Genomic DNA, 112,851 nt, shown 5'->3' with positions numbered 1-112,851 from the left:
GCGGCAACGGGTCCGCATACTGCGCGCCGGGCGCGATGATCGGCGGCTTGCCGGTGGTCAGCCGGCCCATGCCCAGCAGGAACAGCGTGACCGCATAGGTCAGCAGCGCCAGTCCGAGCACCACCGAGAAGGTACGGGCGCGCAGCACCAGATAGATTCCGCAGGCGGCGAGCACGCCGATGGCGGCGGCGAACAGGGCTTCCATCAGGCAGTCTCCGCGATCTCGCGCGCGGCGGCCACCCGCTTGTCGCGCACGCCCAGGTGGGACACGATCAGCAGCACGGTGCCGACCACGGTCAGATAGACGCCCAGGTCGAACAGCAAGGCGGTCGCCAGTTCGATCTCGCCGATCCCGGGCAGATGGAAGTGGCCGAAGGCGGTGGTCAGGTACGGATTGCCGAACGCCCAGCTGCCCAGGCCCACCAGCCCGGCGATCAGGATGCCGGCGCCGGCGATGGCGCGATGGTGCAGCGTGATGCGCGACTCGGTCCACAGCACGCCGCTGGCGATGTATTGCAGCAGCAGCGCCACCGCGGTGATCAGCGCGGCGACGAAGCCGCCGCCGGGCAGCTGGTGCCCGCGCAGCAGCATGAAGATCGCCACCAGCATCGTCAGCGGCAGCATCAGCCGTGCCAGGATCGCGAGCAGCAGCGGATGGCTCTGGCGCGACCACGGCATGTCGTTCGGGCCGGCCGTCGGCGCCGGCAGGCGCAGGCCCTTGAGCAGCGCATGCACGCCGAGGCCGGCGATCAGCAGCACGCAGATCTCGCCCAGCGTATCGAAGCCGCGGAAATCGACCAGGATCACGTTGACGACGTTATGCCCGCCGCCGCCCGGCACGCTCTGCGCGATGAAGAAATCGGCGATGGTCTGGTGCGGGCGCGTCATCACTGCGAACGCGGCCACGCCCACGGTGCCGCCGCCGGCCAGCGCCAGCGCGGCATCGCGCAGATGCCGCGCGGTCCCCGCCCGCTCCGGCAGGTCGACCGGCAGGAAGTACAGCGCCAGCACCAGCAGGATGATGGTGACCACTTCGACCGAGATCTGCGTCAGCGCCAGGTCCGGCGCCGAGAAACGCGTAAAGGCCAGCGCCACCATCAGCCCGCACAGGCTCGCCATCAGCAGCGCCACCACGCGCTGCCGGCGCGCCGCGACCACGGCGATGGCGCCGATCGCCAGCAGTATCAGGCCGGTCGCCGTGACCGGGTCCGCAGGGGACAGCGGCGCGGGGCCCTGGGCCTGCTCGAGCTCGAACAGATAGCGGGCCGGCAGCAGCACCATCGCCGCAATCGCGAAGGCCAGATAGCGCTGCAGCGAACCGTTCTCGAACAGCAGCGCCACGCGGCCGGCGGCGCGCTCGACGCGCTCGATCGCATCCTCGAAGCGGTCGCGCGCGTTCAGCTGGGGCAGCTTCGCGTGATAGTGGCGGAAGGAATCGCGGCGCAGGAAGAACAGCGCGCCGCCCGCCGCCATCGACAGGGCGCTCATCGCCAGCGGCAGATTGAAGCCATGCCAGGGGCTCAGGCTATAGATCGGCAGCGGCGCGCCCATGGTGCCACGCGCGGCCGCATCGAGCAGGCCGCCGACGGTGTGGTTGGGAAAGAGCCCCACCACCAGGCAAGTGACCACCAGGATCTCGACCGGGATCTTCATCCAGCGCGGCGGCTCGTGCGGCGGATGATGGGGCAGGTCGTCGGGCTCGCCGTCGAAGAACACGCCATGGATGAAGCGCAGCGAGTACGCCACCGTCAGCGCGCCGGCGGCGGTCGCCAGCGCCGGAATGGTCCAGTTGAACGGACCGAGCAGGCCCTGTGCCAGCGTCTCGCCGAAGAACATCTCCTTGGAGAGGAAGCCGTTGAGCAGCGGCACGCCGGCCATCGCCAGCGAGGCGACGATGGCCAGCAGCGCGGTGTGCGGCATGTAGCGGCGCAGCCCGCGCAGGCGGCCCAGGTCACGCGTGCCGGTCTCGTGGTCGATGATGCCGGCGGCCATGAACAGCGAGGCCTTGAACACCGCGTGGTTCATGATGTGGAACAGCGCGGCCACCGTGCTCAGGCCGGTGTCGAGCCCGAACAGCAGCGTGATCAGGCCCAGATGGCTGATGGTCGAATATGCCAGCAGCCCCTTCAGGTCCCGCTGCACCAGCGCCATGCCGGCGCCCACCACCAGCGTGGCGAGGCCGGTCAGGCTCAGCATGTAGAACCACCAATCGGTGCCCTCGAGCACCGGATACAGCCGCGCCAGCAGGAACACGCCGGCCTTGACCATGGTGGCCGAGTGCAGATACGCCGAGACCGGCGTCGGTGCCGCCATCGCGTGCGGCAGCCAGAAGTGGAACGGAAACTGCGCCGACTTGGTGAAGACCGCGAGCAGCACCAGCACGATCATCGGCGGATACAGCGGGTGCTTCTGCACGGTGCCCGCGCTGGCGATCACGTCGGACAGCTCCAGGCTGCCGCAGATATGGCCGAGCAGCAGCACCCCGGCGAGCAGCGCGAGCCCGCCGCCGCCGGTGATCGTCAGCGCCATGCGCGCGCCCTTGCGCGCATCGGAGCGATACGACCAGAAGCCGATCAGCAGGAAGGAAACGATGCTGGTCAATTCCCAGAACACGACCAGCAGCAGCAGATTGCTCGACAGCACCACGCCGAGCATCGCGGCCATGAACAGCAGCAGCAGCGCGAAGAAGCGCGCGGTCGACTGGCTGCGCGACAGGTAATAGCGCGCGTACAGCAGCACCAGCAGGCCAATGCCGAGCACCAGCAGCGAGAAGGCGAAGGACAGGCCGTCCAGCCGAAAGCTCAGCGCAAAGCCAAGGCTGTCGAGCCACGGCATGCGCCAGGCCAGCACCTCGCCGCTGAAGATCTCGTGCCGCACGCTGGCCAGCAGGGCCAGCCCGAGCATCGGCGTGCCCAGCACCAGCGGCGCGGTCAGCGCTCGCAGATGGCGGCCGACCAGCGGCGTCAGCATGGCCGCGACCAGCGGCAGAGCGATCAGCCACAGCATCACCATCTGTCGTCTCCGGCAGAGGGTGCGGGAAGGCGAAGGGAAGGCGGCGGGCCCAGCCGCGCCGAGCATCGTGTGCGCAACATGCGGCTATTGTGCCCCATGACACTGCCGCCGCGGCAATCGTTATGTCTGCCCTAAAAATAATTCACATCGAATCCGGGCCATTCGGCGCGGGCCTGCATGCCGCACCGTTTGTATCACCGCATTCCAAAGATCGCGGCCATTCGGGATAGCACGAGGTTGGATCGCCCCCCGGCGCCTACATATACTGGCATGCGGCCTGCATCGACGGCCGCACGACGCATCGTCCACGAGCAAGCACACGCACCGCGCCACTACCCCTGTCGCGCGGGACGACCGCACAACACCGAACCGGGAGCGGAGAATGGGGATGCTGACTGAAGAACAATACCAAGCCACGCAGGAATCGCGCCGCGCCGGATTGCGCGCGCTGCGCGCCGCGCTGCTGAAATCCCACAAGGAGATCATCCAGCACGACCGTAACGAATATGAACGCCTCTATGGCCCGATCCCCGCGGGCCAGTTCGTGCAGATCGTCACCGAGGACAACTACTTCCGCTGGCTAGACCCGCTGTCGCGCCTGATCGTCGAGATCGACGAGGAGCTCGACGGGCCGAAGCACCATGATGGCACCTGCCGCGCGGTGGCCGAGGCGGCGGCGCGGCTGTTCAGCACGCAGGGCGATCCGGCGTTCCGCGAGCGCTATCACGAGGCGCTGCAGGACGAGCCCGCGGTCACCGTGGCGCACGGGCAACTGATGTCGGTAATCGCACAACTTCGCAAGCTTCCCTAGGGGACGCGCAAGACAAGACGCGGGAGCCTTGCGGCTCCCGCGTCTTTGCTTTTGCGTACGGCCAGAACCTGGCAGGGCCAGTTGCGCGACCGATCCTCGCGGTCAATCCTGCCGGGCAACCCCTGCGGCCAATCGCCGCATCCGGCCCGGGCGATCAGCCGGGGCCACCAGCCTGGCCGCCCTTGCGCGGCCTGCCGCCCTGCCCTTCACTGTCGTCCTTGTCGGGCTCGACCGCGATCGGGTCGCTGGCCGGGAACGTTTCCTCCAGCGCCTCGTCGAGGTTGCGCTCGGTATGGTCCTCGGCCGCCCCGCCCTTGCCTTGCTGGCCGGAGCGGGGAACCGCGGTGTCGGGCTTGCCGGGCTGGCTCATCGTCTGTCTCCTTCGCGTGGCGGTGGCGGCGGCCTCGGCCGCTCAGGTCGCGCGATAGCGGTTGCGCAGGTCGCGCACCAGGTCATGGTTGCGCAGCACGCCGTGATACTGGCGTTCGATCAGCGCGCGCACTTCGAAGCTCAGATCGTCGTGCTGGAGGGCGTCCGCGTATTTCTTCTTGGCCACGTCCTCGCCGCGCTCGCATTCCTCAAGGATAGACAGATCGGTGCGATTCGCGACCGCGCTGCGCAGGCTGACCCAGCCGCGATGCAACGCGCCGGCCACGCTGCCGCCCTCTTCCGGCCGGCCACCCAGCGCGATCACCTGCGACTGCAGCTCGCGGATGGCGGCGCCGATCTCGGTCGCGCGGCTGGTGAACAGTTCCTTCAGCTCAGGATTGGTGGCATCCTCGGCGGCCTTCAGAAAACCTTGCTCGCCGTCGCGCGACACCTCGATCAGATCGTTGAGCACATCGACGTTCTTGTCTGCCATGGCGACTCCTCGTTATCGTGATGCCGCCGCATGCCGCGGCGGCGGTTGCAGGACGGTTGCAGCGAGGCTGCAAAACGGCGCGCACCGCGTGCGGTGCGACCATGCCTTCACGATAAGAGAAGCGGCGGGCGGGGACTGTAAGCAGGCCGCCCGAGAAGCTGTCGGTCGATGCCTACAGGGTTGCCCAAGGACCGGGAGCGGTGTCGCGCGCGTTCCCGGACGCGTTGTCCGGCGAATTGTCCCCCGTTGTCCGGCGCGCCGTCAGTCGAGCAGATGCCCGAGCCGCACGCGCTTGGTGGCCAGGTATTTTTCGTTCTCGGCGTTGGCCGGCACGCTGTGGCGCACCTGCTCGAGCACGGTGATGCCGGCCTCTTCGAGCTGCTGCCGCTTGCGCGGATTGTTGCTCATCAGCCGGATCGATTTGACGCCCCATTGGCGCAGCAGATCGGCGGCGAAGGCATAGGTGCGGGAGTCGACCGCCTGCCCAAGCGCCAGATTGGCATCGACCGTGTCGAGCCCGCCATCCTGCAGGCTGTATGCGCGGATCTTGTGGCCCAGGCCGATGCCGCGGCCTTCGTGGCCGCGCAGGTACAGCAGGATGCCGCGGCCCTCTTCGGCGATGCGCTCCATCGCCAGCGCCAGTTGCTCGCCGCAATCGCAGCGGCACGAACCGAATACGTCGCCGGTCAGGCATTCCGAATGCAGCCGCGTCAACACGCCCTCGCCGGCGATGTCGCCGACGCTGAGCGCCAGGTGTTCCGTCCCGCTGGTCGCGCCCTTGAAGGCGTGAGCGGTGAACTCGCCGAAGCGGGTCGGCAGCCGTGCCGAACCGATCAGCGTGATTTCCGTGTCGTTCATATCATCTTGCCAATGCGTGTGCGCCGGATGCCGTGGCAGCGGCCGGGATGGGGTCCCGGGAGAGTCCGCTGCCGGCTGGGTGATGCCTGCCGATGGCCCCTTCCAGGGCGGCGCCTGACGGCAAGGATACCGCGAATCGGCAAAGGGCCGCTCGGGGCCCCGTGTCGGGCCCTTCACCCGGGCCGCGCTTGCCAGCCCGGCGCGCAGCCCCTACAGGATCGGCGCGAACAGCTTGGCCACATGCATCGCCACGCGGCGGGGCCCCGGCGCGGCCAGGTATTCGTCGCGGCCGATCTCGCGTGCCTGGGCAAAATCGGCCAGCAGCATCCCCTCGACCTGGCTCGCGAAGGCGCGATCGGCCGTCATCACCGTCAGCTCGAAATTGAGCCGGAACGAGCGGTTGTCGAGGTTCGCGGTGCCGACCGCGGCCAGCTCGTCGTCGATCAGCATCACCTTCTGGTGCAGGAAGCCCGGGATATAGCGATAGATGCGGATGCCCGCGCAGATCGCCTGGTAGGCGTACAGCGTCGAGGCGGCGAACACCACCTTGTGGTCGGCGCGTCCCGGCATCAGGATGCGCACGTCGACGCCGCGCAGCACCGCCAGCCGCAGCACCGCGAACACCGCCTCGTCGGGCACGAAGTACGGCGTCGTGATCCACAGCCGGTTGCGCGCGGCCTGGATCGCCTCGACGAAGAACAGCGAGCAGGTCTCCTGCGAATCGGCCGGCCCGCTCGGCACCACCTGGCACACCATCGCGCCGGCCGGTTCGGGCGGCGGCAGCAGCAGCGTCGGCACTTCGCGCGCGGCCCAGTACCAGTCCTCCGCGAAGGTCATCTGCAGGTCCAGCACCGCCGGTCCGCGCACCTCGATATGGGTATCGCGCCAGGGCGCCAGCGGCGGCCTGCGGCCCATGTATTCGTTGCCGACATTGTGGCCGCCGATGAAGGCCCGCTCGCCATCGACCACCACCAGCTTGCGGTGGTTGCGGAAGTTCAGCTGGAAGCGATTGACGAAGCCGCGGTGCGGCGCGAACGCGCTGACCTTGACGCCGCACTCGGCCATGCGGCGAACGTAGTGGCCCGGCAAGGCATGGCAGCCGATGCTGTCGTACAGGAAATAGATCTCGACGCCCGCGGCCGCGCGCTCGCACAGCAGCGCCTGCAGCTCGCGCCCGAGCTCGTCGTCATGGACGATGAAGAACTGCACCAGCGCGACGCGGCGCGCGGACTTCAACGCGGCGAAGATCGCCGCAAAGGTGGCCTGCCCATCGACCAGCAGTTGCACATGATTGCCGGACAGGCAATGCAGCCCGGTCAGCCTTGGCAGTGCGCGCAGTCCCGGATGATGCGGCTGCCGGACGATGCAGGCCTCGCGCTCGCGCGGCTCCATGCCGTGGCGCAGTTCGCGCATCTGGGCGCGATAGAAGCGCCGCGCATTGACATAGCCGACGAAATTGCTGCTGCCGAACACCAGGTACGGCACCAGTGCCAGATACGGTATCAACAGCAGCGAACCGGCCCAGGCGATCGCGCCGGGCGCGGTGCGGACCGTCATCACGGCATGCATGGCGGCGAACACGCCGATCACGTGGAAACACAGGACAATCGTCGCGACAACGCTGGTGCTCAATAACATCGGCTGCCATCCGCTGCGGAATGCGGTTGAACGATGAACGGTGAACGATGATGAGTGAACAGTGAACACTGAACTGCCGCGCATTGTGGCATAGGCGGCCTGCATCGCGCCCGTCCATGTATGCAACATGGACGCGCTGATGACCTCGGCGCCTGCGTTTGCATTTTTTTTAGGCAGTCCGATGGGGCGACGCGCCGGCGCGCGCCTGGCGCCGGGCCCGGTCGGGTTATCCACACAATCTGTGGATAACCCGAACGCCCGTTCGCGAGCCGGGCGCTCGCCGGTCGCTCAATGTGGACGGCCCTCGCTGCGCTCTTCCGATGGACCGCCCGGCCCCAGAGTCGGCGTCAGGTCGACCACCGCGAAACCGCTCGGGTCCTTCTTGGCATCGCGCTTGGCCGCGGCCGCGGCGGCGGCAATATGGCTGCTGCCCAGGCGCCAGCCGTCGGTCTCGGTGCGGGCCACCCCGTGGGCCACGCGGACCGCGCCGATCGCCATGCTGACCATCGGGAAGAATGCGGTGCGGCCATGGCGGTCCTCGCCATGGATGCCCCCTGCCGCGCGGTCGTCCGCGTCGTACAGTTCGCGCGCGGCGCGATTGAAGCGCGCGATCGCGCCGCGCGCGCGCTGGTTCCAGTCCGGGCTCTGGTACAGCACCAGGAAGTCGTCGCCGCCGACATGCCCGAGGAAGTCGCGCACCGGATCGCAGGCATCGGCCAGGATCGCGGCCGCGCCCTTGATCATCTCGTCGCCCTTCCAGTAGCCGTACTGATCGTTGAAGGGCTTGAAGTGGTTCAGGTCGACATAACAGGCGCAGAACGCCGCGCCCGCATCGAGCAGCCGGTCGACATGCTGGTTCAGCGGGATGTTGCCCGGCAGGAAAGTCAGCGGATTGGCATAGCGCGCCGCCTCCATGCGGATCTCGGTGACGGCGCGGATCAGGTCCGCGCCGGTGCCCAGGCCCGCATAGCGGCCGCCATCGGTGATGATGAAACCGTCGGCCAGATAGCGCTGGTTGCCGCTGGCCAGGCTCTTGGCCATGGTCTCGATGGTGGCCTCGCGATCGAAGCAGACCGGCTCGCGATGGGCCATCAGGATGCAGGCCTTCTTGCCATAGAGCTCGCGATGGAACGGCGCGGCATAGCGGTCGATGAAGCTCTGCCGGTTGATGATGCCGATCGGCCTGCCCTCCGGATCGAGCACGGCCAGCGCATGCAGCCCGGGATGGGCGTGGAACAGCGCCAGCACCTCGTTGTTGGTCTGCTCCGGCCGCACCGTCGGCGCGCGCCGCAGCAGCTTGCCGGCATTCGGCCCGGTCCAGCCCGAACGCACCACCTGCGGAAACACCGCGATCTGGCGCGAGCCCAGCGCCTGCACCACGTCATGCGGCGGCGCCTGCGACGGCTCCGGCAATGGCCGCCCCAGCAGATAGCCTTGGCCGAACGGCACGCCGAGATCGCGCAGCACCGCCAGCTCCTCGTTGTCCTCGATGCCTTCGGCAATCACGCTGATGCCCAGCGCATCGGCCAGGCTCAACACCGTGCGCATCAGTTCGAGCCGCCGCGAGCATGAGGCCACGCCGTGCACCAGCGACTTGTCGAGCTTGATGAATTGCGGCGTCAGCTGGACCAGCAGATCGAGGTTGGCGTGGCCGGTGCCGAAGTCGTCCAGCGCATAGCGCAGGCCGAGATCGCGCAGTACCGCCATCGCGTCGGCAAATGCCGCCATGTCGCCGATGCGGGTCTGCTCGGTCAGCTCGATCACCACGCGCCCCGGGGCCACGGTGTTCGCCAGCAGCGCCGCCATGCCGCGGCCATGATCGGCCAGCAGATGGCGCAGCGTCATCGGACTGAAATTGACGAACAGCGCGCCGGGCAACTGCAGCTCGGCGAAGCGCGCCAGCGCGGCCCGGGCCGCCTGCACTTCCAGCGCCATCGTTTCGGCCGGGCTGACGGCCAGCCGGAACAGCGCTTCGGGCGAGGCCAGCGGCGAGCCCTCGGGTCCGCGCAGCAGCGCCTCGTAGCCGAGCAGATCGGCCGACTCGAAGCGCACGATCGGCTGGAAGACGGCGCGCAGCGGCGGCAGACGCATCGGCGCAGCCGCTGCGGCGGATTCGATCACGGCAACGGACATGGGGATCTCGACAACGGTGGCAAGGACGCCGGGATGGACGCGGCGACGGCGTGTGTGGCCTGCGCCGGCATCGACGAGGCGCGCGGCAAGGCAGCCTATTTCATGACAGTCACATGACCGCCATATGACAACCCCGCCGCATGGCAGGACGTCACGGCGACGTCACATCCCCTCGCCAGCATCAGCCCAAAACAACAATTCACGGGCGCCGCATGCGGCGGGGGAAAGCCATGTTGCAAATATTCAGAACGGGGTGGCCGCGCTGGCGGTCAAGGTTTGGTTTGCGGTCGAGCACGGGCGCGGGGATCGCACCGATGCTCGGCACCGCTGCCACGGCGGACACGGCGCCAGCGGGCACGTCGCCATGGGGGCCATCGGGGCCACCGGGGCCGGCGTGGCAATCCGGGCCATCGGAGTCCTCGGAGTCCTCGCCTTCCTCGGCGGCCCGGCGCCGGCCACGCCTGCCGCTTGCCGCGCGCCTGGGCACGGCGTTCGTGCTGGTCTACCTGTTCGGCGCGGCGGCCGCGGTCAGCGGCATCGTCAATCTGGTCGCGCTGAAGGACAGGACCGACACGCTGTATCAGCGCGACATGCGCGGCTCGGTCGCGGCCGAGCGCGCCCAGTCGGCGCTGGCCGGCCTGGGACACGCCCAGCTCGCGTTGACGATGGCCACCAGCACGGCCGAGCGCGATACCGCCGCCCAACAGATCGCCCAGGCCCTGCAGACACTCGACACCACGCTGTCCGGCGTCGGCCGTGCCGCGCCGGATCAGGCCGAGGCGCTGGCGCGCGAGCGTGCCAACGCGGCGCAACTGATGCACGGCTATGTCGAGCTGTTGCGCAAGCAGCCGCTCGACGCGCTGCAATTCGACAGCGCCGTCTCCGTCGAGGGTCACTTCGTCGCCGAACAGCTGGCGAAACTCGGCACGCAGATCGAGCAGGCCCGTGCCCGCCTGGAGAAGCAGGCCGCCGATACGGTGGCCTCGGTGTCGTACAGCCAGGCCCGCGCGCAGTGGATCACGATGGCGATGCTGGCCGCGAGCCTCGCGGCGGCCGCAGTGCTGGCATGGCAGGCCGCGCGCGCCCTGCTGGCCGAACTCGGCGGCGAACCGCGCGAGGCGGCCGACGCCGCGCGGCGCATCGCCGCCGGCGACCTGACCGAAGGCCAGCGTCTGCGCCGGCGCGGCGCGCGCGGTCTGCTGCAGGACCTGGCCGCGATGCGCGACGCGCTGGCCGCGATGCTCGCGCGCATTCAATCCTCGGCGCGCCAGATCCACGGCGCCAGCGAGCAGATCGCCGCGGCCAATCACGATCTTTCCGAGCGCACCGGCCGCCAGCTGGCCGCCGTCGAGGAAGCCGCCACGAGCATCGGCGAACTGCGCGGGCTGGTCGAGCAGATCCACATGCGTGCGCACGAGTCCAGCGCGATGGCCAGCCAGGCGCGCGACGCGGTCGGCACCGGCAGCGCGGTGGTGCGCAGCATGCGTGCGTCGATGGATGCGGTGCAGGCGCGTTCGCGCGACATCTCCGAAGTGGTAGGCGTGCTGCAGGGCATCGCCTTCCAGACCAATCTGCTGGCGCTCAACGCAGCGGTCGAAGCCGCGCGCGCCGGCGCGGCGGGCCGCGGCTTCGCCGTGGTGGCCAACGAAGTCCGTGCACTGGCGCAACGCAGCGCGCAATCGGCGCGCGATATCGGCGCGCTGCTCGGCGAAGCCACGCGCGACATCGAGGCCGGCGCCGGCCTCAGCGGCGAGGTCGAACAGGCGATGGCGGCGATCGAGCAGGCGGTGCTGCGCAGCCATACGCTGGCGGAGCGGCTCAATGGCCTGGCGCAGCAGCAGGCGGCGGGGATTGCGGTGGTCGACGGCGCCGTCGCGCGCCTGGACGGCACCAGCCGGCAGAACGCCGAACTGGTGACCACGGTGGCGCAGCAAGCCGAATCGCTGGACTGGCAGGCCGGCGAACTGGCCGCCGATGTGGGGCGCTTCCGCTTCTGAGCCGGGCCCGCCGGGAGGCGAGGCGCTCCGCCGTCTTGGGACGCTGCTGGACGCATCCCGCCATCGGATTTGGCTGTTCTGCAATGCAGAACATAGATTCTGCATTGCAGTTGACGGCATCATCGAACGATGCAACCATCGCGGACAGACCAAGCCGGCGGCCACGCCGGCAACGCCATTCCGGAGACTTCGATGAGCAGCACCTTCAGCGCCAATGCCGGCGCTAATGCCGGCCCCAATACCGGCCCCAATACCGGCGCCAATTCCCCCGCCGCCTCCACGCCCGCTTCCCAGCCCTCCGCCGCCACGGCGCAGTTCGTGCCGCCCTACGCGCGCCTGCACCAGGCCATCGCGCCCTGGGCCGCCGACCGCCCCGATGTGGTCGCGCTGATGGATGGCGAGCGCTCGATCCGCTATGGCGAGCTGGAGGGCGCGGTGCGCCAGAGCGAGGCGGCGCTCGCCAATGCCGGCGTGCGCGGCGGCGACCGCGTGGTGCTGGTGACCGAGAACAGCGTCGGCTGCGCGGTGCTGATCCTCGCCCTCAGTTCGCTGGACGCGTGGGCGATTCCCGTCAACGCCCGCCTGTCCGCGCGCGAGATCGACAACATCATCGAGCACGCGGGCGCCCGGCTCGCGCTGTATCTCGACAATGCCTACCCCGAGGCGCGCGAGCACGGCCTGGCGCGCGGCGCGCAATGGGCCGAATGGCCGCATGTCGGGCGCCTGTTGATCGGCAAGCTCAATGGCGAGGCGGTGCCCGAACCGGTGCAGGCCGACGCGCGCGAACAGGTGGCCGCGGTGATCTACACCACCGGCACCACCGGCGCATCGAAGGGCGTGATGCTGACGCATTCGAACCTGATGTTCATCGGCCACAGCAACCGCGTGCAGGCGCGCGTGCAGCCGGGCGACCGCGTCTATGGCGTGCTGCCGATCTCGCATGTCTACGGCCTGTCGGTGCTGCTGGTCGGCCCGCTCTCCAACGGCGCCACGGTCTACTACGAACCGCGCTTCCGGCCCGAGCGGCTGGCGCGCGCGCTGGTCGAGGAGAACCTGTCGGTGCTGCACGGCGTACCGGCGATGTACGCCAAGCTGATCGAATGGGGCCGCAGCCAGCCCACGCCGCTGCGCGCGCCGGCCTTGCGCATGGCGCAATCGGGCGGCGCGCCGCTGACCGCGACGTTGAAGGCCGCGTTCGAGCAGACCTTCGGCATCACGCTGCACAACGGCTACGGCATGACCGAAACGTCGCCGACCGTCAGCCAGACGCGCGTCGATGCGCCCCGCAGCGACTGCTCGGTGGGCCAGGCGGTGCCCGGTGTCGAGGTGTGCCTCGGCGATCCGCTGCCGGACGGCAGCGGCGAACTGCTGGTGCGTGGCCCCAACGTGATGAAGGGCTACTACAAGCGCCCCGATCTGACCGCGCAGGCGATCGACGCCGACGGCTGGCTGCATACCGGCGACCTCGCCAGGATCGACGACGACGGCGCGATCTCCATCGTCGGCCGGTCCAAGGAAATCATCATCCATTCCGGCTTCAACGTGTATCCCGAGGAAGTCGAGCAATCGATCAACGCTTACCCGGCGGTGGTGCAGTCGGCCGTGGTCGGACGCGCCGTCGAGGGCAACGAGGAGGTGATCGCCTTCGTCGAGGTCCGAGCCGGCATGACGCTCGACCCCGCGGCGCTGAAGACCTTCCTGCGCGAACGGCTGTCGCCGTACAAGATCCCCGCGGAAATCAAGGTGGTCGCACAGCTGCCGGCCGCGCCGTCGGGCAAGATCCTGAAGGCCAGGCTGCGCGAGATGCTGGCCGCCGGCGAGTTCTGAGCGCGGATCGCACGAGCACCATGGCAAGCGACGATCAGGCCCAGGCGATGGCGACCGAGGCGGCGGAGCGGGACGACGTCCGCAGCGGCATCGGCAGCGGCGCGCCCCGCCACAAGGAAGACCGCCACTTCGTCACCGCGCTGGCGCGCGGCCTCGATGTACTGGCCTGCTTCCGCGGCTTCGACGCGCAATTGGGCAACGCGGAACTGGCGCAGCGCTGCGGCCTGCCCAAGTCGACCGTATCGCGGCTGACGCATACGCTGACCGAACTCGGCTATCTGCGCCTGGAGCCGGACGCCGGCAAATATCGCCTCGGCAGCTCCGCGCTGGCGCTGGCGCCGACCGCGCGCGAAGGCGCCGATGTGCTGGCGGTCGCGCGGCCGCATATGCAGCGCCTGGCAGATCTGTCGCAGGGCGTCGCCTCGCTGATCCTGCGCGATCGCGGCCGCATGCTGATCTTCGAGAATTGCCAGGCCGAGAGCTATCTGACCTTGCGCGTGGCCGTCGGCACGCGCATCTCTGGCCTGACCACGGCCGCGGGCCGCGCCTATCTGCAGGCGCTGCCGGCCGCCGACGCGCGCCAGGCGCTGGCCGCCTTCCGCGCCAGCGACGGGCTCCCGGAGGCCGAGGCCCAGGCGGTGCTCGCGCGCAGCCGCGAGGAAGTCCGGCGCATGGGCTGCACCACCTCGTTCGGCGACTGGCTGCCGGACATCAATTCGATCGCGGCCGCCTTTCATCCGGGCCCCGCGCTGCCCCCGATGACGTTGAGCTGCAGCGGCCCCAACGCGGTCGTCCCGCCGCGGCATCTGCTCGACGTGGTGCGGCCGGTGCTGATCGAATGCGTCGCGCGGATCGAGCGCGAACTCGGCGGCGCGTAATCGGACGGCCGTAATCGGGCGGCGCGACAATCGGGCGACGCGACAATCGGGCAACGCGGAAGCGGCCGGCCTGCCGCGACGCTGACGAAACCGCGATCGCGCGACGAGCAGGCTACCGTTTGCCATACGGACCGCGCCAAATTCGCAAGAACGCGGCCAGCATGCCGCCATGATTCCGGTGTCCCGCAAACCGATTGGCCCCGCCTGGCGGGCGCGGCCAATCGGACGCGGCAATCCCACTGCCGCGCGCCAGTGCGGCGTTTTCCGGAGCGCCCCCCATGCCCACTCTGCCCTGCCTTGCGCGCCCCGTCCTCGCGGCGCACTATTCGACCGCGCACGAATTCTTCGACGCCGTCGCCAAAGGCAGCGACGAATCCATGCTGAAGCGGATCGTCCTTCAGCGCGGCTCGTTCTTCGTCGGCGGCCGCGGCTACCGGCTCGTCGTCGAGAATGCCGCAGTCGCGAACGCCCGCCAGCCTGTCGATGTCCGGCTGGAGCGCAACTGGCGCGAATTGGGCTGGTTCCGCCGCGTCGTGCTGACGCTGCTGAGCTGCGTCGTGCCGCGCGACAGGTATCGCTGCGAGCGGCCCTGTCACGGGCAGGTTCCCGCCGTATTGCACACCATCACGCGACTGCGCCAGCGGGCCGGCATGGCTGTCTCGACTGTGCCGCCCTCCGCCAACGAAGCACGCGTCCCTTCTGGCACCGGCGTTGACGTCGACGAACCGCGCCCGCGGATTTCCCCGGTGCTGTCGCCCGAAGCGCGCCGCGTGAGGCTGAATTTCCTGGCCGAGCGCATCCGCAAGGCGGACCGCTGCAAGCTGTTCGCGCACAAGGGGAAATGGTGCAAGGTGGTTCGCGCGATCGCCGGCAATGATCCACCCGAGTGCCTGGACGTCGCCGCCGCCGCGGTGCTGGCACAGATGGCGGCCGTGGTCAGGTACCTGCGCCGCAACCGGTCGGAGAGCGCATCGGCCTATGCCGAAGTGATGGGCGTTCTGCAGGCGCTTCGCCAGTCGGCCGACGCCAAGGACGAACAACTGGCGGAACTGGCCGCTCGCCTGACCGACGTGTGGAAGCAGCACTGGTGGCGCGGCGAGATTCCGAGGTATTCGGCCTTCGCGGACTTCCGGCTGCCCGTGGGCGTGGTGCAGCGCATCGGCGCCTGCTTGCGCGAGGACTGGCTGCTCGTCAACGATGAGTTATGCACGCTGGACCTGCGCGACCGCCAGATCAAGCGTCTGCTCGCCGCCGCGTCGGCGAAGTCGACCACCACCACCGCCAGCACCGCCACAACCACGGCCAGCGCCGGCAGCGCTCCGGCGGTCCCGTCGCTTGCTACTGGCTGAGCCGCATCGCCGGCGTGATCTGCCGCGGGTCGGTGCACAGCTCGAGCAGCGCCGGCCTGCCTGCGGCGCAGGCGCGCGCAAAGGCGTCGGCAAACCCGTCCGCGCTGGTCAGCCGCTCGGCCCAGGCCCCACAGGCCTGCGCCAGCGCGACGAAATCCGGATTGACGATGCCGGTGCCGCTGACGCGGCCCGGATAGCGCCGCTCCTGATGCATCCGGATCGTGCCGTACATGCCGTTGTTGACGACCAGCACCACCACATTGGCCCCCACCGCTGCCGCGGTGGTCAGCTCCTGCGGATACATCTGGAAGCAGCCGTCGCCGGCGAAGCACACCACGGTGCGCTCGGGATGGCGCAGCTTCGCCGAGATCGCAGCGGGCAGGCCATAGCCCATCGCACCGCAGGTCGGAGCCAGCTGCGTGCGCGGCCGGCGATAGGCGAAGTAGCGATGCAGCCAGACCGCATAGTTGCCGGCCCCGTTGGTGACGATCGCATCGTCGGGCAGCGTGCGGTTCAGATGGTCGACCACCGCGGTCATGTCGACGCCGGTGGCGTCCGCGTGCGGCGAGGCCGGTGAGACGAAGCCCTGATGATCGGCGCGCGCCGCGGCCGTCCATTCGCGCCAGCGTATCGTCGCCGGCGCCGGCAGGCCCGCCAGCATCGCCGCTCCCGGACCGATACCCGCGTGGATCGCCAGATCGGGCTGGTACACCCGGCCCAGTTCCGCCGCATCGGCGTGGATATGCACCAGCCGCTGGCGCGGCCGCGGGGGTTCGAGCAGCGTATAGCCGTCGGTGGCCACGTCGCCGAGCCGCGTGCCGAAGGCGACGATCAGGTCGGCGCCGCGCACGCGCTCGGCCAGGCGCGGATTGACACCCAGGCTCAGATGCCCGACGTAGTGCGGATCGCGATTGTCCAGCACGTCCTGGCGGCGGAAGGCACAGGCCACCGGCAGGTCCCAGGCATGCACGAAGCGGGCGAACGCGGCCGCATCCTCGTCGCGCCAGTTGGCGCCGCCGGCGATCACCAGCGGGCGCTGCGCTGACGACAGCAGCTCGGCCAGCGCGGCCGCATCCGCGGCCGACGGCGAGGCGACCACGGGCCGATACGCGCCGGTGTCGCGGCAGGCCGCATCGCCGTCGAGCACGTCCTCGGGCAACGCGAGCACCACCGGTCCGGGCCGGCCCGAGGTCGCGACCTGGAAGGCGCGCGCCACCAGTTCGGGGATGCGCGCGGGGTCGTCGATCTCGGCGACCCATTTCGCCATGCCGCCGAACATCGCCGCGTAGTCGACCTCCTGGAACGCTTCCCTGCCCCGGTGCTCACGGGCGATCTGCCCGACGAACAGGATCATCGGCGTCGAGTCCTGCGCGGCGATATGGACGCCGACGCTGGCATGCGTCGCCCCGGGTCCGCGCGTGACGAAGCAGATGCCGGGACGTCCGCTCAGCTTGCCGTCGGCCTCGGCCATATTGGCCGCCGCGCCTTCGTGCTTGCAGACGATCAGGTCGATGGCGGGCTGATCGTGCAGGGCGTCGAGCACGTCGAGGAAGCTCTCGCCCGGCACGCAGAACACGCGCTCGGTGCCGTGGATGCGCAGCGCATCGACGAGGATGCGGCCGCCGCTGCGTGGCGCGGGCGCCGGCGTGCCGGCGGAGGACGATGGGAGATCGGCGTTAGGCTGGGTCATCGGCTGGCTCATCGAATCGGAAACGGGACGAGAATCGGGAACGACATCGTGAACGAAATCGGGAACGACAACGGGAACGACATCTGGAACAGGCTCCTGAACGGGATCGGGACGGGATCCGAACCGGATCGGGACCTGGGCCCTGCATCGCCCCATTGTGCAGGCGAACGCGAAACGGGAGGCAAGGCAGGACCGATTATCGCGCCAAAATTCGGGGTGGCCGCCGGGGTGACCGCCGCGCGCCCTCGCCGGGCGTTGGCCTGACCGTGGCACGGCGCTTATCATGACTACCCCCGCGAACGTCATCGCCGCCGACAGCGGCAGTGCGCCGGGGAACGAACCGAACACCGATGCCTCGACGCACCCGGCGTTTTGCCCGCTGTCTCTTCCCGCCATCCGACGGAGTCCCCGATGCCCCATCTCGTCATTGAAATCACCGAAAACGCGCGCCTGAACTGCTCCCCCGAGGAACTGCTGGATCAGGCCAACGCCGCGCTGCTGGCCTCCGGGCAATTCCAGGAGCCCGATATCAAGTCGCGCTGCATCACGCTGGAGACCTACCGCCAGGGGACCGAAGCGGTCGAGCGCGCCTTCGTCCATGGCCGGCTGTCGATTCTCGACGGCCGCGACCTGGCGACGCGGCAGGCGCTGGGCCAGGCGGTCTGCGAGGTGATCGCCGAAGCCGTCCGCTCGGGCGCCAACAACACGCCGGTGCAGATCAGCGTCGAGGTGCGCGAGATGGAGCGCGCCAGCTACGCGAAGCAGGTGATCGGGGGCTGAGGGCCGGTCCGCGCAGGATGGCGGACCGGGCCCGTTACCGGGATGCCGTCGGGGATGCCGTGGGGGATGCCGTGCCCGATTCAGCAGGGGATGCGGCATAGGATGCCGCGGCCGATGCGGTGGCCGAGGTGGTGGCCGAGCTGGTTGGCAATGCGGTGGCCGAGGCCGTGGCCGGTACCGCCCCAGCGGCCCCGTCCAACCCCAGCACCGACAACATCACGCCGGTCTGCCATGCGAAATACGGGTTGTAGGTCAGCCGTGCGTGCACCTTGCCGGGCTCCCGATAGCCCCAGTCCGAATACCAGACCTCGGCGCCATCGACGCAGCGCTGGTACTCGGCCGGCTCCTGACCGTTCAGGCACAGCCGCAACGAGCCCTGCCGCCCATAGAGCGGATTGGCATCGGAAAACAGCACGCCCATGTGCGAGAACTGGCTGATGCGCTCTGCCGGCAGGCGGTCCGGGCGGACCAGCACGCGGCCGGTACCGGCACTCGCGCCGGCCTTCGCATCGCGGCTTGCACCGACGCTCGCATCGACGCTTCCAGCGAGGCGCACATCGGCCCTCGCGTCGACAAGCACATCGCCGCTCGCATCGCCCTGCTCCGCCCCATACCAGATCAGCCGGCTCGCCGGATGCGTGAAGCGCGTACCGAACACTTGCCGCACGTAATGCGAGTCGACCACCGAATCGTGCTCGGCAACGATGAGCAGCGCCGGCTTGTCGTAAGGGCGCGCGTTCAGCGCCGCGCGCGCCGCGACATTGCTGCGGTAGTACTGCGCGAAGCCATTAGTCGGCGTGTTCAGATAGCGGACCGGCGTCTGCTGCGGCCGGTCGTCGCCGGTCGACAACAGCCACGGCATCACCGGTGCGAGCCACGGCGTCAGCCATTCCCATCGGCTGCCGGAACGCAGCGCCGGCGACACCAGCAACAGCCCGGCGATCTCGGCATGGGCCTGCGCATAGTCCAGCACCAGATTGGCGCCGGTGGAGAAGCCGCCGAGATACAGCGGCCCGTCGCCAACGGTGTCCCGCAACGCCGCGACCTGCTCGCGCAGCACGCGCTGCCAGTCCTCCAGCCTGATGTCCATCAGGTCCGCTGGCGCCGTGCCATGGCCGGGCAGCAGCACCGTGCGCACCAGCAGGCCGCGCTCGGCCAGCCGCGGCGCGATATCGACGAAGGACCACGGCGAATCGCCGAGCCCGTGCACCAGCAGCGCCCCCCCGCGCGGCGTGCCGGCGGGACGCCATTCGCGCGGCAGATTCCATTCGGTCTCGGCTTGCATATCGGCCGACACGTAGCGGCGCCGGCTTTCCAGCGCGGCGAGCGCTTGCGCGCGATGCGCGGCGAAGGTCGGTGCGATGGCGGGCGCGCGCGCCGCGCTGTCGTCCAGCCCGTTGTGGTCCTGCCGGCTGTGGTCCTGCCGGCTGTAGTCCTGCCGGCTGTGGTCGTGCCGGCTGTGTTCGTGCCGGCTGGGGTCCCGCCCGCCGTGGTCCTGCGCGGTGAGGCTGCAGGCCGAAGCCAGCACCATCAGCCCGGCCGTGGTCGCGGCCAGCGCGGCGACGACGAGGCGCCGGACACGCCTTGCCATGCGCACGCGCCGCGGCGTGCGCGTCTTGCCGCCGCCGATCATGCCGTGGCCGCCTGTGTCAGCGGAGGCAGGCTGTCGGACGTCGGCGCCTGCGGCGGCAGCGCCGGCAGCGTCAGGCCGATGCAGACCACGCCGCGCGACTGGCGCGCGAACACCGCGCCGCCATGCATTGTGGCGATGGCCTTGACGATGGCCAGTCCGAGCCCGTGGTTCTGGCGGCTGTCGGCGCGCGCGCTGTCGACGCGGTAGAAGCGGTCGAACAGCCGGTCCATCTGCGCGGTGGACAACGGGTCGGCCTCGTTGCGCACCGCAATCGTCACCACGCCGGCCTCGTCGCCGATCTCGACCGCGACCGGACGGCCATGCAGGCCATGCTGCAGCGCATTGCCGAGCAGATTGGTGATCGCGCGCTGCAGCAGCGAGGCGTTGACCCGGGCCCGCGCGTCGCCAACGATCTCCAGCGTCGCGCCGGCATCCTCGAACAGCATGTCGAGAAAGTCCGCGCTGCGGCGCACCTCGTGCGCGACCGACACCTCGACCAGATCGCGCGCCAGCGCACCGCGGTCCGATTGCGCGAGAAACAGCATGTCGACGACGATGCGGCCGAGCCGTTCCAGATCCTCCAGGTTCGACTGCAGGATGTCCTCCAGCTCGCGCGCGCTGCGTGGGCGTGACAGCGCCACCTGGGTCTGGCCGATCACGTTGCCCAGCGGCGTGCGCAGTTCATGCGCGACATCGGCATTGAAGGCGGACAGCTGCACGTAGGCGCGTTCAAGCTTGTCGAGCGCGCCGTTGAACGCCAGCACCAGGCCGGACAGCTCGGCCGGCAGATCGGTATCGGGCAGCCGCTCCAGCTTGCGCGGATTGAGCTCGCCGGCATGGCGCGACAGCGCCTCGATCGGCGCCAGCCCGACCTTGGCGATGCGCCAGCCGAGCACCGCCACCGCCAGCACACCGAGCGCCGAGCAGACGATCAGCGCGACACCCAGCACGCGGCTGGTCTGGTAGAACGGCGCCTGATCGACCGCGACCACCAGCGCCAGCGCCGGGCGCTCGTCCAGCGCGGGAATGATCCGCTTGAGCATCAGGAAGCTGCGGTCGTCGAACTGCACCGTCCAGACATCCGGCGCACGCTGCACGGTGACCGCGTCGCGCGGAAACGGCTTGCCGAAGCGGAAGCGCGCATCCGGCGTGTCGACGAAATAGCGCAGGCTGTCGTCCTCTGGCGTCATGCCGGTCAGCACCGCGCCGAAGCGCTCCCATTGCGGCTGCGTGCCGTAGTGGGCGGCCTTCGGGCCGATCAGCTGGAAGCGCGCCTCGAGCTCCTCGAGCTGGCGCTTCTCGAGCTCGACGCACTGGACGTAATACATCACGAAGCCGGTGACCGAGAACACCAGCGCCGCCGCGAGGGCGAACATCGCGGCCAGCCGCGTGGCGATCGAGCGGCGGCGGCTCACGCGATTTCCTCGGCGCGGCATTCGAGCACATAGCCCATGCCGCGAATGGTATGCAGCAGCTTGGGCTCGCCCGGCCAGTCGAGCTTGGCGCGCAGGCGCTTGATCGCCACCTCCACCACATTGGTATTGCAGTCGAAGCTGATGTCCCAGACCAGCTCGGTGATCGCCGTCTTCGAGACGATCTGCGACTGGCGCCGCGCCAGCACCGACAGCAGCGTGAATTCGCGCGCGCTCAGGTCGAGCCGCCGGGTGCCGCGCATCGCGCGCCGCGACAGCAGGTCGATGCGCAGGTCGCCGACCGTCAGCTGCGAGGGCTCGCTCTGGCGGCCGCGACGGGTCAGCACATTGAGGCGGGCCAGCAGCTCGAGGAAGGAGAACGGCTTGGCCAGGTAATCGTCGGCGCCGGCGTCGAAGGCATTGAGCCGGTCGTCCAGATCGTCACGCGCGGTCAGCATGATGACCGGCGTCTGCTGCTCGCGCCGCAGCGACTTGAGCATCGACACGCCGTCGAGGTCGGGCAGCATCACGTCGAGCACGATCGCGTCGTAGGGCTCGGTGCAGGCCATGTGCAGGCCATCGACCCCGTTGGTCGCCGTGTCGACCACATAGCCGTTTTCCGACAGCCCACGGCGCAGATAGTCGACGGTCTTGATCTCGTCCTCTACCAACAACAGTTTCATGGGTCCGGCCCTCCAAGTCCGGCAAGTTCGCGGCAAAGTTGCGGCCAAACAGTTGGCGCCAAACTCGCGGCACAGCCGTCGCCCGCAATGTCCGCGCCAACGGCTTCCGCCCGCCATTTCCGGCAACTATAGGTGAAAGCCGCCGCCCGAACCTGTCAACGTTGTCAGCTTGCCGCCGGCGTGGGCATCACCGTGCAAGCCGTGCTGCCACCGGGTATTTGTCCGGCCACCCGCGGTGCGCGGCGCGCCGCCGATCCTGACGCAATTGTCAGGCTGGCGTCACCGCCGCGTCCGGCCCGGTTCGTAGACTGCTAACCGTGCTTGGCCAAGCCGTCTCCCCTCGTCAAGGTTCCCAGAACCGCCCCGGATCCCAATCTGAAGGAGTGTTGCCATGACTCGAACGACCCCGACCACCGTGCCTCACCGAGCGTCCGGCGCCCCGCCCCGTCCGCGTCCCCCGCTGGCGGCTCAGCGGCTGCGCGCGTTGCGCCAGCGCTGGCATGCGCGCCGCCGCGCGATGCTTGCCGCGCTGCTGCCCACCGTGGCGATGATGATCGGCGCCACCGTCTCGCTGTCGGCCAAGGCCGCAACGCGCACCGCCGATCCGTACACCGACGGCGCGCGCAGCGCGACCCAGAAGTTCGATGTGTTCACCGAAGGCGCCAGCCGCCTCGGCCCGCGCGACAGCTTCACGCAGGGCGGCCATGGCGCGGACCATCGCGATCGCTTCAGCGACGGCGCGCATACGCAGGACACGCCGGCGGACCATAGCGCCTAGCACGAGGCGCCCCTCGCCCTGCTGGCCATGACCGGTCAGCGTGGGCGAATGCCTGGCGGTTAATTGCAATATCCAAGGCGTCGCGCCGTAGCTGCATCGCGCCGTAGGTCGATTGGTTTCGGCCCGAGCCGCTGCAGCGCAATTCATTCGTCGCGGCCCGATTCGTTGTCCGCCGATTCGCCTCGGTGCATTCCTCGCCGACGCATCGCCAACGGAAAAGGGAGCCGCATGCGGCTCCCTTTTTTCACTGCTTGCCGCGACCGGCATCCGCCTGTCGCGGTCACGTCGGATGACGTATTACGCGGCAGCGTCCTTCAGCTTCTTCAGCGGACGGACCTTGACCTTGACGCTGGCCGGCTTGGCCGGGAACCAGCGCTCTTCGCCAGTGAACGGATCCTTGCCGAAGCGCTTCTTCTTCGCCGGCACCTGTTGCGCGGTGATCTTCAGCAGGCCGGGCAGCGTGAATTCGCCGGCGCCCTTCTTGTGCAGCGCGCTGACGATGGTGTTTTCCAGATGGGCGAGCACCGTCTTCACGGCCTTCGGCTCGACTTGCGTCTGCGCGACCAGGTGAGCGACCAGGCTGGATTTGTTGAAGGTGTCCTTCAGCGGACGCGGGGTTGCGGTTGCGGGCGCAGCGGCCTTCTTCGCGGCAGCCTTCACGGGCGCCTTGGTTGCCGGTGCCTTCTTGGTCGCGGCGGTCTTGGTTGCAGCTTTCGCGGTCGATTTCGCTTTGGTCGCCATATTGGTCAGATAGAGTTGAACGGTTGGCGCCGCAAACCCCGCGAAAACAGCGTACGGCTGCGGCGGCCACCGAATCATAGCGGAAAGTGACGCATTTCCAAGGGGGTTTGGCCCGTTACCCCCCTGAAACCCCGTAAAAACCCGGTGAAAAGTCCTGCTTTCTGTCGCGCCGATGCATCGACGCACGTGCGCGGCAACGCCCGGGCCCTCCTGTCGGCGCGCATCGCCGTGCTTTGCAGTGTCGAGCGATGACCCGCTCCTTGCGCGTGCGATAGCGATTCAGTGCGCGTGCGCCTCCATCCGTTCGCGCGTTTCGCGCGCCAGGCCCAGCGCAAAAGCCGTCTCGGCGACCAGGAACAGCGGGCCGATCAGCAGCCCGACAAGATCGTCGACGAAGGCCGGCTTGCGCCCTTCGTAATAGTGGCCGACGAACTGGATCACCCATCCAAGCACGAACAGCCCGATGCCGATCGCCAGCCAGGCCGCGGTCGACAGTCCTCCGATCAGATGGCCGACATAGACGAACAGGGCAAGGATCAGCGTCATCGCGATGCCGAACCCCGCCGACAGCCGCAGGTAGAACAGACAGGACAGCACGTAGACCACGATGGCCGGCGTCAGCATCGCGGCGCCGTCGCCGAGCGGGATCTGCGGACGCGCCAGCAGCGCCGTGACCGCCAGCACGATCATCGGGATGCCGACGAAGTGGGTCGCGACGTTGCGGCTGTCGCGGTGGTAGGCGGCGTATTGGGATAGATGGTCGACCAGCGTTTTCATGGCGTCTCCTCCTGTCAGCGGGGACTACGAACGGCATGCCGTCGGACCGATTCCGCGCAATACGGGCGCAATACGGGCGCAATACGGGCGCAATACGGGCGCAATACGGGCGCACCACGGGCGAACTTCGGCTGCATTCCTGGCGCACCTCCGACGCATGGCTGGCGCGCTCCAGCCCGGCATGATCGATTTATAGTAATGGGCGCGCCGGACGCGGTCTGTCCGAATTTTGACAGTCCGGGCTTGTCCCTGGGCTTGTCCCTGGGCTGGTCCTTGACCTCGTCCCCGGCCCTTGCCGAACTCGCACCGGCGCACGCACCGACGCTCGCACGGACTCACCTCGACCCTGCCCTGCGTCGCGATGACGATGGAGACCACCATGGGCATTCCGCCCCTTGCCTGCCCCACGCGTGGCACCGACAACCCCGCCGATCCGCTCGCCCCGCTGCGCACGGGTAGCTGGTTTCGCGGCCTGCCCGAGGACATGCGCGCGGCCCTGCTCGAGAGCGGCACGATGCGCCGGCTGGAACCTGGCGAGGTCCTGTTCCAGCGCGGCGATCCCTTCGATGGCCTGTACGCGGTGATCGCCGGCGCGGTTCTTGTGCATGCGCACGATGCCGGCGGCAAGGCCGCGCTGCTGGGCCTGCTGGAAGCGGGCGCATGGTTCGGGGAGATCTGCCTGTTCGACGGCCTGCTGCGCACGCATGACGCCCGCGCGGCGACGCGTGCGGCGGTGTGGCACGTCCCGCGCGCCCGGCTCGACGCGATGCTGGCCGCGCAGCCGGCCTGGTGGCGGGAGTTCGGCAAGCTGCTGGCCGGCAAGACACGCGAGGCGTTCCGCTATGTCGAGGAGGCGCAATTGCTGCCCCCGCTGGCGCGTACCGCCCGGCGGCTCGCGGCCATCGCGCGCTCCTATGGCGACACGCCCGCGGCGGCCGAAGACCCCGCACGGCAGCCCCATCGCTCGATCCATCTGCCGCAGGAACAACTGGCGCAGATGCTCGGCCTGTCCCGGCAGACCGTGAACCACGCGCTGCGCGAACTGGAGGCACGCGGCCTGCTGCGGCTGCGCTACGCCGATATCGAACTGCTCGATCTGTCGACCCTGGAGACCTTGACTTGACCACACCGGTGAACCCATCGGCCCAGCCGAGCCTGGATGCCGACCGGCTCGACGCCTATCTGAACCGCATCGGCCTGCGCGAGCGCCCATCGCCCAGCCGCGAGGCGCTCGACGCGATCGTTGCCGCGCATCTGCGACGCATTCCGTTCGAGAACATCGACGTGCTGCTCGGCCGCCCGATCGACATCGCGCTCGACGCGGTGTTCGACAAGCTGGTGACGCGCGAGCGCGGCGGCTACTGCTTCGAGCACAACACGCTACTGGCCGCCGCGCTGACGGCGCTCGGCTTCGAGGTGGTGCCGCTGGCCGCGCGGGTGCGCTACGGCGTCGACGAAGGCGTGCCGACGCCGCAGTCCCATCTGCTGCTGCGCGTGCGCGTCGCCCACCGCGACTACATCGCCGACGCCGGCTTCGGCGGCCCCAATCCGCCCTGCGCGCTGCCGCTGTCCGAACCGGCGCCCGAGGGGCTGCCGTACCGGCTGGTCAGCGCACCGCCCGGTGCGGCATCCGGCGGCGCGTTCCACCTGCTCGATCTCGAACTGGCCACCGCCGACGGCTGGGCCAAGCTCTATCGCTTCGACCTGTCGCCGCAGGCGTGGATCGATTACGCGGCGCGCAACTGGTATGTCTGCACCCATCCGGACAGCGTGTTCCTGCACCGGCTGATGGCGGCGCGCACCGACGGCAACGTCCGCCTGACGATGACCAACGGCGAGCTGACCGAGCGCGATGCCGATGGCGCCAGCCGCCACCTGCTGCTCGACACGCCGGCGGAGATCGTCGCCACGCTGCGCAAACGGATCGGCGTACGGTTGGACGACGAGACGGCGGCCGGCCTGCGGGAATGGCTGGCGCGGCGGGCCTGAGGCATGCGGGCGGGCGCCCCGCACACCGGCCCACCCTGCGCACCATGCACGCCGTGAATCCCCCGCAGAAAGAATGCTGATAAGGGCCGAGGAACGCGTGCCGGCCTGTGGACGCGGCCAGACCCACCGACCATAATGTGCCGGTCGCCGCCGCCCGTGCAACGCGTGCCGCGGCGCCACACCAACATCAGAGTCCACCGGAAAACGGGATCGGTAGAGGAGACACCCCATGTCATTGTTCGATCTGAGCGGCAAGGTCGCCATCGTCACCGGCTCTTCGCGCGGCATCGGCCGCGCGATCGCCGAGCAGATGGCGGTCCAGGGCGCCAAGGTGGTCATTTCGTCGCGCAAGGCCGAGGCCTGCCAGGAAGTGGTCGACGCCATCAACGCCAGGCACGGCGACGGCACCGCGATCGCCGTGCCGGCCAATATCTCGTCCAAGAGCGATCTGCAGCATCTGGTCGACGAGACCAACCGCGTGTTCGGCAAGATCGACGTGCTGGTCTGCAATGCCGCGTCCAACCCCTACTACGGTCCGATGGGCGGGGTCACCGACGAGCAGTTCCGCAAGGTGCTCGACAACAACGTGATCTCCAACCACTGGCTGATCCAGATGGTCGCGCCGCAGATGATCGACCGCAAGGACGGCTCGATCATCATCGTGTCGTCGATCGGCGGCCTGCGCGGCTCGCCGACCATCGGCGTCTACAACATCTCGAAGGCGGCGGACTTCCAGCTGGCGCGCAACCTGGCCGTCGAATTCGGCCCGCACAATGTGCGCGTCAACTGCATCGCCCCGGGCCTGATCAAGACCGACTTCGCCCGCGCGCTGTGGGAGGACCCGGTGCGCTACAAGCAATCGACCGAGAACGCGCCGCTGCGCCGCATCGGCGAGCCGGTCGAGATCGCCGGCGCGGCGGTCTACCTGGCCTCGAGCGCCAGCACCTTCATGACCGGCCAGGCGCTGGTGGTCGACGGCGGCGTGACGATCTGAGCGGCGCTCACGCTCGCCGCCCGATGGCACCGCCGACCCGCAGTTCACAGGGCAGTGCGCAGGGAGATTCGCCGGCCTGGCCGGCGATCTCGCTGGCCGAAGCCCATGCCCGCCTGACCGCTCCCGGCGCACCGTTCGAAACCGAGGTGCGCGAGATCCGCGGCATTCCAACCACGGTCTGGAAGCACGCGCCGCCGACGCTGCGCGACCTGTTCCTGCAGGCCCGCGCGCGCGGCGAGCGTACCTTCGTCGTCTACGAGGACCAGCGCGTTTCCTATGCGGGCTTCGCGCGCGCCGCGCTGGCGATCGCGCACGCGTTGATCGCGGACGGCGTGCGCCCCGGCGACCGTGTCGCGGTGGCGATGCGCAACCTGCCCGAATGGCCCGCGGCCTTCTACGGCGCGCTGCTGACCGGCGCCATCGCGACGCCGCTCAACGCATGGTGGACCGGCCCCGAGCTGCAATACGGCCTGGCCGATTCCGGCTGCAAGGTCGCCATCGTCGACGACGAACGGCTCGAGCGGCTGCGTTCGCATCTGGCCGAGTGCCCCGCCCTGCTGCGCGTCCATGTCTGCCGCTTCGGCGCCGATGCCGGCAATGCCGCGATGGCCGGAGATGTTGATCCGCGCGTGGTGCCGCTGGAGCGGACCACCGGCGACGTGATGGCCTGGGACGCGTTGCCGGATCTGCCGCTGCCCGACGTGGCGATCGATCCCGAGGACGACGCCACGCTGTTCTATACCTCCGGCACTACCGGCAAGCCCAAGGGCGCCATCGGCACGCACCGCAATGCGACCACGGTGGCCTTCTGCGGCGGCTTCGGCCCGGCGCGCAACTTCCTGCGCCGTGGCCAGCCGATTCCCGAACCCGACCCGCAGGCACCGCAGAAGGCCACGCTGCTGTCGGTGCCCTTTTTCCACGTGACCGGCTGCATGTCGGTGCTGAACGGCGCCTTGCACGCCGGCAGCAAGATCGTGCTGATGCGCCGCTGGGACGCGCTGCGCGCGCTGGCGCTGATCGAGCGCGAGCGCTGCACGGTGGCCGGCGGCGTGCCGACCATCGCCTGGCAACTGGTCGAGCATCCCGAGCGTGAGCGCTTCGACCTGTCGTCGCTGGAGAGCGTCAACTACGGCGGCGCGCCGGCCTCGCCCGAGCTGGTCCGCCGCATCGTCGAGGTGTTCCCCAAGTCGATGCCCGGCATCGGCTGGGGCATGACCGAGACCTCGGCCACCTTCACCAGCCACAACGCCGAGGAATACCTGCATCGTCCCGACAGCAGCGGCCCCGCGCTGCCGATCGGCGAGATGAAGGTGGTCGACGGCCGCGGCCGCGCCCTGCCGCCCGGCGAGGTCGGCGAGCTGATGGTGCGCGGCGCCAATGTCGTGCGCGGCTACTGGAACAAGCCCGAGGCCACCGCCAGCACCTTCGTCGACGGCTGGCTGCGCACCGGCGATATCGCGCGGCTGGACGAGGAAGGCTTCCTCTATATCGTCGATCGCGCCAAGGACATGCTGATCCGCGGCGGCGAGAACATCTATTGCATCGAGGTCGAGAGCGCGCTGTACGAGCATCCCGCGGTGATGGACGCGGCCCTGGTCGGCATCCCGCACCGCACGCTGGGCGAGGAACCGGGCGCGGTGGTAGGCGTCAAGCCCGGCGCCAGCGTTACCGAGGCCGAGCTGCAGGCCTTCGTCGCGCAGCGGCTGGCGGCGTTCAAGGTGCCGGTCCGCGTGATCGTGCGCGACGCGACGCTGCCGCGCAACGCAAACGGCAAGATCCTGAAGTCGGAATTGCGCAAGCTGTTCGACAATGGCGCGAACGCGTAGCCACGCGCCACGCGCCCTATCACGACAACCGGGAGCCCCTATCTTGGCCACTGCCGCCTCGCCCATCCGCGCCGCCTGGCGCGGCACCCTGTCCGTCTTTGCCGTCGCCGCCTTTCTGGCAGGCGCCTACGGTTGCGCCAGCCAGGGCCCCATCAGCCGGGCCGGCGACGTGCCGGAACTGCGCCCGGGCGTTCTCGCCGGTTACCTACCCGCGGACCAGCGTCCCGACAGCCTGCGCCTCGTGCCGCCACCGCCTGCGCCCGGCTCGCAGGCGCTCGCCGCCGACGAGGAAGCCGCGCGCGCGAACCTGGCCAAGACAGGTACGCCCCGCTGGCAACTGGCCGTCGAAGACGCCAACCTGAAATTCCCGCAGGCGGCCGAGACCTTCTCGTGCGCGCTGGGCGTGCCGATCAACGAACGCGATACCCCGCAGCTCTACCTGCTGCTGCGGCGCAGCCTGGTGGACGCCGGCCTGTCGACCTATCGCGCCAAGGAGCACTACCGGCGCCAGCGTCCCTTCCTCGTCAACCACCTGCCGACCTGCACCCCCGACGATGTCGCCAAGCTGGCCAAGGACGGCTCCTACCCGTCCGGCCACAACGCGGCGGGCTGGGCCTGGGCGCTGATCCTGACCGAGGTCGACCCCGAGCGCGCCGACGCGATCCTGGCGCGCGGGCTCGCCTACGGCCAGAGCCGCCTCGCCTGCAACGTGCACTGGCAGAGCGATGCCAACCAGGGCCGCATCATGGGCGCCGCCACGGTGGCGCGGCTGCATGCCGATCCGACCTTCCGCGCCGACCTCGCGGCCGCACGCACCGAGGTGGCGGCCGCGCGCGCCAAGGGGCTGAAGCCGACGCGCGACTGCGCGGCGGAGCGGGCGGCGCTGGGGCAGTAGCGCCCCCCACGAAAGAGAGCAGCGCTCAGCGCAGCGGGATCGGCGTGCCGGCCTCCACCGGTACCGCCGTCACGCTGTTCTTCGGGCTGCCGGACACGATGCGGTCCGAATAGGTCAGGTAGACCAGCGTGTTGCGCTTGCGATCGACCACGCGCACCACGTGCAGGGTCTTGAACAGGATCGACATGCGTTCGGAGAACACATTGTCCTGCTGGCGCAGCGGGCCCTTGAAGGCGATCTTGCCGACCTGCCTGCAGGCGATCGAGGCTTCGGCCGGGTCCTCGGCCATGCCGAGCGATCCCTTGATGCCGCCGGTGCGGGCGCGCGAGACGTAGCAGGTGATGCCGTCGACTTCGGGATCGTCGTAGGCCTCGATCACGACGCGGTCCGAGCCGGTCACGCGGAAATGCGTGTTGACGCTGCCGATTTCTTCGGCATGCGCGGGCGCGATCGTGGCGAACGCCAGCGCCCCAACGAACGCACCAACCAACGGACGAACCAGCGGACGAACCAACGCACCAGCCCGCACGGCAGCCAGCGATGCGGCCGAACCTGCGGCCATCGGACGACGGGATGCGCGCGCCATGGTCAGCTCACCGCGCCCTGGATCTGGTCGTGCCGGTGCTCCATCTCCTGGCGCAGCTGGCGGCGCAGTTGCGCGGCGGCGAAGCGCTGGCGCTCGACCTCGTCGCGCGGCACCAGCGGCGGCACCTCGGCCGGCTTGCCGTCGTCGTCGACCGCGACCATCGTGAAATAGCAGCTGTTGGTATGGCGCACCAGCTTGCTGCGGATGTTCTCGGTGATGACCTTGATGCCGATCTCCATCGAGCTGCGCCCGGTGTAGTTGACCGCGGCGAGGAAGGTCACCAGTTCGCCGACGTGGATCGGCTGGCGGAACACCACCTGGTCGACCGACAGCGTGACGACATAGCGGCCCGCGTAGCGGCTGGCACAGGCATAGGCGACCATGTCCAGATATTTGAGGATGGTGCCGCCGTGGACATTGCCGGAGAAATTGGCCATGTCCGGCGTCATCAGCACGGTCATCGACAGTTGATGCGAGAGGTCGTTCATCGGGAGCGGCGCGGAGGAATCGGCGCGGGTGGGTTGAGATTGGGGTGGCGAACTGCGGCGGTGGCGGAACGCGCTTGCAGGATGCGAGTGTAGCGCGGCGCGGCGACGGCGGCGCCAAATGAAAAAGCGGCCCACGTGGGCCGCTCTCTCCGGTTGGCATCCGAGGATGCCCGCTCTTACTTCTTCTTGTTCACAGCGTCCTTGAAACCCTGGCCGGCAGAGAACTTGACCGTCTTGGCGGCCGGAATTTTGATCGTTTCGCCGGTGCGCGGGTTGCGGCCGGTACGGGCGGCGCGCTTGCCGGCGCCGAAGCTGCCGAAGCCCACCAGCGTGACCGAATCTCCCTTGGCAACCGCCTTCTTGATGTTTTCCAGCGCGGCGTTCAGGGCGCGCTCTGCTGCAGCGTTGCTCAGTTCCGCGTCTGCGGCGATGGCAGACACCAGTTCACCTTTATTCATGGCTGTATCCCTTGTTGGTCGTCGTCACCGGTGACCAGCCTGAGCCGTTTCACCGACCGGCGCAGTCTAATCCGCCGCTTGCGCGTTGGGCAATCCCCAGTCGCACCGACGCAACGAAAATGCCGGAAATCCTTCCGTCAAGCGGCTTTCGGGGAGATTTACCCCCTCAATTCGGGGCTTTGACGCGGGTCCGACAGCGGGTTATCCCGAACCTGCGGCAAGGGCCGCGGCGCCCCGCGTCGCCACGCCTCCCCGGCCGGCAGCCTATTCCGCGGCAGCCACCACGGCGGAACGACGGCCGAACATGCGCATCAGCACCGCGCCGATGCCGGCGATGGCCATCACCACGCCCAGCGGCAAGGCGGTGCCGTCGTGCCACAGGCTGACCGCGGTACCGGCCAGCGTGCCCATGCCGAATTGCAGCGTGCCCATCAGCGCCGATGCGGTGCCGGCGCGATGGCCCTGATGCGCGAGCGCCAGCGCCGACGCGTTGGGCGTGATACAACCCAGGCCCGCCACGAAGATGAAGAAGCCGACCAGCAGCACCGGCAGCGCCGCCACGTTGGCGAGGTTGGCCAGCGCGAGCAGCAGTCCCGCGCCGCACGGCGCCAGCAGCGCCAACTGCAGCACGCGGTCGAGCGAGCGGCCGCGCACCAGCGCCGCATTGATCTGCGACATCGCGATCAGGCCGAACGCATTGGCGCCGAAGACGAAACCATAGTGCGAGGGATCGATGCCATGCAGTTCGATCAGCACGAAGGGTGAGCCGGCAATGTACGCAAACATGCCCGACTGCGCGAAGCCGGCGCACAGCGAGTAGCCGAGAAATTCGCGATCGCGCAGCAGCGCGCCGTAGTTGTCGAAGACATTGCCCAGGCGCAGCGGCGTCGCGCGGCGCGGGTCCAGCGACTCCTCCAGGCGGAAATGCACCAGCAGCAGGACCAGCGTGCCGACCGCGGCCATCACCCAGAAGATCGCCCGCCAGCCCAGCACGGTCAGGATCGCGCCCCCGACGATCGGCGCGAGGATCGGCGCCAGGCCCATCACCAGCATCAGCGACGAGAACGCGCGCGCGGACTCGTGCGCCTCGAGCCGGTCGCGCACCATCGCGCGCGCCATCACCATGCCGGCGCAGCCGCCGGCCGCCTGCACGAAGCGCCAGGCCATCAGTGCGGGTGCGTCGCCGGACAGCGCGCAGGCCACCGACGCCAGCACGTAGAGGCTGAGCCCGACATACAGCGGCGCCTTGCGGCCGAAGCGGTCGCTGACCGGACCGTAGAAGGACTGCCCGATCGCCAGGCCGACCAGGAAGGTACCGAGCGTCAGCTGCACGCTGCCGATGTCGACGCCGAGGTCGGCGGCCAGCGTCGGGAACGCCGGCAGGTACATGTCGATCGACAGCGGCGCCAAGGCGGTCAGCGACGCGCAGATCAGCAGCCAAAGCGGAAAACGCGGCGTCGTGGCCGTGCGGGAGGATTGGGTCATTGGCGGACGACGGAACGCCGTCAAGCGAAAGGCGCAATTGTTGCACACCGTGATGTATTGCGTGCCTGCGGGTTCCGCCTCACGGGGCCGGCGGGTACAATGCACCCGGTCGACACACTGCCGGTCCGTCTTCATCGCCGGTCTCGATCGCGGGACTTCAGCGCAGCCCCAGCCCCGTGCCGTTCCAGGCGTTCTTTCCCTGCATGCGAACCATATCGAACCACACGACTGCATCGATCGCCCGAGGAACGTCGGCCTCCATCGGGATCGCTACCGCAACCTGGTTGCTGTGGGCCTCGTCCGCCTGCGCGGCGCCGGTCACGGCGCGTACTGTCGCGGCACATCCAGCCGCGAGCGCGGCCGTGGTGGTCGATGAAGCCGATTCGCTGACCCGCATGCTGCGCGGCGCGGCCACCGGCCAGAACACCGGCGCGGCCGGCGTCCCCGAATTCCTGCGCAGCTCGCGCCGGCCCGATACCGTGCTGGCGCGCGCCTGCCGCCAGCTCAACGACGCGCTGCCGATCGAGATCGACAAGGAAACGCGTCTGCGCCGCTGCCAGGCGGTGCCCGGCAAACACATCCTGTTCCAGCTGGAATTGACCAACTACAGCGGGCCGATGCTGGACCTGGCCAGCTTCGAGGTCAGCTATGCCGCGCCGCTACAGCGCAATATCTGCGCGAATCGCGACGTCGAGATCCTGACCAAGCTGGGCGTCAGCATGATGTTCCGCTACATGACACGCAAGGCCCGCGGCGAGCGCCGCGTCGGCGACGTCTATATCAACGGCCCGATCTGCACGGCGGCGCTGCGCTGAGCGTCCCGTCTCGCTTCCATCGGCGATGGCATAGCCACCGCTCCTGCCCTCTGTCCCAACCCCTCTCCCCCAACCCTCTCCCGCATGCGGGAGCGGGGAGCGAGGCATTGAAGCGGCGTTGGCGGTGGCAGCCGGCGTTTGGGTTCTCCCTCTCCCTCACCGGGAGAGGGTCGGGGAGAGGGGGTGGTGTCCGATCAAGCCGCCGCACTCCCCCGCGGGCGCAGGGGCACGACATTGGCCGCGCGGCGCAGCAGCGCACGCGTGGCCTTCCAGCCGTCGTCGGCCAGCGGCGACGACCACACCGCCTCGTGCAGCCGCGACAGCGCCAGCGGATCGTTCAGCAGCAGCAGCTTCTGCTTCGCGCTCAGATTGCCGGGGCCATTGGTCAGCGCCTGCTGCACCAGCACCGCGTGCTGGCGCTGCGTGCTGGCCGGCTGCACCACGCGCGTGGTCGCCGTTGCGCACATCAGCGCATTGGTGACCGGATCGACCACCGCGTCGACGAAGCCCGGCGTATCGCCTGCCTCCGCCACATGGCGCTGCGTGTCGACGATCTCGCGCGGCGGCTCGATTTCTTCCGGAATCACGAACAGTCCGGCACGGCGCGTGGCGCGGCCCAGGCTGACGCGCGAGAGCCAGACCGACAGCGGGATCGACAGCGCCAGCGCGCCGACGATCGGCAGCAGCCACCAGACGAAGCCCGGATCGAGCCAGTACACCAGCGCGCCCCAGCCCAGACCCAGCACGGTGTGCCAGCCGTGGCGGCGCACCGCCTCGCCCCAGCTCGTCTCGGCGTCCTCGCGCGGCGGCGACTTCCACGAGATGCCCCAGCCGATATAGGCGGCGAGCACGAACTGCGTATGGAACAGCATCCGCACCGGCGCCAGCAGGGCCGAGATCACGACCTCGATCAGCATCGACAGCATCAGCCGCAGCGCCCCGCCGTAGCGGCGCGCCTGCTTCATCAGCAGCACCACGCCGAACAGCTTCGGCAGGAACAGCAGCGTGGCGGTGGCCGAGAACAGCGCGAGCGCCTTCTCCGGATGCCACTCGGGCCAGTTCGGATAGAACTGGTACGGCTGCGAGAAGTACTCGGGCGGCACCAGCGCATGCTTGGCCAGCATCGCGGTCGACAGCAGCAGGAACAGGAACCACAGCGGCGCCGACAGGTAGGCCATCACGCCGGTCAGGAACACCGCGCGGTGCACGGCGTGGAAGCCCTGCTTCATCCACAGCCGGAAGTTCATCAGGTTGCCCTGGCACCAGCGGCGGTCGCGCTTGACCTCGTCGAGCAGATTGGGCGGCAGCTCCTCGAACGAGCCCGGCAGATCGTAGGCGATCCACACCCCCCAGCCGGCGCGGCGCATCAGCGCGGCCTCGACGAAATCGTGCGACAGGATCTCGCCGGCCAGCGGCCCCTTGCCGGGCAGCGGCGCCAGCGCGCAATGCTCCATGAAGGGCTTGATGCGGATGATCGCGTTGTGGCCCCAGTAGTGCGATTCGCCCAGTTGCCAGTAATGCAGGCCGGCCGTGAACAGCGGTCCGTAGACGCGCGTGGCGAACTGCTGCACGCGCGCATACATCGTCTCGCGGCCGGTCGCCAGCGGCGCGGTCTGGATGATGCCGGCGCCCGGGTTAGCCTCCATCAGCCGCACCAGCGTGGCCAGGCAATCGCCGCTCATCACGCTGTCGGCGTCGAGCACCACCATGTAGCGATACTTGCTGCCCCAGCGGCGGCAGAAGTCGGCCACGTTGCCGGTCTTGCGCTTGACGCGATGACGGCGCCAGCGATAGAAGATGCGGCCGAAGCCGTTGACCGCGCGGCAGGTCTCCATCCACGCATCGGTTTCCGCGGTGCGCAGGTCGGGATTGCCGCTGTCGGACAGCACGAAGAAATCGAAGTGGGCGAGTTCGCCGGTGCGTTCCAGCGATTCGTAGGTCGCGCGCAGGCCGGCGAAGACGCGGGTCACGTCCTCGTTGCAGATCGGCATGATGACCGCGGTGCGCGCCTCCCGGGCGATCGGCGCGTTGCCGCTCGCGGAGCGCGAGATCAGATGGCGATCGCCCCCCTTGGCCAGCACCAGGAAGCCCATCATCGCGGTCCAGAAGCCGGCCGAGACCCACGAGAACAGCACCGTGAACAGGCCCAGCGTGATCATCTCGAGGGTGTCGTTGCCCTTGTACGGCAGCACCGTCGACATGAAGTACGTCGCCATCATGGTCTGCACGATCACCAGCAACAGCAGCACCCAGCGGCGGTGCGCACCGGCCGGATGCCACTTGCCCTCGGCGTCGGGGCCGTCGTGCAGCGTGTCCCAGGTCTCGGGAACGGGCGGCTTGCCGAACAGCTTGCGCACGCCGTTGCGCACGAAGGCCGCGACCAGGTGCGGCGGCCACGGCCGCGGCACCATCGACGCACGTTTGGGTTCGGGGCCGGTGGCCACATGGACCGTACCGTCGGCGCGCCGCTCGATCAGCGGTTCGCCGCCGACCTTGGGCTCGCCGTAGGCGAGTTGCAGGCGCCGCTCGATCGAGCCGTAGGCCGCGCCGGCGGGAGAAGCCGCGCCGTCGCCATTGGACAGCGCCTTTTGCAGCGAGCGCACGCCGGGATCGTCGCCGGTGGCATCGCCCTTGATGACGATGCCTTCATGCAGCGCGGTATCGGCGAGCAGGTCGCGGCGCTGTTCCGGCGATACCGGCAGGCGGTCGACATAGCGCTCGCACGCCGCCGCGGCCGAGCGCTGCTTTAGCCTGGGGGTAAGATGTAGCTCCATGTCTCTGACAGGGTTGTGTTGCCGTTGCGAAGATAGCCGCGCAACTCGACCGGCTTGTTCTCGTCCTTGCGGCGCAGGAACATCGTCATGCGCCAGCCACCGGTGGCCTCGTTGCGCTGCGTCGTGGTGCGCAGCAGTTCGGCGTTGCCATCGGCCGATACCACCGCATCGATATGCGCGGCGGGATCCAGCTTCTTGAATGCGGGCCCCTCGAAGTCCACCAGCAGCGAGAAGCTGGTGTCCTCCTTGTTGCGGGACAGCCCCTGCCCGCGGCGGGTCTGCGTGACCCACGACAGCGGCGGCATGCGCTCGCGGTCCTTCTGCCACAGCAGCCGGTATTCGAGATCGAACGGCTGCTTCGGCTTGGGCGGGTTGTCCGGGACCCAATAGGCCACGATGTTGTCGTTGGTCTCGTCCGGCGTCGGGATCATCACCAGTTCGACGCGCCCCGAACCCCAGTTACCGCGGGGTTCGACCCAGCCGCTCGGCCGGCGTTCATACCATTCGCCGATTTCCTGGTAGCTGGCGAACGAGCGGTCGCGCTGCATCAGGCCGAAGCCCTGCGGATTGGTCGCCGAGAACGAGGTCACCAGCAGGCGGCGCGGATTGACGAGCGGACGCCAGATCCATTCGCCGGTACCCAGCTGGATCGACAGGCCGTCGGAGTCGTGCACCTCGGGACGGAACTCCGGCGCCGCGGGCGGCTGGTTTTCGCCGAACAGGTACATGCTGGTCAGCGGCGCCAGGCCCAGCTTGGTCACGTTCTCGCGCAGATACAGGCGTGCCTTGACCTCGGTCTCGGTGTCGGTGCCCGGCTTGATCACGAAGCGATAGGCGCCGCTCATGCGGCGCGAATCCATCAGCGCATAGATGACCAGCTGCTTGTCGCCCGGTGCGGGACGCTCGATCCAGTACTCGACGAAGCGCGGGAATTCCTCGCCCGAAGCGAGCGCGGTGTCGACTGCAAGACCACGCGCCGACAGCCCGTACCACTGATCCTTGCCGACGCCGCGGAAATAGCTGGCGCCGACGAAGGACACCACCTCGTCCTTGTGCTTGCCGTTGACCGGATGCAGCACGCGAAAGCCCGCAAAGCCCAGGCCCTTGAGCATCTCGGGGTCGAACTTGTGCGAGCCGTAGTTGAAGTCGGCCGGATTGAAGCGCATCTCGCGCACGCGGTTGCCGGTGACCTCGTTGATCTTGACGGGCTGGTCGAACACCATGCCCTCGTGGAAGAACGACAGCTCGAACGGCAGCTTGGTATTGCGCCAGACGAAGCGTTCGGGCTTGTACTGGATCTCGCGATAGCGCGGGTACGACAGTTCGCGCAGCTCGGTCGGCAGATGGGCCTTGGGGGCCTTGTACGGGGAATTGGCGAGCTGGCGCGCGCGCGCCGCCACGGTATCGAAGCTGAACGCATGCGCCGCCATTGCGAAGCAGGCCAGCGCACCGGCACACAGCCAGCGTCCCAGTCGCACGCCGTCGAAGCGCGCCGACGGCATGGGCCGGCGGGAACGGGCGGAGAGCGGCGAGGAAATGGCGGAGTCGATCATGAATGCCGTCATCAAAGGCGGTAGTCGGTAATGCAATTGGTTATTCGGGAAGCCGCGGACAGTGGCGCGGAAACTCGTCGATGGCCAGGCCGGAGAACCGGTGCCTGAGCCGCCCCATGACGGACGTTGCCGGGGGCTGTGACTTTGGTGACGCTTGGAAGGTGTTGGATTTGCTGCAATGCGGGACAAAACCTTAACAAATTTGCCTACCAAAAGTCACGTTTCGGTCACGCAACGGTTGCAACAATTTGAAACGTTTGTTGCTTATCCGCCTCTTGATTGATCAACGTCGGGTATCCTCCTCATCCATCAAATGGCGCCGAAGTTGCACCGCAACAAGGCCCATGGCCACGACCGGCGCGCACGGCCTGTCCGCTCCTGTCGTCCTGCGCGCAGGAGCAGCGAATCGGTGTCGGGATCGGATGCGCGCCGGACGGCACGCGGTCGGTTGCGGATGCGGCCGTACCGTGCGGGCGGCAAGCGCCGGAACACGAACGTGCCGCAGCGGGCGCGACGATTGAAACTAGGCCCGTGTCATTGCGGCGTCAATCGGAGGCTGTCCGACAAAACCCTGCCTTGGTGGGACGGAACACGCAGGCCGGCGCGCGCGAGCCGCGCCGCGTGTCGGCGCGCACTACAATCGACCGATCCGTTCGATGGCGCGCCCGCGTGAAACCGGGCCGACCACGCCCACCACGCTGACAAGGGGGATGCGATGCCGCACGCAGCGCCTGCCCGCCTGCCGATGCCGCATTCGGCGCGCGCCCGGCTGCCGCTGCCGCGGCGCCTTGCGCCTGCACTGGCGTTTGCACTGGCGCGTGCACTGGCGCGTGCACTGGTGTTTGCGCTGGCCCTGTGCGCGGCGGCGCCGACATGGGCTTATGTCGACCACTATCTGGCGAGCACGATCGTCGGCACGATGACGCAGAGCGAGGCGCGCGCCTTCGCCTCCGCGGTCAATCGCGCATTGAACACGACCGAGGACGGCACCCCGGTCTCGTGGCGAACCCAGGCCACGCCGCGGCGCCCGGCCACCTACGCCAGGATCACGCCGCTGCAGAGCAAGACCGACCACGGCCAGCCCTGCCGCCAGATTCGCAGCGAGCTGCAGCGGTCCAGCAACGAGGAAAGCTGGACCGGCTGGTTCTGCAGGCAGCCGGACGGCCGCTGGCGGGCGCGGGCTGTCGACGAAGAATAGGAAACAAGGAAAAGCCGTTCGGCGCAGAGCTCAGCGGCACAGGCGCGCCATCATCTCGCTGGCCAGCGAGCCCGATGAGGCCACCTGCGGCGTGGCCCGCTGCGGCGAACGGATCGTATAAAGCGGTTCGCCGCGCGCGAAACGGCGCGGAAACAGCGTCTGCTCGACCACCGCGTACATCGACGTGGCGCAGTCCAGCACCATGCGCCGCAGCGACGACTGGATCGGCTCGCCGCTGGTCGTGTGGATGGCGCCGCCGACCGGCGCGTTGCGCATCACGACGACGCCGATGCGCGCGCCCTTGCGGCGCACCGAACGCTGGTCCAGATAAGAGATCACGCCATTGGCGCCCATCAACGGCAGCCAGCGCTGCGGGTCCGGAGCGGACGGGTCCGGCGCGGCCAGCGTCACGCAGCCTTCGCGCGGCGTCGAACGAAAGACGGTGCCGCCGTTCGGCCCCTGGCATTGATAGAGCCCGGCGGCCGCCGCGGGCAGCACCTTGCCGCGAGCGGTGTCGGCGTGGGCATCGGGACTGAGCGCGGGCGCGAGCGTCAGCGTGACGGCCAGCAGCAGCAGCGGCGCGATCGATCTGGATGCGGTGGATTCGGCGGAACGGTAACGAAACGGCGCGACGCCGGCGCTGAGAGCGCGGCGGCGCGGTGCGGGCGTGGCGGCACGAGACGACATGATGCGGGGCGCGTTGGTGAAACGGGGACGGCCCGGGGACCGGCGGCAGGCGCGGCCCACGATGATGCATGGGCCGCGCGACAGGCGGCATTGTCGCACAGCGACGCGCCGCCGCGGCCGGAACGGTCCGCCCCCAGGCCTCAGTGCCCCTGCTCTCGCCAGGCCACCAGTTCGGCGATGGTCAGCACCGGCAGATCGTGCTGCGCGGCGAAGACCAGCGCCTGCTCGTAGCGGGCCATCGTGCCATCCGGATTCATCAGCTCGCACAGCACCGCGGCCGGAGACAGGCCCGCCAGCCGCGCGAGATCGACCGATCCCTCGGTATGGCCGCGCCGGGTCAGCACGCCGCCGTCGGCGGCCACCAGCGGAAACACATGGCCGGGACTGACCACCGCGTCGAGCCCCGCGTCGTCGGCGATCGCGGCGCGGATCGTGGTGATCCGGTCGGCCGCGCTGACGCCGGTGGTGACACCGGTGCTCGCCTCGATCGACACCGTGAACGCGGTACCGTACTGGCTGCGATTGTTCTCGACCATCGGCCGCAGGCCCAGCCGCGCGACTTTCTCGCGCGTCAGGCACAGGCAGACGATGCCGCTGCATTCGCGGATCAGCATCGCCATATTGCCCGGCGTCAGCCGCTCGGCGGCGACGATCAGGTCGGCCTCGTTCTCGCGGTCGTGGTCGTCCATCAGCACCACGGGACGGCCCTCGCGCATGGCCTGCAGGGCCTGCTCGATGCGGGTCGGCAGATCGTGGGGAAGCGCCGGCACGATGGCGGCGGCAGGGTCGACGGCGGCCTGCGCGGAGGCGGCGTGGTCGGGGGAAGCGATATCGTGGGAAGAGATAGCGGACAGCATTGAAACGCTCCTTGCGTAAAGATCAACGGGCGTTTCAGGGGATTGGCGTCACAAGCGGGAGCGCGCACGAGAGCCGGCCCGAAGCCGACCTGCGTGATCGTTCACGACGCCGCCCACTCGCGCATGGCAAGGCAACGAACCGCGGAGCCGCATGCACGAGGCACCCGACCGCGCAGGCCCGCGCCGTTCCAGCCTGACCGCAGGGAAGCGGCAGTGAAGCGGCAGCGATGCTTGCTCGCCCATCTTCTTTCATCCGGACTATGACCGTCGGCCCTGGCCTCTCACCAGGTCTGCTGACCCCGCGCGAATCCATGTACCAGACAAAGGAAAACATGGATCGACGCGGGCGCTCGCGGGCTCGCCGGCGCGTCGGAGAACGCGTTCGGCATACCGCCGGTGGGGACTTTCACCCCGCCCTGAAGACGTAACGAAACCGGCGAAACGCGCTTGCCCTTCGAGGAATCGTGGCCCGATTCCCGGGGGCGGAGGCCCGCGCCGGCGTTGCGATGTTAGCACGCGATGCGGCGTAAGCGCCCGATCTGTACTACAACTAAACGACTTGCGCCGACGCCGCGCCCGCCATGCGGGCATCGAATTCCCGGCGCCGCGCAGGCTTTCCGCGCTCTCGCCCGCGTTTCCCGTTCCCGTTTTTCTTGCCGCGATCACGATGCCATTCGACGACAATCCGCTTGCCCGCCTGTCCCGCCGCCCTTCCCCTTCCCGTCACGCCACGCGCGCGCTGCGCTGGCTCGCCGCCCTGCCCCTGCTGATTGCCGGCAGCGCGGCATGGGCCGACCCCACCGTGCAGATCGGCTACGGCACCGACAGCCGCACCGACGTGCGCAAGGTCGATATCGCCTTCGGCTGGGACTCCGGCTTCGGCTGGGGCGACCCGATGGGCCTGCGGCTCGGGCTGTCGTGGGAGCTCAATGTCGCGCGCTGGGACAGCACCAGCGACGCCAATCCGCGCAACCTGTGGGAGATCGGCGCGCAGCCGGTGTTCAGGCTGGCGTGGCAGCGCCATCGGTGGGTGCCCTTCCTCGAGGCATCGATCGGCGTGCGGTTGATGAGCGGAACGCGAACGTCGGACAACCACACCATGTCGACCGCGTTCCAGTTCTCGGACATGGCGGGCGTCGGCATCGCGTTCGGCAAGGACCAGCGCTTCGCGATCGGCTACCGCTACCAGCACATCTCGAATGCCGGCATCAAGAAGCCCAATCCCGGCTCGGACTTCCATACCGCCTATCTGCGCTACCGGTTCTGAACGGCGGCGGGCTCGGCGTCGCGCCCCAGCGCCTCGAGCGCGAGGCGCGACGGTTCGTCGGCCGGGAAGAAGCATTCGATCCGCAGTTCCTGCAGCGTGACGTCGTGCGGATTGCCCAGCGTGGTCAGCGTCGAGAACAGCGAGGCCTGGAAGCCCTCGGCGCGCAGCACCACCGGCAGCACCGGCGGCAGCGGGCCCTCGCTGGCTTCCTCGTCGGCATGCGGCACGCCGCCCGGCCCGATCATCTCCGGATGCCATTGCGCGATGCGGGCGAAGATCTCGCGCGCGACGCGGTCGTGCGCCTGCGCCTGCAGCTCCTGCCAGACCCGGCGCAGCAGATAGCGGCCGACCTGATGGGCGTTCTCGATCAGCGGCCACAGGCCCTGCGGATCGAACACGGTCAGCATCAGGTTGATGCGCGGGCCGCCGCCGGCATCGTTGCCCAGGCCCTCGGGCAGCACCGCCGCGGGACGTCCGTCGAGCAGCGCGTCGACCATGCGGCGATAGGCACGGTTGGCGTCGCTGATATTCCAGAAGCGGTCCAGCACCACGGCGGGGTACGGCTCCTGCTTGGCCAGGATCAGCGCGATGGCCTGGCGCACCATCTGCAGCGGTGGTTCGGCCAGCGCATGCTCGCTGTACGCGGGGGCGAAGCCCGCCGCCAGCAGCAGCCGGTTGCGCTGGCGCAGCGGCACGCCGAGCCGGTCCGACAGCGCGAGGATCATCTCGCGGCTGGGCCGGGCGCGGCCCGATTCGAGAAAGCTGATATGCCGCTGCGACACGCCCGCGGCAAGCGACAGCGCCAGCTGGCTGTAGCCGCGGCGCCCGCGCCAGTAGCGCAGCAGGGCGGGAAAGTCGAGGGCGGTTTCGGAGGCGGGGGTCAGCGTGTCCATGGCCGCATTACAGCATGCGGTGCGCGCGCTGGCGATAACCTGCCAGGTAATGAACGCCGTACCGAAGCCGGACCGAAGCCGGACCGGCCACATGCCGATGTTATGCTTGACGGCTCGACAACACCCGCGCGCGTAGGGCGCGCAACCCGATGGAAATAGCCATCCTGCTGGCGCTGATCCTGCTCAACGGCGTGTTCGCCATGTCGGAGATCGCGCTGGTTTCGGCCCGCAAGGCCCGCCTGCAGAAGCTGATCGACGAGGGCGACCGCGGCGCGATCGAGGCGGTCAAGCTGGGCGAGGATCCGACCCGCTTCCTGTCCACCGTGCAGATCGGCATCACGTCGATCGGGGTGCTCAACGGCGTGGTGGGCGAGTCCGCGCTGGCACAGCCGCTCGGCATCTGGCTGCAGGGACTCGGTATGGCGCAGCCCACCGCGGGCTACGTGGCGACCGCGATCGTGGTCGCGGGCCTGACCTACTTTTCCATCGTGCTCGGCGAGCTGGTGCCCAAGCGGCTGGGCCAGCTGGCGCCCGAAACGCTGGCGCGCGCCGTCGCGCGGCCGCTGTCCTGGCTGGCGATCGCCTCGACGCCCTTCGTCAAGCTGCTGTCGAGCTCGACGCGGCTGGTGCTGCGGCTGATCGGCGTCAAGAGCGGCGCCGGCCCCGCGGTCACCGAGGAAGAAATCCACGCGCTGCTGGTCGAGGGCTCGGAGGCCGGCGTGATCGAGCGCCACGAGCACACCATGGTGCGCAACGTGTTCCGGCTCGACGACCGCCAGCTGACTTCGCTGATGGTGCCGCGCGGCGACGTGATCAGCCTCGACGTCGAACTGCCGCTGGAGGAAAACCTGCGCCGCATCGAGGAGTCGGACCATTCGCGCTTTCCGGTGGTGCGCGGCGGCATGCACGACGTGATCGGCGTGGTCAGCGCGCGCCAGCTGCTGGCGCGCAAGCTGCGCGGCGAGGCCACCGACCTGGCGGCGGTGATGCAGGCCCCGGTCTATGTGCCCGAGAGCGTCACCGGCATGGAGCTGCTCGAACATTTCCGCTCGTCCGGCGGGCAGATGGCCTTCGTCATCGACGAGTACGGCGAGGTGCTGGGCATCGTCACGCTGCAGGACCTGATCGAGGCGATCACAGGCGAGTTCAAGCCGGACATCGCCGGCGACGAATGGGCGGTGCAGCGCGAGGACGGCTCCTGGCTGCTCGACGGCCTGATCCCGATCCCCGAGCTCAAGGACCGCATCGGCCTGCGCAGCGTGCCGGAGGAGGACAAGGAGCGCTATCACACGCTGTCGGGCATGCTGTTGCTGCTGCTGGGACGGCTGCCGCAGATCGCCGACTCGGTCAGCTGGCTGGACTGGAAGTTCGAGATCGTCGATATGGACGGCAAGCGCATCGACAAGGTGCTGGCCACCCCGCTGCCCTCCGAGGAAGGGCCGGAGCCCGATACGACCGGCTAGCGGGAGCTATACTCAGCAGCGGACGGAGCCCGCCGTCCGCTTCCATGCGTTCCGTCCGCTGCCCGCCCGCTGCCTGCCGTTACGGAGATCCGCCATGTCCCACCTGTCCCGCTTGTCCCGCCTGTCCGCTTTGTCCCGCCCGTTCCACCGGTTCCCAGCGATGCGCGCCGCCCCGTTGGCCGCGCTTTCCTGCGCCGCGGCGCTCGCCGCCCTGCTGGCCGGCCCGGCCGCCGCCCATCACGGCTGGTCCAGCTATGACGACAGCAAGCCGATCACGCTGACCGGCAAGCTGACCGAGGTCAAATACGAGAACCCGCACGCGATGGTGCGGATCGATGCCAACGGCAAGCGCTGGCTCGCCGTGCTGGCGCCGATCTCGCGGATGCAGGCGCGCGGGGCGACCGCCGACAAGGTCGCGGTCGGCCGCGAGGTCACCATCGTCGGCTATCCCAGCAAGGAACACGGCGACGAGATGCGCGCCGAGCGGATCGTGCTCGACGGCCAGACCGTCGAACTGCGCTGATCGGCCTGCCCCGCCCGCCGTGGCATCGCTGACGGAACTCGGCGCGACGCTGGCGGCGTTGCCGCTGTCGAGCGCGCTGCGCGCTTCCGCCTGGGCCTATCCGCTGGTCGAGATCGTCCACCTGGCCGGCATGGCGCTGCTGTTCGGCACCATCGCCGTGGTCGATCTGCGCCTCGCCGGGCTCTGGCGCAATCTGCCGGTGACGGCGCTGCTGCGCCAGGTTCTGCCGCTGACGATGGCAGCCTTCGTCGCGGTGGCGATCAGCGGCGTCCTGCTGTTGCTGGCGCATGCGGACGAACTGGCGACCAATCCCGCGCTGTATGCCAAGCTGGCCCTGATCGCCCTGGGGCTGCTCAATGCCCTGGCGTTTCATTTGTGGCCGTACCGGGCCCTGCAGCGGGCGGCCGGCCCGGGCGAGGCCCGCAGCGGCGCTGCCGTGGCCGACTGGAACGTCGGCGTCCGGCCGCCGCGCGCGGCCCGCACCGCGGCGGTGCTGTCGCTGCTGACCTGGACGCTGGTGATCGCGGCCGGAAGGCTGATCGCCTACGTCTAGGGAGGGCACCGTCCCCCCTTCGTTGCCCCTTCCGGCACCTTCCGCATCCGTTTTGCGTCCGCTCTGCGCCCCTTCGGCGCCCTGCCCGTTCGTCCGCCCGGCCGGCCGTTACAAATAGCCACACTGCCCTGTGCGCAGCGGGCCGCACCAATTGTAAAATCGCCCCGTTCGCAACATCTCAAAAGGAGCGCAGTGTGAAAAAAGGTTGGATTTTCGGTCTGATGCTGGCTGTGCTGCTGACCGGCTGCAACACGATGGCCGGGCTCGGCCAGGACATCCAGCGCGGCGGGCAAAAGCTCGAAGGCGCGGCGGATCGTCACAAGTAAGCCAGGCAGGCAACCCGGCAGGCCGCCCGCCAGATGCGCGGCGGCCTGCCGGCGCCTCCAGTAGTCGGCGCCTTGCTGCAATCGGAGCCTGGGCAGCGGGTGCCTTGATGCAGCCGGCGCCTTGCCGCTGCCGGCGGCTTACAGCAGCTCTTCCGGCGTAAAGGGCGTCAGCACGTCGATCCAGAAGCGCTGCGACCAGGTGGTATCCGGCTCGGTATCGAGCACCACCGCCTGCTTGCCCTGCCCGTCCACCCATTGCAGCTTGTCGTCCTCCGACAGCCGCAGGCGCCAGCTGTTGACGCCGATCGCGCCCGTGAACAGCTGCGCCACCTGCCCCGCCAGCCGCTCGTTGCGCACGATGATGCCGGTCTCGGTGTTCTGCGTGATCGAGCGCGGATCGAAGTTCATCGAGCCGACGAACAGCGTGGTGCGGTCCACCACCGCCGCCTTGACATGCAGGCTCGCCTGCGAGGACTTGAAATCCCCCACCGCGCGCTGCTGCCGATGCAGCCGTGACTTCAGCTCGTGCAGCTCGACGCCGGCGCGCAGCAGCTCCTTCCGATAACGCTTGTAGCCGACGTGCACGATCGGCGAATCGGTCGCCGCCAGCGAGTTCGTCAGTACGCGTATCTTGACCCCGCGACGGGCCAGGCCGGTCAGCCATTCGACGCCGCGCTTGCCCGGCACCAGGTACGGCGAAATGATGATGATCTCCTGCCGCGCCTCGTTCATCATCCGCGCGACCTCGTCGGCCAGCGTGTCGTCGCTGTCCGGCAGCTTGTCGGGCTCGACCTTGGCGGGGTTGTCGACCAGCACGCTGGCGCGCGCCCATTCGAAGTTCAGCTTGCCGCCGCGGATCAGCTCGCGCGCCAGGAAGCTCTTGTTCGGATCGATCTTCTGCGGCGCCGTCATGCCGCTCGCCTCCAGCCGCTTCTGCTCGGCCTCGCGCTGCGCGGCCTCGTCGACCAGCGCCTGCTCGGGCGCGGGCGGCGAAGACGAACCGCTCGAACCGGTCGATCCACCGGAGCCCGAACCACCAGAGCCCGATGCACCGGAGGCCGATCCGCCAACGCCCGATCTGCCGGAACCCGAGCCGGACGATCCGCCCGCCCCTTCCGTTTCCCGATTACCGGCGGCCTGCACGCCCGAACCCGGCGGCGTGCCCGCCGGTCCCGGCGCCGCCTCGTTCGGATTGGCGAGTGCCTCCACCGGATAGGCGTACTGGCTGTTCCAGTACTCGTCGAAGCCCGCCGACAGCCTGCGCACCGCGGGGCCGGCCACCACCACGTCGAGATCGACGAAGTTGGTATCCGGCGCGCGCAGGAAATACGCGTTGCCGATATTGCGGCCGCCGGTCATCGCCATCGCGTTGTCGGCGATGAAGACCTTGTTGTGCATGCGCCGGTTGACCCGGCGGGCGTCGCCGACCACGCTGATGAAGCGCGTCAGCTTGGAGAAGCGCCCCGCGGGAAACGGATTGAAGTAGCGCACCTCGATATTGGGATGGCGTGCGAAACGCAGGAAGGCCGGGTCCTTGCCGTCGCTGTGCAGGTCGTCGACCAGCAGCCGCACATGCACGCCGCGCTCGGCGGCCGCGCGCACGCGGCGCAGGATCTCGCGCGACGATTCGTCGGCGGCAACGATGTAGTACTGCAGATCGAGGGAACGGGTGGCGCGGTCGGCCAGCGTGATCAGCGTGCCGTAGGCCTCTTCGCCGGACGACACCAGGTGGAAGCCGGACAGTGCCGGGTCCGGCGTACTGCGGGCGACGACCTGGCCCAGCGGCGTATCGGCCCAGCCGGCGAAGGCGGTCGAGGGCCGGCGTGGTACATCCTGCGGCAGGCTGGCGCAGGCGGAAGCGCTCAGCGCCAGCGTCACCGTGGCGAGCCAGCGCAACCAGCTCGCCGTGCGCGGCCTCGCTTTCCCCCACGACACCGCAAACGCCGTCATGCCGACTCCATCAGTCCGGATGCTGTCAGCTTAGGTGGCGCCGACGGCCCGGACAATCCGCCTTTGTCCGACAGCAGGCCAACGGCCGTGCTGCAGCGCGCGAGGCGCGCCGGGCTGGCGCATGCCGAGCGCATGCCGAGCGCTTGCCGGCGCCGGACGGACCCGGACAAGCGCCGGACAAGCGCCGGACGGGCGCCGCACGAGCGCGAAAGGCGCTCGAAAGAAGGACCGAAGGAGCGCCGCAAGAGCGCGGCAGGAAGCCCGCGCTCAGCTGCGCCGCAGCGCCGCGGCCTCTTCCGCCAGCGAGCGGATGCGCGCCCAGTCGCCGCTGGCGACCGCGTCCTTGGGCACGACCCAGGAGCCGCCGACGCAGACCACGTTCGGCAGCGCCAGATAGGCCGGCGCACGCGCCGCGTCGATGCCGCCGGTCGGGCAGAAGCGCAGCCGCGGCAGCGGCCCGTTCAGCGACTTCAGCATCGGCATGCCGCCGGCGGCCTCGGCCGGGAAGAACTTCAGGAAGGTAAAGCCGGCCTCGAGCGCGGCCATCGCCTCGCTGGCGGTCGCAACCCCCGGCAGCAGCGAAATGCCGGCATCGCGTGCGCCTTCGGCGAGCCGCGGTGTCAGCCCGGGCGAGACGGCGAACTGCGCGCCGGCATCGCGCACCGCATGCAACTGCGCGACATCGAGCACGGTACCGGCGCCGACCACTGCCTGCGGCAAGGCCGCGGCGACCGCGCGCATCGCCTCGATGGCGACCGGCGTGCGCAGCGTGATTTCGAGCACCGGCAGGCCGCCGGCCACCAGCGCCTCGGAGACGCGCAGCGCCTCGTCGACGGAGTGGAACTCGAGCACGGGAATGACCGGCACGCCGGCCAGGCGGTCGATCAGCGAGGGAGATTGGCTGGGCATGGCGTTATCGGGAAAGAAGTCGGTACGGGTTGAAAGGAAGCGTCGGCCGCTTCAGCACGCGCAGATCCAGCCGCAGCCCCGCCAGCCGGTCCAGCGTGCGCGACAGCCGCGCGGCAGCACCGCGAGCGCGGACCGGCGCCATCATCGGATCACCGAGACGGATTCGGCCAGCCGCGCCAGCACCGTTTCCGCCGAGGGAATCGGCGCGACCGCGCCATAGCCGGTGGTCGACAGCGCGGCGGCCACGTTGGCATAGCGGGCCGCGTCGAAGGGATCGTCGCCGGCGGCGAGCCGCGCGACGAAGCTGCCGCCGAAGCAATCGCCGGCCCCGGTGGCGTCGAGCGGCTGCACCGGATACGCGGGCACCAGGGCGCGCGCATCCGTCGTCGCCACGTAGGCGCCCTCTTCGCCCAGCTTGAGCGCGACCAGTTTCACGCCGCAGCCGAGCAGATGGTCGACGATGGCGTCGCGGTCGTCGAGCCCGGTCAGCACCGTGACATCGTCCCAGCTCGGCAGGCAGATATCGGTCATCCCGAGCGCTTCGCGCATGATGCCGCGCGCGCGGGCCAGCGACCACAGCCGCAGCCGCAGATTGGTGTCCAGCGAGATCTTGACGCCCGCCTTGCGCGCCAGCTCCATTGCCGCGAGCCCGGCATCGCAGGCGGTGTTGCTGATCGCCAGGCTGATGCCGGACAGATGCAGATAGCGCGCTTCGGCGATCGCCTGCTGCGGCAGATCGTCATGGCTGTAGCAGCTCGCCGCCGAGCCGGCGCGCAGATAGTCGAAGCGATGGCCGTGGTTGTCGTGGCTGACGAAGTAGACGCCGGTCGGCGCCCGCGGGTCGGTGCGCACATGGCGGGTATCGACACGCTCCTGCGTCCACAGCGCCAGCAGGCGCTCGCCGAAACTGTCGGCGCCCACCGCGCTGATGAAGCCCGTCTGCGCACCCTGGCGCGCGGCGGCGATGCAGAAGTTGGAGGTATCGCCGCCGAAGCCCTGCAGATAGCGTTCGGGCGCGTCGGGCTGCTGGTTGAACTCGACCAGCGCTTCGCCGAAGGCCAGGATATCGATGCTCATGGTGCGATCGCGGATACGGGAGAAAGGGGAACGGAAGAACCGGGGAACCGGAGGACCGGAGGACCGAAAAAGCGGGAAACTTCAGAAGAAGGTCTGCACGATATCGACCACGCGCAGTTCGTCGTCCAGCACCGGAATATGCCGCCACTTGTCGAAGGTCAGGCAAGGGTGCGAGATATCGAAGGCGATCATGTCGCCGACCCGCACATCGTCCCCCGGCGCGATCCGCAGATAGGCGTGCTGATCCATCATGCCGGTGATCTCCCAGTGAGAAGGTATGGACGGCGTATCGACCGGCGCGGTTCCCCGCGCGCTTGCCCCGTCCTTTGCCCCGTCCTTTGTCCCGTCCTTTGCGTCGTCCTTTGCCCCGCGATCAGCCGAACCGGGACGAAAGTGCCGCGCCGGAATCGGCATGCCGGCATCGAAGGCGGCGTCGCGCTTGCCCATGCCGACGATCGCGCGGTCCGGCTCGGGGATCGACTGCACATAGGCCCACAGCTGCAAGGCGGGCTGCAGACCCTCTCGCATCTTCCGTGCCACCGGGTTGCTGGCCAGGATGCGCTGCTGCGCCTGCCGGTAGATGCCGACGTCGTGGGTCAGATAGCAGCCCGGCCGCAGCACGATGTCGATCGGCGCGCCGATGTCGGCGCCGGCGAATTCCTCGGCCACCACGTCGTACCAGGCCGAGCCCGCGCCGGACAGCACCACCGGGCGAGGTTCGGCACCCGCGCCGAAACGGCCCTGCGCGGCAAGTTCGCGCGTCACCGTGACGGTGCGGCGCAGGAAGGCGCGGATATCGGCCTCCTGCTGCAGCACGCCCTCGTAGATCTCCACGCCGGCCAGCGTCAGCGCGTCGGACCAACGGTCCAGCGCGTCCAGCACCTGCTGCTGTTGCGCGGCGTCGCGCACGCCGGTGCGCCCGCCCTCCACCCCCAGTTCCAGCAGCACCTGCAGGCGCTGGCCCCGCGCGCGGAAGAACGTGCCGAGCTGGTCCACCAGCTCGGCCGAGTCGACCAGGCAGAAGAATTCGAAATCGGGATCGCGCAGCAGGTCGGCGACGATCTCCATATTGCGCCGGCCCACCAGCTGGTTGGCCATCAGCACGCGCTTGACGCCATGCGCATGGGCGGCGGCGGTCTGCTGCGCGGTCGCCAGCGTGATACCCCAGGCGCCGGCCTCGAGCTGCCGCGCGAACAGCTTGGGCGCCATCGTGGTCTTGCCATGGGGCGCCAGCTTCACGCCATATTCGTCCATGAACCGGCGCATCCAGGCAAGGTTGTGGGCCAGCCGGCTTTCGTACAGCACCGCGGCCGGCAGGCTCAGTTCCTCGTCCAGCAGGCGCCAGCCGGTGGCGGCCTCGGCGGGCGCCAGCGGCGCCTCCAGCTTGCCGAGCGCCTTGTTCAGCGGATCGATGATCCCGCTCTGGTACTTTATATCACGCATGCCGTTGTCCGCCTTGCCGCGCCCAGCCACACACTGTGGCGCGCTGCCGAAATTTTCGATTGACGTAATGATAGCGGCGAAATTACGATATTTCATCCTTGTTATAAAGTAACACGCTGCGATGCCCCGGCCTCACCGAGGCCAGGCCCGACGTCCGGCACCCCTTCGCCAAGCCCATGCCCGCTGCCTTCGACATCCTGACCCGCATCGCCGAGCGCGGCCCGACGCTGCGGCTGGCCGAGCAGAAGGTGGCCCAGGTCATCCTGGAGGACGTCGCCGGCGCGGCCTCGGCCAGCATCAATGCGCTGGCCCGCAGGGCCGGCGTCAGCGAGGCCAGCGTCACGCGCCTGGCCAAGGCGCTGGGCTGCCGCGACGTGCGCGACCTGAAGCTGCGGCTGGCGCGCGCGACCGCGGTTGGCCAACGCTTCCTGCAGCACGAGCCCGGCACCGTCGGCGCGGACTCGGGCGCGGAAGCGGCTCCGCCCTCGCTGACCGACCGCCTGCATGGGGACGTGGTCGCCGTGCTCGAGGCCAATCGCCAACTGATCGACGAGGCCCAGATCGAACGCGCCGCGCGCCTGTTGCAGGACGCGCGCATGGTCTACGCTTTCGGCATGGGTGGCGGCTCGACCTGGCTCGCCGACGAGGCGCGCTATCGATTGGCGCGGCTGGGCCGGCCGGTCGCGAGCTATCAGGACGCGGTGCTGCAGCAGATGGTCGCGGCCACGCTCGTCAAGGGCGATGTGGTGCTGGCCTTCTCGGTCAGCGGCAGCGTGCCCGAGATGCTGGCCAGCTGCGATGTCGCGCGCGAATACGGTGCGCGCGTGATCGCGGTGACCGCGCTGGGCTCGCCGCTGGCAGCGCGCGCCGACGTGCTGCTGCCCGTGCGCGCGCTGGAGACCGATTTCATCTTCAAGCCGTCGGCCTCGCGCTATGCGATGTTGCTGGTGCTGGACGTGCTGGCCACGCGGCTGGCGTTGCTGCAGCAGGACGACAGCCAGGAACGGCTGCGGCGACTCAAGTACGTGCTGGACGCGCATCGGGGCAGCGGCGAGCGCGGCAGCGCGGGGATGCGCGACAGCCGTCAGCCGCTCGGAGACTGACCATGGCAGCGAGCTCGGACACCCTCTTCGCCTATGACACGCTGATCCGCGGCGCCACCGTGATCGACGGCTCGGGCGCCGCCGCGCGCGTCGCCGATGTCGGGCTGCGCGACGGCCGCATCGCCCGCATCGTCGACATCGATGCCGACGACGATGGCGGCGAACGCATCGCCGCCGACGCCGCCGCCGAGGTCGTCGAGGCCGACGGGCTTGTGCTGGCACCGGGCTTCATCGACGTCCACACGCACGACGACACCAACGTGGTGCGCCAGCCCGAGATGACGCCGAAGCTGTCGCAGGGCGTGACCACCGTGGTGGTCGGCAACTGCGGCATCAGCGCGGCACCGGTGGCCCTGCGCGGCGAGCCGCCCGATCCGATGAACCTGCTGGGCGATGCGAGCGCGTTCCGCTATCCGAGCTTTTCGGCCTACGTCGATGCCATCGCGTCGGCGCGGCCCGCGGTCAACGTGGCCGCGCTGGTCGGCCACACGGCGCTGCGCAGCAATCATCTGGACCGGCTGGACCGCGCGGCGAGCGCCGACGAGATCGCCGCGATGCGCGCGCAATTGCAGGAGGCACTGGACCACGGCGCGCTCGGCCTGTCGACCGGCCTCGCCTATGCCAACGCCTTTGCCGCGCCGACCGAGGAAGTGCTGGCGCTGGCCGAGCCGCTGGCCCGCGCCGGCGCGCTGTACGCCACGCATCTGCGCAGCGAATTCGCCGAGATCCTCGACGCGATGGACGAGGCCTTCCGCATCGGCCGCCATGCCCGCGTGCCGGTCGTGATCTCGCACCTCAAATGCGCGGGCGTGGACAACTGGGGCCGCAGCGGCGCGGTGCTGGACGCGCTCGATGCCGCCCAGCGCTGGCAGCCGGTTGGCTGCGACTGCTATCCCTATACCGCCAGTTCGTCGACGCTGGACCTGAAGCAGGTCACCGGCGACTTCGACATCATGGTGACCTGGTCCACGCCGCATCCCGCGATGGGCGGACGCCTGCTCGCCGATATCGCGGCCGAATGGCAGGTGGATCTGCACGAGGCGGCCCGCCGCCTGCAGCCGGCGGGCGCGGTCTATCACTGCATGGAAGACGCCGACGTCGACCGCATCCTGGCGCATCCGGCCACGGTGATCGGCTCGGACGGGCTGCCCAACGACCCGCTGCCGCATCCGCGCCTGTGGGGCGCGTTCCCCCGCGTGCTGGGCCACTATGCGCGCGACCGCGAGCTGTTTCCGCTGACGATGGCGATCGCCAAGATGACCGGCCTGTCGGCCGAGCGCTTCGGCCTCGCGGGACGCGGCTTCGTGCGCGAAGGCCATTGGGCCGACCTGGTGCTGTTCGACGCCGCGACGATCCGCGACGCGGCCACGTTCACAGAGCCGATGCAGCCGGCCGAGGGCATCGCCGCGGTGTGGGTCAACGGCACGCTGTCTTGGTCGCAGCGGCGCGCCACCGGCGCGCGCGCCGGGCGTTTCCTGCCGCGCGGCGAGCCGGTCCCCGCCGTCGCGGACACCATCGCGAACCGCAACGCGGACAACATCGCGGACACGTAAGGCCGCACGCTCCCCCCCTGTTTCAAGCTCACCGTTTCCCGTATTCAGTTCGAAGGAGTCTTCATGGATATCCAACGCTTTGGCGTCGAAGGCGGCACCGGCACCGGCGGCCAGCACATGCCGTTCGCACGCGCGGTCGCTGCCGACGGCTGGCTGTATGTGTCCGGCCAGGTGCCGATGGTCGATGGCGAGGTCGTCGACGGCGGCATCGTCGCGCAGACCCACCAGGCCATCAGGAACGTGCTGGCGATCCTGGCCGAGGCCGGCTACGGCCCCGAGCATGTGGTCCGCTGCGGCGTCTGGCTCGACGACGCACGCGACTTCGCCTCGTTCAACAAGATCTTCAAGCAGTATTTCGGCGCCAATCCGCCCGCGCGTGCCTGCGTGCAGTCGAGCATGGTGGTCGACTGCAAGGTCGAGATCGACTGCATCGCCTACAAGCGTCCGGGCGGCTGAATCGGCGGAATCCGCTGATTCAGCCGATTCGCCGATTCCGCGCATTGCCCTGATCCCGCGGATACAGGCGGATACAGCGAATCCAGGCCGCCTCCCCTTCCCTTTTCCCAACCGGGCCGCGCCAGCGGCCTCTTTCATACGCCGCGGCGCCGACCGGCCCCGCGCACCCCAAGGAGACAACATGGTCCCAGTCACCGGAACCACGCTGTTGCTGTATGCGCTGATCGCCGTGATCGCGCTGGTCGTGCTGATCGCGCGATTCAAGCTGAACCCCTTCATCACGCTGGTGGTCGTCTCTGTGCTGCTCGGCTTCTCGGTCGGCATGCCGATGAACGAGATCGTCAAGTCGTTCGAGGCCGGCGTCGGCGGCACGCTCGGCCATATCGCGCTCGTGGTGGGCCTGGGCACGATGCTCGGCAAGATGATGGCCGAGTCCGGCGGCGCCGAGCGCATCGCGCGCACGCTGATCGCCTTCTTCGGCGAGAAGAACGTGCACTGGGCGATGGCGACCATCGCCTTCATCGTCGGCCTGCCGGTGTTCTTCGAGGTCGGCTTCGTGCTGCTGATCCCGATCGCCTTCAATATCGCGCAGCGCACCGGCACCTCGATGGTCAAGGTCGGCATCCCGATGGTGGCCGGCCTGTCCGTGGTGCACGGCCTGATCCCGCCGCATCCGGCGGCACTGCTGGCGGTGACCGCCTACGGCGCCGACATCGGCCGCACGATCCTGTACGCGCTGATCGTGGGCATCCCCACCGCGGCGATCGCCGGTCCGATCTTCGCGAAGCTGATGGACCGCCATATCAAGCTGCCCGCCGACAACCCGCTGGCGGCGCAGTTCATCGAGGAAGCCGACGACACCGCGCCGGCCCAGGCGCTGCCGGGCTTCGGCATCACGGTCTTCACGATCCTGCTGCCCGTGATCCTGATGCTGATCGGCAGCGGCGCCGACCTGGTGACGACGCCGAAGACCTGGGCCAACGACTTCCTCAAGCTGATCGGCAACTCGGTGATCGCGCTGCTGATCGCCGCGCTGGTCAGCTTCTACACCTTCGGCAAGGCGCGCGGCTTCAATCGCGAGGCGATCCTGCGCTTCACCAACGAATCGGTGGCGCCCACGGCGATCATCACGCTGGTGGTCGGTGCCGGCGGCGGCTTCGGCCGCATCCTGCGCGACTCGGGCATCTCGAATTCGATCGTGGAAGTGGCCACCGGCGCCAACGTCTCGGTGCTGGTGCTCGGCTGGCTGGTCGCCGTGATGATCCGCATCGCGACCGGCTCGGCCACCGTGGCGATGACCACCGCGGCCGGCATCGTCGCGCCGATCGCGGCGAGCGTCCCGGGCACGCGCCCCGAGCTGCTGGTGCTGGCCACCGGCGCCGGCTCGCTGATCCTGTCGCACGTCAACGACGCGGGCTTCTGGCTGGTCAAGGAGTACTTCAACATGACCGTGGCGCAGACGTTCAAGACCTGGACCGTTTGCGAGACGATCATTTCGGTGGTGGCGCTGCTGCTGACGCTGGGGCTGGCCACCGTGATCTGAGCGGGAGGAAGGCCGCGGCGGCGGCTGTGCCAAATCGGCGCGTCTTACCTACAATGGCCGGGAAGTTGCCGGCTCGCCAGGAGACGCCATGCCCATCGATCGTCGCCGCTTCCTTGCCTGCTCCGCCGCGCTGGCGGGCACGCTGACGTCCGCCGCACGGGCCCAGCCCGGCCAGGCATCGGCCTCCGCGTCCGCAGCCCCCGGCACGCCGGCCGCGGGCGGCTGCGCTGGCCCGCTGCGTCGCGCCATCCCCGGCACGCGCGAAACGCTGCCGGTGATCGGCCTGGGCACCGCCGACACCTTCGACGCGCCGACGCAGGGCCTGCAGCAGAGCCCGCTGTCCGAGGTGATGTCGCTGCTGCTGCGGATGCCGGGCGCCGTTCTCGATACCGCGCCCAGCTATGGTGCCGCGGAGGCCGTCACCGGCGAATTGTTGCGCCTGCACAATGGCCGCGGGCAGGTCTTCCTCGCCACCAAGATCTCGGCATCAAGCAGCAGCGCGCCGGCGCAATGGGCGCGCTCGCAGCAGGAGCTGGGCAGCGACACCGTCGACCTGCTGCAGGTCCACAACCTGATCGACTGGGAAGAGAACCTGCGTTTCCTGCGCCGGCTGCAGGAACAGGGCAAGACCCGCTATATCGGCGTGACCCACTATCGCGCCGATGCGCACGAGCGGCTCGAGCAGATCGTGCGCAGCGAAAAGATCGACTTCGTGCAGATCAATTACTCGCTGGGCGAGCGCGAGGCCGAGCGCCGGCTGCTGCCGCTGTGCCGGCAGCGCGGCATCGGCGTGCTGATCAACCGGCCGTTCCAGGACGGGCGGCTGTTCCGCGCGGTGCAAGGACGCCAGCTGCCGCCGTGGGCGGCCGAGCTCGATTGCAGCAGCTGGGGCCAGCTGTTCCTCAAATTCATCGTCAGCCATCCGGCGGTGACCGCGGCGATTCCGGCGACGTCCAATCCCCGCCATATGCGCGACAACCTCGGCGCGGCGCTCGGCCGCATGCCGGACGCGCAGCAGCGCGAGCGCATCGCGGCGCTGCTGACCTAGCGCCCGTCCACCGCAATCGCCGGGCATGGCAGCCGCCCCGCCTCCGCACCCCAACCCTGGCCACGGCCCCGGCCGCCTCGGCGCGCTCGGCATCCGCCCGGGCGAACACGCGGCCGTAGTCGCGGCATTCGGCTTCTTCTTCTGCCTGTTCGCCAGCTACTTCATGCTGCGGCCAGTGCGCGAAACGATGGGCATCGCCGGCGGCGTGCAGAACCTGCAATGGCTGTTCACCGCGACCTTCGTCGTGATGCTGGCCGCGATTCCGCTGTACGGCCTGTGCAGCTCGCGGCTGCCGCGGCGGCGCTTCGTGCCCTGGGTCTATGCCTTCTTCATCGCCAATCTGCTGGCCTTCGCGCTCGCCACGCGCGCGCGGCCCGACGATGTCTGGCTGGCGCGGGTGTTCTACGTGTGGCTGTCGGTGTTCAATCTGTTCGTGGTGTCGGTCGCGTGGAGCCTGATGGCGGACGTGTTCCGCCCCGAACAGGCGCGCCGGCTGTTTCCGGTGATTGCGGCGGGCGCCAGCGTCGGCGGGCTGACCGGGCCGCTGCTGTCGGGATGGCTGGTCGGGCCGATCGGGCTGACCGGGCTGATGCTGCTGTCCCCCGTGCTGCTGGCGGCGACGCTGCCGGGTTGCGCGTGGCTGTTCCGGTGGCGGGCGCGGGCCGGGGCCGGTGCCGCGGCCGGTGCCGCAGCCGGTACTGCGATCGGTACCGCAACCGGTACCGCAACCGGTGTCGCGACCCGGGCCAGGGCTGACATTGGCGCCGGGTCCATCGCGCCGCGCGATGCCGCGGCGAGCGCCGCACCCACGCACCATGCCGGCCCCGCGCGCGACGATCCGCGCGATCCCATCGGCGGCAGCCTGCTGGCCGGCCTGACGCTGATCGCCCGCTCGCGCTATCTGCTCGGCATCGCGCTGTTCGTGATCCTGCTGTCGACCGCCAGCACCTTCCTGTACTTCGAACAGGCGCGGCTGGTCGCGGAGACTTTCCCCGACCGCACCGAGCAGACGCGCGTGTTCAGCGCGATCGACGCGATCGTGCAGGCCGCCACCATCGCGATCCAGCTGTTTTTCTCCGGCCAGATCGCGCGGCGCTACGGCGTGACCGCGCTGCTGACGGTGGTGCCCCTGGCCGTGGCGGGCGGCTTCGTGCTGCTGGCGATCTGGCCGGTGTTCGGCGTGCTGGCCGGCGTGATGGTGCTGCGCCGCGTCGGCGAGTACGCGCTGGTGCGGCCCGGCCGCGAGATGCTGTTCACCGTGGTCGATGCCGAGACCAAGTACAAGGCCAAGAACGTCATCGACACGATGGTCTACCGCGCCGGCGATGCGGTCAGCGCCTGGGTCAAGACCGGCATCGACGCGCTGGCCGGCCATCCGGCGGTGGTCGCCCTGACCGGTGCCGTGCTGGCCCTGGTCTGGGGCTTGCTTGGGTGGTGGCTGGGCCGGCGCCACCAGGGCGCCGCCGACCTGCCGGCGCGGACAGCGACCGCCACGGCCGAGGCCGCGGCCCGCATGCCGGGCCGCTAGCCCTCGCATTCGGCCAAAATGGCGGCTTGCGGGGCCAAGCGGGCAGCATTGCCCCGCCGTGCCGATGCCGCAGGCATTACAGTGTCGGCCGAACCCCGTGGAGCCGAGCGGTGCTGGGTGGTGCCGCGCGGTGCCGTGCGATAACGCGCGATGCCGCTACTGCCGCTGCTGCCGCTGCTGCCGGCCCCGCGTCCGCCATCGATCGAACCCGCCACGCGCCCCGCGCGTCGCCACCTTAGGAAAGCCGCCATGAAAACCAAAGCCGCCGTCGCCTGGAAAGCAGGCGCCCCGTTGACCATCGAGGAAGTCGACCTGGCCGGACCGCGCGCCGGCGAGGTGCTGGTCGAGATCAAGGCCACCGGCATCTGCCATACGGACTACTACACGCTGTCGGGCGCGGACCCCGAGGGCATCTTCCCCGCCATCCTCGGCCATGAGGGCGCCGGCATCGTGACGGAGGTCGGCCCGGGCGTGACCTCGCTGAAGCCGGGCGACCACGTGATCCCGCTCTACACGCCCGAATGCCGCCAGTGCAAGTTCTGCCTGTCGCGCAAGACCAACCTGTGCCAGGCGATCCGCGCGACCCAGGGCAAGGGCCTGATGCCGGACGGCACCTCGCGCTTCTCGCTCGACGGCAAGCCGATCTTCCACTACATGGGCACGTCGACCTTCGCCAATCACATCGTGGTGCCGGAGATCGCGCTGGCCAAGATCCGCGACGACGCGCCGTTCGACAAGGTCTGCTATATCGGCTGCGGCGTCACCACCGGCGTCGGCGCGGTGCTGTTCACGGCGAAGGTCGAGGCCGGCGCCAATGTGGTGGTGTTCGGCCTGGGCGGCATCGGGCTGAACGTGATCCAGGGCGCGAAGATGGTCGGCGCCGACAAGATCATCGGCGTCGACATCAACCCGAACCGCGAGGCGCTGGCGCGCCAATTCGGCATGACGCACTTCGTCAATCCGAACGAGGTCGAGAACGTGGTCGACCATATCGTGCAGCTGACCGACGGCGGCGCCGATTACTCGTTCGAATGCATCGGCAATACCAAGGTCATGCGCCAGGCGCTGGAGTGCTGCCACAAGGGCTGGGGCAAATCGATCATCATCGGCGTGGCCGAGGCCGGCGCCGAGATCTCGACCCGTCCGTTCCAGCTGGTGACCGGCCGCGAGTGGAAGGGCTCGGCCTTCGGCGGCGCGCGCGGCCGCACCGACGTGCCCAAGATCGTCGACTGGTATATGGACGGCAAGCTGAACATCGACGACCTGATCACGCACACGCTGCCGCTGGAGCGGATCAACGAGGGCTTCGACCTGATGAAGCGCGGCGAGTCGATCCGTTCGGTGGTGCTGTACTAAGGCCGGAGGCGCGACGCTCATGCTCGAACTGCTCTCCGAGCACGGCTGCTTCGGCGGCGTGCAGCGCTTCTACCGGCATGCATCGACCGCGGTCGGCCTGCCGATGCGCTTCTCGGTCTTCCTGCCGCCCGCGGCGCTGGCCGGCGTCGGCACGCCGCGGCCGGCCCTGATCTATCTGGCGGGCCTGACCTGCACCGAAGAAACCTTCATGATCAAGGGCGGCGCGCAGCGGCTCGCCGCGCAGCTCGGCCTGATCCTGGTTGCGCCCGATACCAGCCCGCGCGACACCGGCATCGCGGGCGAGGCGGACGAATGGGACTTCGGGGCGGGCGCGGGCTTCTATCTGGACGCGACGCAGGCGCCGTGGAACGCGCACTGGCGCATGGAAAGCTATGTCGCCGGCGAGCTCTACGATCGGGTGGTCGGCGAACTCGGCGCCGACCCGCGGCGCATCGGCATCTTCGGCCATTCGATGGGCGGCCACGGCGCGCTGGTGCTGGCGCAGCGCCATCGCGAGCGCTTCCGCTCGGTGTCGGCGTTCGCGCCGATCGCCGCGCCGTCGCAATGTCCCTGGGGCGAGAAGGCGTTCAGCCGCTATCTCGGCGACGATCGCGCGCAATGGCTGCAGTACGATGCCAGCGCGCTGATGCAGGCGCAGCCCACCGCGCCCTTCCCCGGCGGCATCCTGATCGATCAGGGGCTGGCCGACAAATTCCTCGCCGACCAGCTGCATCCCGAGGCCTTCGAGGCGGCCTGCGCCGCGGTCGGCCAGCCGCTGACGCTGCGGCGGCATCAGGGCTACGACCACGGCTACTACTTCATCTCCACGTGGATGGAGGACCATCTGCGCCATCACGCGGCGCAATTGCAGGACGGCTGACCGGGCGGTGGAAGGCGCTTCGGCGTTTCGGTGCTTGAGCGCTGCGGTGCTTGGGCGCTGCGGTGCTTGGGCGCTGCGGTGCTTCAGCGCTTCGGTACTTGAGCGCTTTGGTGCTTGGGTGCTTGGGTGCTTGGGCGCTACGCCGCCGCGCCAAACCGCTGGCGATAGTCGCGCGGCGTGATGCCCAGATGGCGCAGGAAGGCGCGCCGCAGCGCTTCGTCGGAACCGAAGCCGCTGCGCGCGGCCACCGCCTTCAGGGGCAGCTCGCCCTGCTCCAGCAGGCGGCGTGCCGCTTCGAGCCGCGCCGATTCGATGAAAGCGGTCGGGCTCGCCCCGGTCTCGCGCGCGAACACACGGCGGAAATTGCGCTCGCTCATCGCGGCCCGCGCCGCCATCTCGCTCATCGTGAACGCGCGGGTCAGGTCGCGCAGGATCCAGTCCTGGACCTCGCGCACGCCGGCGTGGCCGGTGGTCTGGCTGGCCAGATGCACGCTGAATTGCGACTGGCCGCCCGGACGCTTCAGGAAGACCACCAGCTCGCGCGCCAGATCGAGCGCGATCTCGCGTCCGAGGTCCTCTTCGACGATGGCCAGCGCCAGGTCGATGCCGGCCGTGACGCCGGCCGAGGTCCACAGCCGGCCCTGGCGCACGAAGATCGCATCGGGATCGACCGCCACCGCGGGATAGCGCTGCCGCAGCAGCGGCGCCACGCTCCAGTGGGTGGTCGCGCGCTTGCCGTCGAGCAGACCGGCGGCGGCCAGGAAGAACGATCCCGAACACAGCGCCACCAGCCGGCCGATGCGCGGGGCCACCGCGCGCGCCCACGGCACGATCTCCCCCGCTTCCTGCAACGCCCCTTCGATATCGCGCGCGCCGACGATCACCGCGGTGTCGGGCAGCAGCACCGTGTCGAGCCGCGCGGTGGCCTCCAGCGTCATCAGCGTGTCCGAACGCACCGGGCCCACACGCGTCGAGACGATGCGCGTCCGATAGGCCGGCGGCTGGCCGCGCCGGGCCAGCTGCAGGTTGGCATAGTCGAACACCGTCATCGGTCCGACCGCCTCCATGGCCTTGAAGCCGGGATAGACGACGAGATCGATCTGATGGGGTGCGGGGGACGGCTGGGACATGAAGCGGGAACGGCGGGCAGCCCGCGGAAACGAACCGCAGGAGGGACCGCGATCTTTGGAAAACGAGCGAAGGCGACAGTGTAAACGACGCCCCGTTGCCGCCCGTGCGGGGAGCCCGGCCGCATCCGCTTGCTATCATGGACTGCAGACCGTTGCGCCACCGATCCCCCGATCACCCCTGATCACTTCGCTGCGAGCCGCCCGTGCCCCATGAAGTCAGCCTGATCACCACCATCGCCGCCGGCCTCGGTCTGGCGCTCGTCTTCGGCTTCATCTGCGCTCGCCTCGGCGCGCCGGCGCTGGTCGGCTATCTGCTGGCCGGCATCGTGATCGGCCCGGCCACGCCGGGCTTCGTCGCCGACATGGCGCTCGCCGGCCAACTCGCGGAAATCGGCGTGATGCTGCTGATGTTCGGCGTCGGCCTGCACTTCTCGCTGGAAGACCTGCTGTCGGTGCGCGGCATCGCGCTGCCGGGTGCGATCGTGCAGATCGCCTTCGCCACCGCGCTCGGGGCCGGCGTGACGCGGCTATGGGGCTGGCCGCTGGCCGACGCGCTGGTGTTCGGCCTGTGCCTGTCCGTCGCCAGCACCGTGGTGCTGCTGCGCGCGCTGGAGCAGCGCGGCACGCTCGATTCCGTCAACGGCCGGATCGCGGTCGGCTGGCTGGTGGTCGAGGATCTGGTGATGGTGCTGGTGCTGGTGATGCTGCCCGCGCTGGCCGAGGTGTTCGGCACCGTGCCGTCGGGCCAGGCCGCGGCCATCGCGGCGGGCGGCAACGGCGCCGTGCCGCCCGATGCCGGCGCGTCGCTATGGGCGACGGTGGGCGCCACGCTGGGCCGCGTCGCGGTCTTTATCGCGCTGATGCTGCTGGTGGGCCGCCGCGTGTTTCCATGGCTGCTCTGGCAGGTCGCCCGCACCGGCTCCAACGAACTGTTCACGCTGTGCCTGGTCGCGGCGGCGGTCGGCATCGCCTACGGCTCGGCGGTGCTGTTCGGGGTCTCGTTCGCGCTCGGCGCCTTCTTCGCCGGCATGGTGCTGCGCGGCTCGGCGCTGAGCCATCGCGCTGCGCAGGAGACGCTGCCGCTGCGCGACGCCTTCTCGGTGCTGTTCTTCGTCTCGGTCGGCATGCTGTTCGACCCCCGCGTGCTGCTCGACGCGCCGCTGCAGGTCGTTGCCACGCTGGCCATCGTGATCGTCGGCAAATCGCTGGCCGCGCTTGCGCTGGTGCTGACGATGCGCTATCCGCTGAACACCGCGCTGACGGTGTCGGCGAGCCTCGCGCAGATCGGCGAGTTCTCGTTCATCCTGGCCGGGCTCGGCGTCACGCTCGGCATGCTGAGCCCGCAGGGACACAATCTGGTGCTCGCCGGCTCGTTGATCTCGATCGCGCTCAATCCGCTGGTGTTTCGCACCGTGGAGCCGCTGCAGCGCTGGATCCGCGCGCGCTCCGAACTGGCGCGCAAGCTCGAGCGCAGCGCCGATCCGCTGGCCGAGCTGCCGGCGACGGTCGATCAGGCGCTGCTGACGCGGCAGGTGGTGCTGGTCGGCCACGGCCGTGTCGGCCGCCGTATCGTCGGGGCGCTGCGCGCGCATGGCGTGCCGGTGGTAGTGGCCGACCAGAACCGGGAGATCGTCGAGGCGCTGCGCGCGCAAGGCGTGCCGGCGGTATCGGGCGATGCGGCCGAACCGTCCGTGCTGATCCAGGCCCATATCGCGCGCGCCGGCATGCTGGTGATCGCCACGCCCGATACCGTCGGCGTGCGGCGCATGGTCGAGATCGCCCGCACGCTCAATCCCGGGATCCGCATCCTGGTGCGCACGCACAGCGAGGACGAGGCCGCGCTGCTGCTGAAGGACCGCGTCGGCGAGGTGTTTCTCGGCGAGCAGGAACTGGCGACGGCGATGATCCGGCGCGTGCTGGAGAGCGCGCGGCAGGACGCCGCCGCGGCCGTCGATGCCAGCGCGAAGGGCAGCGTGAACAACGGCGCGAACCGCGGCGCCGACACCGGCGACCGGCGCGCCGACGCGCCGCACTGATCCCGTCCGCCGCGCCGCGCCCTCAGTCCGCGGCGGCATGCATGCCGCGATAAACCCCGGGCCGCAGCCCGGTCCAGCGCCGGAACGCCCGATGGAAGGCGCCGGGCTCGGCAAACCCCATCTCGGCGGCGATCTCGGTGATCGGCAAGTCGGTATGACTGAGCGCCTCGATCGCCAGGTCGCGCCGCAATTCGTCCTTCAGCTGCTGATAGGTGGCGCCCTCTTCCATCAGCCTGCGCCGCAGCGACGAGGCCGACAGATGCAGCGCCGCCGCCAGCGCCTCGAAGGTCGGCCACGCATCCGGCCGCGACTGCCGCAGCAGCCGGCGCACGCGCGCCACCACGCTGCTGCGGTCCGAGTACTTGACCACCACGTTATGGGGCGCGTCGCGCAGGAAGGCCTTGACGCTGCGCTCGTCGTGCCGCACTGGATGTTCCAGCCACGCGGCGTCGAAGATCAGCGCGGAGCAAGGCGCATCGAACGCGAGCTGGCGCGAATACATGACACGGTACTCGGCGCTGTAGTCGGGCTCGGGATAGCGGAAGGCGGCCAGCCGCACCGGCACGCGCCGCCGCGCCAGCCAGCACATCAGCCCGTGCAGCATGATCAGCAGCGTCTCCTGCGCGAACACGCCGGGGTGGCGGCGCGATGGCTCGGTCAGCACCAGCGCGGCGCGCTCGGGGCCGGCGCCGGGCGCGTCGCCATCGTAGCGGCGCAGCAGCTGCACGCCGATATCGTCGAGCAGCAGGCCGAAGCCGCGCGCGACGCGGTCGAGCCCCTGCCCCACGGTGCGGCTGCCGGCCACCGCATGGCACAGCAGCGCGAAGCTGCCGGGCTTCATCGCGCGCGAGTCCTGACCGAAGAACTCGTCGCCAAGCGCCGCCGATACCGCCAGCCACAGCCCGCTGTAGCTCGCCGCGGACACGCGCGCCTGCGCGACCGCCAGCATCGCCGGCGCGATACCGGCGGCGCGCAGCACCGGCTCCGGATCGATGCCGCGCGAGCGCAGCCCGGAAATCGCATGGTGGACAAAGCAGATCGCGACGCTACCTTTTTCCATCGGCACGCGAGGCAGTAACGGGACGCAACAGCAAAGGCATGGAGACGATCCGTAAGGTGGTCGGGATGCCGGCTGCCGCCGTCACGGCAAGCGGCGGGCAGTGGCAAATCAGTTCAGCACAGTTGGCGGATTTTGGCATAGCGCGCGCCGGCATCGCCTTTCTACACTGCCGTCATTCCACGACCGCACCACGACGACGCACCACGACGACCCCGCAACCACGCGACCACAGCGCCATGTACAGCGAATACACCGAGCAGCAACGCATGATCCGCGACACCGCGCGCGCCTTCGCCGAGGAACGGCTCAAGCCCAACGCCGCGCAATGGGACCGCAGCGGCCAACTGCCCGACGAGATCGTCGCCGAGATGGGCGCGCTCGGTCTGCTCGGCATGATCGTGCCCGAGCAATGGGGCGGCACCTATACCGACTACATCGCCTACGCGCTGGCGATCGAGGAGATCGCCGCCGGCTGCGCGGCCTGCGCGACGCTGATGAGCGTGCACAGCTCGGTCGGCTGCGGCCCGATCCTGCACTACGGCAGCGAGGCGCAGAAGCAGCGTTATCTGCCGGCGCTGGCCAGCGGCGAGCTGATCGGCGCGTTCTGCCTGACCGAGCCGCAGGCCGGCTCCGAGGCGCACAACCTGCGCACGCGCGCGCGGCCGACCGACGACGGCTGGGTCCTGTCGGGCAACAAGCAGTTCGTCACCAACGGCCAGCGCGCCGGCATCGCCATCGTCTTCGCCGCGACCGAACCGGAGCGCGGCAAGCGCGGATTGTCTGCTTTCCTCGTTCCGACCGACACGCCGGGCTTTCACGTCCATGCCCCCGAGAAGAAGCTCGGCATCCGTGCTTCGGACACCTGTGCGATCACGCTGGAGGACTGCGTCGTGCCGCACGACGCGCTGCTCGGCGACACCGGCGAGGGCCTGCGCATTGCGCTGTCGAATCTCGAAGGCGGCCGCATCGGCATCGCCGCGCAGGCGATCGGCATCGCGCGCTCGGCCTTCGATGCCGCCTGCCGCTATGCCGGCGAACGGGTGCAGTTCGGCCGGCCGCTGCGCGAGCATGCGCCGATCGCCAACATGCTGGCCGACATGGCGACCGAGCTGAACGCGGCGCGCCTGCTGGTGCATCGCGCCGCGCGCATGCGCAGCGACGGCCAGCCCTGCCTGTCCGAAGCCTCGCAGGCCAAGCTGTATGCGTCGGAACTGGCCGAACGGGTCTGCTCCAAGGCGCTGCAGATCCATGGCGGCTACGGCTACCTCGAGGACTACCCGGTCGAGCGGCACTACCGGGACGCGCGCATCACCCAGATCTACGAAGGCACCAGCGAGATCCAGCGGATGCTGATCGCCCGCTCGCTGTAGTTCGCGCCTCGCCTTTCCTGACGACTTGCACGACCAGACAAACGATGGAGACACCATGACCACACAGCCCGCCACCGACACCGCGATTCCGACAGTCAAGCTGCTGATCAACGGCGAATGGGTCGAATCGGCCGCCACCGAATACCGCCAGGTCGTCAATCCGGCCACGCAGCAGGTGCTGGCGCGCGTGCCGCTGGCCACGCAGGCCGAGGTCGACGCCGCCGTCGGCGCGGCGCAGCGCGCCTTCGCCAGCTGGCGCCATACGCCGATCGGCGCGCGGCTGCGCATCATGCTGAAGTACCAGGCGCTGATCCGCGAGCACAGCAAGCGCATCGCCGCGATGCTGACCGCCGAGCAGGGCAAGACGCTGTCCGACGCCGAGGGCGACATCTTCCGCGGCCTCGAGGTGGTCGAGCACGCCGCCTCGATCGGCACGCTGCAGCAAGGCGGCTTTGCGGAGAACGTGGCGGCGACCGTGGACACCTACACGCTGCAGCAGCCGATCGGCGTGTGCGTCGGCATCACGCCGTTCAATTTCCCGGCCATGATTCCGCTGTGGATGTTCCCGATGGCGATCGTCTGCGGCAATACCTTCGTGCTCAAGCCCTCCGAGCAGGACCCGCTGTCGACGATGGACCTGGTGGCGCTCGCGCTCGAAGCGGGCGTGCCGCCCGGCGTGCTGAACGTCGTGCATGGCGCAAAGGACGTGGTCGACGCGCTGTGCACGCATCCCGATGTCAAGGCAGTGTCCTTCGTCGGCTCGACCGCGGTCGGCACCCACGTCTACAACCTGGCCGGCAGCCACGGCAAGCGCGTGCAGTCGATGATGGGCGCCAAGAACCATGCCGTGGTCTTGCCCGACGCGCACAAGGAGCAGACGCTGAACGCGCTGGTTGGCGCCGCCTTCGGCGCGGCGGGCCAGCGCTGCATGGCGACGTCGGTGGCGGTGCTGGTCGGCGCGGCACGCGACTGGGTGCCCGAGCTGATCGCCAAGGCCCGCACGCTGAAGGTCGGCGCCGGTGCCGAGCCCGGCACCGATGTCGGACCGGTGGTGTCGGTCGCGGCGAAGCAGCGCATCCTGGGCCTGATCGAGGCCGGCGTGAAGGAAGGCGCGACGCTCGCGCTCGATGGCCGCGAGGTGAGCGTGCCGGGCTATCCGGACGGCAACTTCATCGGGCCCACCGTATTTACCGACGTCACCACCGAGATGTCGATCTACACGCAGGAGATCTTCGGGCCGGTGCTGGTGGTGATCGGCGTCGACACGCTCGACGAGGCGATCGCGCTGGTCAACCGCAACCCCTTCGGCAACGGCACCGGCGTGTTCACGCAGAGCGGCGCCGCGGCGCGCAAGTTCCAGAGCGAGATCGACGTCGGCCAGGTCGGCATCAATATCCCGATTCCGGTGCCCGTGCCGTATTTCAGCTTCACCGGCTCGCGCGGCTCGAAGCTGGGCGACCTCGGCCCCTACGGCAAGCAGGTGGTGCAGTTCTACACGCAGACCAAGACCGTGACGGCACGCTGGTTCGATGACGAGACCGTCAACCAGGGCGTCAATACCACCATCGCGCTGCGCTGAAACCGGCAACGCACAGGAGACCTCGATGCAGCAGACCTCGATGCATATCGCCTTCATCGGCCTGGGCAACATGGGCGCGCCGATGGCGCGCAACCTGCTGAAGGCCCGCCACACGCTGACGGTATTCGACCTGAACGCGCAGGCGCTGGCCGCGTTGCGCGAAGCCGGCGCCAGCGGCGCCGATTCGCCGCGGCAGGCGGCCGCGGAAGCCGATATCGTGATCACGATGCTGCCGGCCGCGGCCCATGTGCGCGGCGTCTACACCGGCGAGAACGGCGTGCTGGCCGGCGTGCGTCCCGGCGTGCCGCTGGTCGATTCGAGCACGATCGATCCGGCGACGGTACGCGAACTGGCCGCGCTGGCCGCGCGTCAGGGCAATCCGTTCGCCGACGCGCCGGTGTCCGGCGGCACCGGTGGCGCGCAGGCCGGCACGCTGACCTTCATGGTCGGCGCCGAGGCGGCGCTGTTCGAGCGGCTGCAGCCGGTGCTCTCCGGCATGGGCAGGAACGTGGTCCGCTGCGGCGACACCGGCACGGGCCAGGTCGCGAAGATCTGCAACAACCTGATCCTGGGCATTTCGATGATCGGCGTATCCGAGGCGATGGCGCTTGGCGCCCGGCTCGGCATCGACACCACGGTGCTGGCCGGCATCGTCAACACCTCGACCGGGCGCTGCTGGTCCTCCGACACCTACAACCCCTACCCCGGCGTGATCGACACCGCGCCGGCCGCGCGCGGCTACAGCGGCGGCTTCGGCGCCGAGCTGATGCTCAAGGACCTGGGGCTGGCCAACGATGCCGCGCGCGCGGTGCGGCAGCCGCTGTTCCTCGGCGCCCTGGCGCAGCAGCTGTATCAGGCGATGTGCCAGCGCGGCGATGGCCAGCTCGATTTCTCGGGCGTGATTCGGCAATACCTGGATGCCGATGGAGGGACGGCGTGAACGCAAGGGCCGAAACCATGCCGCACGCGGTGGATGCCAAGGGCACAGACGAGGTCCGCTTCGACGTCATCAATCGCGTCGGGCTGGTCACGCTGAACCGGCCGCGCCAGCTCAATGCGCTGTCGTATCCGATGATCCTGGCGCTGCGCGAACGACTGCGGCAATGGGCATCGCGGGACGATGTCGTCGCCGTGGTGCTGCGCGGCGCAGGCGACAAGGCGTTCTGCGCCGGTGGCGATATCCGCGCGCTGTACGACAGTTATCGCGACGACATGGCGGGGCGTGGCGGCAACGATGGCGAACCGCTGTACCGCCGCTTCTTCGTCGACGAATACCAGCTCGATTTCGAACTGCACCGCTATCCCAAGCCGGTGGTCGCGCTGATGGACGGCATTGTGATGGGCGGCGGCATGGGGCTGGCGCAGGCCGCGCGGCTGCGCATCGTCACCGAACGCGCGCGCGTCGCGATGCCGGAGACCGGCATCGGCCTGGTGCCCGATGTCGGCGCCAGCCACTTCCTGTCGCGCATGACGCCCGAGCTGGCGCTCTATGTGGGCCTGACCGGGGTGACGCTCGGCGCGGCCGACACGCTGCTGTGCGGGCTCGCGGATGTCGCGGTCGACAGCGCCGCCTTGGCGGACTTGGAGGCGACGCTGGCCAGCATCGACTGGTCCGGCTGCGCCTGGCCCGGCAACGGCGACACGGTGCTCGCAACCCTGCGCCGCGCGCTGGTCCCCGCATCGCCGGTCACCGCGGCCGACGCCCCGCTGCTGAAGGTCCTGCCCGCCCTGCTGCGGCATTTCCGCGCCGACGCGACGCCGGCGGCGATCCTGCAGGGGCTCGCGGGCGAGCAGGATGCCTGCTGCACGGACCGGGCGGAGCGCGCCGACCGGGCCGACCGAGCTGATCGCGCCGACCAAGCCGACCGGGCCGACCGAGCCGACCGGGCCAACCGAGCTGATGGCGCCGACCGAGCCGATGGTGCCGACCGAGCCGATGACGCCGACCGCACCGGTGGCTCCGATGGTCCCGAAAGGGCCGAATGGGCCGAATGGGCCGCCAAGACCGCCATGCTGCTGCGCGGGCGCTCGCCCCTGATGACGGCGGTCACGCGCGAACTGCTGCTGCGCGGCCGCCGGCTGGACCTGGCCGACTGCTTTCGCATGGAGCTCGACGTGGTCTGCCACGCCTTCACCGACGGCGATTTCATCGAGGGCGTGCGCGCGCTGATCGTCGACAAGGACCAGACCCCGCACTGGCGGGTCGGCAGCCATGACGAGGTCGATCCCGATGCGGTACGCCGGTTCTTCGTATCGCCGTGGCAAGGGGAGCGGCACCCGTTGGCATCGCCCGCCTTGACTTGCTGATTCCCCCGCTCGCGCGGGCGCGACGACCTACCCCTTCGCCCCGCCCCCGCGCGCCGGCTCATGCGCGGCCGGCGCGACCAGCCCATCGGCGCGGAACATCGCCTTGATGCCCCGCACCGCCTGCCGAATGCGCGATTCGTTCTCGATCAGCGCGAAGCGAACGTAGTCGTCGCCGAAGTCGCCGAAGCCGATGCCCGGCGATACCGAGACCTTGGCCTTCTCCAGCAGCTGCTTGGCGAACTCCAGCGAGCCCAGCGCGCGATACGGTTCGGGAATCCGCGCCCAGATATACATCGACGCCTTCGGCAGCTCCACCGGCCAGCCGGCTTCGTTCAGGCCGCGCGCCAACACGTCGCGGCGCGACTGGTATTGCGCGGCGATCTCGCGCACGCACTGCTGGTCGCCTTCGAGCGCGGCGATCGCGGCGATCTGCAGCGGCGTGAAGGTGCCGTAGTCGTGATAGCTCTTGATGCGCGCCAGCGCCGTCACCAGGTCGGCGTTGCCGGCCATGAAGCCGATGCGCCAGCCGGCCATGTTGTAGCTCTTGGACAGCGTGAAGAACTCCACCGCGATCTCCTTGGCGCCCGGCACCTGCAGGATCGACGGCGCCTTCCAGCCGTCGAAGACGATGTCGGCATAGGCCAGGTCATGCACGACCAGGATGTCGTGCTTGCGCGCCAGCGCGATCACGCGCTCGAAGAAATCGAGCTCGACGCATTGCGCGGTCGGGTTGGACGGAAAGCCCAGCACGATCATCTTGGGCTTCGGATAGCTGCCGCGGATCGCGCGCTCGAGCTCGGCGAAGAAGTCGACGCCCGGAATCAGCGGCACCGAGCGGATATCGGCGCCGGCGATCACCGCCCCATAGATGTGAATCGGATAGCTCGGGTCCGGCACCAGCACGGTGTCGCCGCGATCGAGCGTGGCCAGCATCAGATGCGACAGCCCCTCCTTCGAGCCGATCGTCACGATGGCCTCGCGTTCCGGATCAATCTCGACGTCGTAGCGCTCGCGATACCAGTGCGAGATCGCGCGCCGCAGCCGCGGGATGCCGCGCGAGGTCGAATAGCCGTGGGTATTGGGGCGCTGCGCCGCCTCGGTCAGCTTGGCCACGATATGCGCGGGCGTCGCGCCATCGGGGTTGCCCATGCTCATGTCGATGATGTCCTCGCCGCGACGGCGCGCGGCCATCTTGAGCTCGGCGGTGATATTGAAGACGTAGGGGGGAAGACGATCGATGCGCGCGAAGCGGCGCTGGCCCGAAGTGCTCGAGCCCGGGGATGCCGGAATGGCTGACATGGTTGTCCTTGTACGTAAGCGCCCGGAACCGTCCGAGCGACGTTGGCGGTTGTCAGTGCCGCCGGCAACGATGTTAATCGGGTTACGGGCGCGCGTCCACGGCTATCGCGCAAACGCGATGACGCTCTCATCGGCCCGCTGGGGCGCCGCAGCTTGTGCCGAGCGTTTCTCCCCTCTTGCTCGCGCCGCGCTTCGGCGGTAAGCTCCGCCTACGCTTTGTATGCAAAACTTGAACACAAAAAAAAGGAGACATAGCGCGATGGATCTCGCTGCCGCTCAACTGCCGATGGTGCTCAATGGTCTGGAATGGTCGGGCTGCGCGCTCGCGATGAGCGGCTCGCTGCTGGTGGCGCTGCACAACAAGGCGTCGCGCTGGGGCTGGATTTCGTACCTGTGCTCGAACATCGTGTGGAGCGTGTTCGCGCTGGTGACCGGCACCTATGGCCTGTTCGTGCAGCAGCTCGGCTTCACCGCGACCAGCCTGTACGGGCTCTACCGGCATACGCAGTTCCATCGTCAGAGCGGACACGCCGGCTCGCACTGAGCCGGAGCGCCCCAGCCCTGCGCGGGGCTCAGTCGTCGAGCGTCTCGTGCACGCCGACCGCGCCGTGCTTCCAGTAGGCCGACGCGCGGATGCGGCGCTTGTCGATGCCGCGCTCGTCAACCAGGCAAGCGCGCACCGCGCGCATCTCGGCGGCTTCGCCGGCGGCCCAGACATAGCCCTCTCCGGCCGGCAATTCCAGCCGGCGCAGCGTCGTCAGCAATTCGTCACCTTCGGCGCGATACAGCCAATGCAGTTCGCAGTCGGCATTGCTGCGCAGATCGAGACGCGCCTCGCGATCCTCGACCTGGACCACGACCACCACGCGCTTGCCGGCGGGCAATTCCTCGAGACGGCGGGCGATCGCGGGCAGCGCCGCTTCGTCGCCGATCAGCAGGTGCCAGTCGAACGCCGACGGGATCACGAAGGAACCGCGCGGCCCGCCGATGCCCAGCCATTGGCCCGGCTGCGCCTGCGCCGCCCAGCTGGCGCCGGGACCGTCGCCGTGCAGCACGAATTCGATATCGAGCTCGCGCGTCGCGGCGTCGTAGCGGCGCGGCGTGTAGTCGCGCGCGATCGGGCGCGGCTGTCCCTCGGGGAACATCGGACCGTCGGGTCCCATCTCGGGCAGCACCGGGCGCTGCTGTCCGGGCGCGGGCAGGAACACCTTGATGTGGTCGTCGAACGAGGCCGAGACGAAGTCGGCGAGGTCGTCGCCGGTGAAGGTCACGCGCAGCAGCGCCGGTGAGAGCCGCTGCGTGCGGACCACCTGGATGTGGCGGAACTTCAGCGGATGGCGGACGCGTTCGACGGTGAGCGCGGCGGCGCCGCGGCTATCGAGCGGACTGGCGGTATCGCCGGTGTTGGCCGTATTGGCCGTATTGGCCGTATTGGCGGTATTGGCGGTATTGGCGCGATCGGTAGCGGACATGCATTACCTCGGTTGGCGTGGTCGGGCGGGACGCGGCGGCACGGCGGCTGCCTCGGTGTTTTCGATATCGGCGACGGCGCGCAGCAGGATGTCGGCGATGCGCCGTTGTTCGGCCGGCGAGGCATCGGTGCGCAGCAGCAGCGCGCGCTTGAGCGCCATGCGCGCCTGCACGAACTCCGGCAGCCAGCCGTTGCCCTGCTCGTCCGGCTCGGGCGGCGGCTCGCCGGCAAGCGCGCGGCGCACCCACTCCATCTTGCGGGCGGCATGACGCAACCCGTTCCACAGCAGCGCCAGGCGCTCGCGGTTGGCCTGCAGGAACTCGCGGCCGGGCTCGGCAAGCCGATAGCACTTGCGGTTGCCGTCGACGTCTACCTCGGCGTGGCCGATCTCCTCCAGGTACGTCAGGGCGGGATAGATCACGCCCGGACTGGGCTTGTAGAAGCCGGCGCTGCGCGCTTCGAGCGCCTTGATCAGCTCGTAGCCATGGCTGGGCTGCTCGGCCAGCAGGTCGAGCAGCAGCAGTTGCAGGTCGTCGGCGCCGAGCTTGCGGCCGCGGCGCAGGCCGTCGGCGTCGGAGTCGAAACCGCCGAATCCACCGAAGGGACCGCCGGGTCCGTGGCCGTGCCGGCCGTGATGATGGCGAGGAGGCATGGGTCAGTCGTCCGTTATATCGAAAAACATATCTTACGATATAGTTGGCGGCACTGCAGGTCAAGCCTCGGCCCTGCTTGCGGCAGGGTCTTGCCGGGCGCGCTGTCCGCCGGTCGCCCTTTGGGTGGGCCGTCCTATCCCGTCGCCCTGTTCCGTCGGCCGCCCCTGTTCCGTCGACCGCCCCTGTTCCGTCGGCCGGCCCGGTTCCGTCGGCTCCCCTATTCCCCCAGGAACTCCGCCACAAACTCCAGCCCCTCGATATGGTCGGCCACCACCTTGGCGATCACGGCGAGCGGAATCGCCAGCAGCATCCCCCACGCGCCCCACAGCCAGGTGAACAGCAGCAGCGCGACGAATACCGCCACCGGATTCATCTTCGCCATCCGCCCGGTCATCCAGGTCTGCACCACCGAGCCGATCAGCGTCGCGATCAGGATCGACCCACCCGCTGCCGCGGCGGCCAGCCCCAGCGTGCCGAACTGCATGAAGGCCGCCACGCCGAGCGCGATCGCGGTGGCGCCCGAGCCGAAGTACGGAATCAGATGCAGCGCGGCCGCGGCCAGCGCCCAGGTGCCGGCGTGCTGCAGGCCGATCGCCTTCAGCAGGAACCACGTGCACACCCCCAGCGCGGCATTGGTGATCAGCAGCATCAGCATGTAGCGCTGGATCGCCCGGTTGATCTCGCCGAGCATATGGACGTTGACCTTCTTCTGCGTCAGCGTGCGGCCCGTCATCTTGACGAACTTGCGCTTGAACATGTCGCCCGACACCAGCAGGAAGAAGGTCAGGAACAGCACCACCACGGCCTGCCCCGCCGCCGCGAAGGCGCTGACCGAGCCGGCCAGCACCATGTCGTGCAGCGCGCCGGCGGGCTTCTCGATCACGACGGGCGCGCCGCGCGAGAGCTGTGGCGTGCCGCCGGTCAGCACGGTCGCCGCGCGCTGGATCTTCTGCCACATCGAGTCGTCGCCGCTGAGCAGCGCCGACAGGCTGCGGGACAGCTTGCGGGCGATCTCGGGCAGACGGTCGACGATGGCCTCCACCTGGCCCTGCAGCAGATAGGCGCCGCACAGCAGCACCGCGACCAACCCCAGCAACACCAGCGTCGCGCCGATCGGACGCGGCAGCCGCTGCCGATGGAGCGCCGACACCAGCGGATCGAGCAGATAGGTCAGGATGACCGCCAGCACCACGGGAATCACGAAAGCCTTGGCAACATGCAGCGCGTACAGGCAGGCCAGCGTCGCCAGCACCACCAGCGCCAGGCTGCCGCGCTGGATCGCCACCGGCAGCATGCGGGCGCTGGCCGGGCCGCGGGCCGGCTCGGCCGCCGATGTGGCGGCCGATGAGGCTGCGGATGAGGCCGCTCCGGACTCGCCATCCCGGGCGCCCACGGCGATGGCCGATGCGTCCCGCTGTGCGGTCGCCCCAGGCTCGCGCTCGCGGGCATTCGCGGCGATGGCCGAAGCGTCCGGCCGTGTGGCCGCCGCCTGGCTCGCCGCCGTCGCCCCGGCCAGCGGCTCGACTGCTGCCTCGTCCCGCGATGGCACCGCCCGCGCGCCACCCGTGGACGGTGCGGATGGCGCACCGGGTTGCGCGGACGGATTGGGCGTGGCATGCATGGCGAGGGGGACGGTGCGGGGGCTGGGGAGCGCCGCGCGGGAAGCGCGGTGCATCACTGTCAGCATAGTCGGCGGCTCACGCCCCCCGCAGTCGGACGGCCGCCGCAAGCCGTGTAGGACAAGCGCGACAGCGTCCCCCGTGGCCCACGGCGCTCCGAACACGGCACGGGGCCCCGGGCAGGGACCCGCGGCACGGGGACCCGGGTAGCGGTCCGGCACCCGCGGCCGCGCGCCACGGCACGGTTTGACAGCCCGTCCCGATCGACCGATGATGCCCCGCGCCTCACGCCTTTCGGCCCACCGCCCCTTATGGAGACCTCGCCGTCATGCCCGATCACCGCCCTGTGCCTTCCGCCGCGACCGACCTGCCCGTCCTGCGCGATCCGGCGGGACTGCCCGCCCTGCCCCCGATCGCCGAGCCCGGCCAGCCGTGGCAGGCGATCGACACGCCGGCGCTGGTGCTGGAGCTCGATGCCTTCGAGCGCAATCTGCAGCGGATGCAGCAGGCCGCGGATCGGGCCGGCGTCGCGCTGCGGCCCCATGCCAAGGCCCACAAATGTCCGGACATCGCGCTGGCGCAAATGACGCGCGGCGCCGTCGGCATCTGCTGCCAGAAGGTCAGCGAGGCGCTGCCGTTCCTGCGCGCCGGCGTCGCCGACGTCCATATCAGCAACGAGATCGCCGGCCCGGCGAAGGCCACGCTGCTGGCCCGGATGGCGCGCCACGCTCGGATCAGCGTCTGCGTCGACGCCGTCGTCCAGGTGCGCGCACTGGCCGAGGCCGCCGAACGCGAGCAGAGCGGGCTGACGGTGCTGGTCGAACTCGACATCGGCCAGGGCCGTTGCGGCGTGGCCGATGCCGACGCCGCGCTACGGCTGGCCGAGCGCATCGCCGCGCAGCCGCGCCTGTCGTTCGGCGGATTGCAGGCCTACCATGGGGGCATCCAGCATGTGCGCGACCACGCCGCCCGGCGCGAGGCCGCGGCCCGCGCGGCGGAGCGTGCCGGCGCGGTGGCGGCCCGGCTCGCGGCGGCCGGTGCGCCGTGCCAGGTGGTCACCGGCGGTGGCAGCGGCAGTGTCGAATTCGACCTGGCCAGCGGCGTCTTCACCGAGATCCAGCCCGGTTCGTATGTCTTCATGGACGGCGACTACGGCAGCAATGCGCGCGGCGACGACGGCGCGGCCGAGGCGCTGCGTTTCGAGCACAGCCTGTTTATCGCGACCACGGTGATGAGCACCGCGGCGCAGGGCCAGGTCGTGGTCGATGCGGGATTGAAGTCGATGGCGGTCGACTCGGGGCTGCCATGGGTATGGGAACGCAACGGCGGGCAACGCAACGGCGTCGATCACAACAGCGGGGAGCGTAGCGGCGGGGAGCGTAGCGGCGGGCAGCGCAACGGCGGCACGCGCAGCACGCGGCTGGCCTATGTCGCCGCCAACGACGAACACGGCATCGTGCGGCCGGTGCCGGGCGCCGGCGGCGAGGTGCCGGCACTGCCGCAACTGGGTGAACCGCTGTGGCTGGTGCCGGGCCATTGCGATCCGACGCTGAACCTGTACGACACGCTGGTCGGGGTGCGCGACGGCAAGGTGGAATCGCTGTGGCCGATCTCGGCGCGCGGTCTCAGCCGTTAAAACGGGTCGTTAAAACCAGGGTTACACGCGGCCATTAAAGGCAGGCCGTTAGAGGCAGCCCGTTAGCAGCAGCCGTGCGAAGCAGCCGTCAGAGTAAGCCGTTTGGACGCAGCCGTCAGAGGCGAGCCGCCAGATATAGGCCGCAGATCCGCGGCCAGGCGGGGGGCAGCAAGGAGGAATGACATGATCGATCGCAGCGGACGGCCCATCGACACACCCTCCACGCGGCGGCGCGATGCACTGCGCATCGCGGCCCGCGTCGCCTGCTGGACAGCGCTCGCATCGGCGATGCCGGCCAGCGTGTCCAGCGCCCTTGCGCAACCGCTCGGCACGCTGCCCGTCTCGGCGCTGGCCCGTCCCAATGTGGTGGTGTTGCTGCGGCATGCCAATGCACCCGGCATCGGCGACCCGCCCGGCTTCGACCTGCAGTCCTGTCCGACGCAGCGCAATCTCGATGCGAGCGGCCGCGCCCAGGCACAACGCCTCGGCGCGGCGTGGCGCGCGGCGGGCTTTCGTCCCAGCGCGGTCTGGAGCAGCGCCTGGTGCCGCTGCCGGGACACCGCGCGCCTGATGGACCTCGGTCCCGTCACGGTGCTGCCGGTGCTCAATTCCTTCTTCGGCGACGCCGACGCCCGCACGCATCAAACCGCCGCGCTGTCCCGCTTTATCGACCAGCTCGATCCGCGCGGCGGGCCGTATCTGATGGTGACCCATCAGGTCGTCATCACGGCCCTGACGGGACAGGGGGCCGACAGCGGCGGCGGCGTCGTGTTCGAACTGTCGCCGGACGGCCAGCCACGGCGCCTGTATCGGCTGCCCGCGGGCTGAGGTCAGTCGCCGGGGGTCGCCGCCGGTCGCGGGGTCGCCGAATCGCCGAATCACCGAATCACCGAATCACCGAATCGCCGAGCCGCCCGGTCGCCGGAGCCGCCGCGGGCTACTTGCCGCCGCTCCGGCCGAACGCCAACTACAACGTCGAACCGTGCTGATGGCGGTATTCCTGCGTGCGGCCGCCATAACCGTAGGCCGCGGCCCGGGCGTCGATCACATGGATGTACGAGCAGTCGTGCACATTGCCGATCAACTCGGACAGCGCGCGGTGCACCGCTTCGAGGTAGCGCGCCTTCTCGGCCTTGGTATTGGTCTCGTCGGTCACGCTGATATCGAGATGGAACGCATTGCGCCCGAGCGCGGACAGCGGCTGGCCGTCGATGAACCAGGCGTCGTGCGGCACGTACTGGACCGCGACCGCCATCACTTCGGGCTTCTTGCCCAGCACGGTACGGGTCAGCTCGGCAACGGTGGCGGCGGCCTTGGCGGTCAGCGCGGTATCGGGGCGGCCGGAGATCTGCAGTTGGAGATGGGGCATCGTGGTTTCCTCCTTGAATGGTCGGTGAAGTGGTCGCTGCATGGAATCGAAGGTGGCAACGGGCCGGCTCGATATCGCCGTGCCGACCCGCCACTGACTCGATCCTAGTGCCCCGCCTGCCATCGGAAAAGCGGGAAGATTTGATACCATCCATCGGTAATGCCGAAACCAGGAGCGGGCGATGCGTGGCTTCGATCTCGAACAATTGCGTACCTTCGTCGCGGTGGCCGACAGCGGCAGCCTGTCGGCCGCGGCGCCGCGGCTGTTTCTGTCGCAGTCCTCGGTCAGCGAGCAGTTGCGCAAGCTGGAGGAGCGCGCCGGCGTGCCGCTGCTGCTGCGGGGCCGCCGGGGCGTGCAGCCCACCCCGGCCGGCGAACGGCTGCTCGGCCATGCGCGCCGCATGCTCGATCTGGACGCGCTGGCGATGCAGGACATCCGCGGCGAAACCCTGGCGGGCGAACTGCGGCTCGCCATCACCGACTACTACCGCACCAGCGAGATTGCCGGCATGCTGCGCCGCCTGCGCGAGCGGCACCCGCAACTGCGGCTGCACGTGACGGTGATGAAGAGCGCAGCGATCGATGCCAGCGTCGACGACGACGCCTTCGATATCGGCCTGACCATGCGGGTGGTGGGAGCGCGCAGCGGCGCCGCCGATCGTTCGCGCGGGTCCCGCGGGTCGCGCGCCGGTTGGCGCCCATTGCGGCGGGAGCCGCTGGCCTGGGTCGTCGCGCGCGGGGACACGGACAGCATCGCCATGCCGCTGCCGCTGGTGCTGCTGCCGGACACCTGCTCGCTACACCAGTACGTCGTCCGGACCCTGAAGCGTACCCGCGTGCCGTACCGCGTCTCGCACTCCGCGTCCGGCGTGGCGGGGCTGCAGATGGCGCTCGCGGCCGGGCTCGGCATCTCGTGCCTGAACCGCTCGGCCATTCCGGCCGGCGTGGCCGAGCTCGACGCGGCGACCGCATCGTCGCTGGGCCTGCCGGCGCTGCCCGAGGTCGAGTTCTGCCTGCTGCCGCCGCGCCGCGGCGAAGCACCGGTGGTACAGGCCGCGCGCGAGGTCCTGGCCGAGCAGCTCGGTTGACCGGCGCGGCCGCATGACCCGGCTCGATGACAGTCCCGTGTCGTCACAAGGCACTGTCATATTGCGCGAGTAGACTCGCAACATCGTTCCGTCATACGGACCGGCGCGGTCGCGGCGCGCCGCTCGCCGTCCGCCCAACCGCCGCCCGACCGCCGCCCGACCGCCGCCCAACCGCCGCGCAACTTCCGCCCAGCTTCGGCCCAACTTCCGCCCGACTGCCCCGATGCCCCTTCCCGCCTCCGACAGTTTCGCCGAGCTCGATCTGCTGCGCGCACTGCTGGAAGTCGGCGCGGCGCATTTCGATATCGAAGTCGTATGCGAGGCCAGCAGCCATGGGCGGCGCTTTCCGGTGTACCTCGCCGGCATCGGCTCGCGCGATCCCCACGCGCCGGCGATCGGCCTGTTCGGCGGCATCCACGGCCTCGAACGGATCGGCACGCAGCTGCTGCTCGACTATATGCGGGCGCTGCTCAAGCGCCTCGAATGGGACGAGCTGCTGCACCTGCAATTGCGCAAGGTCCGGCTGTTGTTCATGCCGATCGTCAACCCGGCCGGCATGTGGGCCGGCCGGCGCGCCAATCCGAACGGCGTCGACCTGATGCGCAACGCCCCGCAGGACGCCGAGGGACGCGTGCCCTTCCTCGCCGGCGGCCAGCGCATCGGCCCGTGGCTGCCGTGGTACCGCGGCAGGGCCGGCACGCCGATGGAGGCCGAGAGCACCGCGCTGCTGCGCGTGGTGCAGGCGCAATTGCTGACGCGCCCGCTGAGCTTCGCGGTCGATTGCCATTCGGGCTACGGCTGGCGCGACAGCATCTGGTTTCCCTATGCCCGGACGCAGGCCGCGATGCCGCATCTGCCCGAGATGTACGTGCTGAAGACGCTGTTCGAGCAGGCCCACCCGCATCACGGCTACGCCTTCGAGCCGCAGAGCCACCAGTACCTGGTGCACGGCGACCTGTGGGACTACGCCTATGACCGCACGCCCGCGCCGCATATCTTCCTGCCGATGACTCTGGAACTGGGCTCGTGGCTGTGGATCAAGAAGAATCCGCGGCAGCTGTTCTCGCGCGACGGCTTCTTCAATCCGGTCAAGGCGCATCGCACCGCGCGCGTGCTGCGCCGCCATGTCAGCCTGTTCGACTTTCTGGCGCGCGCCGCCTTCGCGCCGGCGCGCTGGCTGCCGACCGGTGCGGCGCGGCAGGCGATCTGGCGCGAGGCCAGCGAACACTGGCGCGCCCCTGCCGGCAGGCCGACACGATGAGCGACTGGATCCTGTTGCGCGGGCTGACGCGCGAGGCGCGCCATTGGGGCGAACTGCCGGCGGCGCTGCGGCGCGGCGGCGCGGTCGGCGATAACGATCGCCTGACGATGCTCGATCTGCCGGGCAACGGCAGCCAGGCCCGCCGGAGATCGCCGGCGACGGTGGCGGCCATCGTGTCCCACCTGCGCGCCGACGCGGCACGGGCCGGCCTGCGCCCGCCGTACCGGCTGCTGGCCATGTCGCTGGGCGGCATGGTGGCGACCGCGTGGGCGCAGCAGCACGCGGATGACATCGAACGGCTGGTGTTGATCAACACCAGCATGCGGCCGTTCGGCGCGCCGCATCAGCGCATGCGTCCCGGCGCGTGGCCCGCGGTGCTTGGCCTGATGCGCTCGTGGCACGACGGCGCCCGTTGCGAGGCCATCATCCATCGGCTGACCTGCGCCCGCACCGATGCAGTCGAATCCGACGTGGCGCGCTGGACCGCGATCCGCACGGACGCGCCGGTCAGCCGCGGCAATGCGCTGCGCCAACTGCTGGCGGCGGCCCGCTTCCGGGCCGGCACGGCGCCGCCACACTGCGCCACGCTGCTGCTGTCGTCGGCCGCCGACCGGCTGGTGTCCCCGGCCTGCTCGGCGCGATTGGCCGCGGCGTGGTCGGTCCCGCATCGCGTGCACCCGTGGGCGGGACACGACCTGCCGCACGACGATGCGGAATGGGTGGCGCGGGAGGTGGCACGCTGGATCGCGTTGCCGGCCAGCTAGGCATCGCTCTCCAGGCCGTGATCCTCTCGATCGCGAACCGCCGCGACGATGCCGTCGGCGTGCATGTCGTTGAGCAGCGCCATCCCGGCGGCGACGAAGGACGGCAAGTCCGGTACGCCGCATTGACGCCCCAGTTCGTGCAGCAGGCTGTCGGCGGTCACCGAGCCGCCCGACTGCCCGATCTCGTGCAGCAGTTGCCAGGCGAGCGGACTCAGCTCCGAGAATCGCACCTCGTCATCGGCGGTCCTGCGCACCAGCAGGAAGGTCGCCAGGGCCGGCGGTTGCGACGGCCGATACGCCGGTCCGAGCCGATGCACCGGCCAGCGATAGGCCAGGGGCCAGGCCAGCGGGCACAGTTGCAGCGGCAGGTCCAGGGCCGGAGCGCCCATTGGAGTACCCATTGGAGCGCTCATTGGAGTACCCATCGGAGCGCTCATTGGAGTACCCATCGGAGCGCCGGTTGGAGCGCCGGTTGGGGCCGGGATTGGGGCGAACAGTTCCGCGCCGAGCGGTTGTGCATCGCTCTGCAGCAGCGCCATTTCCACCCACTCGTAATGCGCCAGCTCGGCGAGGAACGGCCGCCGCATCGGCGCCGGCAAGGACTCGAGATCCAGCCCGTCGACGAAGACGACAAACTCTGCGGCAATCTCGCCGAAGCGCGGCGTGTGCGAACGGTGGTCCCGCAGGAAGCGCTCGACCAGCCAGCGCCAATGCTCGGCTCCCAGCAAGGACACCAGCACCGGAAAGGTCCCGCCCAGCAGCGACACGAGGTTGCCGGTCACCAGTTCGCGATAGATCCGCACGCGGGCCGGGTCCATGCCCGGCGGTGACGGATGGCGCGACGGATCGCGCAGGTGGCGGGTCAGCGCCAGCTGCTGCTGCAATGAAGTGCGCGCGATCTCAGCCATGGGCGATTCTCCTCGCGGCTCCATCCGCACGGGCCTGCAGTTCGCGGATATGGCGCGGCTCCCTGGCCAGCTCCGCATAGTCGGGAAAGTTGAAGTCGCGCTCCAGCACGGTGGGATGCACGCCAAAGCGTGCATAGGCGTATTCCAGCAGCGCCCATACCTCGGCCTTGACCGCGGCGCCATGGGTGTCGATCTTCAGGTCGTCGGCTTCGTCGTAATGGCCCGCCACGTGATAGGCGGCCACCCTGCCCGGCTCGAGCGCATCGAGGAAGGCATAGGGATCGAAGCCGTGGTTGATCGCGTTGACGTAGACGTTGTTGACGTCGAGCAGCAAGACACAGTCCGCCTCGCGCAGCACGGCATTGGTAAAGGTGGCCTCGTCCATGTCCTGCCGCGGCGCGGCGTAGTACGAGACGTTCTCGATTGCCATCGTCCTGCCGAGGATCTGCTGTGCCCGGCGAATGCGGGCGACCACATGTTCGATGGTCTCCGCCGTGAACGGCTGCGGCAACAGATCGTACAGATGCGCGTCGTCGGTGCAGTAGCTCAGGTGCTCGCTGTAGAGCGGCACGCGGTGGCCATCGAGGAAGCCGCGGATCTCGGTCAGCAGGCCCTCATCCAGCGGCGCGATGCCGCCGAGCGACAGCGACAGTCCATGGCAGTAGAGCGGATACCGCCCGGCCAGACGGCCCAGCGCCTTGCCATGGGCGCCGCCGATGCGCAGCCAGTTCTCGGGAGCCAGCTCGAGGAAATCGAAGTCGCCGGGCGGCGCCTGCTCCAGCTGCGGGATAAGGGCCCGGCGCAGCCCCAGGCCGACGCAGGCGGTGGGCGCGGAGCGCGGTGACAGGACGGACGAACGGATCGGCACCGGCACGGTGGATCTCCTTGGATCGTTTGGGGGGCATGGGAAAACATGGGGGGGCATGGGGCCACCGGGGGGCCCGATGCAGGGCTTGCGCAGCCGCGCCACACCGGTTCGATCCGGCGCGGCGCGGCCCGCACGGGACGGTTACTTCTTCAGCTTGGCGAACAGGTTCTTCGGTACCGGCTTGCCGTTGGCCTGGTAGGTGGCGCGCAGATACTCGTAGGCCTCGGCCTCCGAGATGTTGCCGTCGTGGCTGGTGTCGATCTTGTCGAACTCCGCGGCGCGCGTCGGCGCCACCGCCAGGAACTCGGCGCGCGAGACGAGGCCGTTCTTGTCGGTATCGGTGCGCGAGAAGGAGGCGTCGCCGCATTTCCCTTCGCCGCATTTCCCTTCGCCGCACTTGCCCTCGCCGCATTTGCCTTCTGCCCGCGCGCCCTTCTTCGCGCCGCGCGGTGCGCGCACCGTTTCCGCACCGCACTTGCCTTCGCCGCATTTGCCTTCGGCGGCCTTGCCGTCGGCCGCGGCCACCAGATAGCCCTGCGCCAGCGGCTGCATGGCGAAGACCGGTCCATTCAGCAGCACGCTGCCGGCCAGCGCGGCACCAAGCAGGCCGAGCGTCGTCTTGCGGGGGGAATGAGCTTGTGACATGGCGAATCTCCTGAGTCAATGCACGCGGACGTGCGGGTCTGTGCCACGAGGCGTGGCGAACGGAATCGTGTCGATTGGGGTGGTGCCGGGTATGGCGGGCTTGCGCAGGGCAGCGCCGCGTATCGATCGGCCGGATGGCCAGACCATCAGGCCCCCGCCCTGGCCCTGGCCCTGGCACTCGCCCTGCACAGCGCGGCCAACGCGATGCCGATGACAATCAGCGCGCTGCCGGCCCACGGCAGCAACAGCGCCAGCGGCAGGCCAAGCAGGATCAGCACGGCGGACCAGACGGCATGGCCGGCATGGTTGGCGGCGGCGGGCAGCGCGTTGCCATGCGTCCACCGGTGCATCAGCAAGCCGTCCAGGCTCAGCGGCCCGGCACCACGCAGCAGCGGCAGCAGCATGAGCACATACAGCAGCGGCAGCTTGAAGTTGCCGTAGCCCTTGTCGGTGACGGCGTAGCCCTGCCACAGCTCGGCGAGGCTCGCCCACTCCGTTGGCCAATGGACCGCGTAGGTCGCGACCACGGTCAGCACGATCAGCGCGTAGGCGACGAAGCGCGTGCCCAGGCCCAGCAGCAGCGCGACGGCGCCCAGCAGTTCGAGCCAGGTCGCCAGCGTCCAGTTGAGGTTGGCGCTCAGCAGCGAGAACGGCGGCGGGAATTGCCCGGCGAGCTGGTCGAACCAGTTCTGTCCGAGCAGCTTCTCGCGGCCCGACTCGAAGAACTCCCAGGCCAGGATCGCGCGCAGTCCCAGCGGCGCGAGCCAGTGGCCGACGGTATCGAGGCGGGTCGTCAGCGGGATGGGGATGGGCCGGTCTTGCACAGTGCGCTCCTTGAAATGGCGTCGTGGATTCGATGTCGCCATTTCAGGGCGGGCGTGTATCGCGGATGTGTTTGACGGCGTGCGGGATTGTCACGGAGTTGCATCGCAGGCCGGGCTGGATACAGTGCAATACAAAGCGCGGGCCTTCTCGGTGGTTCGTGGTGCTTCCCCATGGATCGTGGCAATTGCACAGTTGCACCGTTGCACCGTTGCGCCGTTGCGCCGTTGCGCGGTGGCGTGGTGGCGTGGTGGCGTGGTGACGTGGTGGTGCTGTGGTGCTGTGGTGCTGTGGTGCTGTGGTGCTGTGGTGCTGTGGTGCTGTGATGCGGTGATGCGGTGATGCGGTGATGCGGTGATGCCTGCCGAGGGCAAAAAAAATCCGGATCGGCCTGCCAGGACAACAGGCCAATCCGGACCGGCACCGCGGGGCGCGGCCAAGGCCGCCGCTACGGTGCGAAGCGCGTGAACACGTAATCGCGGTCCTTGACGCGGGCCGCATGGCAGGCGAAGCAGGTCTGATGCTGGGCCGCGTCCACCGCCACGCCGTTGACGAAGCGGCCGAAGCCCCAGCCACCCGTCGACGCATACCGGCGCGAGTCCTTGACCATCACCTGCACCGTGGTCGGCTGCCCCGGGATCGTCGCGGGCTCGAAGTCGGGCGATGGCTTGCGCTTGTAGGCGAGCTTGACCAGCACGGCCCCGTCGGGGAAGCGCTTCGCCGATCGTTCGATGGCCGCCATCGCTTCGGGATTGCCCAGCACCACACGCAGTTCATCGAGCGGGGCGGCCTCTTCGGCCGGCGCGATCAATTGCCATTTGCGGTAACCGGCGGGAATCGTCACGCCATAGATCGGGGACGCCGAAGGCGTGGCGGCGGCTGGCTGCAGCGCGGACTGTTTGGCAATCGGCTGCTGGGCCGTTGACTGCTGGGCGGTTGACTGCCGGGTGGTTGGCTGCCGGGTGGTCGGCTGCCGGGCGGTCGGCTGCTGGGCGGTCGGCTGCTGGGCGGTTGGCTGCTGGGTGGTCTGCTTGCCGGTCTGTTGCTGCGCCGTGTCGCTGGCCGCATGGACCGCTGGCTGCGCGGTTTCGCTTTCGGCGTGGACCAGTGGCTGCGCGACGGCCTGCTGGCCGAAGGCGGCGCAGGCCAGCAGCGCGAGGCCGGCAAGGGCTTCGGATAGTCGAAGACGTTGCATGCGAGATCCCCCCGCTCAAAGCTGCACGACCTGCAACACCGCGTCGGCGAATGCGCGCGGTGCTTCCTGCGGCAGGTTGTGGCCGATGCCGCCGTCGATGTCCCGGTGCTGGTACTTGCCGGTGAACATGCCGGCGTAAGCGGCGGGCTTCGGATGCGGGGCACCGTTCGCGTCGCCTTCCATCGTGATGGTCGGCACCGAGATCTTCGGCGCCGCCGCCAGGCGCTTCTCCAGCGCATCGTATTGCGTCTCGCCCTGGGCCAGCCCGAGACGCCACCGATAGTTGTGGATCACGATGGCGACGTGATCGGGGTTGTCGAACGACTGCGCCGAGCGGCGGTAGGTGGCGTCATCGAATCGCCACTGCGGCGAGGCCAGTTGCCAGATCAGCCGGTTGAAGCCATCGAGATTGGCCGCATAGCCGGCGGCTCCGCGTTCGGTCGCGAAGTAGAACTGGTACCACCATTGCAACTCGGCCTGCGGCGGCAAGGGCTTGCGGTTGGCTTCCTGGCTGCCGATCAGATAGCCGCTGACGGATACCAGTCCAAGGCAGCGCTCCGGCCACAGCGCGGCGACGATATTCGCGGTGCGGGCGCCCCAGTCGAAACCGGCGATGATGGCCTTGTCGATCTTCAGCGCATCCATCAGCGCGATGACGTCGAGCGCAAGCGCGGCCTGCTGGCCGTTGCGCGGCGTGTCGGCCGACAGGAAGCGGGTCGAGCCGTATCCACGCAGGTACGGCATGATCACGCGATAGCCGGCCGCCGACAGCAGCGGCGCGACCTCGACGAAGCTATGGATGTCGTACGGCCAGCCGTGCAGCAGGATCGCCACCGGACCGTTGGCCGGCCCGGCCTCCGCATAGCCGATGTTCAAGGTGCCGGCGTCGATCTGGCGAATGGGGCCGAAGGAGGCGGCACCCGGCGTTTGCCGGGCACCGGTTGCGGCCGGCCGTGCCGACTGCGTCGACTTTGCCGATTGTGCCCTGGCCGCGCTGCCCAGGCCCAGTTCCAGCAAGCCGATGCCGGCCAGCGCCGTGGTCGAGCCGAGCAAGCGGCGGCGATGTGCGTTCACTGAATCTGACATGGTCGTTTCTCCAAAAAGGTGGGTGAGAAACGCCAGTGGACTCCCGCGCAGTATCGTCGGCATGTCCGAATTCCGCCGCCGCGCATCGCCGTGTATCGATCGACGGGGTCGATACACGGCGATACAAACTCGCCGCCGGATTGCGTGATGGTCCGACGTGGCCGGTGCTAACGGAGGATGGCACCATGGCCCGGACTCGCGCCGGAGGGGCCGCCGCCCCGTGCCACCTCGGCATCCACCAGTCCGGCGCTGTGCCAGATCCGCTGCGCCTGCGCGCGCACCGCGGACTGCCGCGCCCGCACGCCGGCGATCCCCGCCATCGCGTCGCGCAAGGCCTGCTTGCCGGCGTCGTACAGCGCCTCGCGGATGTCCAGCAGCTTGCGGCAGGTGCCCCAGGCGTTCAGATCGAGCCGCTGCAGCGCGTCGCCGAGACGATGCAATTGCGGCTCTGTCAGCCGGGCACCGGCACGTGCCAGCAGATCGTCCACACGCCGCTCGATCTCCGTGAGCACCCCCTCGCCCGCGCGCTGCCGCGCCAGCGTGCGCAAGTTGTGGACCAGCGAATCGATGGCAGCACCGATCTGGTCGGCATCGCTGCCAGGATCAAGCAGCAGGTCCGTCAATGTCTGCATGGCGGCCGGCGGCGGACTGCTGCGGGGCTTCTTGTTGACGCGACTCGACGCGGCGCCAGCGGCTGCGGCAGCCGCCGCTGCCTCGTCCGGCCCGGCGGCACTGGACGGACCCGAGGGCGGCGCTTCCTGGGCAATGCCAAGCTGCGTGCGGATCAGCACCAGCGCGGTATCCCGCTCGAGCACGCGAAAATCGTCGGCATGGCGGGTCATGCCGTTCACGGTCAGTTCGCGGGCTTCCGACGCCCTGCATAGCGCTTGCGCGGCTGTCGCCCATTTCGCGGCCAATGCCTGCGTGAGTGCCAGGTCGCCGTCCGCCATCCCGAAACGGCACACCGCCTCGACCGAACGTCGGAACATGTCGAAGGTATCCGCAGCGTACGCACCGCCGGCCAGGAACTTGCGGTCGCGCGGGCGCGGGCTGACCCAGTCGTCGCGAAGGCGCGCCAGGTCCAGTACGCCCTTGCCGTCGCGTACCTTGGCCAGTTCGCGGTCCAGCTGCGTCAACACATGACCGACACCAGCCGCGGGCACGATGCTGTCCGGCTCGAACCTGCGCTGCGCTTCCCTCGCGGTCGCCTCGATCATGGCCTTCGCCGCCGTTGTCGCGGCCGCATCGTCCGCCGCGGCGTCGTTGCCGAGGTCCGATGCCGGATAGCCGCGGGGGTCCTGGCACCAGTCCACCATCGCCTGCAGGGTGTCCCTGCTGCACCGGGCACAGAATGCGGCAAGCGCATCGGGCGGCAATGGCGTCAGCTTCTCGGCGATCGACTTCGCCGTATCCCGGTCGGACAAGGGCGGCGGCGTGGAAACGTAGGTGATCCGGGGCAACGGCTGACGGCCGCTGGCTACCGTCTGCGCGCGCCGGCCGCGCCAGAAGAATAACGCGCGCAGAAGCCGGGACCAGAGGCTGGTTCGCGCGGTTGGCGCGCCGCATGCAACGCCGCATGCAATGCCCGAGGATGGCGCGGCTTCGGACCGCACCTTGTACCTGACGCCCAGGCACGGACCGAAGAATCTGGACACGACTTGCAACATCCCATTCCCCCAAACAAGCAAAAAAAAGCATTCCGCGCGGCCCCATCGAGGCCGCGCCCTGACTAACCATGTGCGTGGATCAGGCCCGGACCCAATCGAGCGGCATTTCGGCCGGAGTCTCCGGCGCGGGGTCGGTAGCGAACAGCTGCCGGAACAGGACGTTCGCCGCAGCGACTGCGCCCGCTTGCGCGGATGCCGATGACGCGCCGTGCGGTGCCTCCGACGAAGTGGAATCGGCCTGGCGGGCATGGGCCAAGCCCTGGTCCGAGGCACGCGCCTTGCCTGCGGCGCGTGCCTTGGCGTCACTGGCGCTCGGCAAAGGCGCTGCTGCAGGCTTCGTCTTCTTATTTGCCGCTTCGCGCTTGGCTGCCGGCGCCGCTTGCCACGCCATGCGCATGGCGAGCAAGGCGGACAGCTGATCGTAGGCGGCCAACCAGTCGCCCAGCAGCCGACGTTGGCCGGCGAGCGCGCTGGCGGCGCGCGACGTGCCCGTGTCGTGGCGCTCGCCGGGGCGCGCCGAGCGGTGGACCATGGCACGCAGTGCGAGCATGGCTGGCGTCGTCATCCAGCGATGCAGATTGGCGATGTCGTTCGGCTTCAACGCCGCCAGCCTCGTCGCCAGCGCGTCGTGCAGCAGACTCTCCGGCGCGCTGTCGGCAGCCGGAAGATCGGAACCGGTGCCGGCCCGATCCGCATCGCCGATGAGAGCCCGTGCGCTGTCGGCCAGCTTGCGGGCGCTGGCCCCAAGCGCAGCGAGTTCCGCGAGAAGGACCGCATCGCCGGCGTGCTGACTCTCGTCGGCCGTACAGTGGCCGGCATGCCGACAAAAGCGGTCCAGCGTGTCTGTTGCCACGCTGGAGAGCGTGCTGCCCGCTTGCAGCATCGGCTCCAGTTCCGGGCCGAGGACCGGGCACTGCCGCAGCGCCAACCGCTGCGCGGCGTTCAGCCCGTGACCGCCCTCGAGCACCAGGCGGTGCAGCGCCGCGCGCAGTGCGGGCGGAAAGCGGTCGGCAGACGGCGCTTGCCCGCTGTTGCCGGCCAGCACCCTGACATGCGCCAGCAGCATGTCGATCTGCCTGGCCGCCGCCTGGCGATCGGGCAGCCGGTCGCTGTTGATCATCGCGGCAAGGTCCCATGGGGGGCCACCGACGATCGCGCGAAGCGCGGCATCGCCCCGCTCCCGCAGCACGGAATGCTCTCGGCCGTAGGGAATCGCCTCCAGCGTGCCGACCAGTTCGTCGACCGCGTGCTGCAGCGTGGCGGCGTCCGCGGATGGTTCGCTCTGCAAGCGGTCCCGCAGCGCAAGCGCCTGTGCGATGGCGCGGCGCCCCGGCTCCGAGGCGGCAAGCGGGCTCGACGCGGCGAGCGGCCCGGCCGGCTTGCCATCCGTCAGCAGCGCGTCGAGCAGCGCGATGGCGGCAGCCCGATCGCTCGGCAGGCCGGTGGCGAGACGCTCGGCAAGCGGCACGCCGGTGCGCCGGCGCAGCAAGGTCAGCGCCGCGTCGACATGGCTGGCAGGATCGGGCGCATCGAGCGGGACGCGCGTTGGCACGGGTTCTTCCGGAAGCGGTGGCTGGTACAGGCCCAGTGCCAGGCATGGATGCATCGCGTCCGGCGCGGGTTCGGCGCGCTGGCCATCACCGTGGGATCGCCCCGGTTCGGAACGGAAGAACGGCTGGCCGAACTGGCCGAGAAGACGGCCGAAGGAGGGAAAGGAAGAGGGAAACACGATGGCGGTCGCCTCGGCAGTCGAGCGGGATGGCGCAATGTAGCGCTTCCGTGCGAGCTTGCTGTCGAGACTGGTCCGACTCTATAGAGTCTCGCCGACGCACTGCGATGCAATGTTTCGGAATCTATACAGACAGCCTCTGCGGCACCGAGTCGCAGTGCATTGCAGGTGCTGTGCCTGACCCTCGATCCCCTAGCGCTGCGCCGTCGCGAGCCGTACCGCCAGACCGGCGAAGACGGTGCCGGCGAACCAGTTCAGCGCCCGTCGCGCGCGCGCCGAGCGCAGCAGCAACGTGCCGAACAGCCCGGAGAACCATGCGATGGCGCCGAACACCAGCAGCGTGGCCAGCATGAAGACCGCGCCCAGCACCGCGATCTGCATGGCGATCGGTCCCTGCGCCGGCGAGACGAACTGCGGCAGGAAGGCAAGAAAGAAGATCGCGACCTTGGGATTGGTGATGTTCATCACCACGCCACGCCGATACATCTGCCAGCCGTTGCCGGCGCGCTCGCTTGCCTGCACCGGGGCATCGACCGGCGCGCGAAACGCCTGCCACGCGAGCCACGCCAGGTACAGCGCGCCGCAGATCTTCAGCACGGTGAAGGCGGTGGCCGACGCCGCGAACAACGTCGCCAGTCCCAGCGCCACCGCGGCGGTGTGGAACAGCAGGCCGGTACACAGGCCCAGCACCACGGTCAAACCCGCCCGCGGCCCGCGCATGGCGGACTGCAGCAGCACGAAGACGTTGTCCGGCCCGGGCGCGAGGCCGAGCAGCACGGCAATGCCGAAGAAGGCGATCAGCGTATCGAGCGTGGGCATCTTGTCTCCTGGAACGGTGGAAGGCGGGATCGCCTGGGGTGCGGCTGCGCCGTCAGACCAGCGGGGACGGGTCCGTGTGCGGCGCGACGGCCTGGCCGCCGGCCATCACCAGCCGGTTGCGGCCGCCGCGCTTGGCCGCGTAGAGCGCAACGTCGGCGGCGGCCACCAGTTCCTCGACGAGCGGCGAGTCCGGAATGCGGGAGACTGCGCCGACGCTGATGCTCAGGAAGGGATGCGACGGGTCCGCGCCCACATGCGGCATTTGCAGCGAGCGCACTGCCTGCAGCATGCGCATGCCGATGGCACGGGTGCGATCCGCATCGGCCTGGTGCAGCACCACGGCGAACTCCTCGCCGCCCACGCGCGCAGAAGCTGGCCGCCTCGTCGAGCGTCTGCGCCAGCGTCGCGCCGATCGCGCGCAGGCATTCGTCGCCGCGCAAATGGCCGTAGATGTCGTTGTACTGCTTGAAGAAGTCGATGTCGATCAGCATCAGGCCGAGCGGCGTGCCGCGCTCCTGCGCCGCGGCGAGCAGCACACCGGCCTCGCGCTGGAAGAAGCGCCGGTTGAACAGGCCGGTCAGCGGGTCGCGATACAGATCGCCTTCGATGCGCAGCAGCTTGTCGACGGTTTCGTTGAGCCGGACCGCGAGATTGGAGTTCTCTTCCACCAACGCATGCTCGCGCGTGCGAAAGGCGCTGACATCGCGCACGAAGACGATGCGGCCGATGACCCGCTCCTCCAGATTGCGCACCGGCTCGACCGTCAGCTCGTAATCCGGCACGCCCGCCACATACGGCCGGGTCGCCAGCCACGAAGCGGGCGCGGGATCGCCGCGCCGCAGTCCGGGCAACATGCGTTGGGCCGTGCGGTTCAGATCGGCGATGCGGTCGCGGTCGTCGACGATCACACAACCTTCGCGCAGCGCGTCGAACACGCGCAGCCGCGCATAGTGGCCCACGTCGCCCAGATGTGGCCGCAGCGCGCACAGCCAGACCAGCAGCGCCATCACGGAAAACGTCGCGGGCGTCAGGTCGCCGCCCACCGGCGTGGTCCAGCCGCGCAGGTAGGCGACATTGGCCAGCACCGGCAGCAACAGCCCGGCGATCAGCACCGCCCTGCCCCCGCGCGACAGCCTGCCACGCGGGCGTGCCGTCACCAGGAAATAGAGGCTCGCCAACAGCAGGCCATAACTGTAGGCGGCCAGGGCCCAATAAGCCGGGCCGTGGGAGAACACGGCGCGCGTATGCAGGCCTTCGCCGCCGAACCACTGGATCTGCGGCCAGACCAGCCCATGGCGTTCGTTGGTCAGCACCAGGATCATGCTGGCGACGCCGATCGCCAGGGCCAGGGTCAGCCAGCCGCGGCCGATCACGTGGTCGGGATGCGTCAGCCGCACGACGGACAGCAGCCAGCCCACCGGCACCATCAGGATGCCCGGATATTGCAGCTTGGCCCAGACGATGCGTTCCGCGACGTTGGGAGCCTGGATTTCCAGCATGCGCCCGGCACACCAGATGCCGGCGCCGACAGCCAGCAGCAGAAAGGCCCGCACGGTGGGATCGTCGCGCCGCGGCCAACTCGCGATAGCGATCGCGGCGCACACCAACAGTGCGCCGGCCATCAGCAGAATCAGCAGGGAAATCGCCATCGGGCAGGATTGCAACACGGCTGGCCCGAGTGGGCAACCGCTGCAGCACAGGAGTGGGTATCGAGGTCTGCCGGGGAGCAGACCCGAGGTCGCGGGCCGGTCGCGAACTGCCGGCGCCGACGCCAGAGGTCGGCGCGCGGCGCCGCCGCGCTCAACCCGCGGCCGCTTCGGCCGGCTGTTCGGCGGCGGACGTCGCGCCGGCCGGCTTGCCGACCGCGGCCAGCAGCATCTGCGCCGCGGCTTCCCAGCGCTCGGGCGAGCGGAACAGGCGCGCCGAGATCAGGCCGCTCTGCAGCGCGCCGAAGATCACCATCGCCAGTTCGGCGGCCGGGATCGGCTGGGCCGGTGCGCCTTCGGCACGGGCCTGTTCGATCATGCCGGTCAACAGGCGCTCGTGCAGCAGGAAGAAGTCCTTCAGCACCGCATGAACCGCTTCCGGCAGGCACTCGGTTTCGGTCGCCAGCATGCCGCACATGCAGATCTGGTCCGGATCGAGCTTGCGGCGCCAGCCATTCAGGTAGAGCTCGGCGCGTTCGAGCGGGCTCAGCGCCGGGTCGATATGGCTCAGTTCTTCGGCGATCCGGGCCGTGTATTGCCTGGTCGCTTCCAGCGCCAGGTCTTCCTTGCACGGGAAGTAATAGTGGATGCTGGACGTCTTGACGCCGACCAGGTCGGCGAGGTCGCGATAGCTGAACCCATTGAAACCGCGCCGGCGGATCAAGGCGAAGGTGTGGTCGAGCAGTTGCTCGCGGACGGATTGCGCTTTCATGACGCCACTTTATCTACCAACAGATAGGTTAGCAATGAGGGATAGCCCCGGATTGCCGGCATGCCTGCCGTCAAGCGTCATGCAAGATGCGAGCCATTGCCCGGCATCAAGCGGGCAACACTTGCGCGATCGCCGTGACTAGCCAACCACTTGCTCCGCAGAGCAACAGCCAACCGGACACAATCAGAACACTGTCGCGAATTCCCATGATCGACTCCTGAAAACAAGCCTAGCCGCGGTGCTGGCGGCCTGGCCACGATGAGCGCGCGGCGGGTTGCCCCGCCGCTCCCGTCAGGCGTGGGCGCCGTCGGTGTAGGTGTCCACGCTGCGCGCGCCGCCGGTGTACGAATCGAAGCGGCGCGACGGCGAGGCGGACACGCCGCTGCGATCCAGGCCGGCGCTGCGGAAGCTGTCGGTGAACGGATCGGTCTTGCCGACGCGGGCGCCTTCGGTGAACGGATCGAACTTGCCGGCACGCGCGCCTTCGCTGTAGACGTCGAACTTGCCGGCGCGGGCGCCCTCGCTGTAGACGTCGAACTTGCCGGTGCGCGCGCCCTCGCTGTACGGATCGAACTTGCCGGTACGCAGTTCGTAGCCGTAGCGATCGGCCGGCACGCCGCCCGCGCTGGCGGCGGCAGCCTGGCCGGCGACGGCAGCGGCGGCGACGGTGGCGATGGCAATCAGGGTCTTGGCGAACTTGGCTTGCATGATGGTTCTCCTGGCTTCGGTGGGCGCGCAGGCAGGTGGTAGTCCCTTGATTCCTGCGTCCGCCCTGGCAACGGGTGCATCGGCGCTTTTTCCGGCATCGGTATCTACTCGTAGATAGATAACTTCTGTCAAAAAAATAGCCTCGGCGGCTCGGTAATGCTGGTGGACCAGGAGTCCGTCGATTTCGTCAACGCACTGCGGGTTCCATGTCCTGCATGTTATCTACCGATAGATAGATAGTCAAGGAAAATATTAAGGCGCCTCGGATGCGACCCGCATCCCCGAAGCGCCACGTGAAGCCAAGTTCATAAATCGGCGTGCCAAGGTGCGGCACATCGGACAATCTACCCTGCCCCGCCGCGATCCGACAATCCGTCATGGCGCGTGGTTGTGGGCGATCCGCGACGGATGCGGTGCGCCGCACATGGCCGAGGTGCATTGGCGTCTATATTGGATCGCATGGCCTGAGAGGTTTTTCGACCACAAGGATCATCGAATCCAGTACGGGAGGTACACCGCCATGCGTTCGCTTGCATCACTGTTCATTGCGCCCAGCCCGGAAAAGATCGCCGCCAAGGAGTTGCAGGACATGCGGCTCGCGCTGTTCCAGGCCGAGCGGCGCCTGCTGGAGGCGCAGATGCAGGTCGACTACTACCGCGACATGGTCGGCTTCCTGGAAGAGGTCGCCACCGCCGGAGTCGAACAGGTCGTCGACAAACGCCGCGCCAGCGAAGCCGCGGCTGCCGAACAGGCCGATCGGACCGAGGCCGCCGCCTCGCACACCGTGCCCGTTCCGTCGCAGACCGCCACGCAGCCCTCGCGCATCGCGCCTGGCCTGACCACCGTGCCGATCGTGCCGTCCGCGGCCTGATCCCTTGCTGTCGGCGGCGCGCCCCGCGGCGGGCGCGCGCCGCTTCTGTGCGATACTGCGCAGCCGCGCTGCCCGGCGCCGTTGCATTTGCAAAGCGCGGATGCCGGCGATCCCCTGAGGATGCGCACGCCATCCTTGCCGATGCCGTCCAGTCCTTCCCCAGCGCGCCGTCGACCCCGCGCCTTGCCATGACCGAAGCCTTCCACGCCGCTCAATCCGCCGCCGAATCCTCCGCCGACGCCCCGATCGAAATCGAAACCGCGCCGCAGCCACGCTTTGCCGTGATCTGGATGCATGGCCTGGGCGCCGACGGCGGCGATTTCGTGCCGGTGGTGCCAGAACTCGGCCTGCCGTCCGACGCAGCGGTGCGCTTCATCTTCCCGCACGCGCCGCTGATTCCGGTGACCTGCAACGGCGGCTATATCATGCGCGCCTGGTACGACATCGTTTCGCTCAACGATGCGCGCCGCCATGCCGACGAGAGCGGCATCCGCGCGTCGCGCGACACGATCCGCGCGCTGATCGCCCGCGAGAACGCGCGCGGCATCCCGAGTTCGCACATCGTGCTGGCGGGCTTCTCGCAGGGCGGCGCGATGGCGTATCTGGCCGGACTGACCCATCCCGAGCCGCTGGCCGGGATCATCGCGCTGTCCACCTATCTGGCCTCGCCCACGCTGCTCGACGCCGAGGCCGCGCCGGCCAACGCCGCGACGCCGATCTTCGCCGCGCACGGCGCGCAGGACGACGTCGTGCCGCTCGCGCTCGGCACGCAGGCGCGCGACCTGCTGCAGCAACGCGGCTATCCGCTGACGTGGCAGACCTATCCGATGCCGCATTCGGTCTGCCTCGAGGAGATCGCCGACATCGGCGTCTGGCTCGGCCAGCGCCTCGCCGCGGCCGGGGCCGGTTCGGCGGCTTGATGCCGTCCACCATGGCCTGACTGCGCCATTTCCGCTGGGCGGTCGCGTCCGTCGCGTCCGTCGCGTCTGCCCGCACGTGCCAATCCGATTCGTTTCCGATGTCAGCGATTCCCCCGCGTCCCCCTGCTCCCTCCGCTCCCCTGCTCGACTTCGATACGCGCAAGGCGCTGCTGTTCGCGCTGGCCGCCGAACGCCTGTCGGCCTACTACGAGCACGGCAAATGGATGACCGACGCCCAGGCCGCCACGCTGGCCGCCCAATGGCTGTCGCGCTCGCGCCTGCAACTGGCGCTGAGCGAGCGCCGGCTGCTGTCGGAACTGAGCGACCAGCTCGCACGCCAACTGGCGGAAACGCTGTCGCGCTCGGCTGGCCTGTACGCAGCGCATGAAATGATGGAATCGCTGGACCCGAACTATCAGTCGGCCTTCGCGCACGACATGCTCGACGAGTGCGAGCGGCTGCTGCGCGAGAACGGCGTGCAGGACTGAGCGGGCCGCGTTACTGCACGGAAACCACGGGCAGCACGGGCAGCACGGGGTTCAATCGGCGAGCTTGCGCAGCGCCTCGTAGGCGGTGGCCAGATGGTACGGCGTGGTCGAGGGCATCTCGTCGCGCAGCACCGCATCGTCCGGGCCGATGCATTCGTGCCAGCCGCGTGCATGCAGGAAACGGCCGGGGAAGGCGGCCAGCCACTGGGCCAGCGCGGCCCGGCCCTCGCCGTCGCCGCGCAGTGCCAGCGCGCGGGCGTATTCGGTCTGCGCCCAGATGCGCTGGGTCGCATCGATGATGCGTCCGTCCGCGTCGAGCGCCGCGGCTACGCCCTGCGTGCCAGGTGCCACCCCATGCCGCTGCGCGAAGGCACAGCCGCGCGTCAGCGACTCGGCCAGTTCGCACGCGCCGAACACCGACGGCGCCATTGCCAGCAGCGAATACCACTCGAACTGGTGGCCCGGCTCGATCCGGTTGTCGGCCGCGCCCAGCGGCAACTCGGCGATGCAGCCATTCGCCGGATCGACGAAGGTGCGCTGGACCCGCTGCGCGATCTCCCGCAGCCGCTGCGCGTACCACTGGTCCCCGGTGGCCTCGTGCGCGGCCAGATAGGCCTCGGTCAGATGCATCACCGGGTTCTGCAGCACCGCCTCGCGCTCGACGGTGAAGTCGCGCGCCAGGGCGGCGTGGTACAGGTCGTCCGGAATGCCGAATTTCGCCTCGATCAGCGCCACCGTGCCGTCCAGCACGTCGCGGGCATCCGCATTGCCGCTGCGGCGCCAGTACGCGGCGCAGGCGAACACGACGAAGGCGTGCGTGTACAGGTCCTTGCCGGTATCGAGCGGCGCGCCGTCGGCGCCGATGCTGTAGTACCAGCCCCCTTCCGGATCGGCGAACCGGCGGCGCAGCGCGGCGAACAGCGTATCGGCGTGGGCGAGGCCGCCCGGCTGCCGCGAAAACACGTAGAGCTGCCGCGCGCAGGCCATCGCCCGAAAGCGTTGCACCGGCAGCGGGCTGGCATCGCGCCCCGCCAGGGCCTCGTAGGGCAGCCCGATGGATTCGTGCCAGCCGGGGCCGGTCCACAGCGGCAACACGGTGGTGTCGTAGTGCGCCAGCAGCGCGGCGATGCCATCGCCAAGGCCTCGGGCGGTCCCGCCGGAGGGGGTGGCGGAGGAGGTGGCGGAAGCGGCGGCAGAGGAAGAAATGCGGCTCATCGAGGCAGAGGGATCGGCGGCGGGCACGGGCAAGCGCAGAAGATACTGTAAATGCCCACGAAACAAAAGCGGCGGCCTCACTGTGCCACCGGCCCGAAATCCCCGCGTCCAACTGCTAGGATGAATCGAGGTAGCAAGGGGAACCCGCCATGCCGAACACATCCCTGTCCCTGTCGGACCAGCACCGCACCGTGGTGCTGCACGTGATCGAGCTGCAGCCGCAGGCCTACACCTGGCAGATGGTGCTCGAGGAACACTGCGGCAGCGCCGACTGCGACTGCATCATCGAGGCCCACGCCGAGTGGCCCACGCAGGCGGAGGCGCAAGCGGCCGGCTGGGCCGAATGCAACCGGCTGCTGAACGGTCCCCGCATCGCCACGGAGCACTGAGCCCGGGCGCCGGCGCTTGCACGCCGGCCGATATGCACTACCCTGAAGGCGTCGGGCCTTTCGCCCGGCACGGGTCTGCTGCGCGCTCGCAACCTGGCTTGACGGCACCTTGCCGGCAGGGCGCAGACGCCGTCGGCGTCTCACTGGACCCGATCCGACCGACTCTCACCACGACGGGAGAACCCCACTCGCCACCGGCGCCACGGCGCACCGGCAAGAGAGGCTGTTCCGCTCGCAGGGAGACCTCCATGGAAAAGCCAGTGATCAGTCCGCGCCGCTTTGTCGAGATGGTCAATGCGCGGCTGCCGAGCCATCCGCTGTATCGCGAGGGCATGCACGTGTATGCGGTACCGCGCGATGCCGAGCGTCCGCGCAGCCTGGTCTGCGTGGGGCCGAAGGGCACGGTGGGCGTCTGTACCGCGATCGAAACCATCGTGCGCAACGAGTTCGATGTCGAGCCCGACATCCCGCGCGAGTGGCATCACGACATCCCGCCCTGCGCGCCCAACATCCGCCGCGCGCATCTCCCCGCGCAGGCGCGCCAATCCTGAACAGCGGCGGACGAACCCGGCGCCGTTCCTGGCCGGTCCGCGGCCTCAGACCTCCGCCGCTTCCGCCGTCTCGCGCGTTTCCCTGGTGGCCTGGCCCGTCCCGGTATCGTCCTCGGGCGTCAGCTGCATGAAGATCCAGGCCGACGCCGACGTAATCAGCCCCACGCAGACGAAGGTCGCATGGAACGCCGGCAGCGGCCCGGCCTGCGCATGCTCCTGAAAGACGCGGTTGAAGGTCCCCAGCAAGGCGCCGGCGGACGTGACCGCCAGGCTCATCGCCAGCATCTGCACCATCGACAGCAGGCTGTTGCCGCCGCTGGCGCTGGCACCGCCGAGATCCTTCAGCGTGACCGTATTCATCGCGGTGAACTGGATCGAATTGACGGCGCCGAACAGCGCCAGCTGGCACAGCACCAGGGGCAGCGGCAAGGTCGGCGAAATCAGCCCGAACGAGGCGATCACCAGCCCGACCACGAAGGTATTGGTCACCAGCACCCGGCGATAGCCGTGCCGCTCGATCAGGCGGGTCGCCAGCCGCTTGGACAGCATGCCGGCCGCGGTGACGGGCAACATCATCAGGCCCGCGTACAGCGGCGAATAGCCCAGGCACACCTGCAGCGTCAGCGGGATCAGGAACGGCATCGCGCCATTGCCGATGCGCGCGAACAGATTGCCGAGCAGGCCCACGCTGAAGCTGTGGATGCGGAACAGCGTCAGCGGAAACAGCGGCTGCGTGCGCCGCGCCGCGTGCAGGGCATAGGCGGTCAGCGCGGCCAGGCTCGCGATCAGCAGCATCAGCACGGTGGCGTGCTCGAAGCCGAAGTCGGCCAGGCCGTCGAGCGCGAAGGAGATCGTCACCATTGCGGTGGCGAGGAAGGCGTAACCGGCGACGTCGAAACGGCCCGTCTCGGGCAGACGGCTGTTCGGCATGTAGCGCAGCGTGGCCAGGCCACCGAGCAGCCCGACCGGCACGTTGATCAGGAAGATCCAGTGCCACGACAGCGCCTGGGTCAACCAGCCGCCCAGCGTCGGCCCGATCAGCGGCCCGATCATGCCGGGAATCGCGACGAAGCTCAGCGCCTGCAGGAACTGCTCGCGCGGAAAGGTCCGCAGCACCGCCAGCCGCCCGACCGGCAGCAGCATCGCGCCGCCCACGCCCTGCACCACGCGCGCCGCGACCAGGAAGGGCAGGCTCTGCGCATAGGCGCACAGCAGCGATCCGAGCACGAACAGCGCGATCGCCAGCTGGAAGATCCGCCGCGTGCCGAAGCGGTCGGCCAGCCAGCCCGACGCCGGGATGATCACGGCCATCGTCAGCGAATACGCGATGATCACGGACTGCATCCGCAGCGGACTTTCGCCGAGGCTGGCCGCCATCGCGGGCAGCGCGGTATTGACGATGGTGCTGTCCAGCGTCTGCATGAAGAAGCCGACCGCGACGACCCACAACATCACCTTGCGCGTGCGCGCGTCGCTGTCCGGGGTGGGCGTCATGCGGCTGTCAATCCATGGAGACAAATCAATACGGCACGATACGCCACATCATCGCGATACGACAAGACCGGGAGCCGGCCCGTTCGGACGCATGGGTTCCGGCGCATGGGTGGGTCTGGCCGCATAGGTCTGGCCGCATAGGCTCTGGCGCGTAGGACGCGGACCGATGCCGCCCGCCGTCATCGCTGCCTAGACTGGCCGATAACTGGCCAATCACCTGGCCCGACGGCATCCCGAGGAGGCAGACATGAACAAGGCTCGCATGACCACGCTGGCCACGCTCGCCGGCGTCGCCAGCGTCGGTGCGGCACTGCTGCTGGCCGCGCGCTCGCGCGAACCCGTGCGCAATCCGCATGTGCCCGAGCCGGACAAGGACGTGGAACTGGACCCCTACCTGGGCCGCTGGTACGAGATGGCGCGCTACGACAACCACTTCGAGCAGGGCGCCGACGCGGTCACCGCGGAGTACAGCCTGCGGCCGGACGGGCTGATCGACATCGTCAACCGCGCCGGCCGCGACGCGACCGGCAAGCCCCGCATCTCGCGCGGCAAGGCGCGCGTCGTGCCGGACAGCCGCAACGCCAAGTTCAAGGTGTCGTTCTTCGGACCGTTCTACGTCGGCGACTACTGGATCCTGGACCACGCCGAGGACTACAGCTGGTCGATCGTGGGCGAGCCGTCAGGGCGCTACCTGTGGATCCTGACGCGGGCGCGCGATCCCGAGCCGGCGCTGCGCTCGCAATTGCTGCATCGGGTCGCGGAGCTGGGCTACGACGTCGACGCGCTGCGCATGACCGAACACGCAATACTGCAGGAGGCGCCGGCGCCCGCCGCGCCGGCCTGAGGAGGCCGGGCCGCCGAAGCGGCCAAGGCGGATGATGTCCCTCAAGCCGGTACGGCAAGGCCCGGCCGCGGCTCAGTGCCAGTGGCGATGATCGCGCCAGCGCGCCTCGCGATAGCCGTCGTGGCGGTGCCAGCCGCGCGCATAGCCATACGGCGGGCCGTAACGGACGGGCGCGGGAGCGACCACCACCGGGCGCGGCGCCACCACCACGGGCGCGGGGGCGTAGGCCACCGGGGCCGGCGCATAGACGGGCGCCGGGGCATAGACCGGAGCCGGCCGGTAGACCGGTGCCGGCGCCACCACCACGCCGGGCACGCCGACGCCGATATGGATGTCCACCCCGGCATGCGCCGCGGCGCTGGCTGCCAGCATGGCACCGCCCACAGCGACCATTGCGAGAATCCGTTTCATGGTTGTCCCCCTGAGGAGCCGTTGAACATGGCCGTACTGTATGCGGCGGCGCCGTAATATTGGCCGCGCGAAGTGTTGCATTTGTGACGCTGTATTACGGCTACAGGCGCGTCCCCGCGGCCCCCGAGGGGTCCTGAGGGCCTCGTGCCCGTCTCGCAGGGGCCGCGCAGGCCCGCCGACTCTTGCGAGATCGGCAAGAAAGCGGAAAAGGCTTCGGCAAATTGCCGGCGAGGCGAGAACAAACCCGGCATTCGCATCGTCAAACTGCTATCCCCGTCACAGGAGAACATCGATGAAGACACTGACTCTTGCATCCGAATCGTCCTGCCCTGGCCATTCCGGCCGTTTCGATCCTCCCCGCCAGTCTCGTCTTTCCCGCCGCCTTGCCGGGCTCGGCGCCGCCGCGCTCGGTGCGCTGGTCCTGAGCGTCCCGGCCCTGGCCGCGGACCTGACGCCGCAGACGGCCGGGCCCTTTACCTATGTGTGCGGCGGCGTCGCCGAAGACGAGCAACAAGCGATGCGCGCCGAGGCCCGCAACTACGACATGGGCCTGCTGATGACCGAAGGCCCGCGCGGCGAATATCTGTCCGATGTCGATATCACGCTGTCGCGCGGCGGCAAGCAGGTCGCGAACTTCCGCTCCACCGGACCGCGCTGCCTGATCAAGGGTCCGAAGGGCACCTACCAGGTCACCGCGGACTATCAGGGCAACACCAAGCGCACCACGCTGAGCGCGGGCCAGCGCAACAAGCAGCTGCGCTGGTAAGTCCCTGGGTTGGCAAGTGAGTTGGCAAGTCACTGCTTCGGTAAGCCCGCCCACATCCAGCGTTGATCGTGCGCGTTGATCGTGCGCGTTGATTGTCGATCGGCGGCCTGCGGGCCGCCGATGCATTTGCGCGCCCGCCCGGTCTCGGCCATCAGCGCAGATACCCCGCCCCACGGAACCACTCCACCGCATCGCGCAGCCCTTCCCGATACGGCCGCGGCCGGTAGTCCAGTTCCGCGCGCGCCTTGTCCGAGCTGAAGTACATGCGGTAGCGCGACATCGCCAGCCCGTCCACCGTCAGCAGCGGCTCGGTGCCGCGCCGCCGCGCGATCGCCTCGGACAGATGCGCGAACGGGATCAGCGGCCAGCGCGGCAGCGGCACCAGCGGGCCGCGGCGGCCGGTCAGCTCGGCGATATCGCGCAGCATCTGCCGCAGCGGCACGTCCTCGCCGCCGAGGATATAGCGCTCGCCGATGCGTCCGCGTTCAAGCGCGAGCCAATGCCCTTCCGCCACATCGTCGACATGCGCGAGATTGAGCCCGGTATCGACGAAGGCGGGAATGCGCCCGCTGGCCGCTTCGACAATCACCCGGCCGGTCGGCGTCGGCCGGATGTCGCGCGGCCCGATCGGGGTCGAAGGATTGACGATCACGGCCGGCAGGCCCGCGGCGATCTCGCGCTCGACGGCGCGTTCGGCCAGCACCTTGCTGCGCTTGTAGGCCCCGATCGCCTGCTGCGGCGACAGCGTGGCAGTCTCGGTGACCGGCGCGGTCGCGCCCTGCACGCGCAGCGTGGCGACGCTGCTGGTATAGACGACCTTCTCGACGCCGCAGCGCCGGGCCGCGCCCATCATGGTCTCGGCACCGACCACATTGGTGCGGACGATGGCCTCGGGCTCGGGCGCCCACAGCCGGTAGTCGGCCGCCACGTGGAACAGATAGCGGACCCCGCGCATCGCGCGCTCGACCGCCTTCGGATCGCACATATCCCCTTCGACGATACGCACCGGCAGGCCCTCCAGATTGCCCCGCGGGCTGCCGGCGCGGACCAGCACGCGCACGCGCCAGCCGCGCGCGAGTCCTTGCCGTGCCACCGCGGAGCCGAGAAAGCCCGATGCCCCGGTGACCAGAATGTCGTCGTCGATGGTTTCCATCGGCTCTCCATGGTGCTGTCCTGCGCGCTGTCTTTTCGCACGGTCTGTCGCGCGGTGCTTCGTCCGGCGGGACTGCCTGGGTGTGCCAGACCTGCGCCGAACCTGCTTCCAACTGTGCCGGACGTGTGCCGGACCTCCGCCGGACCTGCCCCGGGCCGGCCGGGCAAAGCCGCCGACGCGGGTATATAGTAACCACCGTGCGACGGGAAGCGCTTCCCGCACACCGGACAAGGCGCCGGCTCCACGGCGGCTTGCCGGCAACGCTGCGTCAAGGCCCGGCGTCAAGGCCCGGCGTCAAGGGCCCGGTGTCAAGGCGCGGTGTCCAGGTTGTATTGCCAGGGGGAACGTCTCCATGCGGGTGATTCTGGCTCAGCCGCGCGGCTTCTGCGCGGGCGTGGTAAGAGCGATCGAGATCGTCGATCGCGCGCTGGTCAAGCACGGCGCGCCGGTCTACGTACGCCACGAAATCGTCCACAACCGCCATGTGGTCGACACCCTGCGCGACAAGGGCGCGCGTTTCGTCGAGGAACTCGACGAGGTGCCGGCCGACGCGGTCACGATCTTCAGCGCGCACGGCGTCGCGCGCAGCGTCGAGCGGGAAGCCCAAGCGCGCCAGCTGCATGCGATCGACGCGACCTGCCCGCTGGTCATCAAGGTCCATAACCAGGGCAGGCAATACGCGGCCAGCGGCCGCATCGTCATCCTGATCGGCCATGCCGGCCATCCCGAGGTAGTCGGCACGATGGGCCAGATCCCCGGCCGCGTGATCCTCGTGCAGAACGAGGCCGAGGTCGCGCAGCTCGATCTGGCCGCCGACACGCCGCTTGCCTATGTCACGCAGACCACGCTGAGCGTCGACGATACACGCGGCATCATCGCCGCGCTGGAACGGCGCTTCCACGATCTGGTCGGACCCGATACGCGCGACATCTGCTATGCCACGCAGAATCGCCAGAGCGCGGTGCGCGAGCTGGCCACGCAGGTCGACGTGCTGCTGGTGATCGGCGCGCCCAACAGTTCCAACTCCAACCGCCTGCGCGAGATCGGTACCGAGAGCGGCGTGCCGTCGTTTCTGATCGCCGATGGCAGCGAGCTCGACCCGGCCTGGGTGCGCGATGCCGCCGTGGTCGGCATCACGGCCGGGGCGTCCGCGCCCGAAGCGATGGTCGAGGACGTGCTGGCCGCGCTGCGCCGGCTGGGGCCGGTCGAAGTCAGCACGATGACAGGCCGCGAGGAAACCGCGCAATTCCGTCTGCCCGCCGAGCTGGCCGGCGTCACCGTGGCCTGAAGCCGCCGGGCGAAGCGCGATCCCGCCCAGGCATCCATCCACCCACATCGAAGGAGGAAGAGCGCCTTGGCCATCCCCCTGCTCCAGGTTGCCCGCGTGGGCGCCTATGTGGTCCGCCAGCGGCTGGCCGGCCGCCAGCGCTATCCGCTCGCGCTGATGCTCGAGCCGCTGTTCCGCTGCAATCTGGCTTGCGCCGGCTGCGGCAAGATCGACTACCCCGAACCGATCCTGAACCAGCGCCTGTCGCTCGACGAGTGCCTGGCGGCGGTCGACGAATGCGGGGCGCCGGTGGTCTCGATCGCCGGCGGCGAGCCGCTGCTGCACAAGGAGATGCCGGCCATCGTCGAAGGCATCGTCGCGCGCCGCAAGTTCGTCTACCTGTGCACCAACGCGCTGCTGATGGAGAAGAAGCTCGACGCCTACCGGCCGAGCCCCTACTTCGTCTGGTCCGTGCATCTGGACGGCGATCCCGAGATGCACGACCGCGCGGTCTGCCAGTCCGGCGTCTACGCGCGCGCGGTGGCCGCGATCCGCGCCGCCAAGCAGCGCGGCTTTCGCGTCAACATCAACTGCACGCTGTTCAACGATGCCGACCCGGAGCGCGTGGCCCGTTTCTTCGACTCGGTCAAGGCGATGGGCGTGGACGGCATCACCGTCTCGCCCGGCTATGCCTACGAGCGCGCGCCCGACCAGCAGCACTTCCTGCATCGTGGCAAGACGCGCCAGCTGTTCCGCGACATCCTCGCGCGCGGCCGGCGCGGGCGGCAATGGGCCTTCAGCCAGTCGACGCTGTTCCTGGACTTTCTTGCAGGCAACCAGACCTACCGCTGCACGCCGTGGGGCAATCCGGCGCGCACCGTGTTCGGTTGGCAGCGTCCGTGCTATCTGCTCGGCGAAGGCTATGCCGCGACGTTTCGCGAGCTGATGGAGGACACCGACTGGGACGCTTATGGCACCGGCAACTACGAGAAATGCGCCAACTGCATGGTGCACAGCGGCTATGAGGCCACCGCGGTGGCCGATACCGTCGCGCATCCGCTGAAGGCGATGCGCGTCGCGCTGCGCGGCGTGCGCACCGACGGCCCGATGGCGCCCGATATTGCGCTGGACGGCCAGCGGCCGGCCGAGTACGTGTTCTCGCGCCATGTCGAGATCAAGCTCGAGCAGATCCGGCGCCGCGCCGCCGGCCCGGCCGATTCCACCGCCGATTCTGCGGATTCTGCCGCGAATTCTGCGGATTCCGCCGGTTCCGCCGACGCCGCCGACACCGCCGGTTCCATCCACGCCCCGAAGCCGGACCGGCGGGCCACGGCGCTGCATTGAACGCGCATGGACTGGGTCAGACTGGCCGGCGGCGTCCTGACCGTGCTGGCATCGGGCTATGCGGCGGCGGCCTGGTGGGCCAGCCGCCGTCCCCTGCCCGCACCCGCCGTACAAGGCGATGACGGCCTCGCACCGGTGACGGTACTCAAGCCGCTGTGCGGCGACGAGCCGCGCCTGTACCGCAATCTCGCCAGCTTCTGCCGGCAGCGCCATCCCTGCTTCCAGCTGGTGTTCGGCGTGTGGGAGCCCGACGATGCGGCGCTGGCCGTGGTCGAGCGTTTGCGTCGGGCGTTCCCCGGCTGCGATATCGCCGTGGCGATCGGCGCGCATCGGACCGCGCCGGCGCTGCCGACCGTCAACCCGAAGGTCGCCAACCTGCTGGCGATGCTGCCGCTGGCGCGCCACGAGCGGCTGGTGATCGCGGACAGCGATATCGCGGTGCGTGCCGACTATCTGCGGCGCGTCACGGCGCCGCTGGCCGACCCGCGCGTCGGCATCGTGACCTGCCTGTATCGCGGCCGGCCGCTGTGGGGCATCTGGGCGCGGCTGGGGGCGCAATTCATCGACGAGTGGTTCGTTCCCGCGGTGCGCGTCGCGCATGCGGGAGGCAGCCAGCGCTTCGGCTTCGGCGCGACCATCGCGTTGCGGCGCGAGGCGCTGCTGCGGATCGGCGGCTTCGCGGCCCTGGCCGACCGGCTCGCCGACGACTACTGGCTCGGCGAGCTGACCCGCCGGCAAGGGCTGCGCACCGTGCTGTCCGAGGTCGTGGTCGGCACCGATATCGCGGAAACCACGCCGCGCGCGCTGTGGTCTCACGAACTGCGCTGGCTGCGTACGCTGCGCGCGCTCGATCCCGCCGGCTTCGCCCTGGTCTTCCTGACCTTTACCTGGCCGATGCTGGTGATCGGGCTGCTGCTGGCGTCCTCGCGCGCGCTCGCTCTCGTGGCGGTGCTCGGGGCGATGGCCCGGACGCTGCGTTGCCGCGATGCGGGCGCGGCGCTGCGCGCGCCCTTGCGCGATACGCTGCTGCTGCTCGAATGGACGGTGGCGATGGCCGGCCGGCAGGTGCGCTGGCGCGGTACGCGCCTTGCCATCCAATGGACGCGCGATGGGGTCGCGAGCGCGGCAGTCGGCGCAAGCCCGCCCCGCCCCCACGATCGCGCCGACATGCAGCCCCCTTCCGTCTCCCGGAGGACCCGATGAAGACCCTGTTCCTGCAAGCGCCCTCCTTCGACGGCTTCGACGGTGGCGCCGGCTCGCGCTATCAGGCCAGGCGCGAGATCCGCTCGTTCTGGTATCCGACCTGGCTGGCGCAACCGGCGGCGCTGGTACCCGGCAGCCGCCTGCTCGATGCACCGGCCGACGGCTTGAGCCTCGAACAGACGCTGGCCATCGCCAGCGAATACGAACTGGTGATCGTGCATACCAGCACGCCGTCGTTCCCGGCCGACGTGCGTTTCGCGCAGGCGCTTAAGGCCAGCTATCCGACCATCCGGCTCGGCATGGTCGGCGCCAAGGCCGCGGTCGATCCCGGCGGCACGCTGGCCGCCAGCGAGGCGATCGACTTCGTCTGCCGCGAGGAATTCGACTACACCTGCCGCGACGTCGCCGCCGGCATCCCGCTGCCGCGGATCGCCGGGCTCAGCTACCGGGCGGCCGACGGCACCATCGAACACAACCCGCCGCGGCCGATGATCGAGGACATGGACGCGCTGCCCTTCGTCGCCCCGGTCTACCGGCGCGACCTGAACATTCGCAACTACTTCATCGGCTATCTGCTGCACCCCTATGTATCGATCTACACCGGCCGCGGCTGCCGCTCGCGCTGCACGTTCTGCCTGTGGCCGCAGACGGTCGGCGGCCATCGCTACCGCGTGCGCTCGCCGGAGAACGTGCTGGCCGAGGTCGAATGGATCCGCCGCAATATGCCGGAGGTGCGCGAGATCATGTTCGACGACGACACCTTCACCGACTTCAAGCCGCGCGTGGAGGAGATCGCGCGCGGGCTCGGCAAGCTGGGCGTGACATGGTCGTGCAATGCCAAGGCCAACGTCCCCTACAGCACGCTGAAGATCATGAAGGACAATGGCCTGCGGCTGCTGCTGGTCGGCTATGAATCGGGCGACGACCAGATCCTGCTGAACATCAGGAAGGGCCTGCGCACCGATATCGCGCGGCGCTTCACCGAGGACTGCCGCAAGCTCGGCATCACGATCCACGGCACCTTCATCCTCGGCCTGCCGGGCGAGACGCGCGAGACCATCGAGAAGACCATCGCCTTCGCGCAGGAGATCAATCCGCATACGATCCAGGTCTCGCTGGCCGCGCCCTACCCCGGCACCGCGCTGTACCGGCAGGCGCTCGACAACGGCTGGCTGGCCGACGACAAGGTGATCCCGCTGGTCAACGACCGCGGCGTGCAGCTGGCGGCGATCAGTTACCCGCATCTGTCGCGCGATGAGATCTATCACGGCGTCGAGACCTTCTACCGCCGCTTCTACTTCCGGCCGTCCAAGATCTGGGAGATCACCCGCGAAATGATGGGCAGCTGGGAAATGACGCGGCGCCGGCTGCGCGAGGGCGTCGAATTCTTCCGCTTCCTGCATACCCACGAGGCCTGATCCTGCCGATCCCGACCACCACCGCGACCGTCAACGCGACCACCAAGGCGACCGCTGACGCGACCACGGCCGCAGGGCCGGCGACGGGCCGGACGCGGCCACGCGCGCTGATCGTGACCGCCGACGACTTCGGCCTGCATCCGGCCGTCAACGAGGGAGTCGAGCTGGCTCACCGGCATGGCGTGCTCGACGCCGCCAGCCTGATGGTCGGCGCACCGGCCGCCGCCGATGCGGTATCGCGCGCGCACCGGCTGCCGCGGCTGCGCGTGGGCCTGCATCTGGTGCTGGCCGACGGTCCGTCGGTGCTGCCGCCGGCCGCCATTCCCGACCTGGTCGACGCCGAGGGCCGCTTCGGCTCGGCGATGGCGCGCGACGGCCTGCGCTTCTTCCTGTCCGATGCGGTGCGCCGCCAGCTGGCCGCGGAGATCCGCGCGCAGTTCGCCGCCTTCGCCGCGACCGGCCTGGCACTCGATCACGTCAATACGCACAAGCATTTCCATCTGCATCCGACCGTGCTGTCGCTGATCCTCGCGATCGGCCGCGATTACGGCCTGCGCGCGATGCGGCTGCCGCGGGAGACGGGCGCGCCATGGTGGCTGCGCCCGTGGCTCGCGCTGCTGCGCCGGCGCCTCGATGCCGCCGGCATCGCCCACAACGACCATGTGATCGGCATCGCCCGCAGCGGCGCGATGGACGAGGACGCCGTGCTGGCCGCCTTGCGCACGCTCCCGCCCGGCGTGGTCGAGCTCTATCTGCATCCGGCGACGGAATCCGGCGAACGGATCGCGCCGTCGATGCGCGGCTACCGCCATGCCGACGAACTGGCCGCGCTGCTGTCGCCGCGCGTACGCATCGCGCTGGAGCAGGTGGCGCCGCGGCGCGGCGGCTTCGCCGATCAGTTGCCCGCGCGCATCGGCGACGACGGCTCCTGTGCCTCGCCGGGGTGGCGGCGATGAAGCGGCTCGGACTGCTGGCCGGCCTGATCGGGCTGATCGCGCTGGGCGCGCTGATCGTGCATCAGGGCGTGGGACAGATCGCCAACACCGTCGCCCGCGCCGGCTGGCCGCTGCTGTGGCTGCTGCCTGTGCATGGCGTGGCGATCGCGCTCGACGCGCGCGCCTGGCAGGGCCTGCTGCGCGCCGCGGCGCCCGCCGCGCATCCGGGCATGCTGTTCCTGTGGTGGGTGGCAAGCGTGCGGGAGGCCGTCAACCGGCTGCTGCCGACGGCCAATGTGGGCGGCGAGCTGGCCGGCATCCGGCTGGGAAGGCTGCAGGTCGGCGACACCAGCGCGGTCACCGCCAGCGTGGTGGTCGAGGTCATGGTCACGCTGTTCTCGCAGTATCTGTTCTGCGTGATCGGCGTGCTGCTGCTGATCGCCGCGATTCCCGGCGGCCATCAGGAACAGCGCGCCCTGACGATCGGCGGCGGGTTGCTGCTGTCGCTGCCGCTGCCCGTCGCGTTTGCGCTGGCGCTGCGGCATGGCGCGCTGTTCGCGCGGCTCGAACGGCTGGCCCGGCGCCTGCTCGGCGAGGAACACCGGATGGTCGATGCAATCGCCGGCGCCGACCTCGGCGCGGGCCTGGACGAGCGCATCCGCTCGCTGCTGGGACGGCTGCGCACGCCGGTCACCGCGGCGGTCTGGCAACTGCTGGGGCTGACGGCCGGCACCGTCGAGACCTGGTTCGCGTTGCGGCTGCTGGGCCATCCGGTGTCGTTCGGCGAGGCGCTGGCGATCGAGTCGCTGACGATGGCAGCGCGCAATATGGCCTTCTTCGTGCCGGGCGGGCTCGGCGTGCAGGAGGCGGTGGTGATGCTGCTCGGCCAGCTGCTCGGCATCGACGCGCAGACCGCGCTGTCGCTGGCGCTGGTGCGCCGCGCGCGCGAGGTGTTGTACGGCGTGCCGGCGCTGCTGTCGTGGCAGTGGTTCGAGGTGCGCCGCTGGCGCGACCGGCACGGCGAACCGGCCGCGGCCGTACGGAGCGGCCGGCGATGAGGCGCGGCGCTTCAGCGGCCGCCGGCCTGGCGCGCGTTGTGCTCGGACAGATAGCGGATCAGCCCGTCGATGCCGTCGCGCTCGACGATGTCGCCGAACTGGCGGCGATAGACCTCGATCAGCCACGCGCCCATCATGTTGATGTCGTAGATCTTCCAGCCGTCGGCGCCGCGCCGCAGCCGGTAGTCGATCTGGTTCTCGTCGCCCGCGGTAATCACGCGCGTGCGCACCACCACGTCGTCGGCATTGGCGCCGCCCTGCACCGGCGCATAGCGGAACTCGACGTTCTGGCCGCGCAGCTGGGACAGCGACAGCGCATAGGTATGGACCAGCAGCGTGCGGAACTGCTCGACCAGTTGCTGCTGCTGCGCGGGATTGGCGGTGCGCCAGGCGGGACCGAGCGCGAGCCGCGTGGTGCGCGCGAAATCGGTATAGGGAAGGAACTGGCGCCGTACCACGGCCACGACGCTGGCCTGATCGCCGGCGCTGGCCGCGGAATCGGCGCGCACCGCGGAAATCACCCCTTCCACCGCGGTGCGCACCAGCCGGTCGGGCGCGGCGCGCTCGGCGGCGTTGGCAGGCAGCGGCCAGATCAGCGTGGCGGCCGCGATGGGGAGTGCGATGGGGAGTGCGATGGGGAGTGCGGGCAGTGCCAGCGGAAGCGCGATGGCCAGCGCGGGAAGCGGCGAGCCGAAGCGGGAGCGGGAGCGGGAGCGGAAGCGGGAACGGGAACGGACAGGGAACATGGAGAGCGATCCGACGGCATGACGACGAACATGGCGATCCGAGCGATCGAGTATAGACCCGCCGCCAGCGCCGCTGTAGTGGCCTGCGCCTACGCTGGCCTCGCATGCTGACCGCGGCCATTACCCGCCTGGTGATGCTGGCGACCGCGCGCGCCTGGCTGACCATCGCGCTGGCGGCCGTGGTCTGCGCCGGCAGCGGCTGGTATGCGGCCCGGCACTTCGCGATCAATACCGATATCGGCCGCCTGCTCGATGTCGACGCACCCTGGGCCCGCTACGACGCCGCGCTGAACGAAGCCTTCCCCGACCGCGACCGCCTGATGCTCGCGGTGGTGCGGGCGCCGGTCCCCGAACTGGCCGAAGCCGCCGCCGATACGCTGGCGCAGTCGCTGCGCAATCAGCCGTCCCGCTTCGAGGCGGTTCGCCAGCCCGGCGGCGGCGCCTTCTTCGCGCGCAACGGCCTGCTGTTTCTCGATACGCCGACGCTCGCGCGGGTCACGCGCGACCTGACCGATGCGCGGCCGCTGCTCGATGCGCTGGCGCGCGATCCGTCCTTGCGCGGGCTGGCCGACACGCTGTCGGTCACGCTGGGCCTGCCGCTGCAGATGGGCCAGGTCACGCTGGCGCAGATGGCGCCGCTGCTGTCGCGCAGCGCGATGGCGCTCGAGCAGGTGCTGGCAGGCCGGCCGGCGGCGCTGTCCTGGCGCACGCTGGCCGACCCCACGCCGGCGTCCGGTCCCGCGCTGGCCTTCGTCGCGGTCAGCCCGGTGCTCGATTACGGCGACCTGCAGGCCGGCGCCGATGCCTCGGCCGCGATCCGCGCCAGCGCGGCGCAGCTGCAGCTGGCACAGCGCTACGCGGCCGAGGTACGGCTGACCGGGCCGCAGGCGCTGGCCGACGACGAGTTCGCCTCGGTGGCCGACGGCGCCGCGCTGAACGGCGCGGTGACGGTGCTGGTCGTGATCCTGATCCTGTGGCTGGCGCTGCGTTCGGCGCGGCTGATCGTCGCGGTGCTGCTGAGCCTGTTCGCCGGCCTGGCCGTCACCGCGGCGCTGGGGCTGGCGATGGTCGGCGCGCTGAACATGATCTCGGTCGCCTTCGCGGTGCTGTTCGTCGGCCTCGGCGTGGACTTCGGCATCCAGTTCGGCGTGCGCTACCGCGCCGAGCGCCACGACCGCGACCATATCGTGACGGCGCTGGCCCATACCGCGCAGGCGCTGGCGGTGCCGCTGTCGCTGGCGGCGGCGGCCACCGCCGCCGCGTTCTTCGCCTTCCTGCCGACCGACTATCGCGGCGTGGCCGAACTGGGCCTGATCGCCGGCGTCGGCATGTTCGTCGCGTTCCTGACCACGGTCACGCTGCTGCCGGCGCTGATCCGCGTGCTGCAGCCCGACGGCGAGACCGTGGCGCCCGGCATCCGCTGGCTCGCGCCCGCCGACGAGTTCTTCGAGCGCCATCGCAAGCCGGTGCTGTGGGTCACCTGCGTCGTGATCCTGGCCGCCTCGCCGCTGCTGACGCAGCTGCGCTTCGATTTCGATCCGCTGAATTTGAAGGACCCGGCCTCCGAATCGATGGCAACGCTGCGATCGCTGAAGGACGCGCCGCAGGCCGGCACCGAGGATGTCAGCGTGCTGGCGCCCTCGCTCGAGGCCGCACGTGCGCTGGCGACGCGGCTGTCGGCACGGCCCGAGGTCGAGCGCGTCACCACGCTCGACAGCTTCGTGCCGCACGATCAGGACGCCAAACTGCCCTTGTTCGCATCGGCGGCGCGGGCGCTGCTGCCGGCGCTGACCCAGCCAGCCGCGCCGCCGGCCTCCGATCCGCTGCGCGTGGCCGCGTTGCGCCGCACGGCCGGCCAGCTCGAACTGGCGGCCAACACCCGCTCGGCCCCCGGTACCACGCCTGCCGCGGGCGTGAGCGAAGCGCGGCGGCTCGCG

At 69.5% G+C, this 112,851-nt stretch carries 103 protein-coding genes, 1 pseudogene and 1 riboswitch (1 of these 105 only partly in view); of the genes and pseudogenes, 52 read left to right on the top strand and 52 right to left on the bottom strand.

Annotated features, from left to right (window positions below):
• Together F1599_RS14070 and F1599_RS14065 are read right to left on the bottom strand one after the other, a co-directional pair.
• Positions 1 to 205: pseudogene (locus F1599_RS14070) on the bottom strand (Na+/H+ antiporter subunit C) (its annotated part extends 116 nt beyond the left edge of the window); the annotation flags it as partial.
• The gene (locus F1599_RS14065) at positions 205 to 3,012 is read right to left on the bottom strand and encodes a monovalent cation/H+ antiporter subunit A (protein ID WP_150083456.1); all 2,808 of its coding nucleotides are present in this window, start codon (positions 3,010 to 3,012) and stop codon (positions 205 to 207) included. The pseudogene F1599_RS14070 and the gene F1599_RS14065, both read right to left, overlap by 1 nt.
• 382 nt (positions 3,013 to 3,394) lie before the next feature.
• Here F1599_RS14065 and F1599_RS14060 point away from each other — a divergent pair, with 382 nt between their 5' ends.
• A complete protein-coding gene (locus F1599_RS14060; RefSeq protein ID WP_043437284.1) occupies positions 3,395 to 3,823 on the top strand; it encodes a hypothetical protein in 429 nt (142 codons plus the stop codon).
• Between the two features lie 154 nt (positions 3,824 to 3,977).
• Here the strand turns inward: F1599_RS14060 and F1599_RS14055 are convergent, their stop codons facing one another.
• From F1599_RS14055 to F1599_RS14035, 5 genes are all read right to left on the bottom strand, one after another.
• Positions 3,978 to 4,193: a hypothetical protein gene (locus tag F1599_RS14055; RefSeq protein ID WP_149318166.1), complete on the bottom strand. Its 216-nt coding sequence runs from the start codon at positions 4,191 to 4,193 to the stop codon at positions 3,978 to 3,980.
• Between the two features lie 42 nt (positions 4,194 to 4,235).
• Positions 4,236 to 4,685: a PA2169 family four-helix-bundle protein gene (locus F1599_RS14050; protein WP_053823726.1), complete on the bottom strand. Its 450-nt coding sequence runs from the start codon at positions 4,683 to 4,685 to the stop codon at positions 4,236 to 4,238.
• 261 nt (positions 4,686 to 4,946) lie between these two features.
• Positions 4,947 to 5,543 (bottom strand): GTP cyclohydrolase II, encoded by a 597-nt coding sequence (gene ribA / locus F1599_RS14045; RefSeq protein WP_149318165.1) that lies wholly within the window; start codon positions 5,541 to 5,543, stop codon positions 4,947 to 4,949.
• Between the two features lie 210 nt (positions 5,544 to 5,753).
• Positions 5,754 to 7,181, bottom strand: a complete 1,428-nt coding sequence (cls, locus tag F1599_RS14040) for a cardiolipin synthase (protein WP_149318164.1) — start codon at positions 7,179 to 7,181, stop codon at positions 5,754 to 5,756.
• 288 nt (positions 7,182 to 7,469) lie between these two features.
• Positions 7,470 to 9,314: a phosphodiesterase gene (locus F1599_RS14035; RefSeq protein ID WP_149318163.1), complete on the bottom strand. Its 1,845-nt coding sequence runs from the start codon at positions 9,312 to 9,314 to the stop codon at positions 7,470 to 7,472.
• 494 nt (positions 9,315 to 9,808) lie between these two features.
• Between F1599_RS14035 and F1599_RS14030 the strand changes: the two genes are divergently transcribed.
• The 4 genes from F1599_RS14030 (at position 9,809) to F1599_RS14010 (ending at position 15,365) form a co-directional block, all read left to right on the top strand.
• On the top strand, positions 9,809 to 11,311 hold the full coding sequence (locus F1599_RS14030) for a methyl-accepting chemotaxis protein (protein WP_223819638.1): 1,503 nt from the start codon (positions 9,809 to 9,811) through the stop codon (positions 11,309 to 11,311).
• A 192-nt stretch (positions 11,312 to 11,503) separates the two neighbouring features.
• Positions 11,504 to 13,138 (top strand): class I adenylate-forming enzyme family protein, encoded by a 1,635-nt coding sequence (locus F1599_RS14020; protein ID WP_223819637.1) that lies wholly within the window; start codon positions 11,504 to 11,506, stop codon positions 13,136 to 13,138.
• Positions 13,139 to 13,158: 20 nt separating this feature from the next.
• Positions 13,159 to 14,016: an IclR family transcriptional regulator gene (locus F1599_RS14015; RefSeq protein WP_223819636.1), complete on the top strand. Its 858-nt coding sequence runs from the start codon at positions 13,159 to 13,161 to the stop codon at positions 14,014 to 14,016.
• A gap of 278 nt (positions 14,017 to 14,294) precedes the next feature.
• Positions 14,295 to 15,365, top strand: coding sequence for a hypothetical protein (locus F1599_RS14010; protein ID WP_150083454.1), 1,071 nt, complete (start codon positions 14,295 to 14,297; stop codon positions 15,363 to 15,365).
• On the opposite strand, the gene F1599_RS14005 is transcribed toward F1599_RS14010, so the two are convergent.
• The gene (locus F1599_RS14005; RefSeq protein WP_150083453.1) at positions 15,355 to 17,055 is read right to left on the bottom strand and encodes a thiamine pyrophosphate-binding protein; all 1,701 of its coding nucleotides are present in this window, start codon (positions 17,053 to 17,055) and stop codon (positions 15,355 to 15,357) included. The genes F1599_RS14010 and F1599_RS14005 overlap by 11 nt on opposite strands.
• 411 nt (positions 17,056 to 17,466) lie before the next feature.
• Between F1599_RS14005 and F1599_RS14000 the strand changes: the two genes are divergently transcribed.
• Positions 17,467 to 17,835, top strand: a complete 369-nt coding sequence (locus F1599_RS14000; RefSeq protein WP_149318159.1) for a 5-carboxymethyl-2-hydroxymuconate Delta-isomerase — start codon at positions 17,467 to 17,469, stop codon at positions 17,833 to 17,835.
• Positions 17,836 to 17,869: 34 nt separating this feature from the next.
• On the opposite strand, the gene F1599_RS13995 is transcribed toward F1599_RS14000, so the two are convergent.
• Genes F1599_RS13995 through F1599_RS13980 form a run of 3 tightly spaced genes read right to left on the bottom strand, consistent with a single transcriptional unit; the run spans position 17,870 to position 21,563 of the window.
• A complete protein-coding gene (locus F1599_RS13995) occupies positions 17,870 to 19,426 on the bottom strand; it encodes an alpha/beta hydrolase (RefSeq protein WP_223819635.1) in 1,557 nt (518 codons plus the stop codon).
• A 38-nt stretch (positions 19,427 to 19,464) separates the two neighbouring features.
• Entirely contained in the window at positions 19,465 to 20,883 is a 1,419-nt protein-coding gene (locus F1599_RS13985) for a heavy metal sensor histidine kinase (protein WP_150083452.1), read from the bottom strand.
• Positions 20,880 to 21,563, bottom strand: a complete 684-nt coding sequence (locus F1599_RS13980; protein WP_149318157.1) for a heavy metal response regulator transcription factor — start codon at positions 21,561 to 21,563, stop codon at positions 20,880 to 20,882. Before F1599_RS13980 ends, F1599_RS13985 begins: the two co-directional genes overlap by 4 nt.
• Positions 21,564 to 21,954: 391 nt before the next feature.
• Here F1599_RS13980 and F1599_RS26240 point away from each other — a divergent pair, with 391 nt between their 5' ends.
• Complete coding sequence (locus F1599_RS26240; protein ID WP_223819634.1) at positions 21,955 to 22,341, top strand: hypothetical protein; 387 nt, start codon at positions 21,955 to 21,957, stop codon at positions 22,339 to 22,341.
• Between the two features lie 297 nt (positions 22,342 to 22,638).
• Here F1599_RS26240 and F1599_RS13970 read toward each other — a convergent pair whose 3' ends face one another.
• Both F1599_RS13970 and F1599_RS13965 read right to left on the bottom strand, forming a co-directional pair.
• Positions 22,639 to 23,082, bottom strand: coding sequence for an HU family DNA-binding protein (locus F1599_RS13970; protein WP_149318156.1), 444 nt, complete (start codon positions 23,080 to 23,082; stop codon positions 22,639 to 22,641).
• A gap of 279 nt (positions 23,083 to 23,361) precedes the next feature.
• Positions 23,362 to 23,859: an Mpo1 family 2-hydroxy fatty acid dioxygenase gene (locus F1599_RS13965; RefSeq protein WP_150083451.1), complete on the bottom strand. Its 498-nt coding sequence runs from the start codon at positions 23,857 to 23,859 to the stop codon at positions 23,362 to 23,364.
• A 379-nt stretch (positions 23,860 to 24,238) separates the two neighbouring features.
• Here F1599_RS13965 and F1599_RS13960 point away from each other — a divergent pair, with 379 nt between their 5' ends.
• The 5 genes from F1599_RS13960 (at position 24,239) to F1599_RS13940 (ending at position 29,563) form a co-directional block, all read left to right on the top strand.
• On the top strand, positions 24,239 to 24,982 hold the full coding sequence (locus tag F1599_RS13960; protein ID WP_149318380.1) for a Crp/Fnr family transcriptional regulator: 744 nt from the start codon (positions 24,239 to 24,241) through the stop codon (positions 24,980 to 24,982).
• Positions 24,979 to 25,848, top strand: coding sequence for an arylamine N-acetyltransferase family protein (locus F1599_RS13955; protein WP_223819633.1), 870 nt, complete (start codon positions 24,979 to 24,981; stop codon positions 25,846 to 25,848). The genes F1599_RS13960 and F1599_RS13955 overlap by 4 nt, the downstream gene beginning before the upstream one ends.
• Before the next feature lie 229 nt (positions 25,849 to 26,077).
• Positions 26,078 to 26,842, top strand: coding sequence for an SDR family oxidoreductase (locus F1599_RS13950; protein WP_149318154.1), 765 nt, complete (start codon positions 26,078 to 26,080; stop codon positions 26,840 to 26,842).
• Positions 26,843 to 26,865: 23 nt separating this feature from the next.
• On the top strand, positions 26,866 to 28,668 hold the full coding sequence (locus F1599_RS13945) for a class I adenylate-forming enzyme family protein (protein WP_150083450.1): 1,803 nt from the start codon (positions 26,866 to 26,868) through the stop codon (positions 28,666 to 28,668).
• Positions 28,669 to 28,711: 43 nt separating this feature from the next.
• Positions 28,712 to 29,563 (top strand): acid phosphatase, encoded by an 852-nt coding sequence (locus F1599_RS13940; protein ID WP_370639463.1) that lies wholly within the window; start codon positions 28,712 to 28,714, stop codon positions 29,561 to 29,563.
• 25 nt (positions 29,564 to 29,588) lie between these two features.
• On the opposite strand, the gene F1599_RS13935 is transcribed toward F1599_RS13940, so the two are convergent.
• The 5 genes from F1599_RS13935 to F1599_RS25855 form a co-directional block, all read right to left on the bottom strand.
• A complete protein-coding gene (locus F1599_RS13935) occupies positions 29,589 to 30,149 on the bottom strand; it encodes a CreA family protein (RefSeq protein WP_223819632.1) in 561 nt (186 codons plus the stop codon).
• A 2-nt stretch (positions 30,150 to 30,151) separates the two neighbouring features.
• The gene (locus F1599_RS13930; RefSeq protein WP_149318152.1) at positions 30,152 to 30,637 is read right to left on the bottom strand and encodes an acyl-CoA thioesterase; all 486 of its coding nucleotides are present in this window, start codon (positions 30,635 to 30,637) and stop codon (positions 30,152 to 30,154) included.
• Positions 30,638 to 30,813: 176 nt separating this feature from the next.
• Complete coding sequence (locus F1599_RS13925; RefSeq protein ID WP_006577833.1) at positions 30,814 to 31,095, bottom strand: HU family DNA-binding protein; 282 nt, start codon at positions 31,093 to 31,095, stop codon at positions 30,814 to 30,816.
• A 264-nt stretch (positions 31,096 to 31,359) separates the two neighbouring features.
• Entirely contained in the window at positions 31,360 to 32,580 is a 1,221-nt protein-coding gene (locus tag F1599_RS13920; RefSeq protein ID WP_150083448.1) for a Bcr/CflA family multidrug efflux MFS transporter, read from the bottom strand.
• A gap of 157 nt (positions 32,581 to 32,737) precedes the next feature.
• Positions 32,738 to 32,902, bottom strand: coding sequence for a hypothetical protein (locus tag F1599_RS25855; protein ID WP_187829200.1), 165 nt, complete (start codon positions 32,900 to 32,902; stop codon positions 32,738 to 32,740).
• Here F1599_RS25855 and F1599_RS13915 point away from each other — a divergent pair.
• Positions 32,865 to 33,395: a hypothetical protein gene (locus tag F1599_RS13915; RefSeq protein WP_043440846.1), complete on the top strand. Its 531-nt coding sequence runs from the start codon at positions 32,865 to 32,867 to the stop codon at positions 33,393 to 33,395. The two genes, F1599_RS25855 and F1599_RS13915, sit on opposite strands and share 38 nt — an antisense overlap.
• Positions 33,396 to 33,589: 194 nt before the next feature.
• Here F1599_RS13915 and mdoH read toward each other — a convergent pair whose 3' ends face one another.
• Together mdoH and F1599_RS13905 are read right to left on the bottom strand one after the other, a co-directional pair.
• On the bottom strand, positions 33,590 to 36,169 hold the full coding sequence (gene mdoH / locus F1599_RS13910; protein ID WP_149318150.1) for a glucans biosynthesis glucosyltransferase MdoH: 2,580 nt from the start codon (positions 36,167 to 36,169) through the stop codon (positions 33,590 to 33,592).
• Entirely contained in the window at positions 36,142 to 37,671 is a 1,530-nt protein-coding gene (locus tag F1599_RS13905; RefSeq protein ID WP_304524166.1) for a glucan biosynthesis protein G, read from the bottom strand. Before F1599_RS13905 ends, mdoH begins: the two co-directional genes overlap by 28 nt.
• A gap of 766 nt (positions 37,672 to 38,437) precedes the next feature.
• On the opposite strand from F1599_RS13905, the gene F1599_RS13900 reads away from it, so the two are divergent.
• Positions 38,438 to 38,920 (top strand): hypothetical protein, encoded by a 483-nt coding sequence (locus F1599_RS13900; protein WP_223819631.1) that lies wholly within the window; start codon positions 38,438 to 38,440, stop codon positions 38,918 to 38,920.
• A gap of 30 nt (positions 38,921 to 38,950) precedes the next feature.
• Here F1599_RS13900 and F1599_RS13895 read toward each other — a convergent pair whose 3' ends face one another.
• Together F1599_RS13895 and ribB are read right to left on the bottom strand one after the other, a co-directional pair.
• Positions 38,951 to 39,607, bottom strand: coding sequence for a surface-adhesin E family protein (locus tag F1599_RS13895; RefSeq protein ID WP_150083446.1), 657 nt, complete (start codon positions 39,605 to 39,607; stop codon positions 38,951 to 38,953).
• Positions 39,608 to 39,747: 140 nt separating this feature from the next.
• Complete coding sequence (ribB, locus tag F1599_RS13890) at positions 39,748 to 40,464, bottom strand: 3,4-dihydroxy-2-butanone-4-phosphate synthase (RefSeq protein WP_150083445.1); 717 nt, start codon at positions 40,462 to 40,464, stop codon at positions 39,748 to 39,750.
• A 237-nt stretch (positions 40,465 to 40,701) separates the two neighbouring features.
• Positions 40,702 to 40,892, bottom strand: a riboswitch (FMN riboswitch).
• A gap of 239 nt (positions 40,893 to 41,131) precedes the next feature.
• Between ribB and F1599_RS13885 the strand changes: the two genes are divergently transcribed.
• On the top strand, positions 41,132 to 41,731 hold the full coding sequence (locus tag F1599_RS13885; protein WP_223819630.1) for an acyloxyacyl hydrolase: 600 nt from the start codon (positions 41,132 to 41,134) through the stop codon (positions 41,729 to 41,731).
• Here the strand turns inward: F1599_RS13885 and F1599_RS13880 are convergent.
• On the bottom strand, positions 41,719 to 42,624 hold the full coding sequence (locus tag F1599_RS13880) for a helix-turn-helix domain-containing protein (RefSeq protein ID WP_149318146.1): 906 nt from the start codon (positions 42,622 to 42,624) through the stop codon (positions 41,719 to 41,721). The genes F1599_RS13885 and F1599_RS13880 overlap by 13 nt on opposite strands.
• 149 nt (positions 42,625 to 42,773) lie before the next feature.
• Between F1599_RS13880 and F1599_RS13875 the strand changes: the two genes are divergently transcribed.
• The 4 genes from F1599_RS13875 to F1599_RS13860 all read left to right on the top strand — a co-directional run bounded on the left by F1599_RS13875 (position 42,774) and on the right by F1599_RS13860 (position 45,489).
• Positions 42,774 to 44,087, top strand: a complete 1,314-nt coding sequence (locus tag F1599_RS13875) for a hemolysin family protein (RefSeq protein ID WP_149318145.1) — start codon at positions 42,774 to 42,776, stop codon at positions 44,085 to 44,087.
• A gap of 94 nt (positions 44,088 to 44,181) precedes the next feature.
• Positions 44,182 to 44,610: a DUF6152 family protein gene (locus tag F1599_RS13870; RefSeq protein ID WP_370639462.1), complete on the top strand. Its 429-nt coding sequence runs from the start codon at positions 44,182 to 44,184 to the stop codon at positions 44,608 to 44,610.
• Positions 44,611 to 44,629: 19 nt separating this feature from the next.
• Positions 44,630 to 45,163: a hypothetical protein gene (locus F1599_RS13865; protein ID WP_150083444.1), complete on the top strand. Its 534-nt coding sequence runs from the start codon at positions 44,630 to 44,632 to the stop codon at positions 45,161 to 45,163.
• Positions 45,164 to 45,357: 194 nt separating this feature from the next.
• Positions 45,358 to 45,489 (top strand): entericidin A/B family lipoprotein, encoded by a 132-nt coding sequence (locus tag F1599_RS13860; protein ID WP_149318142.1) that lies wholly within the window; start codon positions 45,358 to 45,360, stop codon positions 45,487 to 45,489.
• A gap of 138 nt (positions 45,490 to 45,627) precedes the next feature.
• On the opposite strand, the gene F1599_RS13855 is transcribed toward F1599_RS13860, so the two are convergent.
• The 5 genes from F1599_RS13855 to F1599_RS13840 form a co-directional block, all read right to left on the bottom strand.
• On the bottom strand, positions 45,628 to 47,439 hold the full coding sequence (locus F1599_RS13855) for a phospholipase D family protein (protein ID WP_150083443.1): 1,812 nt from the start codon (positions 47,437 to 47,439) through the stop codon (positions 45,628 to 45,630).
• Between the two features lie 267 nt (positions 47,440 to 47,706).
• Positions 47,707 to 48,348, bottom strand: coding sequence for a bifunctional 4-hydroxy-2-oxoglutarate aldolase/2-dehydro-3-deoxy-phosphogluconate aldolase (locus tag F1599_RS13850; RefSeq protein ID WP_149318140.1), 642 nt, complete (start codon positions 48,346 to 48,348; stop codon positions 47,707 to 47,709).
• Positions 48,349 to 48,352: 4 nt separating this feature from the next.
• On the bottom strand, positions 48,353 to 48,493 hold the full coding sequence (locus F1599_RS25850) for a hypothetical protein (protein ID WP_190286355.1): 141 nt from the start codon (positions 48,491 to 48,493) through the stop codon (positions 48,353 to 48,355).
• The gene (locus tag F1599_RS13845; RefSeq protein WP_150083442.1) at positions 48,490 to 49,425 is read right to left on the bottom strand and encodes a sugar kinase; all 936 of its coding nucleotides are present in this window, start codon (positions 49,423 to 49,425) and stop codon (positions 48,490 to 48,492) included. Before F1599_RS13845 ends, F1599_RS25850 begins: the two co-directional genes overlap by 4 nt.
• Positions 49,426 to 49,506: 81 nt before the next feature.
• Entirely contained in the window at positions 49,507 to 50,868 is a 1,362-nt protein-coding gene (locus tag F1599_RS13840) for an amino acid deaminase (RefSeq protein ID WP_150083441.1), read from the bottom strand.
• 176 nt (positions 50,869 to 51,044) lie between these two features.
• On the opposite strand from F1599_RS13840, the gene F1599_RS13835 reads away from it, so the two are divergent.
• The 8 genes from F1599_RS13835 to fghA all read left to right on the top strand — a co-directional run bounded on the left by F1599_RS13835 (position 51,045) and on the right by fghA (position 60,335).
• Positions 51,045 to 51,971 carry a MurR/RpiR family transcriptional regulator gene (locus F1599_RS13835; protein WP_150083440.1) on the top strand — a complete coding sequence of 309 codons (927 nt, stop codon included), beginning with the start codon at positions 51,045 to 51,047 and terminating at the stop codon, positions 51,969 to 51,971.
• Positions 51,972 to 51,973: 2 nt separating this feature from the next.
• Positions 51,974 to 53,524, top strand: a complete 1,551-nt coding sequence (locus F1599_RS13830; protein WP_150083439.1) for an N-acyl-D-amino-acid deacylase family protein — start codon at positions 51,974 to 51,976, stop codon at positions 53,522 to 53,524.
• Between the two features lie 63 nt (positions 53,525 to 53,587).
• Positions 53,588 to 53,980 carry a RidA family protein gene (locus tag F1599_RS13825; protein WP_006579898.1) on the top strand — a complete coding sequence of 131 codons (393 nt, stop codon included), beginning with the start codon at positions 53,588 to 53,590 and terminating at the stop codon, positions 53,978 to 53,980.
• A 181-nt stretch (positions 53,981 to 54,161) separates the two neighbouring features.
• On the top strand, positions 54,162 to 55,523 hold the full coding sequence (locus tag F1599_RS13820; protein WP_149318135.1) for a GntP family permease: 1,362 nt from the start codon (positions 54,162 to 54,164) through the stop codon (positions 55,521 to 55,523).
• A gap of 88 nt (positions 55,524 to 55,611) precedes the next feature.
• Positions 55,612 to 56,571 carry an aldo/keto reductase gene (locus tag F1599_RS13815; RefSeq protein ID WP_150083438.1) on the top strand — a complete coding sequence of 320 codons (960 nt, stop codon included), beginning with the start codon at positions 55,612 to 55,614 and terminating at the stop codon, positions 56,569 to 56,571.
• Between the two features lie 25 nt (positions 56,572 to 56,596).
• Positions 56,597 to 58,099 carry an NTP/NDP exchange transporter gene (locus F1599_RS13810; RefSeq protein ID WP_150083437.1) on the top strand — a complete coding sequence of 501 codons (1,503 nt, stop codon included), beginning with the start codon at positions 56,597 to 56,599 and terminating at the stop codon, positions 58,097 to 58,099.
• A gap of 249 nt (positions 58,100 to 58,348) precedes the next feature.
• Complete coding sequence (locus F1599_RS13805) at positions 58,349 to 59,455, top strand: S-(hydroxymethyl)glutathione dehydrogenase/class III alcohol dehydrogenase (RefSeq protein WP_150083436.1); 1,107 nt, start codon at positions 58,349 to 58,351, stop codon at positions 59,453 to 59,455.
• A gap of 19 nt (positions 59,456 to 59,474) precedes the next feature.
• Positions 59,475 to 60,335 (top strand): S-formylglutathione hydrolase, encoded by an 861-nt coding sequence (fghA, locus tag F1599_RS13800; RefSeq protein ID WP_150083435.1) that lies wholly within the window; start codon positions 59,475 to 59,477, stop codon positions 60,333 to 60,335.
• A gap of 137 nt (positions 60,336 to 60,472) precedes the next feature.
• On the opposite strand, the gene F1599_RS13790 is transcribed toward fghA, so the two are convergent.
• On the bottom strand, positions 60,473 to 61,465 hold the full coding sequence (locus F1599_RS13790) for a GlxA family transcriptional regulator (RefSeq protein WP_149318130.1): 993 nt from the start codon (positions 61,463 to 61,465) through the stop codon (positions 60,473 to 60,475).
• Between the two features lie 203 nt (positions 61,466 to 61,668).
• Here F1599_RS13790 and ybaL point away from each other — a divergent pair, with 203 nt between their 5' ends.
• Positions 61,669 to 63,501, top strand: a complete 1,833-nt coding sequence (gene ybaL, locus F1599_RS13785) for a YbaL family putative K(+) efflux transporter (protein WP_150083434.1) — start codon at positions 61,669 to 61,671, stop codon at positions 63,499 to 63,501.
• A 22-nt stretch (positions 63,502 to 63,523) separates the two neighbouring features.
• Here ybaL and F1599_RS13780 read toward each other — a convergent pair whose 3' ends face one another.
• Positions 63,524 to 64,561: an AraC family transcriptional regulator gene (locus F1599_RS13780; protein WP_150083433.1), complete on the bottom strand. Its 1,038-nt coding sequence runs from the start codon at positions 64,559 to 64,561 to the stop codon at positions 63,524 to 63,526.
• A gap of 236 nt (positions 64,562 to 64,797) precedes the next feature.
• On the opposite strand from F1599_RS13780, the gene F1599_RS13775 reads away from it, so the two are divergent.
• From F1599_RS13775 to F1599_RS26235, 4 genes are read left to right on the top strand one after another with little or no spacing between them, the layout of a single operon-like run.
• Positions 64,798 to 65,931, top strand: coding sequence for an acyl-CoA dehydrogenase family protein (locus tag F1599_RS13775; RefSeq protein ID WP_149318127.1), 1,134 nt, complete (start codon positions 64,798 to 64,800; stop codon positions 65,929 to 65,931).
• 55 nt (positions 65,932 to 65,986) lie between these two features.
• Positions 65,987 to 67,510, top strand: a complete 1,524-nt coding sequence (locus F1599_RS13770) for a CoA-acylating methylmalonate-semialdehyde dehydrogenase (protein WP_150083432.1) — start codon at positions 65,987 to 65,989, stop codon at positions 67,508 to 67,510.
• Between the two features lie 40 nt (positions 67,511 to 67,550).
• Positions 67,551 to 68,450: a 3-hydroxyisobutyrate dehydrogenase gene (mmsB, locus tag F1599_RS13765; RefSeq protein WP_150083561.1), complete on the top strand. Its 900-nt coding sequence runs from the start codon at positions 67,551 to 67,553 to the stop codon at positions 68,448 to 68,450.
• A gap of 17 nt (positions 68,451 to 68,467) precedes the next feature.
• A complete protein-coding gene (locus tag F1599_RS26235; RefSeq protein WP_223819654.1) occupies positions 68,468 to 69,817 on the top strand; it encodes an enoyl-CoA hydratase/isomerase family protein in 1,350 nt (449 codons plus the stop codon).
• A 27-nt stretch (positions 69,818 to 69,844) separates the two neighbouring features.
• Here F1599_RS26235 and alaC read toward each other — a convergent pair whose 3' ends face one another.
• Positions 69,845 to 71,116, bottom strand: a complete 1,272-nt coding sequence (gene alaC, locus F1599_RS13745; protein ID WP_150083431.1) for an alanine transaminase — start codon at positions 71,114 to 71,116, stop codon at positions 69,845 to 69,847.
• A gap of 259 nt (positions 71,117 to 71,375) precedes the next feature.
• On the opposite strand from alaC, the gene F1599_RS13740 reads away from it, so the two are divergent.
• Positions 71,376 to 71,660, top strand: coding sequence for a nicotinamide mononucleotide transporter (locus F1599_RS13740; protein ID WP_149318124.1), 285 nt, complete (start codon positions 71,376 to 71,378; stop codon positions 71,658 to 71,660).
• 28 nt (positions 71,661 to 71,688) lie between these two features.
• Here the strand turns inward: F1599_RS13740 and F1599_RS13735 are convergent, their stop codons facing one another.
• From F1599_RS13735 to F1599_RS13725, 3 genes are all read right to left on the bottom strand, one after another.
• Positions 71,689 to 72,588 (bottom strand): siderophore-interacting protein, encoded by a 900-nt coding sequence (locus F1599_RS13735; protein ID WP_223819629.1) that lies wholly within the window; start codon positions 72,586 to 72,588, stop codon positions 71,689 to 71,691.
• A gap of 3 nt (positions 72,589 to 72,591) precedes the next feature.
• Positions 72,592 to 73,239, bottom strand: coding sequence for a PadR family transcriptional regulator (locus F1599_RS13730; protein WP_150083430.1), 648 nt, complete (start codon positions 73,237 to 73,239; stop codon positions 72,592 to 72,594).
• A gap of 218 nt (positions 73,240 to 73,457) precedes the next feature.
• Positions 73,458 to 74,789: an AI-2E family transporter gene (locus F1599_RS13725; protein WP_223819628.1), complete on the bottom strand. Its 1,332-nt coding sequence runs from the start codon at positions 74,787 to 74,789 to the stop codon at positions 73,458 to 73,460.
• 398 nt (positions 74,790 to 75,187) lie between these two features.
• Here F1599_RS13725 and F1599_RS13720 point away from each other — a divergent pair, with 398 nt between their 5' ends.
• Both F1599_RS13720 and F1599_RS13715 read left to right on the top strand, forming a co-directional pair.
• A complete protein-coding gene (locus tag F1599_RS13720) occupies positions 75,188 to 76,495 on the top strand; it encodes a DSD1 family PLP-dependent enzyme (protein ID WP_149318122.1) in 1,308 nt (435 codons plus the stop codon).
• 183 nt (positions 76,496 to 76,678) lie between these two features.
• Complete coding sequence (locus F1599_RS13715; protein WP_149318121.1) at positions 76,679 to 77,323, top strand: phosphoglycerate mutase family protein; 645 nt, start codon at positions 76,679 to 76,681, stop codon at positions 77,321 to 77,323.
• A 139-nt stretch (positions 77,324 to 77,462) separates the two neighbouring features.
• Here F1599_RS13715 and F1599_RS13710 read toward each other — a convergent pair whose 3' ends face one another.
• Positions 77,463 to 77,864: a tautomerase family protein gene (locus F1599_RS13710; protein ID WP_150083429.1), complete on the bottom strand. Its 402-nt coding sequence runs from the start codon at positions 77,862 to 77,864 to the stop codon at positions 77,463 to 77,465.
• Between the two features lie 181 nt (positions 77,865 to 78,045).
• On the opposite strand from F1599_RS13710, the gene F1599_RS13705 reads away from it, so the two are divergent.
• The 3 genes from F1599_RS13705 (at position 78,046) to F1599_RS13695 (ending at position 80,976) form a co-directional block, all read left to right on the top strand.
• Positions 78,046 to 78,951 (top strand): LysR family transcriptional regulator, encoded by a 906-nt coding sequence (locus F1599_RS13705; protein ID WP_150083428.1) that lies wholly within the window; start codon positions 78,046 to 78,048, stop codon positions 78,949 to 78,951.
• Positions 78,952 to 79,174: 223 nt separating this feature from the next.
• The gene (locus tag F1599_RS13700) at positions 79,175 to 80,212 is read left to right on the top strand and encodes a M14 family zinc carboxypeptidase (protein WP_149318118.1); all 1,038 of its coding nucleotides are present in this window, start codon (positions 79,175 to 79,177) and stop codon (positions 80,210 to 80,212) included.
• Complete coding sequence (locus tag F1599_RS13695) at positions 80,209 to 80,976, top strand: alpha/beta fold hydrolase (protein ID WP_150083427.1); 768 nt, start codon at positions 80,209 to 80,211, stop codon at positions 80,974 to 80,976. Before F1599_RS13700 ends, F1599_RS13695 begins: the two co-directional genes overlap by 4 nt.
• Here the strand turns inward: F1599_RS13695 and F1599_RS13690 are convergent.
• The 12 genes from F1599_RS13690 to F1599_RS13630 form a co-directional block, all read right to left on the bottom strand.
• Entirely contained in the window at positions 80,973 to 81,884 is a 912-nt protein-coding gene (locus tag F1599_RS13690) for an HvfC/BufC N-terminal domain-containing protein (RefSeq protein WP_150083426.1), read from the bottom strand. The genes F1599_RS13695 and F1599_RS13690 overlap by 4 nt on opposite strands.
• A complete protein-coding gene (locus F1599_RS13685; protein ID WP_223819627.1) occupies positions 81,877 to 82,758 on the bottom strand; it encodes an HvfB family MNIO-type RiPP peptide maturase in 882 nt (293 codons plus the stop codon). Before F1599_RS13685 ends, F1599_RS13690 begins: the two co-directional genes overlap by 8 nt.
• Positions 82,759 to 82,893: 135 nt before the next feature.
• Positions 82,894 to 83,397: an HvfA family oxazolone/thioamide-modified RiPP metallophore gene (locus F1599_RS13680; protein WP_150083425.1), complete on the bottom strand. Its 504-nt coding sequence runs from the start codon at positions 83,395 to 83,397 to the stop codon at positions 82,894 to 82,896.
• A 146-nt stretch (positions 83,398 to 83,543) separates the two neighbouring features.
• Positions 83,544 to 84,221 carry an HvfX family Cu-binding RiPP maturation protein gene (locus F1599_RS13675; RefSeq protein WP_223819626.1) on the bottom strand — a complete coding sequence of 226 codons (678 nt, stop codon included), beginning with the start codon at positions 84,219 to 84,221 and terminating at the stop codon, positions 83,544 to 83,546.
• Between the two features lie 446 nt (positions 84,222 to 84,667).
• Complete coding sequence (locus tag F1599_RS13670) at positions 84,668 to 85,126, bottom strand: cytochrome P460 family protein (protein WP_150083558.1); 459 nt, start codon at positions 85,124 to 85,126, stop codon at positions 84,668 to 84,670.
• 303 nt (positions 85,127 to 85,429) lie between these two features.
• Positions 85,430 to 86,500 carry an alpha/beta fold hydrolase gene (locus F1599_RS13660; protein ID WP_150083424.1) on the bottom strand — a complete coding sequence of 357 codons (1,071 nt, stop codon included), beginning with the start codon at positions 86,498 to 86,500 and terminating at the stop codon, positions 85,430 to 85,432.
• 167 nt (positions 86,501 to 86,667) lie between these two features.
• Entirely contained in the window at positions 86,668 to 88,167 is a 1,500-nt protein-coding gene (locus F1599_RS13655) for a hypothetical protein (protein WP_150083423.1), read from the bottom strand.
• Between the two features lie 79 nt (positions 88,168 to 88,246).
• On the bottom strand, positions 88,247 to 89,896 hold the full coding sequence (locus F1599_RS13650; RefSeq protein WP_150083422.1) for a hypothetical protein: 1,650 nt from the start codon (positions 89,894 to 89,896) through the stop codon (positions 88,247 to 88,249).
• Positions 89,897 to 90,088: 192 nt separating this feature from the next.
• Positions 90,089 to 90,715 carry a LysE family translocator gene (locus F1599_RS13645; RefSeq protein ID WP_150083421.1) on the bottom strand — a complete coding sequence of 209 codons (627 nt, stop codon included), beginning with the start codon at positions 90,713 to 90,715 and terminating at the stop codon, positions 90,089 to 90,091.
• Complete coding sequence (locus F1599_RS13640; RefSeq protein WP_455423658.1) at positions 90,694 to 92,364, bottom strand: histidine kinase N-terminal 7TM domain-containing protein; 1,671 nt, start codon at positions 92,362 to 92,364, stop codon at positions 90,694 to 90,696. The genes F1599_RS13645 and F1599_RS13640 overlap by 22 nt, the downstream gene beginning before the upstream one ends.
• 151 nt (positions 92,365 to 92,515) lie before the next feature.
• On the bottom strand, positions 92,516 to 93,133 hold the full coding sequence (locus tag F1599_RS13635; RefSeq protein WP_149318108.1) for a TetR/AcrR family transcriptional regulator: 618 nt from the start codon (positions 93,131 to 93,133) through the stop codon (positions 92,516 to 92,518).
• Between the two features lie 291 nt (positions 93,134 to 93,424).
• Positions 93,425 to 93,841, bottom strand: a complete 417-nt coding sequence (locus F1599_RS13630; RefSeq protein WP_150083420.1) for a hypothetical protein — start codon at positions 93,839 to 93,841, stop codon at positions 93,425 to 93,427.
• A gap of 520 nt (positions 93,842 to 94,361) precedes the next feature.
• On the opposite strand from F1599_RS13630, the gene F1599_RS13625 reads away from it, so the two are divergent.
• The 3 genes from F1599_RS13625 to F1599_RS13615 all read left to right on the top strand — a co-directional run bounded on the left by F1599_RS13625 (position 94,362) and on the right by F1599_RS13615 (position 96,120).
• Positions 94,362 to 94,712, top strand: a complete 351-nt coding sequence (locus F1599_RS13625; RefSeq protein WP_149318106.1) for a hypothetical protein — start codon at positions 94,362 to 94,364, stop codon at positions 94,710 to 94,712.
• Positions 94,713 to 94,900: 188 nt separating this feature from the next.
• The gene (locus F1599_RS13620; RefSeq protein ID WP_150083419.1) at positions 94,901 to 95,632 is read left to right on the top strand and encodes an alpha/beta hydrolase; all 732 of its coding nucleotides are present in this window, start codon (positions 94,901 to 94,903) and stop codon (positions 95,630 to 95,632) included.
• A 98-nt stretch (positions 95,633 to 95,730) separates the two neighbouring features.
• Positions 95,731 to 96,120 carry a hypothetical protein gene (locus F1599_RS13615; RefSeq protein WP_150083418.1) on the top strand — a complete coding sequence of 130 codons (390 nt, stop codon included), beginning with the start codon at positions 95,731 to 95,733 and terminating at the stop codon, positions 96,118 to 96,120.
• 51 nt (positions 96,121 to 96,171) lie between these two features.
• Here F1599_RS13615 and F1599_RS13610 read toward each other — a convergent pair whose 3' ends face one another.
• Entirely contained in the window at positions 96,172 to 97,335 is a 1,164-nt protein-coding gene (locus tag F1599_RS13610; protein WP_150083417.1) for an AGE family epimerase/isomerase, read from the bottom strand.
• Positions 97,336 to 97,484: 149 nt separating this feature from the next.
• On the opposite strand from F1599_RS13610, the gene F1599_RS13605 reads away from it, so the two are divergent.
• Together F1599_RS13605 and F1599_RS13600 are read left to right on the top strand one after the other, a co-directional pair.
• Positions 97,485 to 97,724, top strand: a complete 240-nt coding sequence (locus F1599_RS13605; protein WP_149318102.1) for a hypothetical protein — start codon at positions 97,485 to 97,487, stop codon at positions 97,722 to 97,724.
• A 248-nt stretch (positions 97,725 to 97,972) separates the two neighbouring features.
• Positions 97,973 to 98,275: a hypothetical protein gene (locus F1599_RS13600; RefSeq protein ID WP_149318101.1), complete on the top strand. Its 303-nt coding sequence runs from the start codon at positions 97,973 to 97,975 to the stop codon at positions 98,273 to 98,275.
• Between the two features lie 45 nt (positions 98,276 to 98,320).
• On the opposite strand, the gene mdtD is transcribed toward F1599_RS13600, so the two are convergent.
• Positions 98,321 to 99,769, bottom strand: coding sequence for a multidrug transporter subunit MdtD (gene mdtD, locus F1599_RS13595; protein ID WP_150083416.1), 1,449 nt, complete (start codon positions 99,767 to 99,769; stop codon positions 98,321 to 98,323).
• Positions 99,770 to 100,016: 247 nt separating this feature from the next.
• Here mdtD and F1599_RS13590 point away from each other — a divergent pair, with 247 nt between their 5' ends.
• Positions 100,017 to 100,613 (top strand): lipocalin family protein, encoded by a 597-nt coding sequence (locus F1599_RS13590; RefSeq protein ID WP_149318099.1) that lies wholly within the window; start codon positions 100,017 to 100,019, stop codon positions 100,611 to 100,613.
• A gap of 72 nt (positions 100,614 to 100,685) precedes the next feature.
• Here the strand turns inward: F1599_RS13590 and F1599_RS13585 are convergent, their stop codons facing one another.
• A complete protein-coding gene (locus tag F1599_RS13585; protein WP_187829179.1) occupies positions 100,686 to 101,024 on the bottom strand; it encodes a hypothetical protein in 339 nt (112 codons plus the stop codon).
• A gap of 292 nt (positions 101,025 to 101,316) precedes the next feature.
• On the opposite strand from F1599_RS13585, the gene F1599_RS13580 reads away from it, so the two are divergent.
• Positions 101,317 to 101,790, top strand: a complete 474-nt coding sequence (locus F1599_RS13580) for a hypothetical protein (protein ID WP_317845745.1) — start codon at positions 101,317 to 101,319, stop codon at positions 101,788 to 101,790.
• A gap of 151 nt (positions 101,791 to 101,941) precedes the next feature.
• Here the strand turns inward: F1599_RS13580 and hpnA are convergent, their stop codons facing one another.
• Positions 101,942 to 102,943, bottom strand: coding sequence for a hopanoid-associated sugar epimerase (gene hpnA / locus F1599_RS13575; RefSeq protein WP_150083415.1), 1,002 nt, complete (start codon positions 102,941 to 102,943; stop codon positions 101,942 to 101,944).
• A 352-nt stretch (positions 102,944 to 103,295) separates the two neighbouring features.
• On the opposite strand from hpnA, the gene ispH reads away from it, so the two are divergent.
• The 6 genes from ispH (at position 103,296) to F1599_RS13545 (ending at position 110,168) form a co-directional block, all read left to right on the top strand.
• Positions 103,296 to 104,231: a 4-hydroxy-3-methylbut-2-enyl diphosphate reductase gene (gene ispH / locus F1599_RS13570; protein WP_150083414.1), complete on the top strand. Its 936-nt coding sequence runs from the start codon at positions 103,296 to 103,298 to the stop codon at positions 104,229 to 104,231.
• A gap of 66 nt (positions 104,232 to 104,297) precedes the next feature.
• Positions 104,298 to 105,554 carry an adenosyl-hopene transferase HpnH gene (gene hpnH, locus F1599_RS13565; RefSeq protein WP_150083413.1) on the top strand — a complete coding sequence of 419 codons (1,257 nt, stop codon included), beginning with the start codon at positions 104,298 to 104,300 and terminating at the stop codon, positions 105,552 to 105,554.
• A 6-nt stretch (positions 105,555 to 105,560) separates the two neighbouring features.
• Entirely contained in the window at positions 105,561 to 106,757 is a 1,197-nt protein-coding gene (gene hpnI, locus F1599_RS13560; RefSeq protein ID WP_149318095.1) for a bacteriohopanetetrol glucosamine biosynthesis glycosyltransferase HpnI, read from the top strand.
• Positions 106,754 to 108,175 carry a hopanoid biosynthesis associated radical SAM protein HpnJ gene (gene hpnJ, locus F1599_RS13555; protein ID WP_150083412.1) on the top strand — a complete coding sequence of 474 codons (1,422 nt, stop codon included), beginning with the start codon at positions 106,754 to 106,756 and terminating at the stop codon, positions 108,173 to 108,175. The genes hpnI and hpnJ overlap by 4 nt, the downstream gene beginning before the upstream one ends.
• A gap of 113 nt (positions 108,176 to 108,288) precedes the next feature.
• A complete protein-coding gene (gene hpnK, locus F1599_RS13550; protein ID WP_223819625.1) occupies positions 108,289 to 109,131 on the top strand; it encodes a hopanoid biosynthesis-associated protein HpnK in 843 nt (280 codons plus the stop codon).
• Positions 109,128 to 110,168: a lysylphosphatidylglycerol synthase domain-containing protein gene (locus F1599_RS13545; protein WP_149318093.1), complete on the top strand. Its 1,041-nt coding sequence runs from the start codon at positions 109,128 to 109,130 to the stop codon at positions 110,166 to 110,168. Before hpnK ends, F1599_RS13545 begins: the two co-directional genes overlap by 4 nt.
• Positions 110,169 to 110,179: 11 nt before the next feature.
• Here the strand turns inward: F1599_RS13545 and F1599_RS13540 are convergent, their stop codons facing one another.
• Positions 110,180 to 110,914: an MlaC/ttg2D family ABC transporter substrate-binding protein gene (locus F1599_RS13540; protein WP_223819624.1), complete on the bottom strand. Its 735-nt coding sequence runs from the start codon at positions 110,912 to 110,914 to the stop codon at positions 110,180 to 110,182.
• Positions 110,915 to 111,018: 104 nt separating this feature from the next.
• On the opposite strand from F1599_RS13540, the gene F1599_RS13535 reads away from it, so the two are divergent.
• A partial coding sequence (locus tag F1599_RS13535) for an MMPL family transporter (RefSeq protein WP_150083410.1) occupies positions 111,019 to 112,851 on the top strand: 1,833 nt, incomplete at its 3' end.

Origin of the sequence: Cupriavidus cauae (assembly GCF_008632125.1) — a bacterium.
GTDB classification, from domain to species: Bacteria; Pseudomonadota; Gammaproteobacteria; order Burkholderiales; family Burkholderiaceae; genus Cupriavidus; species Cupriavidus cauae.
Note: the sequence above shows the minus strand (reverse complement) of the source record. Positions and strands in the feature narration are given on the sequence as shown.

Coding starts and splice junctions, on each gene's coding strand:
- F1599_RS14065 (WP_150083456.1), bottom strand. CDS start 3,012: ATGGTGATGCTGTGGCTGATCGCTCTGCCGCTGGTCGCGGCCATGCTG.
- F1599_RS14060 (WP_043437284.1), top strand. CDS start 3,395: ATGGGGATGCTGACTGAAGAACAATACCAAGCCACGCAGGAATCGCGC.
- F1599_RS14055 (WP_149318166.1), bottom strand. CDS start 4,193: ATGAGCCAGCCCGGCAAGCCCGACACCGCGGTTCCCCGCTCCGGCCAG.
- F1599_RS14050 (WP_053823726.1), bottom strand. CDS start 4,685: ATGGCAGACAAGAACGTCGATGTGCTCAACGATCTGATCGAGGTGTCG.
- ribA (WP_149318165.1), bottom strand. CDS start 5,543: ATGAACGACACGGAAATCACGCTGATCGGTTCGGCACGGCTGCCGACC.
- cls (WP_149318164.1), bottom strand. CDS start 7,181: ATGTTATTGAGCACCAGCGTTGTCGCGACGATTGTCCTGTGTTTCCAC.
- F1599_RS14035 (WP_149318163.1), bottom strand. CDS start 9,314: ATGTCCGTTGCCGTGATCGAATCCGCCGCAGCGGCTGCGCCGATGCGT.
- F1599_RS14020 (WP_223819637.1), top strand. CDS start 11,504: ATGAGCAGCACCTTCAGCGCCAATGCCGGCGCTAATGCCGGCCCCAAT.
- F1599_RS14015 (WP_223819636.1), top strand. CDS start 13,159: ATGGCAAGCGACGATCAGGCCCAGGCGATGGCGACCGAGGCGGCGGAG.
- F1599_RS14010 (WP_150083454.1), top strand. CDS start 14,295: ATGCCCACTCTGCCCTGCCTTGCGCGCCCCGTCCTCGCGGCGCACTAT.
- F1599_RS14005 (WP_150083453.1), bottom strand. CDS start 17,055: ATGACCCAGCCTAACGCCGATCTCCCATCGTCCTCCGCCGGCACGCCG.
- F1599_RS14000 (WP_149318159.1), top strand. CDS start 17,467: ATGCCCCATCTCGTCATTGAAATCACCGAAAACGCGCGCCTGAACTGC.
- F1599_RS13995 (WP_223819635.1), bottom strand. CDS start 19,426: ATGGCAAGGCGTGTCCGGCGCCTCGTCGTCGCCGCGCTGGCCGCGACC.
- F1599_RS13980 (WP_149318157.1), bottom strand. CDS start 21,563: ATGAAACTGTTGTTGGTAGAGGACGAGATCAAGACCGTCGACTATCTG.
- F1599_RS26240 (WP_223819634.1), top strand. CDS start 21,955: ATGACTCGAACGACCCCGACCACCGTGCCTCACCGAGCGTCCGGCGCC.
- F1599_RS13970 (WP_149318156.1), bottom strand. CDS start 23,082: ATGGCGACCAAAGCGAAATCGACCGCGAAAGCTGCAACCAAGACCGCC.
- F1599_RS13965 (WP_150083451.1), bottom strand. CDS start 23,859: ATGAAAACGCTGGTCGACCATCTATCCCAATACGCCGCCTACCACCGC.
- F1599_RS13960 (WP_149318380.1), top strand. CDS start 24,239: ATGGGCATTCCGCCCCTTGCCTGCCCCACGCGTGGCACCGACAACCCC.
- F1599_RS13950 (WP_149318154.1), top strand. CDS start 26,078: ATGTCATTGTTCGATCTGAGCGGCAAGGTCGCCATCGTCACCGGCTCT.
- F1599_RS13945 (WP_150083450.1), top strand. CDS start 26,866: ATGGCACCGCCGACCCGCAGTTCACAGGGCAGTGCGCAGGGAGATTCG.
- F1599_RS13935 (WP_223819632.1), bottom strand. CDS start 30,149: ATGGCGCGCGCATCCCGTCGTCCGATGGCCGCAGGTTCGGCCGCATCG.
- F1599_RS13930 (WP_149318152.1), bottom strand. CDS start 30,637: ATGAACGACCTCTCGCATCAACTGTCGATGACCGTGCTGATGACGCCG.
- F1599_RS13925 (WP_006577833.1), bottom strand. CDS start 31,095: ATGAATAAAGGTGAACTGGTGTCTGCCATCGCCGCAGACGCGGAACTG.
- F1599_RS13920 (WP_150083448.1), bottom strand. CDS start 32,580: ATGACCCAATCCTCCCGCACGGCCACGACGCCGCGTTTTCCGCTTTGG.
- mdoH (WP_149318150.1), bottom strand. CDS start 36,169: ATGGAGCTACATCTTACCCCCAGGCTAAAGCAGCGCTCGGCCGCGGCG.
- F1599_RS13905 (WP_304524166.1), bottom strand. CDS start 37,671: ATGCCGTCGGCGCGCTTCGACGGCGTGCGACTGGGACGCTGGCTGTGT.
- F1599_RS13900 (WP_223819631.1), top strand. CDS start 38,438: ATGCCGCACGCAGCGCCTGCCCGCCTGCCGATGCCGCATTCGGCGCGC.
- F1599_RS13895 (WP_150083446.1), bottom strand. CDS start 39,607: ATGTCGTCTCGTGCCGCCACGCCCGCACCGCGCCGCCGCGCTCTCAGC.
- ribB (WP_150083445.1), bottom strand. CDS start 40,464: ATGCTGTCCGCTATCTCTTCCCACGATATCGCTTCCCCCGACCACGCC.
- F1599_RS13885 (WP_223819630.1), top strand. CDS start 41,132: ATGCCATTCGACGACAATCCGCTTGCCCGCCTGTCCCGCCGCCCTTCC.
- F1599_RS13880 (WP_149318146.1), bottom strand. CDS start 42,624: ATGGACACGCTGACCCCCGCCTCCGAAACCGCCCTCGACTTTCCCGCC.
- F1599_RS13875 (WP_149318145.1), top strand. CDS start 42,774: ATGGAAATAGCCATCCTGCTGGCGCTGATCCTGCTCAACGGCGTGTTC.
- F1599_RS13870 (WP_370639462.1), top strand. CDS start 44,182: ATGTCCCACCTGTCCCGCTTGTCCCGCCTGTCCGCTTTGTCCCGCCCG.
- F1599_RS13855 (WP_150083443.1), bottom strand. CDS start 47,439: ATGACGGCGTTTGCGGTGTCGTGGGGGAAAGCGAGGCCGCGCACGGCG.
- F1599_RS13850 (WP_149318140.1), bottom strand. CDS start 48,348: ATGCCCAGCCAATCTCCCTCGCTGATCGACCGCCTGGCCGGCGTGCCG.
- F1599_RS25850 (WP_190286355.1), bottom strand. CDS start 48,493: ATGATGGCGCCGGTCCGCGCTCGCGGTGCTGCCGCGCGGCTGTCGCGC.
- F1599_RS13845 (WP_150083442.1), bottom strand. CDS start 49,425: ATGAGCATCGATATCCTGGCCTTCGGCGAAGCGCTGGTCGAGTTCAAC.
- F1599_RS13840 (WP_150083441.1), bottom strand. CDS start 50,868: ATGCGTGATATAAAGTACCAGAGCGGGATCATCGATCCGCTGAACAAG.
- F1599_RS13835 (WP_150083440.1), top strand. CDS start 51,045: ATGCCCGCTGCCTTCGACATCCTGACCCGCATCGCCGAGCGCGGCCCG.
- F1599_RS13830 (WP_150083439.1), top strand. CDS start 51,974: ATGGCAGCGAGCTCGGACACCCTCTTCGCCTATGACACGCTGATCCGC.
- F1599_RS13825 (WP_006579898.1), top strand. CDS start 53,588: ATGGATATCCAACGCTTTGGCGTCGAAGGCGGCACCGGCACCGGCGGC.
- F1599_RS13820 (WP_149318135.1), top strand. CDS start 54,162: ATGGTCCCAGTCACCGGAACCACGCTGTTGCTGTATGCGCTGATCGCC.
- F1599_RS13815 (WP_150083438.1), top strand. CDS start 55,612: ATGCCCATCGATCGTCGCCGCTTCCTTGCCTGCTCCGCCGCGCTGGCG.
- F1599_RS13810 (WP_150083437.1), top strand. CDS start 56,597: ATGGCAGCCGCCCCGCCTCCGCACCCCAACCCTGGCCACGGCCCCGGC.
- F1599_RS13805 (WP_150083436.1), top strand. CDS start 58,349: ATGAAAACCAAAGCCGCCGTCGCCTGGAAAGCAGGCGCCCCGTTGACC.
- fghA (WP_150083435.1), top strand. CDS start 59,475: ATGCTCGAACTGCTCTCCGAGCACGGCTGCTTCGGCGGCGTGCAGCGC.
- F1599_RS13790 (WP_149318130.1), bottom strand. CDS start 61,465: ATGTCCCAGCCGTCCCCCGCACCCCATCAGATCGATCTCGTCGTCTAT.
- F1599_RS13780 (WP_150083433.1), bottom strand. CDS start 64,561: ATGGAAAAAGGTAGCGTCGCGATCTGCTTTGTCCACCATGCGATTTCC.
- F1599_RS13775 (WP_149318127.1), top strand. CDS start 64,798: ATGTACAGCGAATACACCGAGCAGCAACGCATGATCCGCGACACCGCG.
- F1599_RS13770 (WP_150083432.1), top strand. CDS start 65,987: ATGACCACACAGCCCGCCACCGACACCGCGATTCCGACAGTCAAGCTG.
- mmsB (WP_150083561.1), top strand. CDS start 67,551: ATGCATATCGCCTTCATCGGCCTGGGCAACATGGGCGCGCCGATGGCG.
- F1599_RS26235 (WP_223819654.1), top strand. CDS start 68,468: ATGCCGCACGCGGTGGATGCCAAGGGCACAGACGAGGTCCGCTTCGAC.
- alaC (WP_150083431.1), bottom strand. CDS start 71,116: ATGTCAGCCATTCCGGCATCCCCGGGCTCGAGCACTTCGGGCCAGCGC.
- F1599_RS13740 (WP_149318124.1), top strand. CDS start 71,376: ATGGATCTCGCTGCCGCTCAACTGCCGATGGTGCTCAATGGTCTGGAA.
- F1599_RS13735 (WP_223819629.1), bottom strand. CDS start 72,588: ATGTCCGCTACCGATCGCGCCAATACCGCCAATACCGCCAATACGGCC.
- F1599_RS13730 (WP_150083430.1), bottom strand. CDS start 73,239: ATGCCTCCTCGCCATCATCACGGCCGGCACGGCCACGGACCCGGCGGT.
- F1599_RS13720 (WP_149318122.1), top strand. CDS start 75,188: ATGCCCGATCACCGCCCTGTGCCTTCCGCCGCGACCGACCTGCCCGTC.
- F1599_RS13715 (WP_149318121.1), top strand. CDS start 76,679: ATGATCGATCGCAGCGGACGGCCCATCGACACACCCTCCACGCGGCGG.
- F1599_RS13710 (WP_150083429.1), bottom strand. CDS start 77,864: ATGCCCCATCTCCAACTGCAGATCTCCGGCCGCCCCGATACCGCGCTG.
- F1599_RS13705 (WP_150083428.1), top strand. CDS start 78,046: ATGCGTGGCTTCGATCTCGAACAATTGCGTACCTTCGTCGCGGTGGCC.
- F1599_RS13700 (WP_149318118.1), top strand. CDS start 79,175: ATGCCCCTTCCCGCCTCCGACAGTTTCGCCGAGCTCGATCTGCTGCGC.
- F1599_RS13695 (WP_150083427.1), top strand. CDS start 80,209: ATGAGCGACTGGATCCTGTTGCGCGGGCTGACGCGCGAGGCGCGCCAT.
- F1599_RS13690 (WP_150083426.1), bottom strand. CDS start 81,884: ATGGCTGAGATCGCGCGCACTTCATTGCAGCAGCAGCTGGCGCTGACC.
- F1599_RS13680 (WP_150083425.1), bottom strand. CDS start 83,397: ATGTCACAAGCTCATTCCCCCCGCAAGACGACGCTCGGCCTGCTTGGT.
- F1599_RS13660 (WP_150083424.1), bottom strand. CDS start 86,500: ATGTCAGATTCAGTGAACGCACATCGCCGCCGCTTGCTCGGCTCGACC.
- F1599_RS13655 (WP_150083423.1), bottom strand. CDS start 88,167: ATGTTGCAAGTCGTGTCCAGATTCTTCGGTCCGTGCCTGGGCGTCAGG.
- F1599_RS13645 (WP_150083421.1), bottom strand. CDS start 90,715: ATGCCCACGCTCGATACGCTGATCGCCTTCTTCGGCATTGCCGTGCTG.
- F1599_RS13640 (WP_455423658.1), bottom strand. CDS start 92,364: ATGGCGATTTCCCTGCTGATTCTGCTGATGGCCGGCGCACTGTTGGTG.
- F1599_RS13635 (WP_149318108.1), bottom strand. CDS start 93,133: ATGAAAGCGCAATCCGTCCGCGAGCAACTGCTCGACCACACCTTCGCC.
- F1599_RS13630 (WP_150083420.1), bottom strand. CDS start 93,841: ATGCAAGCCAAGTTCGCCAAGACCCTGATTGCCATCGCCACCGTCGCC.
- F1599_RS13625 (WP_149318106.1), top strand. CDS start 94,362: ATGCGTTCGCTTGCATCACTGTTCATTGCGCCCAGCCCGGAAAAGATC.
- F1599_RS13620 (WP_150083419.1), top strand. CDS start 94,901: ATGACCGAAGCCTTCCACGCCGCTCAATCCGCCGCCGAATCCTCCGCC.
- F1599_RS13615 (WP_150083418.1), top strand. CDS start 95,731: ATGTCAGCGATTCCCCCGCGTCCCCCTGCTCCCTCCGCTCCCCTGCTC.
- F1599_RS13610 (WP_150083417.1), bottom strand. CDS start 97,335: ATGAGCCGCATTTCTTCCTCTGCCGCCGCTTCCGCCACCTCCTCCGCC.
- F1599_RS13605 (WP_149318102.1), top strand. CDS start 97,485: ATGCCGAACACATCCCTGTCCCTGTCGGACCAGCACCGCACCGTGGTG.
- F1599_RS13600 (WP_149318101.1), top strand. CDS start 97,973: ATGGAAAAGCCAGTGATCAGTCCGCGCCGCTTTGTCGAGATGGTCAAT.
- mdtD (WP_150083416.1), bottom strand. CDS start 99,769: ATGACGCCCACCCCGGACAGCGACGCGCGCACGCGCAAGGTGATGTTG.
- F1599_RS13590 (WP_149318099.1), top strand. CDS start 100,017: ATGAACAAGGCTCGCATGACCACGCTGGCCACGCTCGCCGGCGTCGCC.
- F1599_RS13585 (WP_187829179.1), bottom strand. CDS start 101,024: ATGAAACGGATTCTCGCAATGGTCGCTGTGGGCGGTGCCATGCTGGCA.
- F1599_RS13580 (WP_317845745.1), top strand. CDS start 101,317: ATGAAGACACTGACTCTTGCATCCGAATCGTCCTGCCCTGGCCATTCC.
- hpnA (WP_150083415.1), bottom strand. CDS start 102,943: ATGGAAACCATCGACGACGACATTCTGGTCACCGGGGCATCGGGCTTT.
- ispH (WP_150083414.1), top strand. CDS start 103,296: ATGCGGGTGATTCTGGCTCAGCCGCGCGGCTTCTGCGCGGGCGTGGTA.
- hpnI (WP_149318095.1), top strand. CDS start 105,561: ATGGACTGGGTCAGACTGGCCGGCGGCGTCCTGACCGTGCTGGCATCG.
- hpnJ (WP_150083412.1), top strand. CDS start 106,754: ATGAAGACCCTGTTCCTGCAAGCGCCCTCCTTCGACGGCTTCGACGGT.
- F1599_RS13545 (WP_149318093.1), top strand. CDS start 109,128: ATGAAGCGGCTCGGACTGCTGGCCGGCCTGATCGGGCTGATCGCGCTG.
- F1599_RS13540 (WP_223819624.1), bottom strand. CDS start 110,914: ATGTTCCCTGTCCGTTCCCGTTCCCGCTTCCGCTCCCGCTCCCGCTCC.